This is a genomic window from Caulobacter sp. GW821-FHT09H08, from assembly GCF_059415885.1.
The window spans coordinates 612842-724478 of sequence record NZ_JBWKOC010000001.1 but is presented as its reverse complement, the minus strand read 5'-3'; the positions used below and the strand labels follow the sequence as shown (position 1 = coordinate 724478).

Below are 111637 nucleotides of genomic sequence, written 5' to 3'. Positions count from 1 at the left end.
GCTCAGGCCGAGGCCGCCGCCCAACTCGCCCACCGCGCCCGGCAGAAGACCGAGACCTGGCTGGCCGTCCTGGACCGCCACTGGATCGGCGATCGCGGCTTCGTGGCTGGCGAGCGCATCACCATCGCCGACTATTTCGGCGCGGCCTATGTGAGCCTGCTGGAGATCGTCGGCTTCGACCTGACGCCCTATCCGGCGGTCAGCCGCTGGATGGCGACCCTGCGGCGCCTGCCGCACTGGGCCGAGTGCTACGCCGCCTATGACGGCCTGCTCTCGGCGATCCGCTCCAAGAGCGTGACCGCATGAGGCCACGCACCGCCTGACCCCAGGCCCGGCGGCGCCTAGCGCCGCCCTGACCCTTTCACCTCGACCCCGGACCGACGTCGGCGGCGTGAGCCGTCGCGCCCGTTCGCCTGCGCTCCGTCCCGCCCCTCCGGCGCGACGGGAAGGCGTCGTGCGGCCCGGTTTCCCCAAAAGCAGCAACGAACTCAAAGGACCAACCACCATGACGACCTACACCGGAACCGCCGGCGACGACCAATTCCAGGGCGGGGCGGACATCGACACCGCGCGCGGGATGGGCGGCAACGACCTGCTCAGCGGCGGCGGCGGCAACGACGCCCTCTATGGCGACGATGGCGCCGACGTTCTCTACGGCGACGACGGCGAGGACTATCTCTATGCCGGCGGGACCAACGACAACGACGGTTATGTCGACAAGCTCTATGGCGGCGCCGGCTTCGACCGCCTGTACGGGGGCATCGGCGACCAGCTGGACGGCGGGGCCGACGGGGCCCAGGGCGACTACGCCTATCTGAACCTGACGGGCCTGACCTCGTCGGTGATCCTGGACCTCAACGCCACCGGCGTGCAGTCGATCACCGGCGGCGGCAGCCTGGTGAATGTCGAGCAGCTGGAGGTGTGGTCGGGCGCGGGCTCGGACCGCATCAAGGGCGGCGCGGTCGACGACAAGTTCCACGGCGGCGCGGGCCATGACGCTCTCTATGGCGGGGCCGGCGGCGACTACATCTACGGCCAGGCCGACAACGACACCCTGCGCGGCGAAGGCGGCTCGGACACCCTGCGCGGCGACGCCGGCCACGACCGCCTGATCGGCGGCGACGGCGACGACAGCCTGACCGGCGACCAGGACCTGGAGGCCACGGGCGACGGCAACGACCAGCTGGACGGCGGGGCAGGCAGCGACAACCTCTATGGCAACGCCGGAAACGACATCCTGATCGGCGGCGCGGGCGACGACATCATGACCGGCGGGGCTGGCGCCGACCGCTTCGCCTTCTCGGGCTTCGGGCAAGGCAACGACCTGGTCCGCGACTTCTCCAAGGCCGAGGACCGCTTCGACCTGGACGGCAAGGCCTTCACCGGCGCGGCCAGCGACGGCAATGGCGGCACGCTCCTGACCTATGACGGCGGGACCATCCGCGTGGAGAAGGTCACCGGGACCCTGGCCGAGTTCAACGCCCTGGTGACGACCGGCGCCAACACCCTGGTGCGCCTCACCAACGCCTTCGACAACCTGCTGCGCTACGCCCCAGCCACCGATACGGACCGCGCCTATGTCCAGGGCCTGACCGACAAGGTCGCCTCGGGTCAGATGACCGAGGCCAATGCGCTGAAGGCGATCATCAACATGGCCGACGCCACGGCCGCCGTGGCCACGACCTCGTACCAGTTCTTCACCGGCCACACGCCCGGCGAGGCAGGCATGGACTATCTGGTGTCGCCGATCGGACCCAATCCGAACAACCTCAACTCGGCCTACTACCAGACCTTCAACGCCGAGAACCGCTACATCAATTTCGCGGTCAATCTGGGTCGCGACGGCGCGGGGTCGGCGGCGTTCGCAACCGAATACGGGACCAAGACCCTGTTCGAGGCCACTCGCACCGCCTACGCCAAGATCTTCGGATCAACGCCGACCGACGCCAAGGTCCACGCCCTGATCGACGACCGAGCCGATTATTTCGCCTCGTACGGCAAGACCGACATCGGCACGAAGGCGGCCATGGTCGGCTGGCTGCTGGCCGAGGCGATGAAGGCCGACGTCGGCCAGTATGCCGGGTCCAGCAACGCCTACTTCACCGACCTGGCCGACGGCGCTTCGTTCGCGGTCGACCTGATCGGGACCTACGGCAAGCCCGAATACAATCTCTGACGCGAAGGGGCGCCGGCCTTCCTTCTCTCTGTCGGCGCCCCGCGTTCGAGGGCCGCGCTTCCCCCCGGAGCGCGGCCGTTCTCGCGTCAGCCCAGCGCGTTGGCGCCGCGCCGGTGGATGGCCGTCATGTGAGCGACGAAGAAGTCGATGAAGGCGCGGGTGTGGGGCGTGTGACGAACATCCTCGCGGGTGATGATCCAGACCTCGCTGGGCGCGTCCTCCAGGGCCGGCAGGCAGGGCACGAGGTCGTCGGCGGCCGCCACGACCTGTTCGGGCAACAGGGCGATGCCCGCCCCGCTCCGCGCGAAGCCCAGCAGCGCCCGCATGGTCGGCGCGCGGATCGCGAAGTCCCCGCAGAGCTCCCCGTAGCGCCGCAGCGGCGCGGCGGCCGCCAGCTGCCCCTCGGCCCCGATCATCTTGTGCTGGCCCAGCTCGCTCCAGCTGGCCGGAGCCCCGTTCGCCGCCAGATAGTCGCGGCTGCAGCAGCCCTGCCAGAAGACTTCGCCGACCTTGCGCGCGATCAGGCTGGGATCGGTCGGACGCGGCCCGGCGCGCACGGCGACGTCGGCCTCGCCGGCGCCGATGTCCAGGAAGGCGTCGGTGAAGATCGTCTCGATCTTGACCCCCGGATGCCGCTCCATGAACCGCGCCAGCGGGGCCACCGTGATCGGATCGGCGCCCTCGGGCGGCATGGTGAAGCGGATCACGCCCGACAGCTGGCGCTTGGCCGTCTCGGCCGCCTCGCCGATGGCCAGCATCGCCGTCTCGGCCGTCTTGGCCAGCTCGACCAGGGCCTCGCCCTGGTTGGTCAGGCTATAGCCCTGGGCCCGGCGTTCGAACAGCTTCAGCCCCAACGCCGCCTCCAGCGCGTCGATGCGCCGGGTGACGGTGGACTGGCTGCTGCCCACCACCTCGGCGGCCGCCAGCGACGTGCCGGCGCGCGCGACCGCGAGCAGGAAACGGATATCACCCCATTCGAACATTCGGCCCCTCCGCCCCTATCCATAAACGGATAACGGCGTTGCAGGAACGGTGTTTGATGCCCGGCCGCGCGGCGTCTAATCGGCGGTCGAGACAACCCCTTGGAGGCGGCCCGCATGGCGCTCTGGAAAAAGATCCTGATCGGCGTCACCGCCCTGCCCCTCGTGATGGTCGGCATCCTGGCCGCCATGACCTTCGAGCACCGCGTCCGCCGGTTCGACACGCCGCTGCCGGTCGTGCGCGTCCCCGTCAGCCAGGGCGACGCCGCCGAGGGCAAGCGCATCGGCATGGTCTTCGGGTGCCTGGCCTGCCACAACCCGAACGGGGCCGGCCGGGTGATGATCGAGGACCCGGCGCTGGGCCGCATCGCCGCGCCGAACCTGACCAAGGTCGTCCCGAACTATACCGACGCCGAGTTCGTCCGCCTGCTGCGTAGCGGCGTACGCCACAACGGGGCCTCGACCATCGTCATGCCGACCCGCTCGTTCGGCAGCCTGGCCGACCAGGACATCGCCTCGGTGCTGCGCTACCTGCGCTCGCTGCCGCCGACGCCGGACAACGCCAAGCTCTCCATGCGCTGGGGCCCCGTGGGCATGATCGCCCTCGCCACCGGCGGCGTCCCGCTGAGCGCCACCCAGGCCGTCGACGCCAAGCCGCCGCTGCAACGGCCGATGTCGGGCCCGACCAACGGTGACTACTGGATCAACACCACCTGCACCCACTGCCACGCCCTGGACGAGCCCCACCCGATCGGCGACGGCAAGACCGTCGCCCCGCCCCTGCGCGCCGTGGTCACCGCCTATAGCGAGGACGAGCTGGTCCGCATGTTCCGCACCGGCCGCTCGCTGGGCGGCGCGCCGCTCGGGGTGATGAGCTACGTCGTCAAGGACGCCGGCTTCCTCACCGACCAGGAGATCCGCAACATCCACAAGGCGCTCGCGCCGGAGCGGGGAGCCGCGCCGAAGTCCTAGAGGGCCGATAGAGCTCCTGCCGCCAGTCTGCTGCCACTCCCCGTCAGCAGGCCCTCTAGCCGAGACGCGCGCGGGTCCCTAACTTGAGGCCATGCCTTCTCGCGACAATTCCGGCGTTTCCGACGTCTCCGCGCCCTTCATCATGGACACGGTCCAGGACGTCGCCGACGGCGTCATGCCCATGCTCTGGACCCCGCACCGGCCGTCGCGGCCGGACAAGTCCGAGGGCGGCAAGAAGTTCAAGCTGGTCAGCGACTACCAGCCCGCCGGCGACCAGCCGACGGCCATCGCCGAGCTGGTCGAGGGGATCAACAACCGCGACCAGGACCAGGTGCTGCTGGGCGTCACCGGCTCGGGCAAGACCTTCACCATGGCCCAGGTCATCGAGCGCACCCAGCGCCCGGCGCTGATCCTGGCGCCGAACAAGACCCTGGCCGCCCAGCTCTATAGCGAGATGAAGGGGTTCTTCCCCGAGAATGCGGTCGAGTACTTCGTCAGCTACTACGACTACTACCAGCCCGAAGCCTACGTGCCCCGGACCGACACCTATATCGAGAAGGACTCGTCGATTAACGAGCAGATCGACCGGATGCGCCACTCGGCCACCCGGGCGATCCTGGAGCGCGACGACGTCATCGTCGTGGCCTCGGTGTCTTGCATCTACGGCATCGGCTCGGTCGAGACCTACACCGCCATGACCTTCACCCTGGAGGTCGGGCAGAAGGTCGACGAGAAGCAGTTGATCGCCGACCTGGTGGCCCAGCAGTACAAGCGCAACGAGATGGCCTTCGAGCGCGGCACGTTCCGCCGTCGCGGCGACACCATCGAGATCTTCCCCGCCCACTACGAGGACCGCGCCTGGCGCGTGACCATGTTCGGCGACGAGGTTGAGGCGATCTCCGAGTTCGACACCCTGACCGGCAAGAAGACGTCCGACCTGGAGACCATCAAGGTCTACGCCAACAGCCACCACGTCACCCCGCGCCCGACCCTGCGCCAGGCGATCATCGCCATCCGCGCCGAGCTGAAGGAGCGGCTGGCCTGGATGATCGAGAACGGCAAGCTGCTGGAGGCCCAGCGCCTGGAGCAGCGGACGACCTTCGACCTGGAGATGATCGAGACCACCGGCTCGTGCGCCGGCATCGAGAACTACAGCCGCTACCTGTCGGGCCGCCGGCCGGGCGAGCCGCCGCCGACCTTCTTCGAATATATCCCCGACAACGCCCTGCTGTTCACCGACGAGAGCCACCAGACGGTTCCGCAGATCGGCGCCATGTACAAGGGCGACCGGAACCGCAAATGGACGCTCGCCGAGTACGGCTTCCGCCTGCCCTCGGCCCTGGATAACCGCCCCCTCAAGTTCGAGGAGTGGGACGCCATGCGCCCGCAGTCGGTGCACGTCTCGGCCACGCCCGCCAACTGGGAGATGGAGCGGGCCGGCGGCGTCTTCGCCGAGCAAGTCATCCGCCCCACCGGCCTGATCGACCCGCCGGTCGAGGTGCGTCCGGTCTCCAAGGACAACGCCTCCCAGGTCGACGACGTGGTCGACGAGATCCGCCAGACCATCGCCAAGGGCTACCGCACCCTGGTCACCGTCCTGACCAAGAAGATGGCCGAGGACCTGACCGAGTACCTCAACGAGCAGGGCATCAAGGTCCGCTACATGCACAGCGACGTCGATACGCTGGAGCGCATCGAGATCATCCGCGAGCTGCGGATGGGCAAGATCGACGTGCTGGTCGGCATCAACCTGCTGCGCGAGGGCCTGGACATTCCCGAGTGCGGCTTCGTGGCCATTCTCGACGCCGACAAGGAAGGCTTCCTCCGCTCGGAGACCTCGCTGATCCAGACCATCGGCCGGGCGGCGCGGAACGTCGACGGCAAGGTCGTGCTCTATGCCGACCGGATCACCGGCTCGATGGAACGGGCGATGGCCGAGACCTCCCGCCGCCGCGAGAAGCAGCACGCCTACAATCTCGAGCACGGCATCACGCCCGAGAGCGTCAAGCGCGACATCAAGGACATCCTCAACAGCCCCTACGAGCGCGGCGACCGCGTCCTGGTGCCGATGGGCATGTCCGAGACCGACGACCGCCCGTTCAGCGGCGACAACTTCAAGGCCGCGCTCAAGGACCTGGAGGCCAAGATGCGCGAGGCCGCGGCGAACCTGGAGTTCGAAACCGCCGCCAGACTGCGCGACGAGATCAAGCGCATGAAGCTGATGGATCTCGAGTTCGCCAACGAGGTGCTCTCGGCGACGGGCGACGAGGTCGACAAGTCCGCGCCGAAACGGATCCGGGCGGAGATCCGCCAGGAGAAAGCCGAGGAGTTCAGGAAGAAGCGGCGGTAGGGAGCGAGGCTGCGAGACACAAATCCTCCCCCCAAGGGGGAGGTGGCCGAAGGCCGGAGGGGGAAGTTCCGCTGAGCTTGCCTCTTCCCCCTCCGTCGGCTTCGCCGACACCTCCCCCGCTAGGGGGAGGATTTGACGCGGCGTCAGCCGCCCACGATCTCCACCCCAGAAATCCGCGCCCCGAACCCCTTCCCCAGCGGCGCGGCCGCCATCACTCCGAGCTCCACCGCCGCCCCCATCGGCAGGTAGCCGTATCGGTCATCCACCCACGCGCCATCCCCCGCCGCGTGCGAGCACACCAGCGTCTGGCCCTTGCGCGTCATCCGCACCCGCACCGCGCGGGCCTCGACCACCGCCGCCGTCCCGTCCGACCAGTCCCGCGTGAAGACGCTGGCCACGTGCGGCCTGCCCTTCAGCCACTCGACGCCGTGCTTGGCCCAGGTCGCCTCGTCCACGCGCACCATCAGCCCGGTCTGGTCCGCGTCGGCGGCGTAGTCGCCGTCCAGCAGCGCGGTGATCTGGAAGTCCCCCGCCTGGCGCCGGAACCAGAAGTGGCCGCTATGGACCACCGGCCCGCCCGCCGTCTTGCGCCAGAAGTCCGTGCCCGGCTCGGCCGCACAATCCAGCGCCCCGTCCTTCCACGACCAGGTCTTCGGCGCGTTCAGCCAGCGCCAGTCGCCCGGCTCGGCGGCGCGCGCCAGGCCCGGCGCGACGAGCGCGGCGGCGGCGGTCAACAGGAGGTCGCGGCGGGGAAGGGTCATGAACGGCTCCGGCAAATTCGAGGCCGTCCCAGCTATTGGCATTCCGCCGTTCGGTAAAGCGCAGTGGTATTATCGAACGCGCCCCCAGCCTTCCCCCTTTGGCCTTCCCCCGATGGCCTTTCCCCAAGAGGCGACGCGCGATAGGCAAGGGACAGGCGCCAGCCCGGCCGCCCCAGGAAACGCCCAAGGGAAACCGCCGCATGGCCGAAGGGTCGCCGCACAACGCTTTGGCCACCACCGACAAGCTGCTGGGCGTGCTGGTCACGGTGGGCCTGGTGACCGGCGGGATCGCGGCGCTGTTCTTCGCCCAGTCGCTGCTGGACCGTCGCGACGCCGCCGTGCTGCGCTCGATCCCCGACGTGCTGATCACCTGGCGCGAGGGCGGGGACCTGTTCTGGCCGATGCTGCTGATCCTGTTCGGTCCCTCGGCCCTGCTGTCCGGCGCCTTCGGCATGGACAAGCGGACCGCCACGCCGGCCGCGCGCAAGACCCGCCAGCTCCTGATCGCCACCGCCGTGGCCAGCGTCGCCACCGGCGTGACCTGGGGCGCCCTGGCCGGCCGCGACGAGGTCGTCGTCGCCACCCCGTTCGGGGTCAGCTGGCTCTATGAGGGCAAGCCGCGCGAATACTGGACCTGGGGCGCGGCCAGCGACGTCGGCCTCGGCTGCGCCACCCTCGCCGATCCGAAGACCCGCGAGACGACCTACGCACTGAACTACGACGTCAGCGTGCCCAGCGGCCGCGTCGCCCCGCTGGTCCGCGACCAGGCGGAAATCCCTCGCCTGCTCACGCGCCTGGCCCCCATCGACCAGACCCTGCGCCTGCGCGGCGTGCCGAGGTTCGCGAGCGTCGATGCGACGTGCCTCGCGCACTACGAGAAGGGCCTGACCCCGGCCGAGACGGCGGCCCTGCGCGCCCTGCTGAGCCGCTGACGCCGGTCGCGCCATGACCGATCCCACCCGGCCCTCGGACGCGGACGAACGCCAGGACGACTCGGTCTCCGCGATGGTCGGTTTCGGCGCCGCGACCGTGGCCGTGATGATCCTCGGCGGCCTCGGCGCCGCCTGGGTCGACAAAGTCGCCTGGGCCCGCGTAGCCGCCGCGACGGAAGCGATCCCCGACCTGCTGGCTTCGTGGCCGGCGGGCGCCACGGACGGCGCCGGCCTGACCTTCATCGCGCTGATCGCGCCGCTGCTCCCGTTGATCCTCAGCTTCCGCCGCCGCGGGAGCGGGGACGCCGGCCTGCCGCTGCCCTACCTGTCGCCGCGATACCGCTGGCCCGCCCTTGGCGTCGCCGCCGCCCTGGTCGCCGGCGCGCTCGCCCTCGACACCCTGAACGCCGGCCGCGACCTCGGCGCCGCCACCGTCTCGGGCGTCGTCTGGCTGCACGACGGCCAGTCGCTGGGCGAAGTCCCCTGGCGCCAGGCCCAGCGCGTCGAGATCGCCTGCTCGGACGGGGCGTTGAGCTACGACGTCGTCTTCGACGATGGCGTCGCGCCCCTCGGCGACGGGGCGAGCGAGAGCGTCGGCCGCTGGATCGACCGCGTCACCGTGGCCGACCAGACGCTGCGAGCCTACGGCGTGGCGCGCGTGCGCGACGCGGAGGAGGCCTGCCTGCGGGGGTATGACGAGGGATTGATACCGTCGGAGCGGGAGCGGTTTCGGGCGGTGGTGGCGGGGTGAGGCTACAAGCTGACAATTTGCCCCCGCCTAACGTGACAACGTCCTTGCTGATAAGCTCCGCGCTCGACTTCCAAGCGATGCGCTTCACCCTTTCAGCCAAGCTTTTGGAGCTGAGTAGCATGAACTTCGATGGGAGAAGCGTCTTAGGAGCGTTGGCGGGGGCTACTGCGGCACTGTTGGCAATGGCCGTTGGTTGGTGGTGGGATATCGTCGCCTGGCTAGAATTCCACGACAAGCTGGCTGGCTGGGCCCAAGCCGTGGGCGCGGTAGTGTCGATATGGGCCGCCTTCTACATCGCCAATTGGAGCGCTGATCGCGAGAGGCGTGTGCGTGAACGGGGTGAGATCGAGGCCTGCCAAACCCAACATGACGCGCTGATCACGGCGTCACTGATCGCCTATAATCGCATTTTGACGACACGTGTCGGTTTGGACATTTCAACAACCCCGACAGACGCCACCCTAACACTACTCATTCGGTCTATTGAGGCTGATATACGCGGCCTCGAGCGCCTCGCTTTCGACCGAGTAACTGATGTTATGGTCCTCCACAGCGCTTCGTTGATCGAAAGCAGCCTTCGCTACGCTACCGACTCTTTGCAGGCGGTCATCGATACGAAGTTGCAACGCATCCCAAAGACGAAGTTGGAGACTGCACGCGCTACAAGGCTGGCAGGCGCTGTCGATAGCATTGAGCAACTGAGGGTGCGGTGCTTGGTTATGGTTGGTGAGCTTCACATGCACGTCGATAATTCTATTGGCGGCAACCGCAGTGCGAAGTTTGAGGCGTGGAAGAGAGCCACCCATGCGATTGGCCTGGACGGCGCTTTCCGCCCCAACTTAAAATTTTAGGGCCAACAAATCTCCTACGTGCAGGCTGCAGATTGCCGCACGAGGCCATTTAGCCACTACTGCTGACCAGCCCGCCAAGTCTCCACCGAACTTGCCTCGCCTTACCGCTGCACTGATGGACGAGACAGCGTGTCCTTTTTCACCGACCAGCGCTCCTAGCCCTATCGAATGTCGATTCGCACTATTCCGGCCCGGTCAGGCGCAACATCTCTTTCTTGCCTGTAAGCGAGAGAGTTTTCCCTCCCCTTTCTAGCACGTCATAGACAGCGATTAACTCGTCAATCATTTTGCGCTTGTCATCTTTCGGAAGAAATTCGTCGTTGTGAATTTGAATTACTACCCGGCCAAGAATCGAATTTGCGCTGTCGCGAAATGTGCCAATCGCTCCCGCTTCAAAGCGCTCTGCGCTCCGCTTTAGGAGCTGAAGCTGAGCCTCAAGGACCGACTTAGACACGCTTGAAAGACTTGACTTCGCAACCCGATCAGCAAGGGCATCAATAGCCTTCTCAAGATTCGGTCGGCTTGCAGCAAAGCTGTCTCGGTCTACTGTCAGCTCGTGGAAGAGCTCGAGCGTCTGTCTAGCAAGGTGAAGCTCCTTGGCGCGCGCGCTGCGAAGCCAGTCCAACGGCTTTGTTATCGTGTGGGCGTCGAACGAGCAGACAATTCCATCAACCGTTCGGGTCGCGACACCTCTCAACGGTAACGGTAGCTCTGCAATCAAGTTCTCAAGCGAACTTAATGCCCGCATAAAATCCAAAAGGCGGTTTTCCACCTTCGGCGGCCATAGCGCCTGAATAGCCGAAGCAACGGTCTCTGTGCCCTTCGGATGGGCATCCAGCTTCGTCAGGAATAGTTCGAGAGCTTCAATCTCGGGTGCGACGGTCAGGCTCATAGATTCTGTTAACTCCCGCACGCGAACTGGGTCAACCACCACCGTAAGAGGAGGCTCTCTCGGCATCGGAGGAAGCGCTCAACTTCTCGCGTGCCGTTGGCTATGCGTCGAAAACCACCCAATGTTCGAGGGCATGAGAGAGCCCCTTTAGTGATCCACCACCCCGCCACCGACGCCGAGATCCTCGCGACGTTCGACGTCATGCACCACCTCCGCCCCGCCCTCGCCCGTGAGACCTATGTCGCGCGGATCCGGCAGCTGATGGCGTCCGACAACTTCCGCCTCACCGCCGCCGTCGAGGACGGCGTGGTGCGGGTCGTGGCCGGGTGGCGGGTGCTGGACATGCTGTATTGCGGGCGGTTCCTCAGCGTGGACGACCTGGTCGCCGACCCCAACGCGCGGTCGAAGGGCCACGGCAAGGCGCTGCTGGACTGGCTGAAGGACGAGGCCCGGCGGCAGGACTGCGGGCATCTGGAGCTGATCTCCAACGTCGTCCGCGAACGGGCCCACGCCTTCTATTTCCGCGAGGGGCTGGCGGTGGACGCCTTCCACTTCCGGGTGAAGGTCTAGCGCGCTCCCAAGCCCCCCTAGGGCGCGGCGGCGTGGTCGATGCTGAAGGTGCGGGCCATGCGCCAGCGGCCGTCGGGCTCCAGCTTCCAGAGGATGGAGAACCGCGCCCGGCCGGCCAGCCGCTCGGGGCCGTCGCCCTTGCGCTCGTAGAAGTGGTGGGCGCCTTCCTCGACCGCGCCGAAGCCGGGGATGGCGTAGACCTTCATCGTGCCGGCGACCAGTTCGCGCCGCGAGCGCCAGGCGTCCGGCGCGCGCTTGGCCGCGCAGCCCTTGGCGTAGTCGGCGACGAAGGCGTCGTGGGCCATCAGCCCGCCCTTGTCGTGATAGAACTCCATGTCGCCGGTCACCAGCGCCTCCAGGGCCGCCGGGTCGCACTGCTCGAACATCACGCTGAAGAGGGCCGTGTCGCGCGCGGCGATCGCCTGGTCGAGGGCTGGGGACGGCGGGACCTGGGCGGGGGCCGACGACAGCGCCAGGACGGCGGTCAGCAGGGCGGTGAGGATCATCGACGGCTCCGGCGTGGGATCGTGGGCCGGAGTGTCGGGGGCGGCGGTTGGGGTTGTCGCGTGAATTCGCGGTCATGCGGGGCTTCCGATCTCTCCTCCCCCATCGGGGGAGGGGGACCGGCGAATGCCGGTGGAGGGGCCCTGTGAGGCGGGGCTACATCCTGTGGCCAGCGGCCCCCCGCGCATTCTGATCCCGACAAGTGGGGTCGAACCGTTCGGCTGGCCCCTCCACCGCCGTTCGGCGGTCCCCCTCCCCCGGAGGGGGAGGAGAGATTGAGACCGGCCTTACCCCACCATCCCCGCCAGCCGCTGGCGGATCAGCACCTCGGCCTCGGCCACGATGCGGTCGACGAGCTCCTTCACGGTCGGCACGTCGTGGATCAGGCCCTGGACCATGCCGGCGCTCCAGACGCCGTGGTCGATGTCGCCGCTTTCCAGGCCCTCGCGGCCGCGCGCGCCTTTCACCAGCTGGGCGACGTCCTCGAACTTGGCGCCGCCGGCGCGTTCGATGGCCACGACCTGCTGGCTGATGGCGTTCCTGGCCACGCGGGCGGTGTTGTGCAGGGTGCGGAAGATCAGGTCGGTGGCGCGCTCGTCGTTGGCGACCATCTGTTGCTTGAAGTTGTCGTGGATCGGCGCCTCCTGGGTGGCGCAGAAGCGGGTGCCCATGTTGACGCCGTCGGCGCCCAGGGCCAGGGCCGCGACCAGGCCGCGCGCGTCGCCGAAGCCGCCCGAGGCGATCATCGGGATCTTCACCTTCTCGGCCGCGACCGGGATCAGGATCAGGCCGGGGATGTCGTCCTCGCCCGGGTGGCCGGCGCATTCGAAGCCATCGATCGAGATGGCGTCGACGCCCATCCGCTCGGCGCTCAGCGCGTGGCGGACGGCGGTGCATTTGTGGATCACCTTGACCCCGTGGGCCTTGAGGTCGTCGACATGCTCCTGCGGCTTGTAGCCGGCGGTCTCGACGATCTTGATCCCGCTCTCGATGATCGCCGCGCGGTACTCGGCATAGGGCGGCGGGGTCATGGCCGGCAGGATGGTCAGGTTCACCCCGAACGGCTTGTCGGTCATCTCGCGGGTGCGGGCGATCTCCTTGGCCAGCGCTTCCGGCGTCGGCTGGGTCAGGGCGGTCAGGAAGCCCAGCGCCCCGGCGTTGGCGACGGCGGAGACCAGCTCGGCCTTGCCGACCCACTGCATGCCGCCCTGGGCGATCGGGTGCTCGACGCCGAACATCTCGGTGAAACGGGTCTTGATGGCCATGCCCAATACCGCCCTTCAGGCGCTCCCTCTGATCTCGTTGAGAAGACTATGCGGGGGCGCCCCTTAGGTCAGGCAAGAGGGTCTAGCGCGACCGACGCCGTTCCAGGTCGTCGGCGCGGTCTCGGCTCATGTCGGCCTGGCAGACGGTGGCCAGGATCCCGCCTTGTCGCCCGTACTGGGCCTCGTCGAGATATTCGCGGCACTCGTCGTCGCGCGTCTTGATCCATTTGCGCTGGGCATTGCGCAGGGCCGCCTGCTCCGGCGGCTTCAGACGGGCCATGGCGGCCTTGTAGGCGCGGTTCAGCCGCAGGTCCTCGCGGTCCAGGGCCACCGCGGCGCATTCGGCCAGCACCATGTTGGAGCCGCCGCCGGGGCAACGATCGACCTCCCGCCAGATCGACGGCTTGGGCTTGCCGGCCAGGGCGGCGGGCACGGCGATCAGGCAGAGGGCCGCAGCGGCGAGAAGAACGCGGATCATCGGGCAAGCTCCACCAGGAGAACTCCACCCTAGCGTGCCTTAGGCTACATGACTTAGTGGAAGACCGTCACTCATGCCCACTGGCCCTGCCTTCCTGGGCACAAGGCCCAGGAAGGCAGTGAGTTTGGCTCAGCGATCGGAGCTAGTGCCCAGACACGCCCAGCCGGTTCCACAGGTTGATCTGCGCCACGATCGCCGTCAGGGCGCTGGCCTGCTGGTCGGTCCAGTGCTCGCGGAGTTCGGCGCGCAGGGCGGCGAAGCCGTCGGGGGCCGGCAGCCTGGTCAAGGCCTCGGCCCAGGCGAGCGCCGCCTTCTCGGCGGCGGTGAAGTCGTCGACGTGGCGCCAGACGATCAGCCGGTCGAGACGGGCATTGGTCTCGCCCTCGTCGCGGGCTTCCTTGGAATGCATCTTCACGCAATAGGCGCAGTCGTTCAGCTGCGAGACGCGCAGATAGATCAGGTGCTTGAGGCCCGACGGCACGCCGGCGGCGCGGACGGCCATCTCGGCGGCCAGGAAGGCCTTGTAGACGTCGGGGAGGTTATGGTCGTGGCGGAAGGCGGCGGCATCGCCCATGGTCTTGCTCCGTTTGGGGCCGGGACTGGCCCTTTGGAGACAAGACGAGACGGTAGCGGCGGACGTGACATCCGCCGCCCCGAAAAGATGCGCCTACTGCAGGCCCGCGCGGCCGATGGCGTAGAAGCGATCGGCGCGTTGCTTCTTCAGCTCGGCGGCGCTCATCGCGGCCATGGCCTTCAGCTCGTCCTCGACCGCGTCGCCGACCGCCTGGATGGCGGTGTCGGTGTCGGAGTGGGCGCCGCCGGCCGGCTCCTCGATGATGCGGTCGACGATGCCCAGCTTGATCAGGTCCTGGGCGGTGATGCGCATCTGGGTCGCCGCGTCCTTGGCCCGGGCGCCGTCGCGCCACAGGATCGAGGCCGCGCCTTCCGGCGAGATCACCGAATAGATCGAGTGCTCCAGGATCAGCACGCGGTTGGCGCCGGCCAGGGCGATGGCCCCGCCCGAACCGCCTTCGCCGACGATGGTGGCGACCATCGGGGTGCCCAGCGTCAGGCAGCGTTCCGTCGAGCGGGCAATGGCCTCGGCTTGACCGCGCTCTTCGGCGCCGAGGCCAGGATACGCGCCGGCGGTGTCGACGAAGGTGATGACGGGGAGCGAGAAGCGCTCGGCCATGTCCATCAGGCGGACGGCCTTGCGATAGCCCTCCGGACGGGCCATGCCGAAGTTGTGCTTCAGGCGCGTGGTGGTGTCGTGACCCTTCTCGTGGCCCATGACCACGACGGGCTGGCCGCGGAAGCGACCGAGGCCGCCGACGATGGCCTGGTCGTCGGCGAACTTGCGGTCGCCGCGCAGCTCGACGAACTCGTCGATCAGGCCTGCGACATAATCGCGCAGATGGGGCCGCTGGGGATGTCGGGCGACCATGGTCTTCTGCCAGGCGTCCAGATTGGCGTAGGCCTCCTTGCGCAGCTCCTGCGCACGGTCGCGGAGAGCCTGGATCTCGGTGTCGAACGACCCTGGCCCAGCCGTCTCGGAGAGCCGCGACAGCTCTTCGATTTTGCTTTCCAGGTCAGCGATTGGACGTTCGAAATCGAGATAATGGGCGGCCATGGACTCTTAAACGTCGCCGTTGATGAAAGGGTGCGAACCTAGTGGCGGAATCCCGCGAGGGAAAGAGGCGAGATTCCGGCCGGGAACCGCCTCGAATCCGCCGAGTTTTATCCACAGGCTCGAAGGTGCGGTTCACAGGTGAGTCTCGAATCGAGACTCATTCCTCTGGAGAATCGCGACAAAGAGTCCTACGTTGTTTTGTAGCAGTCGCGGAAGACGACTTGCGCCCCTGCGGCCTCCGCCATCGAATGTGCGCGGCCCCGCCTGATGAGAGCACACAGTTCCCATGCAGGTGTTCACCTTTTTCTGTGTTGAGTCCGATGGCGCGGTTCCGCGCTTCGACGTGTCGCCCTGCGCCGACGACTCGGCCGCGCGCGCCAGAGCTTACGAACTTCTCGACATGCATCACCGCTGCGACTTCGTGGAAGTCTGGCGCGGTTCGCAGCGCGTGTTCGACGTCGCGCCGCTGCGCGCGGTGGCGGCGTAAGCTCGCATAACGCCGCTACGTAAGTAATTTCCGCAGGCGATGAATTATTGCATCGCAACCTGAGCGGTTCTAGCCTCTGCTTCCGGATGGGGTCCAAAACGGATCCCGCTTACCGGAAGGCCGCTGCTCCATGGACACGGTTCTGACCGCTCCCGAGCCCGCTCTTACGCCGCTTATTCCCCCGGCTCCGAAGATCCATCCCCGTCCGCTGGGCGTGACGCCGCTGGGCCAGCTGCGCGTCGCCATCGAGATGGGCCGCAGCCTGATCGGGGCCTATTGCGAGGACGACTACGAGAGCCTCGCCCAGCCCTACATGTTCCTGGGCCAGCCCGGCCTGTTCGTGAACGACCCGGCCAGCGTCCGCCACATCCTGACCTCGCCCAAGTACCAGCGCCCCGTGAAGGCGGCGCGGCCGCTGAAGCCCCTGGTCGGCGAGGGCGTGCTGATGTCCGAAGGCGAGACCTGGAAGCGCCAGCGCAAGAGCCTGGCCCCGGTCTTCACCCCCGCCGCGACCGGCGGCCTGCTGCCCCACTTCATCGCCGCCGGCGCGGGCCTGGTCGAGGCGCTGGAAGGCGAGCGCCGCGCCAACCTGGCCCAGGCCTTCCACCGCGCCACCCTGGACGCCGTCCTGCGCGCCCTGTTCTCGCGCCGGGCCGACGCCGAGGGCGCGGTGCTGGCGGATCTGGCCCGGCGCTACATGGAGGGGCCGGCGCACTTCAACCTGATGGACTTCGTGGCCAAGGGCGCCGACGACCTGCTGTTCCTGGACGGCGAGCGCCGGCGGGTCGGCAAGCGCTGGTTCGCGGCCGTCGACGCCTTGATCGAGCAGCGGCGCCAGCATCCGCATGCGGAAGTCAGCGACATGCTGGACAAGCTGCTGGCCGCCCGCGACGAGACGGGCGCGCCCCTGCCCGACCAGGAGATCCGCGACCAGTGCAGCTCGATGCTGGCGGCGGGGTTCGAGACGACGTCGCGGCTGCTGTTCTGGGCGGCCTATCTGCTGGCCCTCGATCCCGCCGCCCAGGACCGCGTCCGCGTCGAGGCGCTGGCCTTTCCACCTGAACAGATCACCAGCCTGGATGACCTCAAGCACTGGCCGCTGCTGCGCTCGGTGCTGTTCGAGACGCTGCGGCTCTATCCCTCCGCCCCGATGATCGCCCGCCAGGCTGTCGAGGCCGACGAGGTGCTGGGTTGCCCGGTCGTGCCCGGCTGCATGATCACCATCAGCCCGTGGGTCATGCACCGCCACCGCAAGCTGTGGGACGCGCCGACGGCCTTCCGGCCCGAGCGGTTCATCGACCACGCCCATCCGTGGAGCATCGAGGGCTTCATCCCGTTCGGCATGGGCCCGCGCGTCTGCATCGGAGCCGGCTTCGCCCTGGCCGAGGCGCAGATCATCCTGGCCAGCCTGCTGGCGGATTTCCGGGTGAGCATGGCCGGCGATCGGCCGGTGATCCCGCGCGCCTCGATCACCCTGGGGCCGGACCATGAGCCGGAGTTCAAGCTAGTACCAAACGTGCAAGCGCGGCCTTGAAGCCTGGGCTATCAGGGGCGAGTTTCCGCGTACCGCCTGAAAGGACTCCCGCCATGACCGAAGCCGTCCACACCCGCCCGTTCGCGACCGCCACCGACAGCGGCCACGGCGGCCTGCAGACCTTCGTCACGGCCGGCCCCTCGACCATCGTCGCGGACGTCTCGGTGGCGCAGGGCGGCCTGGACCTGGGCCCCGACCCGCACGAACTGGTCGCCGCGGGCCTGGCGGCCTGCACCAGCATGACCCTGCGGCTCTACGCCAACCAGAAGGGCTGGGACATCAGCGGCATGCACGTCGAGGTCTTCTCGCACTTCGACGCCGACCAGACCCCGCACGAACGCTTCGAGCGGATCATCACCATCGAGGGCGAGCTGTCGGACGAGCAACGCGAGCGCCTGTTCCAGATCGCCGAGAAGTGCCCGATCCACAAGCTGCTGACGGCGGGGGCGCGGGTGGTGACGACGGTGGGCGGGAACTGAAAAATCCTCCCCCTGACGGGGGAGGTGTCGGCGCGCAGCGACGACGGAGGGGGAAGGGTCCGGGCCAGGACAAGTTCCCCCTCCGGTCGCTTCGCGACCACCTCCCCCGCTAGGGGGAGGATCTAAAACCCGTACAGCGCCGCGTATTCCGCGTCCTTGCCCGCGATCTGCCGCGCGCAGTCGACCATCACCTTGGCCTGCTTCCAGGTGGCGTCGTCCTGCATCTTGCCGTCGATCATCGCCACGCCCGTGCCGTCCGGCATGGCCTCCAGGATCTTCCGCGCGAACGCTACCTCGTCCGGGGCCGGGCTGAAGACCGACTTGGCGATGGCGATCTGGCTGGGATGCAGGCTCCAGGCGCCGGCGCAGCCCATCAGGAACGCGTTGCGGAACTGCTGCTCGCAGGCGACCGGGTCGTCGATCGCCCCGAACGGGCCGTAGAACGGCTTGATGCCGTGGGCGGCGCAGGCGTCGACCATCTTGGCGAAGGTGTAGTGCCAGAGGTCCTGCTGCACCGAGGCGCGCGCCGAACCGTCCGCGTGCGGATCCTCTATGACGCGGTAGCCGGGGTGACCACCGCCCACGCGGGTCGTCTTCATCGCGCGGCTGGCGGCGAGGTCCGCCGGACCTAGCGAAATCCCCTGCATGCGCGGGCTGGCGGCGGCGATGGCCTCGACGTTCATCACGCCCTCGGCCGTCTCCAGGATGGCGTGCAGCAGGATCGGGCGGGTGACGCCGTGCTTGGCCTCCAGCGAAGCCAGCAGTTGGTCCATGTAGAAGATGTCCCAAGGCCCCTCGACCTTGGGGACCATGATCACGTCGATCTTGTCGCCGGCCTTCTCGACGATGGTGGCGACCTCATCCAGGTGCCAGGGCGAGTTCAGGCAGTTGATCCGCGTCCAGAAGCCGACGCCCAGGGCCTTGAAGTCGACCTCGCGCGACATCGCCACCAGGCCGGCCAGGGCCGCGCCCTTGGCGTCGGCGGGGATGGCGTCTTCGAGGTTGGCGAGGATGACGTCGACGGTCGGGGCGATCTCGGCGACCTTGGCGCGGACCTTCTCCAGGTGCGGCGGCACGAAGTGGATCATCCGCTCCACGCGGGCGGGCAGCTCGCGATAGGGCGTCGGCGCCCCGATGGCCAAGGGTTTGAAAAAGCCGCGTGCGGTTTTCATTCGATCACACTCCCCGTTTTGATCCTCCCTCCCCGCTCATCCCCGCGAAAGCGGGGACCCAAGCGGAGGTTCAGGATCTGGCTGGCGCCATACGCGAAACCGTCGATTCAGCTTGGGTCCCCGCTTTCGCGGGGATGAGCGGGATAGGGGTGCGCTTTTCTCGCGCCCGCGAGAACATTGCTGCGACGCAGCATGCCCGTCAAGCTGATCGCCGTTAAGTCTTCGCCGACGGCGGCGCGGGCTTGGGCATTTCGTCCGGGTCCTCGCGCTCGAGGTCGGCGGCGGCGTCGTTGCTGGAGCCGGGCTTGACCGTCCTGGCCGCCTTGCGACGCCGCGAACCGGGCTCGAGCTTGAGGCTGGTCAGGGCGTCCTCGCCCTCCTCGCCGAACAGGCCACGCAGGCGCACGTCGCGCTGCGGATACGGGATCTCGATGCCGGCCCCGCGCAAAGCATCGTCGATCAGCCAGGTATAGGCCGCGAAGATCGCCGCCGGGCGGCGGACGGCCTCGACGGTCGGCCAGACGATCAGCTCGAACTTCAGGGCGCTGTCGCCATAGCCGACCAGCCAGACCTGGGCGCGGCGGGTGGCGTCGTCGGGCGAGGTGAACGGCGCGGCCTTGGCGGCCTTCAGCACCGCCTCGCGCACCTTGTTCTTGTCGGCCCCGAAGGCGGTGACGAACGGCACCCGGATGCGGCGGTTGGTGCCGCGCAGGGTCCAGTTCACGACCTGGTCGTTGACCAGCACCGAGTTGGGCACGATCACGTCGGTGCTGTCGTTGGTGCGGATGCGCGTGGCGCGCGGGCCGATCTCGTGGACCACGCCCCGGCTGCCGTTCGGCAGCTCGACGAAGTCGCCCACCGCCACCAGCCGCTCGAACACCAGGCTGACCCCGGACGCGAAGTCCTTGATAATGCCCTGCAGGCCCAGGCCCACCCCGACGCCCAGGGCGCCGGCGAAGACGGTCAGCGAGGTCAGGTCGACGCCCATGGTCGACAGGCCGGCCATCACCCCGATGATCACCAGGCCGTAGCTGGCGACCTTCTCGACGATGTAGAGCGACGCGGCGTTGCCGGCCGCCTTCTCCCGCAACTTGCGCAGCCCCGCCGAGGTCAGCCGCGCGGCGAAGATCGCCACCACGACGATCAGCAACCCCGCCAAGAGGCCGCCGACCGTCACCGACGCCTTGCCCAGCTTCAGGAGTTCGATGGAATCGAGCGTGTGGAGCGGGTTGCCTGCCATGAGGCGGAGTGTGGGCGATCAACGCTCTTCTATTCAACCGTCATTCCCGCCCTTGTGGCGGGAATGACGGGAGATTTTGTGGCTACCGCACGTAGTTCACCGCGATCGCCGGCGTCACCGACGCGGTCGTGTTCCGCCCCGCCGGGACGATGCGCGCCCCGACAATCACGCCCACGCGGCTGTTGAAATTGTACTCCACCGCCGGGGCCACGATCAGCGCCTTGCTGACCGGATAGCGGCGCTCGAAGCTGGTCCCGTTCAGCCGGCCCGTGACCTTGGTCGTGTCGTCGCGCTGCCAGCCCAGGTCCAGCGCCGCCACCCAGTTGCGGGTGATGCTGTACTCGAAAGCCAGGTCGACCAGGAAGCTGTCGCCCGCCTGGGCCTTGCCGGCGAAGCCCTTGGGCGTGCCGTAGACGCTGGCCCCGCTGACCTTGGCGTTGTCCGAGCGGGTGTACTGGAAGTTCAGCCGCGTCCGGACGATGCGCCCGTTCGGAGCCCACCAGATGTACTGCGAATTGACGCCCACGGTCGTGGCGAAGGCTCCACTGCCCCAGCCGTCGTTGGGACGGTCGTCCAGCCCGTCGTGGCGGCCGATCGGCAGGTTCTCCTGGATCATCACCGAGACGGTCGGCCGCTTGCCCTCCTCGTACTGCATCAGGCGGTACTGGGCCTGGGCGGTTAGGTCGCCGATGCCGAGGCCCTGGCTCCAACGGCCATTGGCGCGCTTGTAGCCGAGGTGCGGGATGAAGCCGACCGTCAGGGTGTCGGTCGCGCCATACAGCATGTAGGCCGACGAGCCGATCGTGTCAGAGTCCGGCGCGCTGCGGCGCTTGCCGTCGGCGTCGAAGCTTCCGTACGGCTTCACGTCATAGAGATAGGGCTCGAACAGGATGTGGCCCTGCGGCAGCGTCCCGGCGCCCGAGGCCAGCAGCGGCCCGGTCCACCAGGCGTCGTCCAGGCTCTGGCGTTGCGGGGCGTCCGGCGTTGCGAAGGCCGGCGAGGCCAGGGCGAAGGCGGCGGCCCCGGCCAGGGCGGCGCGGCGGATGGTCGAGTACATGGATCCTCCCGGAGACGGCGTCTTTGCGCCTTAAGCCGCCTTCCGGCGCGCCTCCGCCCGAAACTTGCGGATCGACGACCGGATTCTGTCAGCAGCCTGCAGATGGGAGGCAGGAAATGACCCCGACAAGCGCCAATCCGGGAGGTTTCCGGGGCGCCAATCGCTACAGCGCGACCTTCGCCAGCGGCAGCTTCATCGTCACCGTCAGCCCGGCCTCGCCCCAGTCGTGGTCGAGCTCGCCGCCGAACTGGCTGACCACGGTGTTGCGCACCAGGTTGCTGCCAAAGCCCTTTGCGGTCGGCGTGGCGGTCACGGCTGGGCCGTCGCGCTCCAGCCAGGACAGATGCAGGGCGTCGCCCTCGACCGACCACCGCACTTCGACCCGGCCGGCCTCGCTCGAGAGCGCGCCGTACTTGATCGCGTTGGTGGTCAGCTCGTGGAAGACCAGGGCCACGCCGTTGATCGCATGGTCGCCGCACGCCACGTGCGGTCCTTCGATCCAGAAGCGGGCCGGCAGGCCGACGTCGGTGTGTTCGTGCGGGGCCAGCACGGCCTGTATCAGCAGGCCGATGTCGCCCGCGCGCGGCGCGCGGCCCACCTCGTGCAGCTTGCGGCTGACCAGGGTGTGAGCGTTGGCCAGGGCGTGCAGGCGGCCCGACAGGGCGCGGGCCATGTCCTGCTTGTCGACCGCGCTGCGGGCCGTGCCCCGGATCATGCCGTCGGTGATGGCGAACAGGTTCTTGACCCGGTGGCTCATCTCCTTGGTCAGGACCTCCTGCTCCTCCAGCGCCGCCTGCAGCTGACTTTCGCTGTCCAGCATGCGCAGGGCGATGCCCAGGAAGCCCGCCAACTCGGCCATCGAGCGGGCATGGCCGGCGTCGAACCAGCCTTCCTTGTCGGAGACGATCCAGAGGGTGCCGATCGGCAGTTCGCCGCCGAATTTCAGCGGCACCAGCAGCACCTCGGGCACGGTGATCCCGGCGTCGACGATCCAGTCATAGACCAGCTCGGGATGCTTGGAGAGGACCGGCCCGTTGCGGTCCAGGGTAACGCCGCAGGGGCTGAAGTTGCGCGGGGTGGTGGCTTCCTCGAACGGCGAAAGGCTGCCGCGCAGATAGCGCCAGCGGAACACGCCGGGCGCGGGCTCGGGTTCATACAGACTGAGGCCGGCCGAGACGCCACCGGTCAGTTGCATGGCCAGGTCGACGAAACGCGGCAGCACCTGTTCGGGCTGGTCGGCCATGCGCATGGCCAGGTCCTGGATCGCCTGCTTCTCGGCCAGGTGATCGGCCGGCTTGATCGGCCGGGCGGCCAGTTCGTCGGTGATGAAGACGTGCGCGATCGCGGGGTCCAGCCCCGTCACATCGCCCGTGATGCCATGTCCATCCGCCATTCGGTCCGAGCGCCCCTAAGCTCAGCTGCTCGGCCAAAAACGCGCGAACGCGCAAATGGCTCAGCTTGCGAGAAGATTTTTTGGCGCGGCGGAACAAGGAAGCGGCGCGACCAGCCGGACCATACCACGCCACGCGGCGCGACCATTGTCGACTAGGCAACGTTAGGGACCAAAACAATCGCCCGGCGCTGATCATCGCGCCGGGACGCCAAGATCTACCGCCCCACCATCGCCATGCCGGCGGCGGTGTAGCGGTCGCCTTCGATCGCCGTCTCGGGCACCGCCGCGGCGATGCGGGCCAGTTCGTCGGCCGAGAAGGTCACCTCGACCGCGCCGAGGTTTTCCTCCAGGCGACCGATCTTGGTGGTGCCGGGGATCGGGGCGATCTGCTCGCCCTGGTGCAGGATCCAGGCGAGGGCCAGCTGGGCCGGGGTCACGCCCTTTTCGGCGGCGATCTGGGTCAGGGCCTCGACCAGGCCGAGGTTCTTGGCCAGGGCCTCGCCCTGGAAGCGCGGCAAGCCGCTGCGGAAGTCGTTCTTGCCGAAGTCGCCCGGCTTCACCGCCCCGGTCAGGAAGCCCCGGCCCAGCGGGCTGTAGGGCACCAGGCCGATGCCCAGCTCGCGCAGGGTCGGGATGATCTCGGCCTCCAGCTCGCGGAACCACAGGGAATACTCGCTCTGCAAGGCCGCGACCGGCTGGACGGCGTGGGCCTTGCGGATGGTGGCGGCGCCGGCTTCGGAGAGGCCGAAATGCTTGACCTTGCCCTCGGCGATCAGGTCCTTGACCGCCCCGGCCACGTCCTCGATCGGCACGTTCGGATCGACGCGGTGCTGGTAGAAGAGGTCGATCGCCTCGACGCCCAGGCGCTTCAGCGAGGCCTCGGCCACGGCGCGGATGTGCTCGGGACGGCTGTTGACGCCGCGCATCCGGGCATAGCCCTCGCCGGCGCCTTCGGGGGCGATGTCGAAGCCGAACTTGGTGGCGATCACGACCTTGTCGCGGAAGGGCTTGAGGCCTTCGCCGACCAGGACCTCGTTGGTGTAGGGGCCATAGACCTCGGCGGTGTCGAAGAAGGTGACGCCCAGGTCCACCGCCTTGGCCAGCAGCTTGTGGGCGTCGGCGGTCTCCAGGGCCGTGCCGTAGACCTGGCCCATCCCCATGCAGCCGAGACCGATGGCCGAGACCTCAAGGCCGTCGCCGAGTACGCGCGTCTTCATGGGCAGCTCCTGTATCTGGCGGGCGCGGCGGCCCTCACCGCCGGCTGCTCCAAGATGGGGCGTGTCGCGCGACGGATAAGGCCGCTCAGTTCACTGCTCTGCTGAGCACGATTCAACAATTTCGTTTTCACGCTCGCGGCATATTCGCAATTTTACCCTGGTTGCCAAAGCCAGGTTCGCTCACCGTCGCCGAGGATGAGGGTCCCTACAGCCGATTGAGAATTCCATGCCCGAGATCACCCCGTTCCTCTGGTTCGACAAGGAAGCCGAGGAGGCGGCCAAGTTCTACGTCTCGATCTTTCCGAACTCGAAGATCAACCGGATCACCCACTATCCCAGCGACACCCCGCAGGCCTCGTCCGGGGCCGGCAAGGTGATGACCGTGGAGTTCGAACTGGACGGCGCCGCCTTCACCGCCCTCAACGGCGGGCCGGAATACAAGTTCAGCGTGGCGACCTCGTTCGTCATCGACTGCGCCACCCAGGACGAGGTCGACCACTACTGGGACGCCCTGACCGCCGACGGCTACGAGTCCAACTGCGGCTGGCTGTCGGACAAGTACGGCCTGTCCTGGCAGGTCACGCCGCGCAAGCTGATCGAGATGATCACCAGCGGCGATCCCGAAGCCTCCGCGCGGGCGTTCCAGGCGATGATGGGCATGCAGAAGATCGACATCGCGACGATCCAGCGGGCGTTCGAGGGAAAGTAGGGCCTGGTCGGCGGCGCGGAACTTCGCCTGACAACAGACAAATTTGTCGTTTCGCCGCCGCTGGCAAGTCCCCCATCTAGTCTATCTGCGCGAATGCGCGCGCCGCGATACCGTGGACGTCTTGATACCCGCTCAAGGCTGCGCCTTTGTTGTGAAGAGCGCCGCCGGGGCGGCGAGTCGGTAGGGGGCGCCGATGTCGTTGACGCTGAGCCAAGTGCGTTCTTTCGCCTATGTCATTGGCGGTAACGACCTGCCATCTGACGCGGTCGCCGCACAGATCGGCGCCTCTTCGGCCGACCTGGTTATCCTCAGCGGCTACGCCTATGGCCAGCCGCTGAAACGGAGCCTGGCGGACCCGAACGGCAGCAAACTCATCCTTGGCTACCTGGATGTGGGCGAGGCAACCGCCTTCTGGGAGCCCGAACTGTTCCCCGGCGGCGCGCCCGTCTCGTGGCTGGGCAAGCAGATGCCCGGCTTTCCGGGCCTCTATTCAGTGCAATTCTGGAACCCCGCTTGGCGGCCGATCCTGTACGGCTTGATCGACAAGCTGATCGCCGCGGGCTGGGACGGCATCTTCCTGGACGTGCCCACGGGCGCGCAATGGGCGGCCAACAACATCCTTGGCAATCCGGTTTATGCCGACGCCACGCTGGAAATGTCCAAGCTGCTGGCCGACATCGCCAACTATGTGGAGTCCAAGACCCCGGGGCGGACCTTCTACCTGGTGCTTAACGGCGGCGCGGATGTGGTGAAGGCCTATCCGGAGTCCGTCGCCAAGATGGACGCGGCGCTGTGGGAGGTCCTCTATTACGGCCACGATCGGGAGGACTTCACCAGGCCCGGCGTCTACACAGGAACGGCCCAGGCCGAACTCGCCAAGACGATGGCGCCGGCCTATGCGGCAGCGGGCCTGCAGATGCTGGGGCTGGACTACGCACCGCTGAACGATCCTGCCGCGCTGCTGAAGATGTTCACCTTCTACAGCGCGCTGGGCTGGCTGCCGTCGGTGAACAACACGCTGCAGGACACGCGGGTGCTGGCCAGCGGCCCGATGATGTTCATGGCCAACGCCGCCAACCCCAGCGCCCAGGGCTCGAACACGCTCTACAGCTATGTCTCGGGCGGGGTGCAGGCCAACGTCATCCTAACGGCGGGGGCAGCCGGTGCGACAATGCTGGGCGGCCCCGGCCGCAACACCATCACGGGCAGTGAAGCCGCCGACCTGGTCTATGCCCATCCCGAACAGGCCGGCCTGAAGAACGTTCTGGAACTGAAGGTCCAAACCAGCTTCGCCGGCGTCTCTGGCAATCCGGTCCTGACCATCAAGCTAAACGGCCAGGTCGCCCAGACACTGTCCCTTCCCGCCGGGCTCATGGTCGTGCAGACCCTGCGGATCGAGACGAACGGCCCGATCACCGCTCTGCAGTTGGAGGCGACGGGTCTGCAGTTCGTCGACCAGACCCACCTCTCCAACGTCATCTTGCAGAGCGCGACCTGGCAGGGTGACAGCCTTACTCTCAGCAAGGCGACGGTCAGCGGGGGTGGCGTCCAGCTGTCGGACGGGGTGCTGCTGAACAACAACGGCGTGGCGACCTTCGGCGCGGCGACGCTGAATTTGCCCTCGCCTTTCCTGGCCGATACCTCGTCGATGATCGACGGACGCGGCGGCGTCGACACGGTCTACTATAGGCGCGCCTCCACCGACTACACGCTGAAGGCCAATGCCGACGGCTCGATCACCGTGACGGCGTTGAAGTCGGCCGAAGGCCCGGATTCCCTGGTCTCGATCGAAAAGGCGACTTTCACCGACAAGACCATCGCCCTGCCGTCCAGCGGGCTGATCCAGGCCTCGTTCAACATCCTGCGCGAGCAGCCGTACGAGGCGGCCATCGCCACCCGCATGGGCGAACTGGCCTCTGCGGTCGTCGCTGGCGCCATGAACCAGAGCCAAGCGGTCGCGGAACTGATCAAGCTGGCGGGCGCAACCACCTCGGTGGCGACCCTCGCCTACCAGTTCTTCACCGGGAAGATCCCCGGCGGCGGGGGTTATGACTACCTGGTCTCGCCGACCGGACCCAACGGAGCCAACCTCAACAGCGCCTACTACCAGAGCTTCAACCTGGAGAACCGCTACATCAATTTCGCGGTCAATCTCGGCAAGGTCGGCGAAGGCAGCGCCAAGTTCACCGCCGAGTATGGCGGCTTGACCCTGGCCGAGGCGACCAAGAAGGCTTACGCCGTGATCTTCGGCGCTGCGCCGACCGACGCCAAGGTCGCCGCCCTGCTGGCGGGCGGGCGGGATCTCTACTTCGACAGCTACGGCAAGGATGGACTGAACGGGATCGGCACCAAGGCCGCCATGGTCGGCTGGCTGCTGGCCGAGGCGGTGAAGGCCGATCTTGGCATGTACGCCAAGGCCAATGACGCCTTCCTGGCCGACCTGGCGGACGGCGCGGGCTACGCGATCGATCTGGTGGGGACCTACGGCAAGCCGGAGTACGTATTCGGCGGGTCCTAAGCCCTAAGCCGCCAGCTTCATCAGGCTGCCCGGCGGCATGTCGCGGCGGATCTGCTGGTCGAGGTCCTCGGTCATCTTGTCGAGGTCCTTCAGGCTCTCGTCGGCGTCCTTGACCTCGTCGGACTGCTCGAACTTGCCGGGCTGGGTGAGGATGCCCTTGGTCTTGGCGGTGGTCAGTTCGTCCTTCAGGGCGTTACCGATCGAACGGACGGACTTGATGAAGTCCATGTCGCTGGCGGCCTCCATCTTGGCCTCGTCCTCCAGCGTCTTGCGGGCGGCGGCCTGCTGGTCGGGCGTGAGCGAGGCGTCGGGCGCGGCGGCGAAGTCCGCCTTGAACATCTCGCCGCTTTCCTTGGCCGCCTTGCCGTAGTCCTTGACCGCGCCCTGCAGCTCCTTGGCCACCGAGGCCAGCGCCTTGGCCATGGCCTTGGGGTCGCCGGCATAGAGCTTCTTCAGCAGCTTCATCTTCTCCATGATGCGCTGCAGCTTCTCGCGCGCCCGGCCCTTGGCGTCGCCGATGGCGGTCTTGCGATTGGTCCGAAGGTCGCTCTTGAGGCGGTCCAGCGCCTCGGCCCCCGGGGTCTTGGCTTCTGGCGCCTTGGCTTCTAGCGTCTTGGCCGCCGCGGACTCGTCCTTCGACACCGCCGGGACCATGCCCATCGCCTTGCCGTATGCGGCCAGGACCATGGGTCCCGCCTGCCCCGCCGCCGTCACCATGGCTCACGCCCTCATCCGGCGGTTCTCCGCCTGCTCGGGCGCGAGCCTAGAACGGCAAGGTTAAGCTTATGCCTTCTTCACGAACTCGGTGCGCAGGACCAGGCCCTTGACCTTGTCGACATTGGCCTCGATCTCGTCGGGGTCGCCGGTCAGGCGGATCTTCTTGACGATCGTGCCGCGCTTCAGGGTCACGCCGCCCGAGCCCTTGACCTTGAGGTCCTTGATCAGGGTGACGGTGTCGCCGTCGGCCAGGATGTTGCCGTTGGAGTCGCGGGTTTCTTCGGACATGAGGCTTCTCTAGCGTTTGCGTCCAAGCGGGTGCTTGGTCTGGACGACGTGTTGCAAGTGCTCGCCGGCCACGTGGGTGTAGATCTGGGTCGTCGCAATGTCGGCGTGGCCGAGCAAGGTCTGGATGACCCTTAAGTCGGCGCCGCCTTCCAGCAGGTGGGTCGCGAAGGCGTGGCGCAGGACGTGCGGGCTGACCTTCTCGCGGTCGACCCGGGCGGCGATGGCGGCGTCTTCCAGCAGTTGCGACACGCGGCGAGCGGTCAGGCGACCAGTCGAACCGCGCGAGGGGAAAAGCCACGGGCTGTCTTTTGCGCCCTTGGGCAGGAACGCCGGCCGCTCAACGAGGTAGGCCTTCACCGCCGTCCGGGCCGCGTCGTTCAGGGGGGCCAGCCGTTCCTTGCCGCCCTTGCCCTTGACGATCAGATAGGCCGGGTCGCGGGCCAGGGCCGACAGCGGCAGGGCCAGCAGCTCGGAGATCCGCAAGCCTGAGGCGTAGATCAGTTCGATGATGCAGGTCAGGCGCAGGCCCTGGGCGCCGTCCTTCGCCGTGGCGGCGGCCAGCAGGCGCTCGATCTCCTCGCGCTCCAGCACCTTGGGCAGCGGGCGGCCGGCCTTGGGCGCGGCGACGCGGCGGGAGGGGTCGTCGCTCCGCCAGGTCTCGCCCAGCACGAAACGGTAGAACTGGCGCACGGCCGAGCGGCGGCGGGCGGCGGTGGCCGGCGACAGACCGCGCGCGCCGAGGTCCTGGAAATAGGCCTCGATCGTCTCGGCGTCGGCGTCGTCCAGGTCGTGACCCGAACGGCTCAGATAGGCGCGCGCGTCCTCCAGGTCCTTGCCGTAGGCGGTCAGGGTGTTGCGAGCGGCTGCGCGCTCGACGGCCATCATCTCGAGGAAGGCGTCGACCCAGCCCGCGCCCTTCGCACTCATTTCGTATAGGCGAGCGAGAGCAGGCCCTCGACGACGATGGCGCGGGCGTCGGCGGAGAGGCCGGCGCGGTTCAGGGCCTTGGCGATGCGGGCGCGGTCGACCGGCGCGGGACCGGTCGCGCCGAAGTCGGCGGCGATCGACAGGGCCAGCAGGCCAGCCTCGCCCTTGCGCTTGGCGGTCCCGGCGTCCTCCAGCAGTTGCAGGCGCACCGGCGAGGCGACCGGCTTGCCGGCGTCGAAGGTGTAGAACTGGCCCCGCGCGTCGGCGTCGAGGGTCCCGCCCAGACTGGACAGCAGGACGGCCGCGACCTGGACCGGCGAACGGGCGCCCGCCGAGGCGTTGATCGGGGCGCCGCGCGCGATGAGAGCGGCCAGCGCCGCGTTCTCGACCTTGCCGGAGGCCGCCGCGATCAAGGCGTCCAGGATCGCCAAGTCGACCGCCGTGGCGTTGGCGGCGGTCTCGCCCACGATGCGCGCCCGGATCGCCTGGGCGCTGGCGACGTCGCCCGAGGCCACGGCCGCGCGGGCCAGCAGCACCGGGTCCTGCAGCGGTCCGGCGGCATGGGCCAGGACGGCGATCGAAGCCGCCGAAGCGTGCGCAGCCTCGACGAAGGCCGGCAGGGTCTTGGCCTGGCGCAGGAAGGCCAGGTCCGAGGCTTCCTGCGCGGTCAGGTCCGCGCCGGAGGCGACGCCCGAGAGGTCGCCGCTCGGCTTGATCAGGGGCTTCAGGGCCGGCGAGGCCGAAGCGACGGCGGCGGCCGACTGGATGTCGAGATTCAGCCGCCGCGACAGGGCGTAGTTGATCCCGTTCTTCAAGTTGGCGGCGCCGGGCGGCGTCCCGGCCAGGGCCGCGCCCATCAGGCGACCGTAGTCGGTGTCCTTGGTGGCCTGCTGGGCCAGTTGGAAGGTCAGCTGGGCGGGATCGGCCTGGTCGGCCTTCAGCTGGCAGAAGGCCCGCAGCCGCAGCCAGTAGGGCGCGCCGCGATCCACCGTCAGGGCGTCCTGGATGCGGCAGGCCTTGTCGTCGTCGTCCGCGATCAGGGCCGCCTCGGCCGAGGCCAGCGACAGGGCCGAGCTGTCCGACGCGCCGGTCGCGCGGTCGAGGACGGCGTTGGCGGCCTTGGCCTCGCCCAGGGCGATCAGGGCCAGGGCCCGCTGGGCGCCCATCTCCGGATCGTCGCCGACCTTGGCCGGGCCGTTGGCGCCGGTCGACAGCAGGCGCCGCGCCAGGTCCGCGAAGGCCGGCGACAGCGCCTTGGCCCCGGCGATCCGAGGCAGGGCGTCGCGCATGATGTCGGGCGCGGTGTCCTTCCACAGGTCCGCCGGCAAACCGGTGTCGGCGACCGCGCTGGTAAAGTAGTCGGGGGCGGCCAGGCTCTTGACCTTCACATCCTCCTGGGCGGCGGCGCCTTGAGCAAGGAACGGGGCCGTCGCGCCGAGGGCGACAAGCAGGGCAAGGGCGTGCGGGAAACGGGGCGAGCGAAGCATGATCTGGTTATGACGCATGACGCGGGTCTCGCAAACTTGGCGGGCGCCCCTAGCGTCGTGTAAACCCGCGACCGCATCATGACCGAGCCCGACTCCATTCCCGACGCTACGTCCTCGCCCCCCATGGCTTCTCTGAAGGGCGACCTCGCCCCGCTGCGGGCGAAAACCATCGTGCTGGTGGGTCTGATGGGCGTGGGCAAGTCCAGCGTCGGACGGCGGCTGGCGGGCGTGCTGGACCTGCCGTTCCGCGACGCCGACAACGAGGTCGAGGCCGCCGCCGGCCGGTCGATCTCCGAGATCTTCGCCGAGCTGGGCGAGCCGGCCTTCCGCGACGGCGAGCGCCGGGTGATCGGCCGCCTGCTGGACGAGCCACCGCACGTGCTGGCCACCGGCGGCGGGGCCTTCGTCAATCCCGAGACCCGCGCCCTGATCAACGAGAAGGCCGTCTCGGTCTGGCTGAAGGCCGACATCGAGCTCCTGGCCCGCCGCGTCTCGCGCAAGGACAACCGCCCGCTGGTGCGCGGCAAGGACCCCGTGCAGGTGCTGACCCAGCTGGCCGAGGTGCGCTACCCGGCCTATGCCGAGGCGCAGGTGCACGTCCAGACCGGCGACACGCCGCACGGGGTGGCCGTCGAGGCCATCCTGGCGGCGTTGCGCGCCCAATACGCCGAGTAGGAGTCGCCATGATCCGCACCGTTTCCGTGGGCCTGGGCGATCGCGCCTATGACGTGGTCATCGGCCCGGGCCTGATCGACAAGGCCGGCGAACGGGTCGCTCCCGTGCTGGGCAAGCGCAAGCGCGTGGCCATCGTCACCGACGCCAATGTCGGCGAGCACCATGGCGAACGCCTGGCCGTCTCGCTGGAGCGGGCCGGCGTCGCCGTCGACGTCATCACCATCCCGCCCGGCGAGGAGAGCAAGAGCTTCGAGGGCCTGCAGGATCTCTCCGACCGCCTGCTGGCCCTGGGCCTGGAGCGCGGCGACCAGATCGTGGCCTTCGGCGGCGGCGTGGTCGGCGACCTCGCGGGCTTCGCGGCGGCGATCTACAAGCGCGGCATCGACTTCGTGCAGGTCCCGACGACGCTGCTGGCCCAGGTCGACAGCTCGGTCGGCGGCAAGACCGCCATCGACACTCCCCGCGGCAAGAACCTGATCGGCGCCTTCCACCAGCCGCGCCTCGTCCTGGCCGACCTCGACGTGCTGTGCACCCTGCCCGCCCGCGAGCTGGCTTGTGGATACGCCGAGATCATCAAGTACGGCCTGCTGGGCGACTTCGCCTTCTTCGAGTGGCTGGAGAAGAACGTCCACGCCGTGCTGGAGCGCGACGTCGACGCCTTGGTCCGCGCTGTCGGCCGCTCGGTCGAGATGAAGGCCGAGATCGTCGAGGAAGACGAGAAGGAAGCCGGCCGCCGCGCCCTGCTGAACCTCGGCCACACCTTCGGCCACGCCATCGAGGCCGAGATGGGCTTCGGCGATGCGTTGAAGCACGGCGAGGCGGTGGGCGTGGGCATGGCCCAGGCGTTCCGATTCTCGGCCAAGCAGGGCCTCTGCCCCAGCCAGGACGCCGTCCGCGCCGAGGCCGCCATCAAGGCCGCCGGCCTGCCGACCAAGCTTTCCGATGTGCGGCCCGAACCGTTCAACGCCGACGCCCTGGTCGCCCACTGCGGCCAGGACAAGAAGGCCGAAGGCGGCAAGCTGACCTTTGTTCTCGTGCGCGGCATCGGCGACGCGTTCGTGGCCAAGGACGTGGACCGGGAAGCGCTGAAGACGTTCCTGGTGGAAGAAGGCGCGGTCTAGGGGAAGTCTGAGGAACGGGACGCATGACCGACCGCATCGTCCTCTCCAGCGACCATGCCGGAATTGAACTCCGGCAGGCCATCGCCGCCCATGTCTCGGCGCTGGGCTGGACGGCCGTCGATATCGGGCCGACCACCTCGGAAAGCACGCACTACCCTCAGCACGGCGAGGCGGCGGCGCGGCTTGTCGCGTCTGGCGACTGTCGGTTCGGCATCGTCCTGTGCGGCAGCGGCCAGGGCATCATGATGGCGGCGAACAAGGTCAAGGGCGTCCGCTGCGGCGTCTGCGCCGACACCCGCTCGGCTCGCCTGATCCGCCAGCACAACGACGCCAACATGCTGTCGATCGGCGCGCGCATGGTCGACGAGGCCCTGGCGCTTGCCATCGTGGACTCGTTCCTGACCGCTCAGTTCGAAGGCGGCCGCCACGCGACGCGCGTGGACATGATCAAGGCGCTGGAGGCGTAGTCTCAGCAACTCCGGCGGGCGGCAGCTGACCTTGGGGATGGATCGCGTAAGGCGGTTTAGGCCGGCAAGAGGACGTCGATCGCGTCTTCTCTCGCCACGGCCAGCCGCCTGGCGACCGGATCCCAGGCGATCGGCGGCTCTGTCGTCACGTCCCCACTGACGCAGCCCGCCCAAGTCCCGCTGCGGATGTCGCGCCAGCGCTCGACGATCCGCCCGGTCGGGACATGGACCAGCTTGGGGTGGTCGAACAACGCCAGTACGTGATCATCGTCCACCGCCAGAAGCCGTCCCGTGGGCTCCGGGAACGTCGCCAGGCTGTCCCAGGACTGCGTAGCCGGCCTGTACACCCCGATCGTGCCTGGAGGCAGCTTAAGGTCCGGGTCGTCTTCTTCGTAGAACAGCTCGGCGTCAGGCGATGACGCCAGCACGACGCGATCCGCATCAAGGAAGGCCGCAAAGGCGATCTCGGCGCCACCGCTGACCTCACCATCGTCCCTGTCCAGACGCTTGGGCGCGCGCAGCACGTCGGCGACGCGATGAAAGCCAACGACATAAGCCGGATGCCAGCGCCACCCCGCGCTCATCAGCCAGGCGCCGCTCCCATCGATGGCCAGCCCCGAGTGGAAGACATCCGCCGCTTTTCCTTGTTTCCGAGCGGTAAGGCGCTCGCCCGTCTCGAGCAGCTCGATGTCCAACCGATTGTATCCGGTCGGGCAATGCGCCAGCGCCGCCCGGCCGTCGGGCAGGCGAAAGAGCGCGATCGGATAGTCGTAGGCGTGGGCCTGATAGAAGCTGCGGTCGATCTCGCGAAGGATCTCGCCGCCGCGCAGAACCAGACCCTTGGTCCCCCGGCGCTCATACAACACCGTGTAGTCGCCCAGGGTCGTCACGGCGTCGAAACGATAGGCGTAGCGGACACTGCCCGGCGCGACACCACCGTCGAGGTCGTAGATCTCGCCGAGCCGCAACCAATCGACCAACCGGTCGCGATCCCAGGCGAGTGACCGCGTCCCCGTGATCGGCAACTTCCGGTGTCGGAACGACGGCATCTATCCCCCAGCGTTGCGACCTTGATAGCCAAGGTTCAACCGGGAGGACAACTACCCCATCCGCTCCGCGACGACCTCCTCCAGCACCGCGAGGTCGATGTCCTTCGTCGACTTGAACTTGATGCAGTAGCCAGTGACCTTGGCCTTGCCGAGCCGCGCGCCGTAGGTGTCGGGAAGGTAGGTCTTGTCCGCCAGGCCCATGACGTAGACCGAGACGCCGGTCGTGTTGGCGCTGAGGCCGACGCGGTAGAATTCCTTGGTCTCGCCGCTGGCGTATCGGATCTCGTAGGCCCCGTATCCGATGTTCGGATTGGAGACGACCTTGCCGGTCTCGTCGCGGCCGTCGAGGAACCACAGCTTGCAGTCCGGCGCGATCGTCAGGACGCGCCGATGCAGGTCCAGCAGCTCCTCGCGCTTGGCCGGCGTCTGACCGGCGATGTAGCTGTCGATCTCGTCCTGCGTGGTCATATCGAACTCCCTTGCTCGCGATGTCACCACGCGCGCCGCGCGCTGAGAAGCGGTCTAGGATGCGGCCTCATCTCCCGGTCGCTGCATCGCGCGGCCGATGACGACGCCCTCGATGATTCGGCGCGCCAGGCCGATAGCGGGGTCCTGGACGCGGTGCTCCAGCGAGGTCAGCGCGTCGTCAAAAACGCCCTGGACCTCGGGACCATCGAGAAGCCCCTTGCGCTCCAGCGAATTGATCAGCGCCTTGACCAGCGCCAGTCCGGCGAAGGCCAGGGCCCGCTCTTCATCCTCGCGGCGGCTTTCTTCCATTTCGTCCTCCTTGTGCGTCGGCGCGATCGCCGACTCCCTAACGTCCTGTCGGCGGGCTAGAACGGATCATGCTCACCGCCCTGCTCGGCCTCGCGCCCGTCGTCATCGCCCTGCTGACCCTGTCGGCGATCTTCTCGGCCGCCGAGACGTCGATGACGGGGGCCAGCCGTGCGCGGATGCACCAGCTGGAGCGCGAGGGCGACGCGCCGGCGCGGCGGGTCAACAAGCTGCTGGCCGACCAGGAGACGATGATCGGGGCGGTGCTGCTGGGCAACAACCTGATCAACATCCTGGCCTCGGCCCTGACCACCCAGGTGCTGACCACCCTGATCCCCGGCCCGTGGGGCGTCGCTGTGGCCACGGCGGCCATGACCGTGCTGATCCTGGTCTTCGCCGAGGTGCTGCCCAAGACCGTGGCCATCGTCCGGTCCGACGACGTGGCCCGCACCCTGTCGGGGCCGACCCTGTTCATCGTCCGCCTGTTCGGCCCGGTCATCTACGCCATCCAGTGGATCGTCCGGCGCACCCTGCGGCTGTTCGGGGTCAAGCTGGACATGGCCGTCGACGTGCTGGCCGCCCACGAGGAGATCCGCGGCGCGGTCGACTATCACCATTCCGAAGGCCTGGTCGAAGCCGGCGACCGGCGGATGCTGGGCGGGGTGCTGGACCTCTCGGACATGGATGTCTCCGAGATCATGGTCCACCGCAAGTCGATGGTGCTGCTGGACGCCGATCTGCCGGCCCGCGAACTGGTCGACGAGGTGCTGGAGGCCCAGCACACCCGCATCCCGATCTATCGCGACGAGCCCGACAACATCGTCGGGGTGCTGCACGCCCGCGACCTGCTCAAGGCCCTGGCCGAGTGCCCGACCGGCGTCGAGGGCCTGGATATCGCCGCCATCCTGCGCGAGCCGTGGTTCATCCCCGACACCACCAACCTGAAGGACCAGCTCAACGCCTTCCTCAAGCGCAAGAGCCACTTCGCCCTCGTGGTCGACGAGTATGGCGCCTTGCAGGGCCTGGTGACGCTGGAGGACATCCTGGAAGAGATCGTAGGCGAGATCGACGACGAGCACGACACCGCCGTGGACGGCGTGCGGCGGCAGGCGGACGGCTCGGTCAATGTCGACGGCCACGTCACGGTGCGCGACCTGAATCGCGCCATGGACTGGCGACTGCCGGAAGGCGACGCCGTCACCATCGCCGGCCTGGTCATCCACGAAGCCCAGATGATTCCGGAGCCGGGCCAGACCTTCATCTTCCACCGGCACCGCTTCCAGGTCTTCCGCCGACAGCGCAACCAGATCACCGCCCTGCGGATCAGCGCCCGTCTGGACGACGACAACGAACTCTGAACACTTCCAAAGCCAAGCTTTGTGGAACCGGATCCCGAGAGGCGCGTTCAACGCCCTTGCGGACCAGGGGCGGTCCGGTGAGGGGGGCGTATTGGCCAGGTTGGCTGAAACCATCGTTCGGGACGGCGGCGACATCGATCTCGACGCGCGCCTGGCCAAACTGGAGGCCGCTCTCGCCGACGAAATCCGCAAGTCCGAAGCCCTGTCCCGCGTCACCGAGGCGGTCGCCTCCGGCAACGACATCGACGAGGTCGTGCAGGCGGCGATCGAGGGCGCGCGGGAGCTGACCGGCGCGGCGTTCGGAGCCTTTTTCTACAACGTGGTCGACGCGGCGGGGGAGTCCTACACCCTCTACCGTCTGGCCGGCGCGCCGCCGGAGGCGTTCGCGAGCTTCCCGATGCCGCGCAAGACGGCGATCTTCGCCCCCACATTCGACGGCGAGGGGCCGGTGCGCTCGGACGACATCACCCAGGACCCGCGCTACGGCCACAACGCGCCGCGTAAGGGCATGCCCGAGGGCCACCTGCCCGTCCGCAGCTACCTGGCCATTCCCGTCGCCACCCGCGAAGGCGTCGTGCTGGGCGGCCTGTTCTTCGGCCATCCCGAGCCCGCCCGCTTTTCGCCGCGCGACGAGAGCCTGCTGATCGGCTTGGGCGCCCAGGTCGCCGTCACCCTCAACTCGGTCGCCAGCAACGCCGCCGCCCTCGATGAGCTGGGCCAGCGCCGCCGCACCGAGGAGCGCCTGAAGTTCGCCCTCGATTCCGGCCGCATGGGCTCGTGGGACCTGGACGTGGCGACCAAGGCCTATGAGGCCTCGGACCTGTGCAAGGCCAATTACGGCCGCCGCCCCGACGAGACCTTCACCTTCGGCGACCTGATCGCCACCATCCACCCCGAGGACCGCCCGCGCATCCTGGCGGCGATCGAGAGCGCCATCCGCGACGGCGCCGAATACGACGTCGAGTACCGCGTGGTGCACCCCAGCGGCGAGCTGCGCTGGCTGCACGCCCGCGGTCGCGCCGCCCAGACCGCCGACGACGGCGGCGTGCGCCGCCTGGCTGGTGTCTCGCTGGACATCACCGAGCGCAAGCGCGCCGAGGAGCGCCAGAAGCTGCTGGTCAACGAGCTGAACCACCGGGTCAAGAACAGCCTGGCGACGGTGCAGTCGATCGCCGCCCAGACCCTGCGCTCCAGCGCCTCGCCCGAGTTCTTCCGCGAGGCGTTCGAGACGCGGCTGATCGCCCTCTCACACACCCACGACCTCCTCACCCGCGAGAGCTGGGAAGGCGCCAGCCTGCGCGAGGTCTTCGACGTCGAGCTGCACGCCATGGCCGGCGAGGATCGCGTCAGCTTCGGCTACGCCACGGACGTGCGCCTCAATCCCAAGGCGGCGGTCGCCCTGGGCATGGGCATCCACGAACTGGCCACCAACGCCTCCAAGTACGGCGCCCTGTCGACGCCGGATGGCCGGGTGCGGGTCGACTGGACCATCGACCACGATATCCTGCGCCTGATCTGGACCGAACGCGGCGGTCCGCCCGTGACGCCGCCCGCCCGCCGGGGCTTCGGCGCAAGACTGTTGGAACGCGGCCTCGCGGCCGAGCTATCCGGCGGGGTCGAGCTGACCTATGATGCTCCAGGCCTCGTCTGCCAAATGGCGTTGCCCCTGCGCGCGCTGGAGCCCTGACACATGAAGACACTGTCGTCCCTGAAGGTCCTGGTCGTCGAAGACGAGGCGCTGGTCTCGATGCTGGTCGAGGACATGCTGACGGACCTTGGCTGCACGATCGTGGGCCCCGCCGCGGAAATCGAGGAGGCGCTTCGCCTGGCGACCTCCGCCGACATCGACGCCGCCCTGCTGGACGTCAATCTCGGCGGCCGCCCGATCTTCCCGGTCGCCGACACCTTGAAGGCGCGCGGCGTGCCCTTCGCCTTCGCCAGCGGCTATGGCGAGGCGGGACTCACCGAGGACCACAAGGGCGCCGCCGTGCTGCAGAAGCCCTTCCGCGAAGCCGACCTGAAGCGGGTTCTCGAGGGTCTGGTCAGCCAGACCGCCTAGGGGCTGACCAATTCGCGAGCGTCCGCCGCCCGGGTTTTGATCACCCGGCGTAGGCGCTCGGCCCGGCGACGCAAAAAATGGGCTACCGGTTTTGGGGCTTTTTCGGCCTTTTTTCGCTCTTGGGGCGATATCGGACCGCTAACACCGGTTTCCAAAAGGCATGACTTGCCCCTCCAGACCCTTAGTTACCTAGGCGACCAAGGGGCAACGCGACAAGATTTTTCCAATTTTGACGTTTGCGCACCGAAATCGTGACTTTTCGGTAACGGACGGCCATCAACGCGACCCAATTCGGCCATGATCGCTTCTAGCGCCGCCGAAAGGCTTTAACGTTCCCCATTGAGGAATGGCCCTCTTTGCTCCCGCGCGCGGCTGGCGTGTCGGGTGCTCGTACTTTTGAGGACAACTAAAACATGGCGTTGAAAACCAAGGTTCTCCTGGCGACTACGATGCTGGGAAGCCTCGCGGCTTTCGCTCCGACCGTCACGCTGGCGCAGACCGCGCCCGCCGCCGCTCAGGATGCGACGTCCGTTGAGGAAGTGGTGGTCACTGGCTCGCGTATCCGTCGCGACCCGACCAACTCCCCGACCCCGCTGATCCAAGTCAGCCGCGACGACGTCGTGTCGACCGGTCAAGCCAGCGTCATCGACGTTCTGGCCGACATCCCCGCCCTGTCGGGTTCGCTGGTGCCGGAAGACACCACCGGTTCGGGCCTGAACGACGGCGGTCTGTCGCTGCTGAACCTGCGCGACCTGGGCACCTCGCGGACGCTGACGCTGGTCGACGGTCGTCGTCACGTCGGTTCGAACGGCGGCGGCCTGTCGGTCGACGTCGACACCATCCCGCGCCTGCTGATCCAGAACGTCGAAGTCATCACCGGTTCGAACTCGGCCCTCTACGGCGCCGACGCCGTGTCGGGCGTGGTCAACTTCGTGCTGCGCAAGGACTTCGAAGGCGTCGAGATCGACGGCACCGCCGCTCAGATCAACCAAGACGGCCAGCTGAACAAGCGCATCTCGGCCCTGGTCGGCCACAACTTCTTCGACGGTCGTCTGAACGTCTACGCTTCGGCCGAATACGAAAAGAACGACGAAGTCCTCGACAGCCAGGTCGACTGGCGCAAGAAGGCCTGGGTGCTGCTGAACAACGACACCGACGTGTCGAACAGCCAGCCCGACGGCGTGATGGACAACATCCTGATCCACGACGCCCGCACCCTGTCGATCGGTCCGGTCGGCGGCATCACCGTCCTGGCCAACTCGCTGCGTCCGTCGGCCAACCCGGGCGACCCGGATATCCCGTTCCAGAGCTGTACGACGTCGGTCGCTCCGATGAGCCCGAACTGCTTCGCGATCGAACCGGGCAACTCGTTCATCTTCGACCAGGCCGGCAACGCTCGTAACCCGTCGTTCGGCACCTTCCGCGACGAAAACGGCTTCCAGCGCGTCACCAACATCGGCGGCGACGGCCTGAACCCGAACACGGACTTCAGCCAGGCGAGCCGCCTGCCGCGTTCGAAGAACTACCGCTTCCAGGGCGGCCTGAACTTCAACATCACCGAAGACCTGCAGTTCTTCGGCGAAGCGAAGTACGTCAAGGAATCGACCTTCGACGGCAGCCAGCAGACCTTCTTCGACATCGGCATCCTGCCGGTGGCCGCTGGCGTGAACCCGGTTTGGTTCTCGAACAGCTCGTTCAACATCGGTCTGGACAACGCCTACCTGCCGGCGAACGTGCGTAGCGCCATCCTGGCCAACACCCGTACGCCGATCACCGCGTACGACGCCACGACCGGCAACATCACGACGACCGCGACCGTCGCCGACGTCCGCGCCCGTCACAGCCTGTTCGGTCCGGCCCGCACTCAGCTGAACGAAAAGGAACTGAGCCGCTACGTGGCCGGTTTCCGTGGCAGCAAGGACGACGTGGGCTTCATCCACAACCTGTCGTACGAGCTGGGCTATACCTACGGCGAGCTGAAGAACACGAACTTCGAGCGCGGCGTTGACGCCCCCCGCTACAAGTTCGCCGCCGACGCCGTGGTCGACACCGCCGGTATCGTCAACGGCAAGCCGGGCGAAATCGTCTGCCGCGTGAAGATCCTGGACAAGCAAGGCGTCACCATCAAGGACGACGCCCGCTCGATCCGCGACGCCAAGACGGTCAACTACGTCAAGGGCACCAAGGCCTACGAAGAAATCACCAACTGCCAGCCGTTCCGCGTGTTCGGCCCGGGTGGTCTGAACAAGGCCGCCGCCGACTACCTGCTGGCCGAGATCAACCTGCACGAAAAGAACGTCCAACAGGACGCCCTGGGCTTCGTCTCGGGCGAGCTGTGGGACTTCTGGGGCGCGGGTCGCATCGGCCTGGCCGTCGGCGCCGAATGGCGTCGTGAAGAGACCCAGGCCATCGGCCGCTCGGCTTCGACCGGCGACCGCATCCTGTTCATGAACACCGGTCCCGACTTCCAACCGGCCTCGTACGAGACCAAGGAATACTTCGGCGAATTCCGTCTGCCGCTGCTGCGTGACGTTCCGCTCGCCAAGAGCCTGGAAATCGGCGCCGCATTCCGCAGCTCGGACTACTCGACGATCGGCAAGACCGAGACCTATAACTTCAACGCGATCTGGCGTCCGATCCAGGACATCACGTTCCGGGCGACCTCGGGTAAGTCGGTGCGCGCGCCGACCCTGTCGGAAACCTACCGTCCGCCGACGCAGACCTTCGCTCAGATCACCGATCCTTGCGACGCGACGGTTCTGAAGAACCTGACCGACGCCAAGATCAAGGCGAACCGTGAGAAGAACTGCGCCGCCCTGGGCATCCCGGCCGGCACGAACATCATCTACTCGAGCACGCCGTCGGGTAAGAACGCGGGTAACCCGTTCCTGAAGCCTGAAAAGTCGTTCTCGGTCACCGCGTCGATGATCGTCACGCCGCGCTTCTGGCCGAAGGCGACCTTCGTGGTCGACTACTTCGACATCGACATCAAGGACGTGATCGCCTCGGTGACGGCTCAAACGGCCGCCAACCAGTGCGTGAACGGCGAAGCCCTGAACACCTCGATCTGCCAGACGCTGACCCGCGTCGGCGGCGCGCCGGTGAACACGACGCCGGCGTACGGCATCATCGACTTCATCCAAGGCGCGGTGAACTACGCTCGTACGACCAACCGCGGCATCGACTACCAGTTCCTGTACCACACCGATGTCCAAGACATCATCGGCAAGGACTGGGGTCGCCTGAACTACCGTCTGTCGGGCAACTACCTGTTCGAACAGCATGACTTCGTGAACATCGCCATCCCGAGCGAGCACATCGACAACGAAACCGGCCTGGGCCTGCCCCGCGTCCGCTTCTCGTCGAAGCTCACCTGGGAAGTGAACGAAAAGCTCTCGATCGCCTGGGATGCCGACTGGCAGTCCTCGCAGTGGCTGAGCAACGGTACGCGTCCGTACGACGTCGACGATATCAAGGCCGACCCGGACAACCGCGACCCGCGCTACTACCGCACGCGTCCGTTCACGCAGCACGACTTCACCGTGAAGTACGCGCCGCGTGAGGACCTGGTGGTCCGCGCCGGTGTGGTCAACGCCTTCGACCGCGAGCCGGATCGTTGGCTGGGCAACACCACGCAAGACAACTTCGACCTCTTCGGTCGTCGCTTCTTCGTGGGCTTCAACTACAAGATGTAAGCCGCGACCTTCGGGTCAAGGCTGGGAAGGGGCGGTCTTCGGACCGCCCCTTTTTCTTTGGGCGAAGGGCTGGGCGCGAACGGTTGAAACGAAAAACGCCGCCGCTGGGGCCCAGCGGCGGCGTCTTCGTGTCCGGTCGGAGATCGGGCTCAGTCCAGGTCGCGCGGTCCGAACGAGTGCGGCAGCAGGCTCCAGAAGGCGATCCGCTCGGTCGTCGCCCCGCCCTGCACCGAGACGATCTCGCAGGTCTGGCCGGCGAACTCGGCGATGCGCTGACGGCAGGCCCCGCAGGGCTGGACCACGGCGTCGGAGCCGGCGGCGATCAGCACCTTGTCGATGACCCGCGAGCCGCCGGCCGTGATCATCGCCCCGATGGCGGTCTGCTCGGCGCAGGTGCCGACGGGATAGGCCGCGTTCTCGACATTGACGCCGTAGTGGACCCGGCCCTCGTCGTCGATCACCGCGGCCGCCACCGTGAACTTCGAATAGCGGGCGTAGGAACGCGACAGCAGTCCGGGCAGGGCGCGCGCGGCGTCCTGCTCGAGCGAATCGCCTTGGCCAGGTTTCGGGGTGGTCGTGACGTCGGCGCTCATGCGGGTTCCAGCCCTCCGGCAGGATCGCGCCGGGGAGAGAGGCAATCAGCCGCAGCCGTTTCGCGCAAGCGAAAAAGTAAGCGTCGCCTTACTCCTCGCCGGGCGCCTTGGCGACGATCGAAAGCGCGTGAACAGGGCCCGCCAACTCCTCGGCGAGGGCCTGCATCACCAGGCGCTGGCGCATCACCCGGGCCTTGCCCGCAAAGGCCTGCGCCTCGATCCTGAGGTTGAAGTGGCTCTCCCCCGCCCCCGTGTGGCCGGCATGGCCATGGTGGCGGTCGCTGTCGTCGACCAGTTCCAGCCGCGAGGGCGAAAAAGCGTCGTTCAGCTTGCGGCGAATGGTGTCGGCGACGTCGCCCATGTGCGTCTCTTGCTTGTCAATCCTTGAACGGAAATAGCGCGGGCTTACTCTAGACGCCATGAACCGGCCGTTCGAGTACCGACCAAAATTCACGGACATCCGGGTCCGTCCGCCCAAGAAGGGCGAAGACGACCCGGTAAACGACGTCCTGGGCCTCAAGCCCGGCGAGAAGCGCTGTGACCATCCCGAATGTCGCCTGGCTGGCAGCGCCAAGGCGCCGAAGTCGCGCGACCTGCCCAACCAGCACTACTGGTTCTGTCAGCAGCACGCGGCCGAGTACAACAAGAACTGGAACTTCTACGCCGGCATGAACGAATCGCAGATTCGCGCCGAGCAGGAGACTGAGCGGATGACCGGCGGTCGTCCGACCTGGAGCTTCAAGGCCGACGCCAATTCACGCGAGGCCGTGACCCAGGCCGCCCGCGACGCCCGCCACTTCGCCGACCCGTTCGGCGTCTTCCGCGCCCAGCAACGCCGGGCCGAGGCCGAACGCGACGCCGCCGAGCGCCGCCTGGGCAAGCTGGAGCGCCAGGCCCTGGCCGATCTCGACCTGGACGCCATGGCCGACGGTCCGGCGATCAAGGCGCGCTACAAGGAACTGCTGAAACGCTGCCACCCCGACGCCAACGGCGGCGACCGCAGCGCCGAGCACAAGCTGCAGCGGGTCATCAAGGCCTACAAGCAGCTGCAGAAGTCGGGGATGGTCTAGCGGCCAGCCCCTCCGGAGACAGGCCATGACCATCGAGAACGAAGACCAGCTCGAGAAGCTGCGCACCGTCGGCAACCTGGTGGCCCGCACCCTGGCCGCCATGGGCGCCGCGCTGGAGCCCGGCATGACCACCAAGGAGCTGGACGACTTTGGCCGCGCCCTGCTGGAGAAGGAAGGCGCGCGCTCGGCCCCCGAGACGACCTACAACTTCCCGGGCGCGACCTGCATCTCGGTCGGCCCCGACTGCGCCCACGGCATCCCCGGCGACACGATCGTCAAGGCCGGCGACCTGATCAATATCGACGTCTCGGCCGAGCTGGACGGCTATTTCGGCGACACCGGCGCCAGCTTCGCCGTTCCGCCGATCACCAAGCGGGTCGAGCGGCTGTGCCGCGACGGCCGCCGCGCCATGTGGGCCGGCATCCGCTCGGTGAAGCCGGGCGGTCGCCTGAACGAGGTCGGCCGCTCCATCGAGACCTTCGCCCAGAAGAACGGCTACAGCCTGATCCGCAACCTCGCCAGCCACGGCGTCGGCCGCTCGCTGCACGACGACCCGCGCGAGATCCCGACCTGGTACGAACCGCGCGACCGCCGGACCATCCCGGAAGGCCTGGTCTTCACCATCGAGCCGTTCCTGTCGCTCGGCGCGGACTGGGTCGAGGAATTGGACGACGGCTGGACCCTGCGCCCGCCCCAGGGCCAGGCCACGGTGCAGTACGAGCATACGCTGGTGGCGACCCGCAACGGCCCGCTGGTGCTGACCCTGGTCTAGGACGGCGGGGCCGCTAGCCGCCGAAGATGAAGTCCCGCGAGTAGTAGCCCAGGGCCGGGTCCAGGATGTTGATCGCAAACGGCGCCGAGCCGTCGGCCAGATCGGTCAGCCACGCGGCGTTCGTCCGCGCCATCACGCCCACGTCGGCCTTCTCGGCCTCGGCCAACAGCCAGCCGACCATGGCCGCCTTGGTCCCGAGGCCGCTGAGCCCGTCCTTGCCGTAGCTCTCGAAATAGACGTCCCGGCCGCCCGCCAGCAGGGCGGTGACCTTGGCGTCCGACGGGGTCGCTCCGAAAATCTCGGCGTAGGCCTTCCTGGTGGCGTCGAACAGGCTGAGCGTTCCGTACATGGCCTGGAACGCGTCCTTCCCCTCGCCGACCTTGCCCAGATTGACCGCGAAATTGATGTAGCGGTTCTCGACGTTGAAGCTCTGATAGTAGGCGCTGTTGAGGTTGTTGGCGTTGGGGCCCGTCGGCGAGACCAGATAGTCGATGCCCGCCTGGCCCGGGATCTTCCCGGTGAAGAACAGGTAGCTCAGGGTCGCGACCGACGTGGTCTGGTCGGCGGCGGCGATCACCGCCTTCAGCGCCTCGATCGGGTTGATCTGGCCGCCGTCCAGCTTCTCGCCGATCGACTTCAGCACCACCTTGCTGAGCGACTCGGGCGCGCGCAGCAGGACGCCACCGAGATAGGACATCGCGCCGCTGGTGAGCGGCAGTACAGCGGTGGGACTACCGGCGAGGAGCAGGGTCGTGCCGCCGATCAGCATCAGCTCCACGTTCTTGACCTGATCGACCCCGCCATACTTGGCGCCCGAGAGGCCGCCGTCGTCGGAGATCGCCCAACCTTCAGCGGTCTTGGTCAGCTTGAAGGTGCTGCTGAAGTTCGAATACTGGACGATGTCGAAGCCGTCGCGGCCATCTATGACATCGTTGCCGCCGCCGCCGTAGAAGACGTTGTCGTTCGCATCGCCCAGCAGGGTGTCGGCCCCGTTCGAGCCCACGACCCCTTCGATCGACACGAAATTGATGGCGACGCCGCTGGTGACGACCTGGGCCCCCTTGAGCGCCAGATCGACCGTGACCGCGCCGGCCCAGCTCAGCGTGACCCGGTCGAAGCCGGCGCCGCCGTCCATGAGGTCCAGGCCCCAGCCGCTCTCGAAGACGTCGTCGCCGTCGCCTCCGTACATCAGGTCGTCGCCGGGCCCGCCGTCCAGATGGTCGTTGCCGGCGCCGCCATAGAGCTCGTTGTCGCCCACGGACCGGAACGAGAGCGGATCGCGCGCGCCGCTGCTGTCGATCAGCTCGTCGTCGCCGTCCCCGCCCCGCAGAACGTCGGAGCCCTTGTCGCCAATCAGGTAGTCGTTCCCGCCGCGCCCTTCGAGGAGGTCATCGCCCTCGTCGCCGCGAAGCAAGTTGGCCCCGTCGTCGCCGCGAAGCTCGTCATCGTACCGCGAACCGTAGAGGTTCTCGATCGCGGTGAGCAGGACCAGGCCCGGACCGATGTCCTGGTAACCCCGCAGCGCCAGGTCAACGCGCAAGCCGGCGCCGTACAGGGAGAAGACGACGCCGTCGTTCCCCTCGCCGCCGTCGATGTCGTCGTTGCCGCCGTTCGGGTAGATCATGTCGTTGCCCGCGTAGCCGCGGATGGTGTCGGAGCCCTCCGTGCCGCGCAGCAGGTCGGAACCGTTCGTGCCCTGGATGAGGTCGCCCGCCGAGGCTCTGGCGGGATTAGAAATGTCTACAGGCACACGTCCTCGCAAAGAGATCGGAGGGTTGGAGGGAGCGCTCAGCCCCCGAAGACGAAGTCGGCTTTCCAGTACCCGTTGGCCGGATCCAGGATGTTGATGGCGAAAGGCGCCGAACCGTCGGCAAGGTCCGCCAGCCAGGCGGCGTTCGTCCGGGCCATGACGCCGAGGTCGGCCTTCTCGGCCTCGGCCAGAAGCCAGCCGACCATGGCCGCCTTCGTCCCGAGGCCGTTCGGGCCGTCCCCGCCGTAGCCGGCGAAATAGTTCGTCCGGCTGTCGATCAGGGCGTGGATCTTGGCGTCGCTCGGCGCGGCGCCGAAGATGGCCTTGTAGGCCTGCCGCGTCGCGTCGAAGAGGCTGAGCGCGCCATAGGCCTCCTGGAACTGGACCTTGCCGTCGCCGAACTTGCCGAGGTTGACCGCGAAGTTGATGTAGCGGTTCTCGAGATTGAAGCTGCGGTAGTAGGCGCTGTTGAGATTGTTGGCGTTCGGCCCGGTCGGCGAGACCAGGAAATCGTAGCCCGGCTGGGTCGGGATCTTGCCCGTGAAGAACAGGTAGCTCAGCGTAGCGACGGACGTGCTGCTGTCGGCGACCTTGACGATCTCCGCCAGGACCGCCGCCGTCGACGCCCCGGCCATGCTCGCATTGTAGACGCTGGCGGCCGCCGGGCTCATGGCCGCATCCTGGCTGGGCGCGCGCAGGATAGCTCTGAACGCCTTGTCGATCGCGATCGAGAAATCGAAGCTCAGATAGATCGAACCCGACCAGAAGCGGGCGATCTCCACGTTCTTGAACGTCTGGACGGCGCCGTCGAGAAGGCTGGTGGCCGTGAAGGTCCCGTCGGCCGCGGCCCTGATGGTGAAGTCGGTGGCCCAGCCATCGATCTCCGCCGTGTCGGTGCCCCCGCGACCGTCATAGGTGTTCGAGCCGGCTGCGCCGTACATCCTGTTGGACGCGTCGTTGCCGATCAGGATGTCGTCGTACCGGGTCCCGCGGAGGTTCTCGATCGACACCAGCGTGTCCTTGCCGGCGCCGAGGGTGTCCTGCGCTCCCTGGATACTAAGGTCGACCCGCACGGACGCCATCGCGCCCGAATAGTCGGCGAGGTCCATGCCCTCTCCGCCGTTCAGGAGGTCGTCCCCCGCCTCTCCGTACAGGAAATCATCGCCCTCGCCGCCATAGAGCAGGTCGTCGCCAGCGCCGCCCAAGATGTTGTCGTTGCCGAAAAAGCCTTCGAGTCGGTTGTTCCCGTCGTCGCCGGCGAGCGCGTCGTTGCCGGACGAGCCGATGACGATCTCGATGCTGTCGAGCGTATCGGTGAAGCCGTAGCCGGAGACGGTCTGGTACTTCAGTTCGGCGACGATGGTGACCGGCGAGTACATGTAGCTGGCGGTGTCGACGCCCGCCCCGCCGAGGAGCTGGTTCCGGCCCGTGCCGCCTTCCAGCACATCGTCCCCGGCGCCGCCCTCCAGCGTATCGTCGCCTTCGTAGCCGTGAAGCCTGTCATCGCCCTCGGCGCCGACCAGGCGGTCGTTGCCCGTGGTGCCGAACAGGTCCAAGCCCGCTGCGGCCGCCGCCTTGTCGCCCACAAATCCCCCAAAGCCCTGCCCGAGTCCCATGGTCAAGCTACACAAGGCGTCGGGAAACTCCAGAAGTTGAGCCGGAAGCGCAGGATAAACTTTCGATAGGCCCGCCGGGCGGCGTCCCGCGAACGTTCGCGGTGAAGACCTGCACTTGCGAAGCAAAGGCCGCATGAGCCATGCTCCCGCCGCCTGTGGGCGAGGGACAAGATTCCATGACCGACCGCGATCCCGCCTCTCCGAACGGAGAGTGGCGCGCGCCGACCGAACCGCCGACGCCGGTGACCCCGGTGCCGTTCGGCAAGCCGTGGAGCATCTGGTTCTGGGGCGGCCTGATCTCGACCGCCGGCCTGGCCCTGGCGGTCGCGCCGCGTCCCGTGCTGGACCTGCTGGACGCCCACACCGACGCCACCGCCCTGCCCTGGGTCCGGTTCGCGGGGCTGCTGCTGCTGGCCTACGGCATGGGCTACCACGTTGCCGGCTGGACCGGGCAGCGCACCTATATGCGGGCCTCGGTGGTGCTGCGGGTGTTCTCGCTGGTGGTGTTCGGAGCCTTCGTGCTGCTGGACTGGCTGCCCAAGGCCTGGCTGGCCGTGGGCCTCGCGGACTTCGTCGGCGCCGTGTGGACCACCCTGGAGCTCCGTTGGCGGCCCAAGCCTAAGGGGTAGCGCCTAAGAACCGGGTGGGGAGGAGGACCGCCGGATCCCCTTGCGGATCAGGAAGGCCACCAGCCAGCAGGCCATGGCCCAGGCCGCGCCCGCGCACCAGCCGGCCAGCACGTCGCTGGCCCAGTGGACGCCCAGATAGATCCGGCTGACCCCGACCAGCAGGCTGACCAGCACCGCGGCGCTGACCGCCAGCACCTTGACCCGCCGCTTGTCGGCGAAGCGCGCGGCCAGCACGCCCAGGGTCAGGAACACCACCGCCGACATCATCGCGTGGCCCGACGGGAAGCTGGGATTGACCGCCTCGACGGCGCGATAGGCCAGGTGCGGACGCTCGCGGTCGAAGACATGCTTCAGGGTCTGGCTGATCGCCAGCCCGCCGCCCGCCCCGACCAGCAGCATCAGCCCCTCGCCCCAGCGGCGCAGCGACAGCAGCAGGGCGACGGCCAGCAGGATCATGAGGCCCAGCACCGCCAGCGAGCCCAGGGCGGTGATGTCGATGGCCGCGAAGTGCAGCCACTTGGGTCCGACCATCAGGTGTGGCTGGCCATCGACCCGCAGAGCCTCCAGCACCGCCAGGTCGAGCGCCCGTGTCTCGCCTTCGGCTACCTCGTCGGCGATCGACAGGAAACCCCAGGCGCCGAGGGCCAGCACCAGCAGCGCGGAGGTCGCGCCCAGCTCGCGCCGCGCGGCGTCGAACACCCCTCGAAAGTCGATGCGGATCAAGCAGATAACTCCATACGGACGACCCAGGAAACAACATTTCCCTTTTGAAACATGAACTTAAGCTGAGCACGGCCGTTCATGCCGGGACCACGTCGCCCCTCGTAGGGTGGCATCCTCATCGAAGGAGACCCGATATGAAACGCTTTCTGACCGCTTCGCTCGCCGTTCTGATGCTGGCCGGCGGCACCGGGGCCGCCTCGGCCCAGGACTACCGCCACTCCAAGCACTATGACAGCCACGACCGGGCCTACGACCAGGGCCGCCGCGACCAGGCCCGCGCCGAGGATCGCCAGGATCGTCGCGAGTACCGCCGCTGGGCCAAGGGCCAGCGCCTGGACTCCCGCTATCGCGGCAACGGCTATTATGTCAGCGACTATCGCCGCCACGGCCTGCGCACCCCGCCGCGCGGCTATCGCTGGCAGAAGGTGGACAACCAGTACGTCCTGGCCGCCGTCGCCACCGGCCTGATCGCCTCGGTGATCCTGGCCAATCGCTAAAAAACGGACTGGAGGGGGCGCCGTGCTGCGGCGCTCTCTTCCCTCCCCCCGAGGAGCGCGATCCTCGCGCTCCGGGTTCCAAAACACTTTCGGTTCAATTGGAATCCAATTGAACCGAAGGGGGTGAAGGCTATATCGGGTAGGTCATGCCCGAGTTCGCCGAAAACAGCTCCGCCAAAGATCCTCTGATCACCCTGGTCCCCGACAAGTGGGTGACGCTCCGCGACGCGTTCGGCGTGGACAGCGACATGAAGGTCCCGGCCTTCTCGCACCGCGACCCGCACGTCCCCGAGATCGACACGGCCTACAAGTTCGATCCGCAGACGACGAAAGCCATCTGCGCGGGCTTCGCCAAGGACCGTCGCGTAATGGTCCAGGGCTATCACGGCACCGGCAAGTCGACCCACATCGAGCAGATCGCCGCGCGCCTGAACTGGCCGCTGGTTCGCGTGAACCTGGACAGCCACGTCAGCCGCATCGACCTCGTCGGCAAGGACGCCATCGTCCTGAAGGAAGGCAAGCAGGTCACCGAATTCCGTGAAGGGATCCTGCCCTGGGCCCTGCAGCGCCCGATCGCCCTGGTGTTCGACGAATACGACGCCGGCCGTCCGGACGTGATGTTCGTCATCCAGCGCGTGCTGGAAGCCGGCGGCAAGTTGACCCTGCTGGACCAGAACCGCGTCATCCGCGCCAATCCGTATTTCCGGCTGTTCTCGACGACCAACACCATCGGTCTGGGCGACACCACCGGCCTCTATCACGGCACCCAGCAGATCAACCAAGGCCAGATGGACCGCTGGTCGATCGTCACGACGCTGAACTACCTCGACCATGACGTCGAGGCGGGCATCGTGCTGGCCAAGAACCCGTCGTACGACACGGCCGAGGGTAAGCGCACCCTGGCCGCCATGGTCCGCGTCGCCGACATGACCCGCAACGCCTTCATGAACGGCGACATCTCGACCGTCATGAGCCCGCGCACGGTGATCACCTGGGCCCAGAACGCCGAGATCTTCGATCACGACGTCGCCCTGGCCTTCCGCCTGACGTTCCTGAACAAGTGCGACGAACTCGAACGCCCCACGGTGGCCGAGTTCTTCCAGCGCGCGTTCGGCACGGACCTGCCGGAAAGCGCGGCGCGGGTGAAGGTAGCTTAGGCCGTGCGCGAACAGGCTTTCCGCAGCTACATGATTGCTGAAGGCCTAAGCGCAAATACGGTCTCGACCCGTTGCAGCGCGCTCAAGCGTATTGAGCGCGCTGAAGATGTCGATCTTGACGCGGCTTTCGACGCAGATGGGCTTGAGAGCCTCAAGGCGAAATTCAACTACACAACGGGCGATCAACGAGCAGGTCGGGAGAACCCATCATCAATCGATATAGAGCCAGAGAATATCTATAAATTTCTGGCTTTCTTCCGCAGCTGCCTGAGTTCCTATCAGCGCTTCCGAGGTGGCGGTTCGCCGGAAGACGAGCCGGGCTCCCTGCAGCCTGAAGCAACTAGTGCGGAAGTCGCCGCTGAGACAGCAGGGAAGACTTTCGCGCTGGAGCGCGATCTGCAGATCGCCTTGCGTAGCGATATCGGTCAGTTGGAAGCTGGCCTCGAAATCGTGGATGATGGGCGAGAAGTACGCGTCGAAGCCGGGCTCATCGATATCTTGGCCAAAGACCGCTTTGGAAAGCTTACGGTCATCGAGCTGAAGGCGGACGTTGGACGACCTGCTGTGATCGCCCAGACCCTGGCATATATGGCGTCTCTACAGGCAGACAGGGGCGGCGAGGTTAGAGGCATTATCGTAGCCTCCGATTTCGATCACCGTGTCGAATTGGCGAGTAGGGCCGTGCCGAACCTGATGTTGAAGCGATATCGTTTCCGCTTCGACTTCAATTGAAGCGCAGCTTAAGCCGCTCTCGGCGTGATCTTCTCGAGCTCCGCGCCCATCTTGCGGCGCTGCTCCATCAGATCGTAGCTGTTCTGTAAGCGCAGGAAAAAGCCTTCCGACAGCCCCCAGTAGCGCGTCAGGCGCAGATCGGTGTCCGCGGTTACGGCGCGCTTTCCCAGCACGATCTCGTTGATCCGGCGCGGCGGCACGCCTATGGCGCGCGCCAAGGCGCTCTGACTCATGCCGATCGGCTTGAGAAACTCCTCCAACAAGATTTCGCCTGCCGTCGGATTATGCAGCCAATCCTCTGCTGCTATCTCAATGGTAGTCGCAGATTTCGACATCGTAGGCGTGTCCACCGCTCCAGCGGAAGCAAAGCCTCCACCGCTGATTGATCCTTATCGAGTGCTGGCCCTCTCGGCCCCCCAACAACGCTTCCAGCCTGTTGCCGGGCGGAAGCCGCAGATCGTCCAAATGTTCCGCAGCGTCCAGCAAACGTAACTTGCGCGAAGCATTCGCCTGGATGTCCGATGGTAGTCGGCGTGAGCGGCCATCCAGCCAGATCCTTTCCGTCTCGCGGTCCGCAAAACTCCGGATCATATGGAAAGATCATAACGCATAACGTTATGCGGATCAAACATCGTCACCCCGCCCGATTGTATTTCCACCCCTGAACATACCATAGATTGAGAACAAATTAGCAACAAACTTCCGCGGTCTCATGCGCGGTTTCCGACAAGACCCTGTCATCGGAACCGCCTTAGCTGGCGGTCCGTTCGAACCGGTGCGCCATTCGGAGACAGCTCATGACCGACATCACCTACGAGATCGTCCAGCACGACGGCGGCTGGGCCTACAAGGTGGGCGAGACGTTCTCCGAGACCTTCCCGTCGCACGAGGCCGCGCTGACGGCCGCCCGGCGCGCCGCCGACGAGCAGGAGCAGCCCGGCGAGACCGAGGGCATCGTCTACGAGGACAAGAACGCCGTCTGGCACGGCGAGGTCGCCAGTGGCGACGACCGCCCGACGACCCATGTCCGGGACGCCGAATAGGGTTCGTTCCGAAATCGGCCTCGTTCTTGCTGCACAGGACGTAACGAAGCCCATTTTGAGACAAGGCCTGCTGCTATGTTCACCCGGAAGAAAGACACCCCGACCCCGGTGGCCCTGACTCCGTTGGAACAGCCGCGCCCCGCCGCGCCCGCGCCGCAGGCGCAGGCCGAGGTTCAACCGCAGGCGCAGGCGCAACCGCAGGCTCCGCAGCCGCCGCCGCGTCCCAAGCCGGCCGCCGTGCTGACCCAGGGCCTGACGATCCGCGGCGACGTGATCGGCGATGTCGAGTTGCACCTCGACTGCGTGGTCATGGGCGACGTGAAGGTCGGCAAGCTGGCCGTCGGCCCGAATGCGCGCGTCGAGGGCTCGATCGTCGCCCAGGTCGCCGAGGTCCACGGCCTGGTGGTCGGCTCGATCACCGCCCAGGCCGTTCGCCTATACGCCAGCGCCCGCGTCGAGGGCGACATCACCCACGAGCAGCTGGGCATGGAGACCGGCGCGACCTTCGAAGGCCGCAGCCAGAAGTTCCGCCGTCCGGCCGTCCAGCCGGCGCCGCAACCCCAACCCGCGCCGCAAGTCCAGGCTCCGGCTCCGGCTCCGGCTCCGCAGGTCCAGGTCGCTCCGGTCGCGCCGCAACCCGTTCTCCAGGCCGCTCCGGTTCAGCCGCAGCCCGTCGCGCCGGCGCCGCAACCTTTCGCCCAGGCCGCGCCGCTGGCTCCCATGCCGGCGCCGGTTCAAGCCCAGCCGGTCGTCGAAGCCGCGCCCCTCGCGCCCTTCCCGGCTTCGCAGGCGCCGTTCCCGCACGCCGCCCAGTAACGCCTTCTGTAACGCCTTCCGTGACGCCGCGCCCGACCCTGTGGCGCGGCGGCCACGTTGCTTCCCTTTCCGGAAAAACCACGGAACGCTGGCGCTAAGCCGGGCTTTGATACGGTGTGGGTTGGCGCAGGCCGGCCCTTATCGAGGAGCCCTTATCCATGGCCGGCAAGCCGTTGAAGATCGTGCCTCCCATCTCGGGCGTGGCGGAAATCTATGACCTCGGGCGCGGTCCCGAGAGCACCAGTCAACGCGTGAAGCGCCTGCAGGACGAAGCGCGCCTGCTGGCCCGCGAAGAGGTCGAGCGGCTGGACCGCGACCTTCGCCGCCTGGCCGACCAGGCCCGACTGATCGCCGACGGCGGCGACGCCTATCCGGCCGGCATGCGCGAACTGGCGGGTCGGATTTCGGTCGACACGGCACAACGCGCGGACATGATGCGCGCCCTGCTGCAGCGGAAGCTTTAGCTCCAAAAATCCCCGTCATTCCCGCCCTTGTGGCGGGAACCCCTCTATTCACTGCAAGTGCAGGAGGGGCGGACTGCTGAGCAGTCCGCTTGCATCTCACGTGTCAGCTGAACCAGGGGTTCCCGCCACAAGGGCGGGAATGACGGCGGGATACTAAGCTCCCGCGTTGGCCATCTTCCGCAGCCGCCGCGCCAGGTCCTCCGGACGGTCGGCGATCTGGTCGAACAGGGCTTGGACCTCGGCCTCGCCGAAGCCCGCCGCGCGCAGGGTGCGCCAGGCGCCGGCCAGCACGGCCTCGGCGATGTCCAGCCGATCGTCGGTCAGGCGCAGGCCCGCGCCGAAGGGGCTCTGTTGAACAGAAGGTTGCGTGGCGAGCGACATGTCGGAGCCTCCGGCGGTTCGCAGTAATGTTCCTTTTTTGTTCTCATTATAGCCGCGAGTCGAGTCCCTTCTTTGAAGGTCGGCCCCTCGCAAACGAAAAAAGCCCCGAGGCTAGGGAAGCCTCGGGGCGGGTTGGCGTCGACGGGGCGGTCGACGCCAGCATCGGGCGGCCGGCTCACAACGTCCGCCCAATCTCTGGAAGGCCTTAGCGGCAGACGGTCCGCTCGTAGTACGTGCCGTTCCAGCGGTCGTACTCGCGGGTCGTCCAGCATTCGCGGTCGCCGTAGTACGGACGCGGGGCGTAGCCGTAGCTATGGCCGTAACGCGGCGGGGGCGGCGGCGGGGCGTAACGACGGTCGTAACGGTCGTCGTAGCGGCGGTCGCGATGATCGCCGTCCGAGATGGCGGCGCCGATCGCCAGGCCGATCACGCCGGCGGCGATGGCGGCCGCGGCGACGTCGCCGCCGTTGCCGCGATGGTTGCGATAGTGGCGGCCATCGGCCGAGGCGGTGGTCGCGGCGGCGGCCAGCGACAGCGCGGCGACGCCAGCGGCGACCCGGCCTGCCGTGATCATCAGTTTGTTGGCCATCTCGGCCTCCTTGGGTCTTCGCTTCCCCGCCGCGCATCGCGTCGTCTCAAGCGTTGAAGCCAAGATCGGATTTCCTGCCTGAACGGCGCCTGAACGGATTTTGCCTAAAACCGTCCACACCCCGTGGAACCGGTTTGTTCATCTTTTTGCGTGAAAGTGATCAGGAACGAGGCCCCGGATGGCCTTGCGCCTACGGAGACCGCCATGTCGAGCACCGTGTCCTACGCCCAAGGCCAGGCCCTGCAGGTCCTGTCGTTCGAGGTCGGCGCCCAGACCTATTGCGTCCCCGTCAGCGCCGTCCGCGAAATCCGCGGCGTCACCCCGCCGACCCCGCTGCCCGACGCGCCGGCCTATGTGCGCGGCGTCATCAACCTGCGTGGCCAGGTCATGCCGGTCATCGACCTGTCGTGGCGCCTGGGCAAGGGCGCGGCGCAGGACGGTCCGCGCCAGGTGATCATCGTGGTCGAGAACCAGACCGACGTCGCCGGCCTGCTGGTCGATGCGGTGTGCGACAGCTTCACGGTGGAAGCCGAACAGATCAATCCGCCCCCGGCCCTCGGCGACGGCGAGGACTCGCCGCTGGTCGCGGCCGTGATCACGGCCGGCGAAGGCTCGATGACGGTCCTGCTGGCGGTCAGCCGCATCCTGCCGGAACGCCAGATCGCTCTGGCGGCGTAAGGGTTCATCCCCTTCGAAAGAACAAGGGCCGCGTCCGGGGGATCGGACGCGGCCTTTCTTTTTGGCGCCTAGGCCTTCTTGCACTTGCAGTTGTCAGCGCACTTGCAGTCCGTGCAGCGGCAGGCCGGCGAGCACTTCTTTTCAGTTTCCTGGGTCGATCTTGGGGTCGGGGTCATCGGGGGATCTCCTGTTCGAGTGACCAGGACGATCTACCGCCGGGCGCGCCCGCTCGCTTGAACGCAGAGGCTAAAGCCGCGCCAGGGTCGTGGCCGGCAGGCCGAAGGTGCGCTTGAAGACCCGGCTGAAGTGGGCCGAGTCCGCGAAACCCGCCGCATGGGCCGCATCGGTCAGGGAGCGGCCTTCCGAATAGACCTGCAGGGCCCGCACCAGCCGCAGCCACAGGACATAGGTCTTGAAGGCCAGCCCCGTCTGCTCGACGAACAGGTGCCGCAGGCGGCTGGGCGACAGGAAGACCCCGTGCGCCGCGTCGTTCAAGCTCAGCGGTTCGTCGAGATGGGCGACGGCGTGGTCGATGATCTTGCGGACGCGGATATCGGTAAGCGGCGCGGGCGCGACGGGCGCGAGGGCGTCGACGACCGCCAGGCCCGCCGCCTGCAGGGCTTCGGGGCTCAGACCCGCCTCGAAGGTTCGCGAGAGCGGCGCGGCCGCCCGCAGAACCGCCGGATCCAGAGCGGCCAGGTCCCGGCCCTGGAACAGCACCTGGGTCAGCGCCCGGCCCGCCCGGCTTTCCGGCTCCACGAAGATGAAGGCCAGCAGGCCCTCGGCCTCGAACCGGTGGCGCGCGTCCGCCGCGACGGCGATCACCGGCCCCCGAAGCGCTTCGGCCTCGGTGAACAGCGCCAGCGAACCGTCCAGGCAGAGGCTGATCTGGATGGCGTGATGCGAATGGAAGTGCGCGTCGCCGAAGCCGCCCGGGGCTTCCAGCACCCAGACGCTGACGCCCTGCGCCATCGCCAGCTTCGCCCGTCCCAACGCCATGGCCGGAAGCTTAGCAGACGCGTCGATTCGCGACGGTCGGGTCGGCGACGAAACAGCCCCTGCGTTCAAGTCCGCCGCCGACGGAGGCCTTAAACGCACCGCCAACGTCGAACGGAGGACCCGACATGACCGCCGAGCATCTGGCCGCACTGGCCAGCGCCCTTCTGCTACTGACCGGCCTTGCCCTTTGCGCGGTCGGACACCGCTGGACCGAACGAGGATCGCGCGCCGCCCTGGGCTACGCGCCCTTCGCGTTCGTCCTGGCGGGTTTCGCGCGCGAAAGCCCGTGGCCGGCCTCGGTGACCCTGGCCGCGGTGACGGCCCTGGTGATCTTCTTCGCCGCCGCCGTGGCCGCTCAGGTGGCGCGAGACCTGTTCGGGCGCGCCCGGTTGGTCGATGGCTGCATGGTCCTGTTCAAGGGCGCGGTGACCGCCGGTTCGCTGGTCCTGGTCCTCGGCTATCTGGCCACCGTGGTCCGCCCGGCGCGCGACATGATCGGGATGCTGACCTAGCGCGAGCGCCAAACATTTGTTCGAATAACCCCTTCCGTTGGCCCCGAGCGGAACGCTAGTCTCCCCTCAGATCAAGGGAGACGAGCATGAAGGCCGCTGTTCTGCGCGAGGTGGGCAAGCCCCTCGAGATCGAGACCGTGGCCATCGGCAAGCCCGGCCCGCGCGAGGTGCTGATCCGCACCAAGGCCGCCGGGGTCTGCCACTCCGACCTGCACTTCATCGAGGGCTCCTACAGCCACCCCATGCCCGCCGTGCTGGGTCACGAGAGCGCCGGCATCGTCGAGGCGGTCGGCGACGAGGTGCGGACCGTGAAGGTCGGCGACCACGTCATCACCTGCCTCAACCCCTATTGCGGCCACTGCGAGGTCTGCCTGACCGGGCACATGAACCTGTGCATCAGCCCGGAGACCAAGCGTCCGAAGGGCGGCGAGCCGCGCCTGTTCAAGGAAGACCTTGGGGGCGCGCGCGGCCCGATGGCTCAGTTCCTGAACCTGTCGTCCTTCGCCGAGATGATGCTGGTCCACGAGCACGCCTGCGTGGCCATCCGCAAGGACATGCCGTTCGACCGCGCGGCCCTGATCGGCTGCTCGGTGATGACCGGAGTGGGCGCGGTGATGCACACCTCCAACGTCCGCCCCGGCGAGACCGTGGCCGTGATCGGCTGCGGCGGCGTGGGCCTGGCCACCATCAACGGCGCGGCCATCGCGGGCGCTGGCCGGATCATCGCCATCGACCGCGTCGCCTCCAAGCTGGAGCTGGCCAAGACCTTCGGCGCGACCGACGTGATCGACGGCTCGGCGGTCGACGACATCGCCAAGGCCGTGGTCGAGCTGACCGGCGGCGGGGTGCACCACAGCTTCGAGGCCATCGGCCTGAAGGCTACCGCCGAGGCCTCGTTCAAGATGCTGCGCCGGGGCGGCACGGCCAATGTGATCGGCATGATCCCGGTCGGCACCAAGATCGAGCTGCACGGCGTCGATTTCCTGGGCGAACGCCGCATCCAGGGCAGCTACATGGGCTCCAACCGCTTCCCGGTCGACATGCCGCGCCTGGTGGACTTCTACATGCAGGGCCGGCTGAAGCTGGACGAACTGATCTCGCGCCGGATCAGGCTGGAGGACGTGAACAGCGCGTTCGATGAGCTGAAGCGCGGGGAGTTGGCGCGGTCGGTGATTGTGTTTGATTGAGCGCTCTCACCCTCTCCCCTTGCGGGAGAGGGTGGCCGCCGAAGGCGGTCGGGTGAGGGATTGAAGATGGGCGCCGCCGCGACAGCCTCAACGCCGTCGCGGCGGTGCTCGTTTGTACAACCCCTCATCCGGCCCTTCGGGCCACCTTCTCCCGCAAGGGGAGAAGGAGAAACCCTGTCACACCCCCGCCAAACACCCCATGCTACCTCCGGCCCAGCTTCCCCGGAGTCCGCGATGACCCACCTCGACCGCCGCGCCCTCCTCGCCGCTATCGGCGCGATGGCCCTGCCGCCGGCCCTGGCCCGCGCCGCCGCGATCGACGCCGACGTCCGCTCCGGCACGATCAACGACGTCGAGCACGTGGTGATCCTGATGCAGGAGAACCGGGGCTTTGATCACTACTTCGGGACGCTGCCCGGCGTGCGGGGCTTCGGCGACCGGTTCCCGATCCCGGTGCGCGATGCGCCGGGCCGCAAGGACGCCTCGGTCTTCGTCCAGGCGTACGACAAGGACCGCCTGCTGGCCCCGTTCCCGCTGAACAGCGCCCAGACCTTCGCCCACATGCGGGTCGAGGGCACGCCGCACAACTGGATCGACGCCCAGGACGCCTGGGACCAGGGCCGCATGGACCGCTGGCCCGACGCCAAGAAACCCTGGTCGATGGGCTATTTCCAGCGCGCCGACATCCCGTTCCAGTTCGCCCTGGCCGACGCCTTCACCCTCTGCGACGCCTATCACTGCTCGACCCAGACCGGGACCAACACCAACCGCCTGTTCCTGTGGACCGGGACCAATGACGGCCGGGGCCAGGCCGGCGGGCCGTCGATCTCGAACTCGCACGACCGCTTCCCCGAACAGGGCGCGCCGCCGGAGTCCTACGGCTGGACGACCTACCCCGAGCGGCTGCTGAAGGCCGGCGTCTCCTGGCGCGTCTACCAGGACATGGCCGACAACTTCACCGACAACCCGCTTGCCGGCTTCAAGACCTACCGCGACAGCTTCAAGGGACTGCCGGGTTCGGACCCGCGCCTGAAGCAGCTGGGCCTCTCCACCTGGCATCTGGACAAGCTGCGCGAGGACGTCGCGGCCGGCCGTCTGCCGCAGGTGTCGTGGATCATCGCCCCAGCCGCCGACTCTGAGCACCCCGGCCCCTCCAGCCCGGCCCAGGGCGCGGACTACACGGCTCGGGTCATCGACGCCCTGACCGCCGATCCCAAGGTCTGGGCGCGGACGGTGCTGCTGGTGATGTTCGACGAGAACGACGGCTTCTACGACCACATGCCGCCACCCGCTCCGCCCTCGCGCGACGCGGGCGGCAAGCTGGCCGGCGGCTCGACCGTGGACCTCGCCGACGAGCATCACCTGGTCCGCAATCCGACCGAGGCCAAGGCCGAGCGCGACGACCTGATGGGCCGCCCCTATGGCCTGGGACCGCGCGTGCCGCTGTACGCGATCTCGCCCTGGAGCCGGGGCGGCTGGGTCTCCAGCGAAGTGTTCGACCACACCTCGGTGATCCGCTTCCTGGAGGCGCGCTTCGGGGTGAAGGAGCCCAACATCTCGCCCTGGCGGCGGGCGGTGTGCGGGGACCTGACGCGATGCTTCGACTTCAAGACGCCCAACCGACAGCCCTTCCCGCCCCTGCCGGCCACGAAGGAAGCCGCCGAGCGGGCGCACGCCCTGCCGGGCCGCACCAAGCCACCGACACCGGAGACGGTGGTCGCGCCGGAACAGGCCAAGGGGACCCGACCGTCACGGGCGCTGCCCTATGCCCCGGCGGTCGACGCTCGCTCCGTGAAGGGGGCGGTGACCCTCACCCTCAGCAACATCGGGACGACGGCGACGGTGCTGCAGGTCTATGACCGCCTGCGACTGGACGCGGTTCCGCGCCGCTACACCGTTGGCCCTCGCGCACACCTGGAGGACGCCTGGCCGGTCGGCGCCTATGACCTGTGGGTGCTGGGTCCCAACGGCTTCCACCGCCGGTTCGCCGGCGAGCACACCGGCGTCGAGCTCAGCGCCCGCGCCCGGGGCGACGGCCTGCTGGTGACGGTGACCAACATCCGCCCGCAGCCCCGGACCGTGCTGATCGCTGCCGAGGGCCAGGCGCCCTGGCGCGCCGTGTTCAAGGGCGTCGACACCGTGGCCCACCTCTTCCAGACGCAACAGGGCTGGTACGACCTGACCGCCCGCCTCGACGGGGAGCCGACCTGGCTGCGGCGGCTGGCGGGACGGGTCGAGACGGGGGCGGACTCGATCAGCGATCCTTGGATGGGTGGGGCGGCGAGGCTCGGCGCCTGACCATCAACTTCCGACTTCCCCGGCGAATGCCGGGGAAATCGGATAGGAGTTAGGTCTGGGATTCGTTCAGGACGCTGCCATGACCCTCCGCCACACCGCCTCCCTGCTCGCCCTTGGCGCCGTCCTGGTCGCTGCTCCCGCGTCCTCAGCTCCCAAGCCCGCCCCCGCCAAGGCCGTCGCCAAGATGGTCGCCTCGCCCGCCTTCCAGAAGGCCGCCGCCAAGCTGGACGCGGACTACGAGCGCACGGTCGGCGACATCGTCACCCTGACCGAGATCCCGGCTCCGCCGTTCAAGGAAGAAGCCCGCGCCAAGGCCTATCTCGAGATGCTGAAGGCCCACGGCCTGACCAATGTCGAGATGGACGCCGAGGGCAATGTCATGGGCGTGCGGCCCGGGACCGCCACCAAGGGCAAGGGCCCGTTCGTGGTCATCGCCGCCCACCTCGACACCGTCTTCCCCGAAGGCACGAACGTGAAGGTCAAGCGCGAGGGCACGCGCCTGATGGCCCCCGGCATCGGCGACGACACCCGCTCGCTGGCCACCCTGCTGGCCTATCTGCGGGCCCTGGACGCGGCCGGGATCAAGACCAAGGCCGACATCCTGTTCGTCGGCAATGTCGGCGAGGAGGGCCCCGGCGACCTGCGTGGTACGCGGTTCCTGTTCAACAAGGGTCCGTACAAGGGCCGGATCAGCGCCTTCTTCTCGATGGACGGCTCGGACCCGTCGCGGATCGTCGACAAGGGCGTCGGCTCCAAGCGCTATCGAGTGACCTTCAACGGCCCGGGCGGCCACAGCTACGGCGCGTTCGGCATCGTCAATCCGATGGCGGCCATGGGCCGGGCCGTGACCGATCTCTATGCGGTCGAGACGCCCAAGCACCCCAAGACCACCTATTCGGCCAGCGTCACGGGCGGCGGGACCTCGGTCAATTCGATCCCGAATTCGGTGTTCATGGAGTTCGACATGCGCTCGGAAAGCGCCGCCGAACTGGCCAAGCTGGACCAGATCCTGGTCGGCATCCTGGACAAGGCCGTGGCCGGCGAGAACGCCGCCCGCTCCACCAAGGACGGCAAGGTCAGCTACGACGCCAAGGTCATCGGCGAGCGGCCGGCGGGGAATACCCCCGAAACGGCCGACATCGTGGTGCTGACGGCGGCGGCGATCACCGCTCTGGGATTCAAGCCGGAACACGAGGACAGCTCGACCGACAGCAACGTGCCGATGAGCCTGGGCATCCCCGCCGTCACCATCGGCGCCGGCGGCAAGGGCGGCCGGGCGCATGCGCTGGACGAGTGGATCGATATCGAAAAGGCCCCGACCGTGAAGGGCATGCAGGTCGGGCTGGCGGCGCTGCTGGCGGTGGCGGGGGTGGAGTAGCCTCTCTCCTCCCCCTTTGGGGGAGGTGGCCCAGAGGGCCGGAGGGGGCAGCGCGGCAGAGGCCGCACTAGCCCCCTCAGTCACTCCGTGACAGCTCCCCCAGGAGGGGAGCAGGCTTTACGCGGCCTTCGCCCGCCCCCGCCGCGTCACCAGGAAAATCCCCGCGCACACCAGCACCAGCGCCACGGCGTTCTTCCAGGCCAGCACTGGCTCGTGCAGGAAGATCGCCGACAGCAGCACCCCAAACACCGGGATCAGGAAGTTGAACACGGCCAGCATGCCGACGGGGTTATGCTTGATCAGCAGGCTCCACAGCGCGAACGCCGCCGCCGACAGTCCGGCCATGTAGGCCAAGAGCAGCAGCGAGCGGGCGTCGAAGCCGCCCAGGTGGCCGCCCGCGACCGCGCCGATGGCCAAGAGCGCCGTCCCGCCGATCGTCAGCTGCCAGCCGGTCATCACCATCGGGTCGATCTTCTGCGAGATGCCCTTGCCCCAGATCGAGGCGGCGGCCAGCACGAAGGCGGCGGCGACCACGAAGCCCTCGCCTAGCAGGCTGAATTCGAAGTCGAGCCCCTTGCCCCCCAGGTTCACGGCCACGACGCCCGCGAAGCCCAGCAGGCAGCCCAGCACCTTGCGGGTGGTAAGCTTGTCGTTGGCATAGAGGAAGTGGGCCAGGATCACGCCGAAGAACGCACCCGTGGCGTTCATGATCGACGACTTCACGCCGGTGGCGTGGGCCAGGCCGACATAGAAGAACACGTACTGCACCGTGGTCTGGAACAGGCCCAGGCCGACAATCCGGCCGATCTGCTCGCGCGCGATGGCGATCGGCTTGCGGTTCAGGACGGCCAGCACCAGCAGGATCGCCCCCGCCGCCAGGAACCGCCAGCCGGCGAACAGCATCTGGGTCGCCGTGTCGGTCTTGGCCACGTGCAGCATGGCGTAGCCGGCCTTCACCGCCGGAAACGCGCTGCCCCACAGCAGACAGCACAGCACGGCCATGCCGACGACGAAGCGGCGGTCGCGGTAGAGACCATCCTGGGGAAGGTCGACGCGGGAACTGGACAAACGCGCACTCGCTTCGAGGTGGACTGGGCGATGGAAGCGCTGCTTCTAGGCCCTGGGCCCGTCCGCTTCAATCTTGGTCGGTTTCCGAGCTGTCAGGGCCTACGGAAATATTGGTCAGGCCCATTAGAATAACGACGTTACACAGAATGGCACCTCGGGAGAAACTTCGACACACGCCGCAAGTCTTTTCCAATGATCACGCCAAGGTTGTTCCACAGACGCAAGCGCAACTGATATCGATGTTTTGTCCTGATGCTTCGGCGCCAGGTCTCCTCGGCGTCAGTAAGGATTTCGGTCGTCATGGCCCAGGCCACCACCCGCCAAGACCTATCCGAGGACATCGGCGCCTTTTTCGACGTCTCGCTGGACCTGCTGGTGATCCGCGACATCGAAGGACGCGTGCTGAAGGCCAGCCGGTCCTGGTACGCCAAGCTGGGTCACCATCCCGAGGACATGGAGGGCAAGCCGCTGCTGCGGCTGGTCCATCCCGACGACATGCCCGGCACCCTGGACAGCGCGGTCGAGGTCGAGAACCGCCAGGACGGCGACGAGGTGGTGGGCTTCACCAACCGCTATCGCCACAGCGACGGCCACTACCGCACCCTCGAATGGCGCGCCCAGCGGCACGGCGAGCGCATCTATGGCGTCGCCCGCGACGTGACCGAACGCGTGGCGGCTGAGCGGGCCCTGGTCGAGGCCAAGGCCGCCGCCGAGGCGGCCAACCGCGCCAAGACCGATTTCCTGGCCAATATCAGCCACGAGATCCGCACGCCGCTGAACGGCGTCATCGGCATCGTCGACGCCCTGGCCCGCACGAAGCTCGGCCCCGAGCAGGAGGAGATGGTCGGGCTGATCCGCGACTCCGGCGCGACGCTGGAGCGGCTGGTGTCGGACTTCCTGGACGTGGCCAAGATCGAGGCGGGCCAGCTGCAACTGGAGCACCGGCCCTTCGCGCTGGACCAGGCCCTGCGCTCCAGCATCGAGATCATGCGCCACCGGGCCGAGGAGAAGGGCCTGAGCTTCCGCGTCGTCGGCGAGACCGGCGGCCGCTATCTGGGCGACGGCACGCGACTGGGCCAGGTGGTCGGCAACCTGCTCTCGAACGCGATCAAGTTCACGGAGACCGGCGGCGTCACCCTGCGCCTCGCGACCGAGCCGGCCGAAGATGGAAGCGGGGGCGAGCACGCCCGCCTGGCGCTCGAGGTCGAGGACACCGGCATCGGCTTCGACGCCGATCACGCCAAGAGCCTGTTCGCCCGCTTCCACCAGGCCGACGCCTCGATCAGCCGCCGGTTCGGCGGTACGGGCCTGGGCCTGTCGATCTGCCACTCGCTGGTCGAGATGATGGGCGGCGAGATCTCGGCGGTCTCGACGCCCGGCGCCGGCAGCCGCTTCGTGGTGTCGCTGGTCCTGCCCCGCGCCGAACCGGCCGAGCCCGAGGCGCCGCGCGACACCCCGACGGCCTCGCTGGGCCGGGCGGATGCGCCGCTGCGCGTGCTGCTGGTCGAGGATCATCCGACCAACCAGCGCGTCGCCCAGCTGATCTTGCCAGTCAGGGCGCGGACGTCGTCACCGTCGGCGACGGCCTGGACGCGGTCGAGGCCTACAAGGCCGGGACCTTCGACGTCGTGCTGATGGACATGCAGATGCCGCGCATGGACGGCCTGGCCGCCACCCGCGCCATTCGCGCGCTCGAGGCTGAAGCCGGCGCGGCGCGCACGCCCATCATCATGCTCAGCGCCAACGCCCTGACCGCCCACCGCGAACAGACCCTGGCCGCCGGCGCGGACCTTCACGTGTCGAAACCGATCACCGCCGCGAACCTGCTGGCGGGGATCCAGGCGGCGATGGGGTAGGCGGAAGACGTCCAAACCGACCAGTCCAAAAACCTTCCGTCATTCCCGCCCTTGTGGCGGGAACCCCTGGTTCAGCTGACACGTGAGACGCCAGCGGACTGCTCAGCAGTCCGCCCCTACCGCACCTGCGGCCGATAGAGGGGTTCCCGCCACAAGGGCGGGAATGACGGATGAGTATTGGGGTGTCGCTGCGCCTAGTAGCTACCGCAGCGTGACCTTTTCCAGGTCGGCCGCCGCCAGCTTCGGGGTGTCCTCGTTGCTCACCGGCGAGCCGCCCTCGGCCAGCATGCGGTCGATGCGGGCCTTCTGCGATTTGAACGAGGCCAGTTCGGCGCCGCCCAGGATCGTGCCCTGCGGGACCTTGGCGCCGATCGGATTGATCCGGCCACCCTTCAGCCAGACCTCGTAGTGCAGGTGCGGACCGGACGCGAGGCCGGTCGAGCCGACATAGGCCACCACCTGGCCCTGGCGGACGTGGACGCCCGGGCGGATGCCCTTGGCGTAGCGCGAGATGTGGCCGTAGCCGGTGTCCCACTGGCTCTGGTGGCGGATGCGCAGCCAGTTGCCATAGCCGCCCCAGCGCTTGGCCTCCAGCACGACGCCGTCGCCGGCGGCCAGGATCGGCGTGCCGGTGCCGGCCCCGAAATCGACGCCCTGGTGGGCGCGGGTATAGCCCAGCACCGGGTGGCGGCGCATGCCGAACACCGACGTGATCCGTGCGCCATCCACCGGGGTGCGCAGCAGGAAGCCTTTGATGTTCTTGCCCAATTCGTCGAAGAACTGCGCCTTGTCCTCGCCCTTGCGGTCGAAGGCGTAGAACTTCTGGCCCTTGACCTCGGCATATTCCAGGTCGCCGGCCTCGATGGTGCGGCCGCTTTCGGTGACCTTGCGGTCGAACACCAGGCAGAAGCGGTCGCCTTCCTTGATGTCCCGTGAGAAGTCGATCTTGTGCGAGAACAGCTTGGCCGCCTGGCTGATCACCGCAGGGGTGCCGCCGACGCTGGCCACGCTCTCGTAGAACGAGCCGTTCATCTCGCCGCACGCGACCTTCTGCTCGTCGCGGACCTTTTCTTCCATCTCGCGCAGGCGCAGGGCGCCGTCGAAGGTGCGCGAGACGGTCAGGGTCGAGGACGGGCTGGTGCGCATCGACAGGCCGATCAGGCGGGCCGGGCCTCGCTGGCTACGGCGCTGGGCGATGGCGGCTTCGAAGGCCATGCCGGCCTTGATGTTGACGGTGTCGATGGCGCCTTGCAGCACCGAGACAACCTGCTGGGCGTCTTCCGGGGCGACGCCGGCGCGCTGTACGGCGCCTTGCAGGGTCTCGCCCGGGCGGACTTTCACCGCGACGTTCTCGGGACGCTCGAAGCCGGGCTGGGCCTCGGCGCTGGCGAAGGCGACATGCTGCAGGGCCGTCAGGGCGGCGGGATCCAGCGGAGCCTTGACGATAGGGGCCGTGACGTCGTCAGCCGTCAGCTTCCAGCCCAGGCCCAGGGCGGCGAGCCCGGCCACGGCGGTGAAAACCCTCGGCGCCCAGCGCGTGGCGCTGCGTCGCGGATCAAATTCCTGCATCGGTCCCCCGTCGGTGTCGATGCCGCTCAAGTCAAAATGACACGGCTGGGCTGCCCCCCAGCAATCCTTGCGCCGGAACATGGTCACCCCCGCTCTCAGCGGCAAGGACTATTCGGCGCTTTGGTCGTTTTGTCACGGCATGGTTAACGGCCGCAATGCGCGGAAGCGTAACCATATGATCCATAATAGAAAACGCCCACCGTTTCCGGCGGGCGTCTTGCGGTACGCTGTACTGTTACGCTTACTGAACTCGATGAATCAGGCCGCGTTGACCTGCTCGTTAGGGTCCCGGAGCACATAGCCGCGGCCCCAGACAGTCTCGATGTGGTGCTTGCCGTGCGCCGAAGCGGCCAGCTTCTTGCGCAGCTTGCAGATGAAGACGTCGATGATCTTCAGTTCCGGCTCGTCCATGCCGCCGTACAGGTGGTTCAGGAACATCTCCTTGGTCAGGGTCGTGCCCTTACGCAGGGAGAGCAGCTCCAGCATCTGGTATTCCTTGCCGGTCAGGTGAACGCGGTTGCCGTTCACTTCGACCGTCTTGGCGTCCAGGTTGACCACGATGTCGCCGGTCTTGATGACCGACTGGGCGTGACCCTTCGAACGACGGACCACCGCATGGATGCGGGCGATCATCTCGTCCTTGTGGAAGGGCTTGGTCATATAGTCGTCAGCGCCGCCAGCGAAGGTCTTCACCTTCGTGTCGATCTCAGCCGTACCCGACAGGATCATGATCGGCGTGTTGATCTTCGCGACCCGCAGGGTGCGCAGAACATCGATGCCGCTCATGTCAGGAAGATTGAGGTCGAGCAGGATGAGATCGTAGTCGTAGATCTTACCCAGATCGACGCCTTCTTCACCCAAGTCCGTCGTATAGACGTTGAAGCCTTCAGACTTCAGCATCAGTTCGATGGTCTGCGCTGTCGCGCTGTCATCCTCGATCAACAGTACGCGCATGAGCCCCTCCACGCCAAATCTGGCGTATTCGAACGTCTTAGGCGGAGGACCGCCGTTTAACCCTTCGGCCACTGTGCCGGAGAGTTAATTTAAGACTGGTTAATGGTGAATGTTTCCGTTGGTCGAATGGTTAATCTGATTTGCGAATCGGGTGCAAGCGGTCGGGACGCCCCTGGATACATTGGTCGCAGGCGTCGCAGCCCCCCTTTCCAGGTCCCTAATTCGGGTCTGGAAATCCCTAAAATCCGTGCCCTGAAAGCGTTACGAACACCGTTCGGTCGTTAAGGCGAAGCTCTGCCGGCGTTCGCTCGTGAGGCGAGATTGCGGCGTTCTGTCGCGAGAATTTGAACAGCCGGTTCGCGCATGACGTGCGCCGTCCGGACGGCCTGCCTACGGTATAGTTTCGCGGGCCGCGACGCCCCGCCGCAGCGGTCAGTCGATGTTTTCTGCGGCCAGCCATCCGGCGGCCCGAAGCTTGGCCACGGAGGCGCGGCTGACGGGGGCGGTTTCGCCGTCCACAAGCCGCAGGCGCAGGTTCCGGCCGTCGCGCTCGACGCCCAGGATCGCCCGCCGCGCCACCCACCAGGAGCGATGGGTCTGCAGGCCCTCGACGCCCGACAGGCCGCCGGTCACCCGGGCCAGCGGCCCCATCTCCAGCCGCGAGCCATGCTCGGTGCGGATCCGGACATAGTGGTCCTCCATCTTCAGATAGAGCACCGCCCCCGGGTCGGCGGCCGGCGCGGGGACCTCCACCGGGACCAGGGCCTCGCGCGCGGGCCTGTACGCGTGCGGGCGGGCGCGGGGGCGTATGCGCAGGATGTAGTAGACGATGACGATCGGGGTCGTGGTCGCCACGCACTGGCCGTACCATTCGGGCCAGGAGACGGCCCGCTCCAGGTGCGGCCAGATCGCGACGGCCACGACGCGCGACAACCAGCCCTGGATCAGGGCGCCGACCAGGATCACCACCGGGATCGCCGCCCAGTCCGGCGCGCGCAGCCGCTGGACCAGCAGCACGGTCGACCGCGTCAGCAGGCCGAACAGCACCATCCCGGTGACGATGCTGCCGGTCCAGTAGGCGACCCGCAGCGGCGGCTTGTCGTTGAAGAAGCTGCCATACGGCCCCATCAGGCCCAGCAGCAGCCCGATCGCCAGGCCGACGGACAGGTCGACCGCCCACTCGCGGGCAGTCCCCAGGATCGACGCTCTCGAAACGCGGGCGGTCATGCCCTTCCTATAGAGCGCCGTTATGCGGAGTCGCCAGCCCTACCCGTTCGCCGCCTCGCGAACCCGTTCGCCCATTCGCGCAGGAGCGCTGGCGACCTCCCGGAAGCGGCCTCACAGCAGCGTCATCGTCACTCGCTGAAGGGCCGTCATGTCGCTCCGTCATTTCTTCGCCGCCGCCGGTCTCGCGGCTGCGGCCATCGCTTCCCCCGCATTCGCCGCCAACGCCGGCTTCATGGTGCTGCAGCAGCCGCGCGCCGAGGGACCGCCGGTCGAGGTCGGGATCTGGTATCCGACCGACGCCAAGCCCGCGCCCATGGCCCTGGGCTCCTGGGGCCACACCGTCGCGGCCGGCGCGCCGGTCGTCGGCGAGCATCTGCCGCTGATCGTCATGTCGCACGGCAACGGCGGCTTCTTCGGCGGGCATGCCGACACCGCCCAGGCCCTGGCCGAGGCCGGCTTCGTGGTCGCCGCTCTCACCCACCCCGGCGACAACTATCGCGACCAGAGCCGCGCCACCGCCATGGCCGACCGTCCGGCGGCCCTCTCGGCCCTGATCGGCTGGATGCTGGACGCCTCGCCGCTGAAAGCGAAGCTGGATGCGGACAAGGTCGGCGCCTTCGGCTTCTCGTCGGGCGGCTTCACCGTACTGGCGGCGGCCGGCGGCGAGGCCGACATCGGCAAGGTGCCCAGCCACTGCAAGGCTCATCCGCAGAACTACGACTGCAAGCTGACCGCCGAGCGGCCGATCCCGGCCGACGTCCTGACCGCCAGGTGGACGCATGACGCCCGCATCAAGGCCGTGGTCTCGGCGGCCCCGGCCCTGGGCTTCGCCTTCGGCAAGGACGGACTGAAGGGGGTCAAGGTCCCGCTGCAACTGTGGAAGGCCAGCGACGACGAGGTGCTGCCCGGCGACGAGTACGCCGAGTTCGTGCACCAGAACCTTCACCGGCCGCACGACTATCACGTGGTCCAGGGCGCGCGGCATTTCGACTTCCTGACGCCGTGCAACGCCGCGCCAGTCGGCGGAACCCAGATCCTTTGCCAGAGCGCGCCGGGCTTCGATCGCGTGGCCTTCCACCGCGACTTCAACCTGGCGGTCACCCGGTTCTTCACCGACCAATTGGTCGCACCGGCAAAGCCGCTTCCGAAGGGCTGACTTCATACCTGGTTAACCACGATCACCGAGTCTGCGCAGGTCATTAGGAGCCGTCTTGCGCAGTCTCATCGCCGCCGTCGAACGTATCGATCCGCTGACCATCTATGGTCGCGTGGCCGCCGTGAACGGCCTCCTGATCGAGGTGCGCGGCGGCCTGACCCGCCTGTCGGTGGGCGCGCGGGTCGAGATCGAACGCTTCGGCCAGAAGCCCCTGCCCGCCGAGGTCGTGGGCTTCCGCGAGTCCCGCGCCCTGCTCATGCCCTTCGGCCCCGTCGAGGGCGTCGGCCCGGGCGCGGAGATCCGCGTCATGCCGGAAGGCGCCGTGGTCCGCCCGACCAAGGCGTGGCTGGGCCGCATCATCAACGCCTTCGGCGAGCCGATCGATGGCCTCGGCCCGCTGCCCCAGGGCGAAGTTCCCTATCCCCTGAAGACCTCCCCGCCGCCGGCCCACGCCCGTGGCCGGGTGGGCGAGCGCCTGGACCTGGGCGTCCGCTCGATGAACGTCTTCACCACCACCTGCCGCGGCCAGCGCCTGGGCATCTTCGCCGGCTCGGGTGTCGGCAAGTCGGTGCTGCTGTCGATGCTCGCGAAAGAGGCCACCTGCGACGCCGTCGTCGTCGGCCTGATCGGCGAGCGGGGCCGCGAGGTCCGCGAATTCGTCGAAGAGACCCTGGGCGAAGAAGGCCTGCGCCGCGCCGTCGTCGTGGTCGCCACCTCGGACGAGCCCGCCCTGACCCGCCGCCAGGCCGCCTACATGACCCTGGCGATCAGCGAGTACTTGCGCGACCAGGACCAGGAAGTCCTCTGCCTGATGGACTCGGTCACCCGCTTCGCCATGGCCCAGCGCGAGATCGGCCTGGCCGCCGGCGAGCCGCCGACCACCAAGGGCTACACGCCCACCGTCTTCACCGAGCTGCCCAAGCTGCTGGAGCGCGCCGGTCCCGGCCCGATCCGCGCCGACGGCACCACGGCCGCCCCGATCACCGCCCTGTTCACCGTCCTCGTCGACGGCGACGACCACAACGAGCCGATCGCCGACGCCACGCGCGGTATCCTGGACGGCCACATCGTCATGGAACGCTCGATCGCCGAGCGCGGCCGCTTCCCGGCGATCAACGTCCTGAAGTCGATCAGCCGAACCATGCCGGGCTGCCAGCACCCGCACGAGCGCGACGTCGTGAAGGGCGCGCGCCAGGTCATGGCCGCCTACGCCAACATGGAAGAACTGATCCGCATCGGCGCCTATCGCGCCGGGGCCGACCCCGTCGTCGACCGCGCGATCCGCCTGAACCCAGCGATCGAGGCTTTCCTTAGCCAGGATAAGGAAGAAGCAACCTCTCTGGACGACTCTTTCGGATACCTGGGGCAGATCCTGGCGAGTGAGTACTGATGACCAAGTGGGCCGCCTCGCTAATCCGTATCTCGAACCACGAGGTCGAGACGCTGCAGAAACGCCTCGCCGAGATCTCCGAGCGCCGCATCGCCGCCGAGCTGCGCATCGCGATGCTGGACGCCGAATCCGAGACCGAGACCAAGAACGCCGAGGGTGACGCCAGCGCCGGCTGGTACATGATCGGCTATCGCGAGGGCTACAAGCGCCGCCGCGCCGACATGGTCGTCCAGATCGAGCAGTGCCAGCTGGAAGAGGTCGGCGCCCGCGACGCTCTCTCCGAGGCCTTCGAGAACCTCAAGAAGTACGAACACGTGGCCGAGCAGGCCAAGATCGTCGCCGCCAAGAAGCTGGACGCCTACGAATCCGCCCAGATGGACGAAGTCAGCATCCGCCGCGCCGCGATGGGCGGCCGCTAGCATGGCCCTCACCCGCCGCGCCGCCATCGCTTCGGCCTTGGCGCTGTCGGCCTGTGGTCAGGGCGCCAAGAGCCAGCCTCCGCTTCCGCCGTTGCCGCCCTTGCGCGGCATGACCCGCTTCCCGGTCGGCTGCTGCGTGCAGAACCGCTGGCTAGAACTCCCAGAATACGCCGACCTGCTCGGCGAGCAGTTCTCCCAACTCACCGCCGAGTGGGAGATGAAGATGGAATATATCCTGCGCGACGACGGGAGCTTCCTGTTCGACCGCCCGGACAACATCGCCTCGTTCGCCAAGGCGCGCGACATGCGCCTGCACGGTCACGCCCTGATCTGGTTCGCCAATGAGATGGGGCCGTTCAAGCGCCTGGACGGCCAGAAGCCCGCCTTCGCCAACGCCTATCGCAACTACATCGAGGCCGTCGTCGGACGCTATCGCGGCGTCGCCAACGGCTGGGACGTGGTCAACGAGCCGATCGCCGACGACGGCGAGCGCCTGCGCGAGAACCTGTGGACCCGGAACCTGGGTGTCGACGAGCACATCGCGCTGGCCCTGGAGCACGCCCACGCGGCCGATCCGAACGCGGTGCTGTTCATCAACGACTATCACCTCGAGCTGAAGCCCAACAAACGCGCGACCTTCATGCGGCTGGTCGAACGGCTCCTGAAGCGCGGCGCGCCGCTGAGCGGCATCGGCACCCAGACCCACATCGACTACGACCTGCCCGCCGGCGCGGTGACGACGGCGATCAAGGAGCTGGCCAGTTTCGGCCTGCCGATCCACCTGTCGGAGCTGGACGTCTCGCTGGGCGACCGTTTCAACCCGGCCTTCGCCGGCGACCGCTACGAGCGCCAGGCCGACCGGTACCGCGAGGCGGCCGAGGCCTTCATGGCCCTGCCCGCCCGCCAGCAGCACGCCTTCACGATCTGGGGCCTGCGCGACAGCGACACCTGGCTGCGCGGCGACTCCGGCCAGCGCCCCAAGGACCAGCCGCTGCTGTTCGACGAGGCCGGCCACGCCAAGCAGACGGCCCGGGTCCTGGCCGAGGTCTTCCAGCGCCACGCCTGACCGGGAACGGGTCCGACCGCGTCGGGCTTAACCAAACGCCGACCTTTTGCCGATCATAGTCCCCTCGATCGTCAGGCATGGAGGGATGTACGGCGTGACGACCGGCGTTGAGGAGCGTGCTGAGACGAAGGGCTGGGGCAAGCTCGTCGCCCTCATATGCGCCTATACGGCGGGGATGGCCTACAGCCTGTTCCTGGCCGGCGCCACGCACAACATCCCCACCATCTGGACCGCCAACGCCGTGGCCATCGCCGGGCTGCTGGTGCTGAACCGCCGCGAAGGCCTGATCTTCCTGGCGGCGATCTCGTTCCTGCACATCACGCTGGAGAGCCTGGTCGGCGACGGCGTGAAGTTCGTGGTCATCATCACCGCCCTGGACGGCCTGCAGATCGCCGCGACCGCCTTCCTGCTGCGCCGGATGCGCCTGCCGGTGCGGATCCGCGATCCGCGCAGCCTGTTGCTGATGATCGCCGTGGCCTCGGCCCTGACGGCCGGCGGCTCGCTAGTGGTCAACGGCCTGCTGGCGTTCAGCGCCGGCCAGCCGCCGATGCTGGGCTGGAGCGAGTGGACCACCTCGAACGTGCTGGGCGTGGCCATCATCCTGCCCGTCGTGCTGATCCTGATGGACAAGCGCCACCTGCAGGGCTTCCACGTCCGCTCGCTGGAGGCCGCCGCCACCCTTCTGCTGGTCATGGCGACCTCGGCCGTGGTCTTCGTCACCGACGCCGACTACCAGGTCATGCTGTTCGCCCCCGCCCTGCTGGCCGCCTTCCGGGGCGGACCGCGCGCCGTGGCCGTGGTGGTCACGGCTTCGATGGCCATGGCCATTCCCGCCGTGCTGCAGCGGACGGGCCTCGACATCAAGGTCGCCCTGCCGCCGCTGCGCCACGCGCTGGTCTTCCACATCGTGCTCTACGCCGTCAGCATGGTCGCCGCCCTGGCCCTGGGCCGTCAGGCGCGCCTGCAGGCCCTGCTGATCCGCCGTCAGGCCGTCGCCCGCGCCGCCCAGGCCAAGGCCCTGGCCGCCAGCCAGGCCAAGTCCGACTTCCTGGCCACGATCAGCCACGAGATCCGCACGCCGCTGAACAGCATCCTCGGCTTCGCCGGCCTGGTGGCGGACGATCCGCACCTGTCGGTCGTCAATCGCCGCCGCCTGGACCTTGTCGCCCGCGCCGGCCGCTCGCTGGCCGAGATCGTCGGCGACCTGCTGGACTTCGCCAAGGTCGAGGCCGGCCGCCTGGACCTGACCCTGACCCCGACCGCGCCGTCGGCCCTGCTGCGCGACGCCGTGGCCATCATCGCGCCCGACGCCGCCGCCAAGGGCCTGGCCGTCCGCACCATCATGGAAGCCTCCGGCGAGGCCGATGTCGACGCGACCCTGGCCCTGGACGAGACCCGTCTGCGCCAGGTGCTGCTGAACCTCCTGGCCAACGCCCTGAAATTCACCGCGCAGGGCGAGGTCACCGCGCGCCTGACCGCCGGCCCCGCCGCCGGCCAGCTGCGCTTCGAGGTCACCGACACCGGCATCGGCATCGCCCCCGAGGTGCAGGAGCGCCTGTTCCAGCGCTTCAGCCAGGGCGACAGCTCGATCAGCCGCAGCTACGGCGGCACCGGCCTGGGGCTGGCGATCAGCAAGGCCCTGATCAGCCGCATGGGCGGCGACATCGGCGTCGAGAGCCAGCTTGGCCACGGCGCGCGCTTCTGGATCAACCTCTCCGCCGAGCCGGCCGCCGAGATCGTCACCGCCCCTCGCCCGGCCCCGCAGACCGCCGCCGACCGCGCCGCCCGGGTGCTGCTGGTCGACGACCACCCGATGAACCGCGAACTGGGCAAGGCCCTGCTGACCCTGGCCGGCTGCGAAGTGGTCACCGCTGACGACGGCGGCCAGGCGGTCGAGGCCGTCCAGGCCGGCGACTTCGACCTGGTGCTGATGGACGTCCACATGCCGCGCATGGACGGCCTGGCCGCCACCCGCGCCATCCGCGCCCTGCCCGGTCCGCTAGGCGCCATCCCGATCATCGCGCTCAGCGCCGACGTCCTGCCCGACCAGATCGCCAAGTGCCGCGCCGCCGGCATGGACGACCACGTCGGCAAGCCGATCCAGCGCGAAGACCTGATCGCCGCCGTCGCCCGGGCGCTGGAGGCGAGGCCGGACGCGGTGGCGGCGAGCGGCGGCTAGTCGGCGCGGGAGACCCCTCTCTCATAGAGAGAGGGGTTTCAAATTGCCCGCATCGCTCCCAAATCCGCTCCGTCGTCACGCCACGCCCGGAGCTCCCCGCCATGCCCCTCGTCCGTATTTCCACGATCAAGGGCAAGTTGCCCGCCCAGCTGCGCGCCATCGCCGACGGGGTCCACGCGGCGCTGGCCGAGACCTTCGCGGTCCCGCCCGACGACCGCTTTCAGCTAATCGACCAGTACGAGCCCGGCAGCCTGATCTACGACCCCGACTATCTGGGCGTGCACCGAACAGACGACCTCGTCATCGTCCACATCACCGCCAGCGCCACCCGCGACACGGCGACCAAGCAGGCGCTCTACAAGGCCATCGCCGAACGGCTGACGAAGGATCCCGGCCTGCGCCCCGAGGACGTCATGGTGGTCATCGCGCCCAACCTCCGCGAGGACTGGTCGTTCGGCCACGGCCTGGCGTCGTACGTGACGGGTTAGTCACGCAACGCCCATCGGCGGTTAAATCTCGGTCATGACAGTCTTGTAAGTTGAGCCTTACTTAGCGCGCTCGTACACCCCGCGGCCTCGGCGAAGTAACGCCGTTCTTTTTCACCAGAAGCGTACCCGACCGCGCGCGACGGCTGTTGCGCGCCGCGCGGCCGGCTGCGCCCAAAACCGCAGAGCAGAGCATCATGATCCACCACCTGTCCGTCAGCGCCGCCGATCCCAAGGGCTGCGCCGAGTTCTTCGCCCACGTCATGGACGGCGTCGTCGTCGACTTCCCCCCGAACCCCGGCAGCTACATGGTCTTCAAGGCCGACGGCATGGGCACCGGCCTGGAAATCTATCCGGCCGGCAGCGTCATGGTCCCGAACGGCGAGCCGGGCGCGATCTTCGTCAAGCAGCCCGAGACCGAAGGCCGTCGCTCGCCGACCCACTTCGCGCTGAGCGTCTCGATGCCGGTGACCGAGGTCCTGGCCCACGCCGCCGCCAAGGGCTGGGAGGCCCATGTCTGCAGCCGTGGCGGCCACTTCCACGTCATCGAAGTGTGGGTCGAGAACGCCTGGCTGGTCGAGATCCTGCCGCTCAGCTTCGCCGCCGAGTACCTGACCTTCGCCAACGAGGTCTCGCAGATGGCCGACCCGCACAACGCCCTGGACGCGCACCAGCCGCAGGCCAAGACGCTGGAACACGCCTGATCCACATTCAAACTTTGGCGCGTGGCGGCCGCCGAAACCGCTCACACTTTCGGCTGCCACGCTCCGAGGGCGATCCGGTGTGGATCGCCCTCGGTTTGGCGTTGGCTTCGGGAGGGGGTTGGGCCAATAAAGGCCCGAAACGCGAGGGCATCCTCGCGTCCCCAGCCCGAAGAGTTTCAGCGCCAGTGCCGCAAGTGGAAGAACAGGTTCGCGGAGCGTCCAAGCCGCGCCTGAAGTGGATTGTCGGCGGCCTGGTCGGCCTGGCCCTGGTTGTCATCGGCGGCGGCGTCGCCCTCTTCCATCCGAAGGTCGTCGCCTCGCTGGCCCCCTCCGCCGCGTCGCGTCCCGGTCCGCCGGAAAGCCTGCCGACCCAGCCCGACGACTGGCACGGCAAGATCGACTACCGGGCGCTGGACCAGCGCTTCAACGCCATGATGACCGACCGCTCGATGGAAGGCCTGGCCGTGGCCGTCGTCGAGGAGGGCCGCCTGTCGTTCGTGAAGGGCTACGGCCTGACCTCGTCCGAGCATGGCCGACCGGTCGACGCCCAGACGGTGTTCCGCTGGGCCTCGCTGTCGAAGACGGTTTCGGGGACCCTGAGCGCGCGCCTGGCCGCCGACGGCGTCCTGTCGCTGAACGACACGGTCGGGAGCTTCAACACGACCTTGCGCCTGGCCGGCGGCGCCCAGGACACCCTGACCGTCGAGCAGCTGCTGTCCCAGCGCACCGGCCTGCCCAAGCACGCCTATGACGACCGGCTGGAGGACGACAAGGACCCCGCCGAAATCCGCCAGGCCCTGGGCGGCGTGCCGCCGGCCTGTCCGGCGGGGACCTGCCACAGCTACCAGAACGTCGCCTACGACACGATCACCGAGATCCTCCACGCCCGCACCGGCGAGGCCTATGCCGACACGGTGCAGAAGCGCCTGTTCGCCCCCTTGGGCATGACCAGCGCCAGCATCGGCCTGGCCGCGATCGAGCGCTCGGACAACTGGGCCCGGCCGCACGGCGACCGCCGGGTGCTGCCGATGTCGGAGGCCTATTACCGCGTGCCCGCGGCCGCCGGGGTGAACTCGACCATTGTCGACCTGGCCACCTGGATGCAGGCGCAGATGGGCCTGCGCCCCAGCGTCCTGCCGCCGGCGGTGCTGGACGAGATCCAGCGCCCACGCGTCGCCACCGCCCGCCCCTATGGCCGCTCGTCGATCGGCCGCGCGCTCAGCAACGCCGGCTACGGCCTGGGCATGCGCAGCTTCACCTTCAAGGGCCACCGGCTGGTCGGCCACAGCGGCGGCATCGCGGGCTACCGCTCGACCATGATCTTCGATCCGGCCACGAAGACCGGCATCGTCATGCTGTGGAACAGCAACGCCAACCTGCCCTTCCGCTTCCAGGGCGAGTTCCTCGACCGCGCCTATGGCGAGCCGTTCCAGGACTGGCTGGAGCTGAAGAGCGAAACCTCGGACGGCGCGCCGTCGATTGATTGAGGTGAAGGGGGAGCGACGGGGCTCCCCGCCCTTTAACTTATAGCTCCGTCATTCCCGCCCTTGTGGCGGGAATGACGGAGTGAAATTGGTTGGTTGGATTGGCAGCGCTAGCGCCCCGCCAATCTCATCACCGGAACCCGCGTCACCTGCACGTCCTCCTTGTTGGCCGCGTAGCCGACATAGAGCCAGCCGTTCCAGACCACGCTCTTGGGATAGTGGTAGCCAGGACGCTTGTACTTGCCCTCGAACCGCAGCGGCTGCAGGTCGCCCTGGCCGCGCAGTCGCCAGCTGCGGTCGAAGGTCCGGCCATCGGCGCTCAGGGTCACCGCCAGCGGTATCCGCACGCGGTCGGCATTGGGGGCGTTGACCAGGAAGGCCGTCCCGTCCGGCAGGTTGCCGGCGCTCTGCTTGGCGCGGGCGTCGGGCATGTCGGTCAGGGCCGGCGTGGTCCACGAGACGCCCCGGTCGCAGCTCTCGGCGGCCAGTTGGTGGAAGCTCAGTTGCTCGTCGCGGAACACCATGACCAGGCAGCCGTCGGCGCGGCGGAACAGGCTGGGCTCGATCTCGCGGCTGAGGCGGCGCTCGTGCGCGGCGGCCGCCGTGGTCGTATCGCGCGGCAGGCTGGTCATCCGGCCCTCGATCCAGCCCGAGACGCCCAGCGGGTCGTCGGTGAAAAACGGCTTGGCCACCACGCCCGGCCGCAGGTGGAAGGCGGTGTAGGTCCGCCCGTCGTAGCGATGCGGGTCCTGCTCGATCACCCCCTCGACCGGCTTGCCGTCGGCGCCCATCACGCGCTGGGGCGCGCTCCAGGTCCGGCCGTCGCGGCTGGTCCGGTACTCGGCATAGCCGCCGGCGCCCGACTGGAAGCCTTCGGGCCAGACATTGGCGTAGGCGACCAGCACCTTGCCGTCGGTCATCCACCCGCCGCTGGAGTGCATCAGGCCGTTGGCCCCGGCGGGGGCCAGCGTCTGGGGCGCGCTCCAGGTCTTGCCGTCGGCGCTGACGCTGTAGGCGACGGAGGTGTCGGCGGAATCCTCGTCGCGCGCCGAGCGCTGCCATTGGGCGTAGAGCCTCCCCTTGAAGGGGATCAGCACGACGCCGTTGCTGAACTTGTCGGTGGCCTCCGTCGGCGCGAAGACAGTGAAGGTCTCGGCGCCGGGCGCGGGTTTCAGCCCCAGGTCCGGCGCGCCCTGCTGGAACAGGCCCGCCGCCACCGCGAACGGCGCCCTGGGGGCGTCGCCCGCCATCAGCGCCAGGACCACGGCGCCCAGCGCCAGTCTTCCGATCATCGTCCGCATGCGAGCGCGATAGACCCGTGTTTCCGCAGAGCGCGCAAACGAAAAACGCCCCGGCCTTGCGACCGGGGCGTCTTCATTCGGCGTGGGCCGCGATTACGAGTCCAGGAAGCTCCGCAGCTTCCGCGACCGGCTCGGGTGCTTCAGCTTGCGCAGGGCCTTGGCCTCGATCTGGCGGATGCGTTCGCGGGTGACCGAGAACTGCTGGCCGACTTCTTCCAGCGTGTGGTCGGTGTTCATGCCGATGCCGAAGCGCATGCGCAGCACGCGCTCTTCACGCGGGGTCAGCGAGGCCAGCACGCGGGTGGTGGTTTCCCGCAGGTTGCTCTGGATGGCCGCATCGATCGGCAGGACGGCGTTCTTGTCCTCGATGAAGTCGCCCAGGTGGCTGTCTTCCTCGTCGCCGATCGGCGTTTCGAGCGAGATCGGCTCCTTGGCGATCTTCAGGACCTTGCGGACCTTTTCCAGCGGCATGGCCAGCTTTTCGGCCAGCTCTTCCGGGGTCGGCTCGCGGCCGATCTCGTGCAGCATCTGGCGGCTGGTGCGGACGATCTTGTTGATCGTCTCGATCATGTGCACCGGGATACGGATGGTCCGCGCCTGGTCGGCGATCGAGCGGGTGATCGCCTGACGGATCCACCAGGTGGCGTAGGTCGAGAACTTGTAGCCGCGACGATATTCGAACTTATCGACGGCCTTCATCAGGCCGATATTGCCTTCCTGGATCAGGTCCAGGAACTGCAGGCCGCGGTTGGTGTACTTCTTGGCGATCGAGATCACGAGACGGAGGTTGGCTTCCACCATCTCCTTCTTGGCCTGACGGGCCTCGCGCTCGCCCTTCTGGACCGTCTGGACGATGCGGCGGTAGTCGTCGATCGGCACGCCGGTTTCGGTGGCCAGGGCGGCGATCTCGCCACGGATGTCGGTCACCGACTGGGCGTCGTTCTCGACGAACTTGGTCCAGCGCACGCCCATGCCCTTGACCTGGTCGCCCCAGTTCGGATTCAGCTCCGAACCGAAATAGGCCTTCAGGAACTCGCCGCGGCTGATGCCGTAGCTGTCGGCCAGGCGCAGCAGGCGGCCTTCCAGACCGATCAGGCGCTTGTTGATCGCATAGAGCTGCTCGACCAGCGCCTCGATGCGGTTGTTGTTCAGCTTCAGCGTCTTCAGGTGCTGGATGATCGTCTGCGACAGGCCTTCGTAAGCCTTGCGATCGGCGTCGGTCAGGTCCTCGCCCTTCAGGCGGCTGCCGACCAGCTTGTCCTGCAGCTTGCGGAAGCTTTCGAACTCGCTGGCGATGGCGTCCAGGATGGCCATGACGCCTTCGCGCAGTTCGCCTTCCATGGCGCTGACGGTCGGACCGGCGCCGTCGTCGAAGTCGTCCTCGTCCTCGCCCTCGGCGCCTTCGGGCTTGGCCTCGCCGGCTTCGTCGTCGACCGGCTCGGCCGGTTCGGCGTCGTCCTCGGCGGCCGGCTGGGCGGCGACGCCGTTGATGGCGGCGTAGGTGCCTTCCAGGTCGATGACTTCACGCAGCAGGATGCGGCCCGTGCCCAGTTCCTCGCGCCACACCATGATGGCTTCGAAGGTCAGGGCGGACTCGCAGAGGCCGCGAATCATGGTGTCGCGGCCGGCCTCGATACGCTTGGCGATGGCGATTTCGCCTTCGCGCGACAGCAGTTCGACCGAGCCCATTTCGCGCAGGTACATGCGCACGGGATCGTCGGTGCGGTCGTAGGCGGCCGGCTTGTCGCTGGTGATGACCGTGGTGTTCTCGTCGCGGGTGGCGACTTCGCCGCCTTCAGCGCCTTCAGCGTCTTCTTCCGCCTCGACCACGTTGACGCCCATCTCGCTCAGCATGGCGAGGGTGTCTTCGATGGCGTCGGGGCTGACTTCCTCGGACGGCAGCACCTTGTTCAGCTCGTCCATCGTGACGTAGCCGCGGGCTTTCGCCTGCTTGATGAACTTCTTTACGCCGGCGTCGGTCAGGTCGAGCAGAGGACCGTCACCACCCGTGGCTTCTGGCGCTTCCGTCTCGGCCGAGGAATTGTTGCTCATCAAGCTCTCCGAAATCGACACCGCCCGTTCTTGTGCAGAGGCTGCAAGAGCGGCGCCGAGAAAATCCGTTTCGAAAAGGCTCTGCCGGCTCGGTCCGCGCGCGATTCTAGAGTCAGCGCTTTCCCAGGGATCACGTTCCCGTCAGATGCTGCCAGATCGCGCCTGTATCGCCATGTAGGAGCGCTCCGCGAGAGACCCTGCGGAGACCATATGGCTTAGGCGCGGCCTGACGCTTTCCCTGATCGGGTCGGCGACCGCTGGGGACCTGGGGCCGCAACGAGGGTGACATCCTGTTTCGATGAGGGCGCGCGCAACGGCGGCCCGAGCGATGTCAATCAGCTGCTTGGCAGTTCCTTGAGTCGGCATGTGGCTGTGGGTGACGCTGGTGTCAAGATGGGACGCGCGGTTGCGGTCACATATATTGGCAGCCGTGGCGCCGCTTCTGTCGGGCTTAGCGCTCGTCCCAGGCGCCTTCCCGCGCCGCGGCGAACCACATGAGCGGCGCCTGGCCGTGCAGGTCGCCGACCGCGCGGGGGCGGTTGAGATAGTAGTCGGCGTCCTTGGACTGACCCGTGCCGACGCAGATCTCCGACACCCGGCCGTCCGCGCCGACATAGGGCGCCAGACCCTCCCAAGCCCATTCGGCGGCCTTGTGATAGGCCCCGCCCAGCAGGCCGCGCCGCACGCCGAGGGTCATGGCGAAGCCGAACATCGCCGTCGCCGAGGTCTCCTTCCAGGCGCCCTCACGATCGACCAGCTGGCGCCACATGCCGTCCCCGGCCTGGAAGTCCAGCAGGGCCGCCATCATCCGGCGATAACCCGCCAGGATCGGCGCGTGACGGGGATGATGCTTGGGCAGCGCCGACAGCACCTCGGCCAGGCCCGCCGCCACCCAGCCATTGCCGCGCCCCCAGAAGAACGGCGCGTCGGGGCCGTGGTGGATCAGGCCATTGGGCTGCTGCAGGCGCTCTATATAGGCCTGGGCCGTGTGGGCGGCGCGGTCGAGATACTGGGCCTTGCCTGTCGTGCGCCACGCCTGCAGCTGCAGCGCGCCGATCATCCAGATGTCGTCGATCCAGAAGCGGGTCTGGGCGCTCAGGCCATCCGGACGCGGGTTCGCCCACTGGCCATCGGCATAGGAAAGGCCCCGCGCCAGGGCGTCCTGATCGCTGGTCCAGCGGAAGAGCTCCAGCGGCCAGACGCCGTAGACATTGGCGTCGACATGGTTGGCGCTGTTGCCGACGCCAGAGGCCAGCAGCTTGGCGTGCCGCTGGGCCACGCGCTCGAACAGGGCCTTATCGCCCGTCGCCGCCGCCAGCCGCGAGGCGCCATAGGCGCTGGCCACCTCGGCATAGTGGACGGCCTTCACCTCGCCGACGTCGTACAGCATGAAGTCGGGACGGTTGAGGAAGGCGTCGGCGGCGCGCCATCCCGCGGTCTTGGGACCCGCGCCCTTTCCCGGCGCGGCGACGGCGACGGCGACGAACGGAGCGGCCAGCCCCAGCATCAATCCGCCAAGCGCTGTCCTCCGGTCCATGGCTAGTGCAGGACCTGCGAGACCTGGGCCGGGTCGGTCCAGCCGCCACTGTCGATCAGCCGCTTGACCGCGTCGCGCTCGGTCTTGAGGCGCAGCAGGGTCTGGAAATCGCTGTCGTCGACCAGGTCGGTCTTGGCGTCATCGACGGCGCGTTCGAGAGCCGTCAGGCGCAGCAGCAGGTCGAAGGCCTGGGACCACAGGGTCCGGATCGCCTCGTCGGGGCTCTGGGCGGCGCTGTGGGTCGCGTCCAGGGCCTTCACGTGGGCGGCCGAGCGCTCCAGGACCGCCAGGCTGGCGTCGTCATAGCCGGCCGAGGCCAGGCGGCCGCGCAACAGGCCGGACTCCACGTGGTCGGTATCCATGCGCAGGTTGACGAGCTCGTGGGCGATGGCGTCCAGGCGCTGGTCGCCGAAGCCCTGGTTCATCAGCACTTCGATGCGGTCGTCGACCACCTTCGGGTCGCGGATCGCGGCGATCAGCAGGGCCGCCGAGAACGGACGGGGCGCCTGCTGCAAGGCCTGGGCGGCGGCGCGCCCCTCGGCCGTGGAGCCCTCGATCCGGTTCTTGCCGAAGCCGCCCTTGCGGGGCGTGTTGTCCCAACGCTGGCGCGAGAGCTGCCGGCCCGCGTCGCTGGCGTCCGGCTTGGCGCGACGGGCGTTGCGGTACTCGTCCAGGCGGTCGAGCAGCTCTTCCTTGTAGGCGTGAGCCAGGTCCTTGTCGGCGATGGTCGCCGCCAGGGTGCGCAAGCGGACCTTCAGGTTCGTGCGCTGCTCGGGGGTGTCGAAGGGCTCGACCTCCTTCTCGCGCTCGAACAGGGCCTCGACGAAGGGCTTGGTGTCGGAAAGTTGGGCCTTCAGCGCGCCCGGTCCCTGCTCGCGCAGCACGTCGTCGGGGTCCTTGCCGCCGACCGGCATCGAGAACAGGAACGAGCGGCCGGGCTTGAGCAGCGGCAGGGCGCGGTCGATGGCGCGGTGGGCGGCGCGCTGGCCGGCCTTGTCGCCGTCGAAGCAGAGGGTGGGCGTCGGATGCAGGCGCCAAAGCCCCTCCATCTGCTCCTCGGTCAGGGCCGTGCCCATGGCCGCCACGGCCGGCACGCCGGCGCGCTGGCAGGCGATGACGTCCATATAGCCCTCGACCACCACCATCGGCGGCTTGTCGCCCCCGCTCTGGCCGGCGTGCAGGATCTTGCGGGCCTCGAACAAGCCGTAGAGCACCCGGCCCTTGTGGAAGAGCCCGGTCTCAGGACCGTTCAGATACTTGGCGCGGGCGTTGGGATCCATGGCCCGGCCGCCGAACGACACCACCTTCCCCCGGCTGTCGGTGATCGGGAAGATGATCCGGTCGCGGAAGCGGTCATAGGGCTGGCCGCCGTCCTCGGGCGAGATCAGCACCCCGGCGTCGATCAGGTCGCCCGGCTTGGCGCCCTTGGCGACGAGGTAGTCCTTCAGGCCCGTGCGGTTGTTGGGCGCGAAGCCGATGCGGAAGCGGCTCCACTCCGTCTCCGGCAGGCCGCGCTTTTCGAGGTAGGCGCGGGCGGTCTGGCCCACCGGGCGGCGCAGCTCGGCCTCGAACCAGGCGGTGGCCAGCTCCATCCAGTCGCCGAGGGACGAGCGCTTCTGCTCCTCGCGGGCCATGTGCGGATCGACGGCGGGCAGGCTCATGCCGGCCTCGGCCGCCAGCCGCTCGACCGCCTCTGCGAAGGTCAGCCGCTCAGTCTCCTGCAGGAAGCTGATGATGTCGCCGTGCTTGCCGCTGGAGAAGCAGTGATAGAAGCCCTTCTCGTCGTTGACGAAGAACGACGGGCTCTTCTCCTTGGTGAAGGGCGACAGCCCCGCATATTCGCGACCCTGCCGCCGCAGCTTCACCGACTTGCCGACGACGTCGGAAGGGCGAAGGCGGGACTTCAGTTCTTCGAGGAAGCGGTCGTCGAAACGCATTTAGGGCGGGTGGCCGATCAGTGAACGGGCATCATAGTGAAGCGCGGCGGCGCAGATATCGGACGTAGACGCTTCACCCACAAGTTTGGCGAGTCTGTGGATATCTCAAGCTCGGCATTAGGAACACCGACTCCCGCCCGCCCGTTTTGAAGGTCGGGGCGCCTCGACGCGCCCGATGCCCGAGAAACGCGGAGAAGACCCATGCCCGAGAGCAAATGGAATGATCGCGAAGGCCGCTTCGAGGTCGATCGCGAAAGCGACCTTGGCCGCGATTTCGACCGCGAGCGCGGCTATGGCTACGACGCCTCGCGCCGCCGCGATCCGCCCTATGACAACAGCTATGGCGAGACCGGCTATCGCGCCGATCCGCCGCCGCGTCCCCGTCGCCACGGCGGCGAGTTCCTGCGCGCGGCGCAGGCCGGCGGAGACATCGGCTATGGCCGGGTGCGTTCCGGCGCGGACTACGGCGCGGGCGCGAGCGGCTACCGCTCGCCTGGCGACTATGGCCGCGTCGGCGGTCACAGCTTCGGCGGCGCGACCGGCGACTACGGGTCCAGCGGCTATTCCAGCCCGACCGCAGACTATGGCGACGAGCGCTACTTCCATCCGGACGACCACCGCCGCCGGGGCTATGAGGCCTATGGCGATCCCGGCGCCGACCGCGGCTACCGCGCCTTCGAGCACCGCCGGCGCGCGGCGCGCCCCTCTCACCACGAGGAGCGCACTTGGTTCGACCGAGCCCGCGACGAGGTCTCCTCGTGGATGGGCGACCAGGACGCCCTGCACCGCCGCCAGGACGACGGCGTCCATCGTGGTCGCGGCCCCAAGGGCTATCGCCGCTCGGACGAGCGCATCCGCGAGGACGTCAGCGACCGCCTGACCGAGGACTCCTGGCTAGACGCCCACGGCGTGGAGGTCAGCGTCAGCAACGCCGACGTCACCCTGTCGGGCACGGTCCGCTCGCGCGAGGACAAGAAGCGCGCCGAGGCCCTGGCCGAGAGCGTCTCGGGCGTCGACAACGTCCAGAACAATCTGCGGGTGGAACGCGACGACGGCGCGACGACGAGCGTGCCGCTGTCGGATCCGTTGGGCTGAGGCGAGCTAGGCCTCTCCTCCCCTTCCGGGGGAGGTGGCCCGGAGGGCCGGAGGGGGTAGCGCGGCGAAGGCCGCACTAGCCCCCTCAGTCGCTCCGCGACAGCTCCCCCAAAAAGGGGAGCAGATTTCTTGTCTTCAGCGTCGCTAAGTTTCAGTCTCGTAACGACAACCCACCAAATACCAACGTTCTGCTTTCCGAGGCCAACTTACCCTCGACAAGCGGGTGTTAACGCCACAAACATCCCGGCTTCTCGTCGCGGGAGGGAACCCGCGCGCCGCATTGGGGTGTTTCGTGAAAGCGCTTTTCTTCTCGGTCTCCGTCCTTTCCCTGGCCGCGACGGCCGCTCTGGCCCAGGGCCAGTCGCTGCCGGAGCCGGCCGCCGCGACCCCGCCGATCGCCGCCCCGCGCGACGTGCCCTATGGCGGCACGCTGAAGGTCGCCGTCGACGCCACGGACCTGGACCGCAAGATCTGGAACGTCACCACGACCATCCCGGTCAGCAAGGCCGGCGACTTCGTGTTCCTGTATCCGCAGTGGGTCCCGGGCGGTCACTCGCCGCGCAATGACTTGGACAAGCTGGCCGGCCTGGTGGTCACCGCCGACGGCAAGCGCATCCCCTGGGTCCGCGACGTCGTCCAGGTCTACGCCTTCCACGTCAACGTGCCGGCCGGGACCAAGGAGCTGAAGGTCAGCTACCAGTTCCTGACCGCCGTCGAGGCCAAGGTCGGCCGCACGGAAGTCACGCCCGAGATGCTGAACCTGCAGTGGCTGCAGGTGACCATGTATCCGGCCGGCTACTACACCCGCCAGATCCCGATCGAGGCCAGCGTCAAGCTGCCCGAAGGCTGGAAGCTGGCCTCGGCCCTGGAGACTGCCAAGACCGACGGCCAGGTCACGACCTTCAAGACCACCACGGTCGAGACCCTGGTCGATAGCCCGATCTTCGCCGGCAAGTACTTCAAGTCGATCGACCTGGACCCGACCGGCCCCGCGCCGGTGCGCCTGAACATGGTCGCCGACAGCCCCGAGCTGCTGGACGCCAAGCCTGAGCAGATCCAGATCCACAAGGATCTCGTGCAGCAGGCCTACAAGCTGTACGGCTCGCACCACTACGACCACTACGACTTCCTGGTCGCCCTGTCGGACAAGATCGGCGGCATCGGCCTGGAGCACCATCGCTCCAGCGAAAACCGCGTCGCTCCGAAGTACTTCACCGAGTGGGACAAGAACTTCGTCGGCCGCGACCTGCTCAGCCACGAATACACCCACTCGTGGAACGGCAAGTTCCGTCGGGGGGCGGACCTCTTCACGCCGAACCTGAACGTGCCGATGCGCGACAGCCTGATGTGGGTCTATGAGGGCCAGACCCAGTACTGGGGCAACGTCCTGGCCGCCCGCTCGGGCCTGCTGACCAAGCAGCAAGCCATGGACTCGATCGCCGCCACCGCCGCCACCTACGACAACCGTCGCGGCCGCGACTGGCGTCCGGTGCAGGACACGACCAACGACCCGATCATCGCCAGCCGCAAGCCGCTGTCGTGGCTCTCCTACCAGCGTAGCGAGGACTACTATTCGGAAGGCCTGCTGGTCTGGCTCGACGCCGACACGCTGATCCGCGAGAAGACCGGCGGCAAGAAGTCGCTGGACGACTTCGCCAACGCCTTCTTCGGCGTCGACAACGGCTCGTACGTGGTCCGCACCTACACCTTCGACGACGTGGTCGCCGGGCTGAACGGCGTGGTCGCCCATGACTGGGCCACGTTCCTGAAGACCCGCATCCAGGAAGTGCAGGAAAAGGCCCCGCTGGATGGCCTGGAGCGTGGCGGCTACAAGCTGGTCTACACCGCCACCCCGACCGAATTCGCCAAGTCGGCCGAGGGCAAGGCCAAGAACACTCCGCTGCCCTACTCGCTGGGCCTGACGGTGGGTTCGGACGGCGTGCTGACCGACGTGCAGTGGGGCGGCCCGGCGTTCAAGGCCGGCCTGACCCAGGGCCTCACGGTCGTGGCCGTCAACGGCGACGCCTTCGACGGCGACAAGCTGAAGAGCGCCGTCACCGCCGCCATGAAGCCGGAGAACCCGCTGGTCGAACTGCTGATCAAGGACGGCGGCCGCTACAAGATGGTCAAGATCGACTATCGCGGCGGCCTGCGCTACCCGCGCCTGGAGCGCGTGGCCGGCGCCCCGGACCGTCTCGGCGACATCCTGACGCCGCGCAAGTAGCAGCTCAGCCTCGTCCACAGGTTGCGATCCGTTCGCAGCCTGCGACGATTTGGGGAAGGGCGGGAAGGCGACACATGTGTCAGCTTTCCCCTCGTTCAATCCCTCTGAACGCGTACCGAAAAGGGCCCGCACCCCTCCCAGGCGGGCCCTTTTTTACGCCTGGAGGTTGGCGTTCGGCGCGGGCTCGCCGATTGCGCGCCGAGCGACGGTCGTGATGTAGTCGCGGCATGACCTCCTGGATGATCATCCTCGCCGCCGGCTTGATCGGGCAGACACCGCCGCCGCCCGGAATTCCACCGCCACCGCCGCCGCCGCCCATCGCCGACGACCCGGTCGTGCGCGCCGCCGTGGCCGACGCCAACGCCTGCTTCGGCGACACGTGGGAAAAGAGCCGCACGCTGCGCTTCGCCGCCGAAGCCAAGGTCGAGGCGGCGCGAACGGCCAAGAGCTGGGAAGCCTGGCGCACCGCCGAGGCCGTCACCCGGGACTACATCGCGAGCCGGCGCAGCATCCAGCAGTGCATCGACCGCATCGTCCCCCTGCCCCTGGGCAAGACCGGCAAGGACCTGGAGGCGATCCAATACGCCGTGCAGTTCATGCGGTTCAACTACGACGGTCAGACGTCCTATGAGAACCGCATCCTGAGGCAGTTGGTCGAGGCCACGCCCGCGCCCTGACCTATCCCTGCGACAGCGTCAGCACGTTCCCGTCCGGGTCGCTGAAGAAGGCCACCTTCGAGGCGCCGTCCGGCGAGGTCCAGACGCCGAGCGCGTCCTGACCGAAGCCTTCGTAGATCAGGAACTCGACGCCCTTCGCCCTCAGCTCGACGACCGAGGCGGAGATGTCCTCGACATGCCAGCCCAGCACCGGGTGCGGACTGGCCTGGTGGTTTGGCCCCGCCGTCATCCGCAGCAGGCCGCCGCCCATGTCCAGGAAGTCGCCGAAGCCGTCCGAGCTGCGCAACGCCAGCCCCAGCACGTCGCGATAGAAGGCCAGCGCCCGCTCGCGGTCGGAAACCATCACGAACGCCACCGGCGTTCCGAGACCTTGGGCCATCGCTCGCTCTCCCCTTCAAGGCGCGAAATCTAGCAGGACTGTACGCCCCGACCAGTTGGAAGACCGGCGGCTTGACCCCTGCCCCTTCCCCGGCGAACCATGCGCCGCCGGACAAGGGGGCGCCGGCGTTTCAAGCCTAGGAACCGCCATGCTCGACCGTCGCCAGATCATGATGGGGACGGCCGCGACCGCCCTCGCCACCGCGCTTCCGGCCGCCGCCGCGACCGCCAAGGACCAGCTCTATGCGCTGTTCGACACCTTCTTCGACCAGGACCTGAGCAACAGCCCCGAGCAGGCCACGAACCTGGGCCTCGACACCGGCAAGCACGCCGACGCCCGCTCCAAGCTGGGCGACCGCTCGACCGCCGGCTGGAAGCGCGACCGCGCCGAGCCGGGCCAGCGCGTCGCCAGCCTGAAAAAGATCGATCGCAAGGCGCTCTCCGGCGACGACGCGATCAACTACGACACCGCCCTCTTCAACTACGAGGCCCGCGAGGGAACCTCGCGCTTCGACTATGGCAGCGGCTCGCGGCCGTTCGTGCTGACCCAGTACTACGGCGCCTACATCTCGACCCCCAGCTTCCTGGACGGCAAGCACAAGATCGAGAACACGGCCGACGCGGACGCCTACATCGCCCGCATGAAGGCCTTCGCCACGGTCCTCGACCAGGAGACCGAACGGGCCAGCAGCGACGCCGCCAAGGGCGTGATCCCGTCGGACTTCATGGTCGACAAGGCCATCGCCCAGCTCACCCAGTTCCGTGGCATCCCGGCCGACAAGAACGTGCTGGTCGCCTCGGCCGCCCGCCGCGCGAAACAGTACGGCGACTACGACGCCCAGGCCGCCAAGGTGCTGACCGGCGAGATCCACCCCGCCCTCGACCGTCAGATCGCCGCCCTGCAGGCCATGCGGCCCAAGGCCGTGCACGACGCCGGCATCGGCCGCCTGAAGGACGGCGACGCCTTCTATGCCGCCCTGCTGAAGATCTACACGACCACGAACAAGACCCCGGACGAGGTCCACCGCCTGGGCCTGGACGAAGGCGCCGAGATCCAGGCCCGGATGGACGAGATCCTCAAGAAGCGCGGCCTGACCCAAGGCAGCGTCGGCCAGCGGATGGCCAGCCTGGGCGCCCAGCCGGACCAGCTCTTCGCCAATACCGACGAGGGCCGCGCCCAGGTCCTGGCCTACTGCAACGAGCGCCTGGCCAAGCTAGCGCCCTTGCTGCCGCAGTGGTTCGGTCTCATGCCCAAGATCCCGGTCGAGGTGCGCCGCGTGCCGACCTATACCGAGGCCGGCTCGTCGGGCGCCTATTACGAGCGGCCGGCCCTGGACGGCTCACGACCGGGGGCCGTCTACATCAACCTCAAGGACACGGCCGAGTGGCCGCGCCTGTCGCTGGCGACGCTGATCCATCACGAGGGCGCGCCGGGCCACCATTTCCAGCTGGCCCTGGTCGCCCAGAGCAACCTGCCCAGGGTGCGCCAGAACATGGGCTTCTCGGCCAATACCGAGGGCTGGGCGCTCTATGCCGAGCAGGTGGCCATGGAGATGGGCGTCTACGAGGGCGACGATCTCAGCCTGCTGGGCATGTATCAGGCGCGCCTGTTCCGCGCCTCGCGCTGCGTGGTCGACACCGGCCTGCACGCCAAGGGCTGGAGCCGCGAGAAGGCCATCGCCTACATGGTCGACACCGGCGGCGACTCCGTGGGCAAGATCTCCCGCGAGGTCGAGCGCTACTGCGCCAATCCCGGCCAGGCCTGCTCGTACAAGGTCGGCCACACGGTCTGGGCAGCGGCGCGCGAACGGACCAAGGCGCGTCTGGGGGCCAAGTTCGACATCAAGCGCTTCCACGACACGGCGCTGATGGTGGGTCCGGCGCCGCTGACGGTGCTGGAGGGGGTGATCGACCGCTGGCAGGGCTAAGGCGGATCGACATTCACCTCACGCTGGCGCCTATCCGTTGCCTTCCTGGGCCTTGTGCCCAGGACCCATGCCTGAGGCAGGCGTCGGCATTTTGAGTTTCACGCAGCCGAAAGGCCGTGAACTCTGGCCAACCTTCACTGCGCCTGCACCATGGGTCCTGGGCACAAGGCCCAGGAAGGCAGGGTTTGTTGGCTGGATTGAATGTCGATCAGGCCTAAGCCGCCTTCGTCATCGCCGATCTCCTCAGACCTTGCGCAGCAGCATGTGCGCGGCGCGCGACGAGGGAACGTACTCGACCATCTCGTAGCCCAGGGCGAGCAGGTCCAGGCCCGCCAGCAGCGACTCGCCCGAGCCCAGCAGGATCGGCGCGACGGCCAGGTGCAGCTCGTCGATCAGGCGCTTTTCCAGATACTGGCGGATGGTCAAGGCCCCGCCGCCGATCCCGACGTCCTGGTCGCCTGCCGCGGCCTTGGCCTTTTCCAGCGCCGCCTCGGCGCCGTCGGTGACGAAGTGGAAGCTGTTGCCACCCTCCATCTCGACCGACGGCCTGGCGTGGTGGGTCAGGACGAAGACGGGCGCGTGGTACGGCGGGTTCGGACCCCACCAGCCGTTCCAGTCGAAGTCCGGCCAGTCGCCGCGAACGGGGCCGAACATGTTGCGGCCCATCACCCAGGCGCCGACCCCGTCCATGATCGCGTCGGCGAAGCGCTTGTCGACCGGGTCCATGTCCTTGGCGAACGCCCACTTGTGCAGGCCCTCGCCGCCGACGCCCAGCGGGTCCTGCAGGGTCTGGCTGGGACCGGCCGCGAAGCCGTCCAGGGAGATGCTGAAATTGCGAACGCGGACCTTGCCCATCGCGGCCTCCAAAACCGATTGCATTTAGCAACTGGTTGCATCCTGCATATCCGATTGTAGTCTGCAACCGGTTTCTGCGAGGACGTGGTTTTGAGCGAAGCGCAAAGGTCGGGCTGCCCGATCAACCTGACCCTGGAGGCGCTGGGCGATCGGTGGAGCCTGATCGTCATCCGCGACATCATGTTCGGCAACAAACGCCACTTCCGCGAACTGCTGGCGGGCTCTCAGGAGGGCATCGCCTCCAACATCCTGGCCAGCCGCCTGAAGAGCCTGGTCGAGAGCGGCCTGCTGTCGAAGGCCGACGAGCCCGGCCACAAGCAGAAGGTCCGCTACAGCCTCACGGAGAAGGCCATCCAGCTGGTGCCGATGCTGGCGGTGATGGGCGCCTGGGGCCGACGGTACATGCCGGTCACCCGTGAGCTGGCCGTCCGGGCCGAGCTCCTGGAAGACGGCGGCCCCGAGCTCTGGGCGCGATTGATGGACGAACTGCGGGTCCTGCATCTGGACGCGTCGCCCCCGCCCGAAGGTCTGAGCGTGTTCCGCCAGCTGCGCGAGACCTATGAGGCCGCCTGCGTCGCCGACAAGAAATGAGACCGGTACCATTTATGACTTGAGTGGTCTGACAACCACCCCCATAGTGCCTGACAAAGGCGGCCCCAGAGCCGCTGACAAACGCAACGCGCCGCCTCGGGAAACACCAGGATGACCAACACCCTCACCCGCCGCCTGTTCGGCGCGAGCCTCGCCGCCCTCTCGGCCGCCGCCATGCCCGGCGTCTCGCTGGCCGCCGACAAGGCCAAGCCCAAGACCGCCGACAAGCCGCTCTACAAGGACGCCACCCAGCCGATCGACGCCCGTGTCCAGGACCTGCTGGGTCGCATGACGATCGAGGAGAAGGCCGCCCAGCTGATCGGCATCTGGCTGACCAAGGCCAAGATCCAGACCCCCGAAGGCGAGTTCTCGCCCGAGGAAGCCAGCAAGAACTTCCCCGACGGCCTGGGCCAGATTTCGCGCCCGACCGACCGCAAGGGCCTCAAGCCCGCCACGGTGGTCGACGCCGCCGCCGGCGCCGATGACGGCGCGATCGGCCGCAACGCCGCTCAGACCGCCAAGTACACCAACTCCGCCCAGAAGTGGGCCGTAGAGAAGACGCGCCTGGGCATCCCGCTGCTGATGCACGACGAGGCCCTGCACGGCTATGTCGCCCGCGACGCCACCAGCTTCCCGCAGGCCATTGGCCTGGCCTCGACCTTCGATCCCGAGCTGGCCGAGAAGATCTTCGCCGTCGCCGCCCGCGAGATGCGCGCCCGGGGCTCGAACATGGCCCTTGCCCCCGTGGTCGACGTGGCCCGCGACCCGCGCTGGGGCCGCATCGAGGAGACCTATGGCGAGGACCCGCACGTCTGCGCCGAGATGGGCCTGGCGGCGATCCGGGGCTTCCAGGGGACGACCCTGCCGCTGGGCAAGGACAAGGTCTTCGCCACCCTCAAGCACATGACCGGCCACGGCCAGCCCGAGAACGGCACCAATGTCGGCCCGGCCCAGATCGCCGAGCGCACCCTGCGCGAGAACTTCTTCCCGCCGTTCGAACGCGCGGTGAAGGAGCTGCCGGTCCGCTCGGTCATGCCGTCGTACAACGAAATCGACGGCGTCCCCTCGCACGCCAACCGCTGGCTGCTGACCAAGATCCTGCGCGAGGAGTGGGGCTACAAGGGCTCGGTCCAGTCCGACTATTTCGCGATCAAGGAGCTGATCGCCCGCCACAAGCTGACCGCCGATCTCGCCGACACGGCGGTGATGGCCCTGCACGCCGGCGTCGATGTCGAGCTGCCGGACGGCGAGGCCTACGCCCTGATCCCGCAACTGGTGAAGTCGGGCCGCATTCCGCAGTTCGAAGTCGACGCCGCCGTCAGCCGCGTCCTGACCATGAAGTTCGAGGGCGGTTTCTTCGAGAACCCCTACTGCGACGAGAAGACGGCCGACGCCAAGACGGCCACGCCGGACGCCGTCGCCCTGGCCCGCGAGGCCGCCCGCAAGGCCGTCGTGCTGCTGAAGAACGACAAGGGCGTGCTGCCCCTGGACGGCAAGACGTTCAAGCGCCTGGCGCTGCTGGGCACCCACGCCAAGGACACGCCGATCGGCGGCTATTCGGACATCCCGCGCCACGTGGTCTCGATCCACGAGGGCCTGACCGCCGAGGCCAAGGCCCAGGGCTTCACGCTCGACTACGCCGAGGCCGTGCGCATCACCGAAAAGCGCATCTGGGCCGCCGACGAGGTCAAGCTGGTCGACCCGGCGATCAACGCCAAGCTGATCGCCGAAGCCGTCGAGGTCGCCAAGAAGGCCGACGTCGTGGTCATGGTGCTGGGCGACAACGAGCAGACCAGCCGCGAGGCCTGGGCCGACCATCACCTGGGCGACCGCGACAGCCTGGACCTGATCGGCCAGCAGAACGATCTCGCGAAAGCGATCTTCGACCTGGGCAAGCCGACGGTGGTGTTCCTGCTGAACGGTCGTCCGCTATCGATCAACCTGCTGGCCCAGCGCGCCGACGCCATCATCGAGGGCTGGTACCTCGGCGAGCAGACCGGCAACGCCGCCGCCGACATCCTGTTCGGCCGCGCCAATCCGGGCGGCAAGCTACCGGTCAGCATCGCCCGCGACGTCGGCCAGCTGCCGATCTACTACAACCGCAAGCCCACCGCCCGCCGCGGCTATCTGTTCGGCGAAACGGCCCCGCTGTACCCGTTCGGCTTCGGCCTCTCGTACACCACCTTCGACCTCTCGGCCCCGCGCCTGGCCAAGGCCAGGATCGGCCAGGGCGAGAGCACCACGGTCGAGGTCGACGTGACCAACACCGGCAAGGTCGCCGGCGACGAGGTGGTGCAGCTCTACGTCCACGACGAGGCGGCCTCGGTCACCCGTCCGCTGCTGGAACTGAAGCACTTCAAGCGCGTCACGGTCGCCCCTGGCGCCAAGACGACGGTGACCTTCGAGATCAAGCCGTCGGACCTGTGGTTCTGGAACCTGGACATGAAGCGGGTGGTCGAGCCCGGCGCGTTCACGATCATGACCGGTCCGAACTCGGTGGACCTGAAGACGGCGAAGCTGGTGGTGGCGTAAGTCTGCTCCCCCTCTGGGGGAGCTGTCGCGGAGCGACTGAGGGGGCCGGCGCGGCATAGGCCGAGCTAGCCCCCTCCGGCCCTCTGGGCCACCTCCCCCAGAGGAGGAGGAGAGAGAAGGAGTTCCCCCATGCGCCGTCTCGCGCCGATCCTGCTGGCCTTGCTCGCCGCCTCGCCGGCCGCCGCCCAATCTTCCTCGGGAAATTTGGCCCTCCTGAACGGCCTCTTCGCCGACCACGCCGTGGTCCAGCGCGATCGCCCCCTGCCGGTCTTCGGAACCGCCAAGCCCGGCGAGACGGTCACGGCTTCCTTCGCGGGCCAGACCCTGACCGCCAAGGCCGGCCCCGACGGCGCCTGGCGGGTCGAGTTCCCCGCGACGCCGGCCGGCGGCCCCTACACCATCACCGCGACCACCGCCTCGGCCAGCAAGTCGGCCGGCGACGTCCTGGTCGGCGACGTCTGGCTGTGCTCGGGCCAGTCGAACATGGAGATGCAGGTCAGCGCCGCCGGCGACGCCTGGAACCAGATCAACAACGGCGCGGCCAACGACACCATCCGCATGGCGACCATCGAGAAGGCCGACGCTCGCTCGCCCGCCGCCGAGTTCAAGAAGCCGCCGGTCTGGAAGCCTGCCAACAAGGACACGGTCGGGAGCTTCTCGGCCGCCTGCTTCTACTTCGCCCGCGAGCTGCAAAAGACGCGGAAGGTCCCGCTGGGCCTGGTCCACGCGTCCTGGGGCGGCTCGGGCATCGAGGCGTGGATGACGCCCAAGGCGCTGCGCAAGGTCGGCGGCTATGACGACGCCATCGCGACCCTGAACCTGTCGATCACCGACCCCGTCGCCGCCAGCCGCCGCTGGGGCGAGACCATCAAGGGCTGGTGGACCGCCCGCCATCCGACCGAGGCCGCTATCGCGCCCTGGACCGGGGCCGGGTCTTGGACGGCCGCGCCCAACGGCCTGGGAATCTGGGAGCGCTGGGGCGTGCCGGCCCTGGCCGACTTCAACGGCGTTGTCTGGTTCAAGGCCGAGGTCGAGCTGACCCCGACCCAGGCCGCGCAGAGCGCGACGCTCGCCGTCGGCCAGGTCGACGAGATGGACACCACCTATCTCAACGGCGTGGGCGTCGGGGCGACCTCGGGCGCGTGGCTGGACCGGTCCTATCCGCTGGCCGCCGGCGCCTTGAAGGCGGGCAAGAACGTCATCGTCGTATCGGCCTACGACACCTATGCCAATGGCGGCATGTACGGCGATCCGGCCAAGCGGGCCCTGGCCCTGGCCGACGGCACGCGCCTGCCGCTGACCGCCTGGACCTACCGCATCGAGCCGCGCACCGGCGGCGATCCGCCCCGCGCGCCGTGGGACACCCTGGCCGGCGTCTCGACCCTCTACAACGGCATGCTGGCCCCGATGGGGCCCTACGCCCTCGCCGGCATGGCCTGGTACCAGGGCGAGACCAATGTCGGCCGCGACAAGACCTATGCGCCGCTGCTCCAGGCCCTGATGGCCGAGCGCCGCGAAGGCCAGGCCGCGGACATGCCGGTGGTCGTGGCGCAACTGGCCGACTACGGCGCCTTCGCCCAGACGCCCGGCCCCGGCCCGACCGCCGCCCTGCGCGACGCCCAGCGCCGCGCGGTGGCCGCCGACGGTCATGCCGGGCTCGCGGTCACCCACGACATCGGCGATCCCTTCGACATCCACCCCGGCAACAAGCAGGAAGTCGGCCGCCGCCTGGCCCTGGCCGCCCGCCGCGTCTACGGCGAGGCCGTGACCACGGGGCCGGAGGTCGTCTCGGCCAAGCGGGTCGGTGACACGGTGGTGGTGAGCTTTGCCCAGGTCGGCGGAAAGCTCGTCGCGCGCGGCTCGGACCGGGTGATCGGCTTCGAGCTGTGCGACACGGCCTGCCGGTGGGCGGATGCGAGGATCGAGGGTTCGACCGTGGTGTTGACCGGGACTGGGACGAAGGTCCGCTTCGCCTGGGCCGACAGCCCGACGTTCAACCTGTTCGACAGCGCCGGGCTTCCGGCCGGGCCGTTCGAGATCGGGGTTCAGTGATGCGTGAAACGCCCCCTCCGTCACGTCGCCTATCGGCGCCGCGCCACCTCCCCCGCTTCACGGGTGAGGAGAATGCGGCAGTCCTCCTGCCCCGCTTGCGGGGGAGGCGGCGCGGCGCCGATAGGCGACGTGACGGAGGGGGCGTCTGGGCCGCCGTTTCGGCTCTGGCCCTGGCCGCCGGTCTCGCCACGGCCGTCGCCCTCGCCGCGCCAGTCCAGGCCCACGCCGCAGAAGCAGCCGCCGAGCCCGCCGCGATCACCCTATCCCCCAGCGCCGACGCCTTCCCGCTGATCGCCGGCGGCAAGCCCGCGCGGATCGAGTTCGATCAGACCGACTTCCCCGGCGCCATCCGCGCCATCCAGGGCCTGCGCAACGATCTCGCGACGCTGTCCGGAACCCAGACCCCGGCCAAGGACGCGCCCCCAAGTGGGGCCCAGATCGTCATCATCGGCACTCTCGGCAAGAGCGCCGCCATCGACGCCCTCGTCGCCTCGGGCAAGCTGGACGTCTCCGGGGTCAAGGGCCAGTGGGAGGCCTTCGTCCAGCAGGTGGTCGACAACCCCCGCCCGGGCGTGGCCCGCGCCCTGGTCATCGCCGGGGCCGACAAGCGCGGCACGATCTTCGGGGCCTATGACCTCTCGGAACGGGCCGGCGTCTCGCCCTGGACCTGGTGGGCCGACGTCCCCGTGCCCAAGCGCGCCGACGTCTTCGTGACCGCTGGCGCCAATGTCCAAAAGCCGGCCGTGAAGTATCGCGGCATCTTCCTCAACGACGAGGAGCCGGCGCTGGGCCCGTGGGCGCGGAGCAAGTTCGGCGGCATCAACCACGCCTTCTACGAGCGGGTGTTCGAGCTGATCCTGCGCATGAAGGGCGACTATCTGTGGCCGGCCATGTGGGGCAAGTCGCTGTATGACGACGACCCACTGACCGCCACTCTAGCCGACGAGATGGGCGTGGTGCTGGGCACCTCGCACCACGAGCCGATGAGCCGCGCCCACGTCGAGTGGGAGCGCTACGGAACGGGCCGCTGGGACTACGCCAAGAACCCCGAAGCGCTGCGCAAGTTCTGGCGCGAGGGCGCCGCCCGGATGGGCGACAACGAGAGCCTGGTCACGGTCGGCATGCGCGGCGACGGCGACGAGCCGATGAGCGAGGGCACGGCCACCAAGCTGCTGGAGACCATCGTCGCCGACCAGCGCAAGATCCTCGGCGAGGTCACTGGCAAGGATCCTTCGAAGACCCCCCAGGTCTGGGCGCTCTACAAGGAGGTCCAGGACTATTACGACGCGGGAATGCGCGTCCCCGACGACGTCACCCTGCTGTTCGCCGACGACAACTGGGGCAACATCCGGCGCCTGCCGGAACTGGGTAAAAAGCGCCCCGGCGGCTACGGGGTCTACTACCACTTCGACTATGTGGGCGGCCCCCGGAACTACAAGTGGCTGAACACCAACCAGATCGAGCGCACCTGGGAGCAGATGAAGCTGGCGGCCGACTACGGCGCCGACCAGCTGTGGATCGTCAATGTCGGCGACCTGAAGCCCATGGAGCTGCCGACCGAGTTCTTCCTCGACTACGCCTGGAACCCGGCGGCCCTGCCGGTCGAGAAGCTGCCCACCTACACGCGAAACTGGGCGGCCCAGCAGTTCGGGCCGGAACGCGCGGGCGAGATCGCGGCGCTGCTGGACGGCTACACCAAGCTGAATGCGCGGCGTAAGCCGGAGCTGATCGACGCGGCGACCTTCAGCCTGGTCAACTTCCGCGAGGCCGAGCGGATCGAGGCCGAGTGGGCCGACCTGGAGAAGCGCGCCGACGCCGTCCGCGCCGCGATCCCGAAGAGCCAGGACAGCGCCTTCTTCCAGTTGGTCTGGTTCCCGGTGAAGGCGGCGGCCAACTACAACCGCCTGCAGATCGCGGCGGGGCGCAACAAGCTCTATGCCGACCAGGGCCGCATCGCCGCCAACAGCCAGGCGACGCTGGTGCGGAACCTGTTCGACCGCGACGCCGAACTGACCCGCCAGCACGACCAGCTGAACGGCGGCAAGTGGCTCCACATGATGGACCAGACCCACATCGGCTACACGATCTGGCAGCAGCCGGACACCAACATCGTCCCCAAGACCCAGACCGTCACCGCGACCGCCGGCTGGGGCGTCGGGCCGGAAGGCGGCGGCGAGGCCCTGCCCGCCCTCGCCCGCTGGGGCGCCGAGAGCCGCTGGATCGACGTCTTCAGCAAGGGCGCGCCGATCAATGTCACGGTCTCGGAGGGGGCGTCGTGGCTGAACGCCGCGCGAGGCCCGACCAACGCCTCGGGCGACCTGCGCGTCGAGGTCTCGGTCGACTGGAACCGCGCACCGAAGGGCGACCAGACGGCGGACGTGAAGATCACGGTCGGCGGCGAGACCAAGACCATTGCGGTCATGATCTCCAATCCCGACCGCAAGCCGGCCAAGGGCGCCTTCGTCGAGGCCGGCGGCCTGACGGCGATCGAGGCCGAGCACTACAGCGCGGCCAATGGCGCACAGGGCGTGACCTGGAAGACCATCCCAAACCTGGGCCGCACCCTGTCGGCCGTCGCGGCTTATCCGTCGACGGCTGCGGCCTCCGCGCCGGGGAAGGGTGCTCCGTCGCTGGACTATCTGGTCGACTTCGAAAAGGCCGGGCCGGTGGACCTGACCGTGCTGGTCTCGCCGACGCTCGACTTCCGAGGCGGCAAGGGCCTGACCTATGCGGTCTCGATCGACGACGCCGCGCCGGTGGTGGTCAACAGCCAGCCGGACCAGTCGGAGGCCGCCTGGAACAAGGCCGTGGCGGACAATGTGCGCAGTCAAACGACGCGGTTGAACGTCCCCTCGGCGGGCCCGCATCGGGTGCGGCTGTGGCGGGTGGATCCGGGGGTGGTGTTCCAGCGGCTGGTGCTGTCGCGAGGGGCCGTGTCGGGGAGCTATCTGGGTCCGCCGGAGAGCGTACGGGGGCAGTAAGAAATCCCTCTCTCTTTGAGAGAGGGTGTCACCGCGCCGGCCCCCTTAAGTAAGAATCCGAAGCCAAGTTTGATCGCTCCGGGGTTCAGTCGGACGCGCGAAAGACCCATGTTCCGCGCATGCCCGTCCCGCCTCCCCAGTTTACCGACGAAGAGATCGACCAGCTCGTCGAGACCTTCTACGCGCGCATCCGTCGGCACCACCGCCTGGGGCCGATCTTCGAGAACGCGATCGGCGAGGACGGCTGGCCCGCGCACCTGGCGACGCTGAAGGACTTCTGGTCGTCGGTGCTGAACACCACCGGCCGTTACAAGGGCCAGCCGATGATCGTCCACCAGAGCGTGGAGGGCATCACCGAAGGCCTGTTCACGCCCTGGTTGAACCTGTTCCACCAGACCGCCGTCGAGCTGTTCGACGCCCCGCGCGCCGCCATCGTCGGCCGGAAGGCCGAGCGCATCGCCGCCAGCCTGAAGCTGGGCCTGTTCTTCAAGCCCGGAGTGGTCGCTTGAGCGCGGCCAAGTCGGCCCTCGCCGATCAGGGCTTCATCCGCTTCGAAGCTCCCGAGACCCGCGCCCTGCTCGGCCCTGCCGCCGGCGGCTGGAACGCCTTCGCCGACAGCTGGAACGACCTGGGCCTGGACACCTTCATGGCCGACGGCGGGCGCTATCGTCGCCGCCGGTTCGCGGCCTTCTCGGCGCTACCTGGCCAGGTCGATCGCAAGCCGCACCAGCCGCACTGGCAGAGCCGCGACTACAACAGCCTGAACGGCGGCGTGCAGCGCTGGTTCGAGCCGGTGACCGAGGCGATCGCCGACCACCCGGTGACCCAGGCCGTGATCACGGCGGGGCTCGACCTCTTCCATCCGCTGTCCGGATCGCCCGCCACGCCCTGGCACGTCGAGCTGCACCAGTTCCGCATCGAAGCCCGCGCCGGCGAGGCCGGTCTGCCCACGCCCGAGGGCGCGCACCGCGACGGCGTCGACTGGGTGATCGTCATGCTGGTCGACCGCCGGAACGTCGACAGCGGCGTCACCGACATCTTCGCGCCCGACGGCTCCAGCCTGGGCTCGTTCACCCTGGTCGCGCCCGGCGACGCGGTGTTCCTGGACGACCACCGCGTCCTGCACGGGGTGACGCCGATCCGCCCCCTGGACCCCGCCGCGGCGGCCGTTCGCGATGTGCTGGTCGTCACATACAGACAAGACAGCCAGGCCTAGCGTGGCCAGGCTCGCGCGCTGGTTGGTGCGACCGTTTGCCTCACGCGTTAACCGTTTGGACTGTGATCACGCCGTGCCACGGTGAGGTTCCGCCGCCTTCAGGATTGAGCGTCCGTCACGCATGTCTCGAGACGACCAAGCCCTGCCGCCGCAATACCCGCCGCTGGAAAGACGCGCCGTCTTCTCCAGCGCCATGGCCGACGCCGTTCCCATCCTGATCAGCTATGTCGACCGCGAGGAGCGCTATCGCTTCGTCAACCGCGCCTATGAGCGCTGGTTCGGGATCGACCGTTCCGAGATCGAGGGCAGGACCCTGATCGAGGTGCTGGGCGAGGAGGCCTATGACCGCCTGCGTCCCAACATCGTCCGCGCCCTGGCCGGCGAGAGCCTGACCTTCGAGGGCGAGATCCAGTATCGCGGCGACGCCGGCGTCCGCTACATCGAGGCCCAGTACGTCCCCGACATCGCCCGGGGCGGCGAGATCCCCGGCTACTACGTGCTGGTCACCGACATCTCGGACCGCAAGAAGGCCGCCGCTGAACTCGAACGGATGCTGGCCGGCGAGCGCCGCCGGGCCGCCCTGCTCGACCTCGGCCAAAAGCTGCGCGACGAGGCCGATCCCGCGGCCATTGCCCGCACCGCCGCGCGGATGCTGACCGAGCAGCTGGGCGTCGGTCGCGCCGGCTATGCCGAGATGGACGAGGCCAACGCCGTGGCCGACATCGTCGCCGACGACGGTGGTACAGCCACGGGCGTGATCCCGCTGTGCGGACTGCAGTTCCGCATCGACGACTTCGGCCCCTCGATGGGCGCGGACATGCGCGCCGGCCGCACCGTCCGCGTCGGCGACGTGGCCCTGGATGCGCGCACCAACACGCCCGAGGCGTTGGACGCCTATGGCGAGATCGGCATCCGGGCCTTCGTCACCGTCTCGCTGATCAAGGCCGGCCAGCTGTCGGCCTATCTGTTCGTGGCCCACGACGGCCCGCGCGCCTTCAATGACGACGAGGCCGGCTTCATCGCCAATGTCGCCGAGCTGATCTGGACCGCCAGCGAGCGGGCCCGCTCGGACCTGGCCTTGCAGCGCGCCGAGGAGACCGAGCGTCTCTTGATCCGCGAGGTCGACCATCGCGCCAAGAACGTGCTGGCCGTGGTCCAGTCCCTGGCCCAGCTGACGCCCTTCGACAACAAGGACCAGTACGTCCAGGCCCTGTCGGGCCGCATCGGCTCGCTGGCCCGCGCCCACAGCCTGCTGTCGACCGCCCGCTGGAGCGGCGTTGATTTGCACGACCTGCTGCGGCTGGAGCTGGATCCCTACAGCGACGACGGCAGCGACCAGATCGCCGTGCAGGGCCCGCCGGTGCTGATCGACGCCCAGGCGGCCCAGTCCCTGGCCCTGGTCATCCACGAGCTGGCCACCAACGCCAGCAAGTACGGCGCCCTGGCGCGGCCGGAGGGACGCCTGTCGGTGTCCTGGAGCTGGAACGCCGACGGCGCGCTGAACCTGGTCTGGCACGAGACCGCCGGGGTGCGGATCGGCCCGCCCGCCCGGCGCGGCTTCGGCTCGACCCTGATCGACAGCGCGGTCAAGCAGGCCGCCGCCCGCGTGAAGCTGGACTGGCGTCCGGAAGGGCTGGAGGTCCGCCTCGACATCCCCAAGGGCGCCCAGGCCCGCGCGGCCGAGAGCACCCCGGCCTATCGCCCCGGTCTTGCCGGCGAGGAGAACCTCTCGTTGCGCGGCCAGCGCGTGCTGGTGGTCGAGGACGAGGCCGTGGTGGCCATGGAGCTGACCCGCGTCCTGGTCGCGGCCGGGGCGGAGGTCGTCGGACCGGCGGGCGGCATCGCCGAGGCCCTGGAGCTGCTGAAGCGCCAGCCGGTCGACCGCGCGGTGCTGGACGTCAATCTGGGCGGCGAGCTGATCACGCCGGTGGCCAAGGCCCTCACCGGCCGCCGGATTCCGTTCGTCTACCTGACCGGATACCAGGAGCCCGACGTCGACGACGGCCCCATTCTGAGGAAGCCCGTCGCCACCAGCGCCCTGCTCGGCGCCCTGGCGCGCGGCGCGCCCCAGCTGGCCCAATAGGCTGCCCCATAGGCCATTGGGCGCAATAGAAGCGCAACATCCGGGACACGCTCCGGACACGCCCTTACGTGATTGAAAAAGCGTCGCCCGCGTTCAAGGCCCGTCTTGTGGCTTGAAATTGCAATTCGTTCTCAAGTAAGGACGAGCTCTCGCCGCCCAAGGTTCCGTAAGCGCCCCCGTGAAGTCCGCCACTGATCAGCATCGCCGCTCTTTCTGGCTGAAGCAGCTGCACCAGTGGCACTGGATCAGTGCGGCCCTGTCGCTGATCGGCATGCTGCTGTTCGCGATCACCGGCATCACCCTGAACCACGCCGGCCAGATCGAGGCCGAGCCCAAGGTGGTCAGCCGCAAGGCGACCTTGCCGCCCGAGCTGCTGGCCGTGCTGGCCAAGGGCCCGGCCGAGGGCAAGCGCCCGCTACCCGTCCAGCTGGAGCCGTTCCTCGACAAGGCCGTCGGCGCCGACGTCGCTGGCCGCGAGGGCGAGTGGTCCGACACCGAGGTCTATGTCGCCCTGGCCCGTCCGGGCGGCGACGCCTGGGTCTCGATCGACCGCGAGACCGGCGCCGTCGAGCACGAGAAGACCACGCGCGGCGCGGTCTCGCTGCTCAACGACCTGCACAAGGGCCGCAATTCGGGCAAGGCCTGGGCCTGGTTCATCGACATCTTCGCGGCGGCCTGCGTGATCTTCACCGTCACCGGCCTGATCCTGCTGCAGTTCCACGCCCGCGCCCGGCCGCTGACCTGGCCGCTGGTGGGCTTCGGCCTGGCCGCCCCCGTCATTCTCGTCATCCTGTTCGTCCACCTTTGAGGCAGACACCGTGAAGCGTTCGATCTCCCTGCTGACTTTCGCTGGCGCCGCTATTGGCGCCGCGCCGGCCCTGGCCGCCGACCTCAACGTCACGGTCACCGTGCCGAAGCTGTCGGTCGCCGAGTACCACAAGCCCTACGTCGCCATCTGGATCGAGAATCCGGCCGACGCCAGCGCCGCCGGCACCCTGGCCGTCTGGTACGACGCCGACTCCAAGGAAGACCACGGCACCAAGTGGCTGAAGGACATGCGCCAGTGGTGGCGCAAGGCCGGCCGCGAGATGAACTTCCCGGCCGACGGGATCAGCGGCGCCACGCGCGCGCCCGGTCCGCAGACCATCGTCTTCTCGGGCGCCAAGGGCGACCTGAAGGGCCTGAAGCCCGGCCAGTACAACCTGGTCGTCGAGGCCGCCCGTGAAGTCGGCGGCCACGAAGCCGTCCGCGTGCCGTTCACCTGGGGCAAGCCCGGCAAGCCCGCCACCGTCAAGGGCGCGTCCGAACTGGGCGCCGTCACCGTCTCCGTGAAGTGAGGAAAGCCATGACCTTCAAGAAGAGCCTTCTGGCCGTCGCTGCCCTCAGCGCCGCCCTCGCCCTGCCGATGTCGGCCTCGGCGCACCGCGGCTGGATGATCCCGGCCTTCACCACCCTGTCGGGCGACGGCTCGTGGGTGACGGTCGACGCGGCCGTCTCCAACGAACTGTTCTATCCGGACCATCGCCCGATGCGCACCGACGCGATCCAGGTGATCGGCCCGGACGGCGCCGCCGACAAGATCCAGAACGCCGCGACCGGCCAGTTCCGCTCGACCTTCGACGTCCAGCTGACCAAGCCCGGCACCTACAAGATCTTCACCGCCACCAACTCGGTGATGGCCAGCTACACCGAGAACGGCGAAGTGAAGCGCTTCCGCGGTTCGCCGGAAGACTTCGCCAAGCAGGTCCCGGCCGGCGCCGCCGACCTGAAGACGATCAAGAGCAGCAGCCGCAACGAGACCTTCGTCACGCGCGACAAGCCGACCACCGACGCCCTGAAACCGACCGGCAAAGGCCTGGAGCTGGTGCCGGTGACCCACCCGACCGACGTGGTGGCCACCGAAGCGGCGACCTTCAAGTTCCTGCTGGACGGCAAGCCCGCCGCCGACCTGGAAGTCACCTTCATCCCCGGCGGCGCCCGCTGGCGCGCCTCGCCCGGCGAGATCAAGGTCAAGGCCGGCGCCGACGGCGCGGTGAAGTTCACCCTGCCGGAAGCCGGCATGTACTGGGTCAACGCCACGGTCCGCTCGGGTGAAACCGGTCGCGGTCCCGGTGGTCCCGGCGGCGGCATGGGCGGTCCGGGCGGCGGCGCTCCGGGCGGGGCTCCGGCTCCGGGCGCAGCTCCCGCTCCAGCCACCCCGCTCGCCGGCAACGGCCAGAGCGCCAGCTACACCGCCACGATCGAAGCCCAGCGGCCGTAAGGTCTGCTGATTTCTCCCTTCCCCCTTGGATGGGGGAAGGGTCGGGGATGGGGGTGGCGCCGCGCCAAGATCGAGCGACGCCGCATCAACCCCACCGCCGTATCACCCCCAACCCTGCCCTTCCCCCATCCAGGGGGAAGGGTTCGATTTGATTGCCATGCCCCGCGTCCTCGTCCCCGCCATCGCCACCCCGCCTGCCCGCCCGATCGGCGGGACCGTGCGCGCGTTCGGCGGCGCGACCATGGGGACGACCTGGTCGGTGAAGGCGGTGCTGCCGGCCACCATCGACCTCACCGCCCTTGAGGCCATGGTCCAGCGCGCCCTCGACGCGGTTGTCGCCGAGATGAGCCCGTGGGAGCCGCTGTCGGACCTCTCGCGCTATAATCGCAGCCCCACCGGAAGCTGGACGACGCTGCCGCCCGCGACCGCTGCGGTCCTGCGCCACGCGATCCAGATCGCCGAGCAGAGCGCCAGCGCGTTCGACCCGACCCTCGGCGCGCTCACCGACCTCTGGGGCTTCGGCCCGCGTCCCTTTTCCGGCGAGCCGCCGCTGGCGGCCGACATCGCCCCGCTGCGGGAAGCCGTCGGCTGGAAGCGCCTCACCCTGGACGGCGACGCCCTGTTCCAGCCGGGCGGCCTGAAGCTGGACCTCAACGGCATCGCCAAGGGCTTCGGCGTCGACCAGGCCGCCGCTGCGCTCGATCGCGCCCAGGTGAAGAGCTACCTCGTCGAGGTCGGCGGCGAACTGCGCGGTATCGGCGCCAAGCCCGACGGCCAGCCCTGGTGGGTCGAGCTGGAGCGCCCGCCGACCGCCAACGATTCCGAGAAAACCGTCGTCGCCCTGCACGACCTTTCCGTCGCGACCTCGGGCGACTACCGCCGGTACTTCGATCACGACGGCCGCCGCTACGCCCACACCCTGGACCCGGCCACCGGCGCGCCGACCGCCAATCCGACCGTCAGCGTCACCGTGCTGGCCCAGGACTGCATGAGCGCCGACGCCTGGGCCACGGCCCTCACCGTCATGCCCCCCCACGCGGCCCTGGCCTTCGCGGCCGAACACGACCTGGCCGCGCTGATCGTCAGCCGTGGCGCGACTGGCCTCGAAGAGCGCCTGTCGCCCGCCCTGCAGGCGATGCTGGACTGATGGTCGATCTCTCCGCCTTCCCGCCCGAGGCCCGCCGCCTCGTCGCCGCCGGCGCCGTGGCCGGCGTCTACGCCCTGTTCTGCGCGGGCGTCGCCGTGCGCGAAGCCCTGCGCCGCCGCGCTACCCGCAAGGCCGCGCAGGCCCTGTCGCAAGGCGCGGGCGAGCCCGTGCTGGTCGCCTTCGCCAGCCAGACCGGCTTCGCCGAGGAACTGGCCAACGCCACCGCCAAGGCGCTGTCCGAGGCCGGCGCGCCGGTCACCCTGAAGGACCTCTCGGCCGTCACCGCCGCCGACCTGACGGGCCGCGCCCTGTTCGTGGTCAGCACCACCGGCGAGGGCGACGCGCCCGACCCGGCCCGCGCCTTCATCCGCGACGTGATGAAGGACGGCGCGGACCTTTCGGCCCTGCGTTACGGCGTGCTGGCCCTGGGGGACTCGACCTATGCCGAGTTCTGCGCCTTCGGCCGAAGCCTGGACGCCTGGCTGGCCCGCAACGGCGGCCAGCCTCTGTTCGACCGGGTCGAGGTCGACGATGGTGATCCGGCTTCGCTGCGCCACTGGCAGGGGCAGCTCTCCCTGCTCACCGGCGTCACCGACGCCCCCGACTGGAGCCGCCCGGCCTATGGCCGCTGGACCCTGGCCGAGCGCACCCTGCTGAACCCCGGCAGCCCCGGCGGCGAGGCCTGGCATATCCGCCTCGAACCCACCGATGGCGCCACCTGGCAGGCCGGCGACATCCTGGAGATCGGCCCGCGCAACAACCCGGCCGAGGTGGCCGCGCTGGGCCTGGACCAAGCCTTCGCCGCAACACTCTCGGGCCTGCGCCTGCCGCACGCACCCGCCGCCATCGAGGCCCTGCGCGGCCTGTCGCGCGACGCCATCGCCGAGCGCCTCACCGCCCTGCCGCATCGCGAATATTCGATCGCCTCCCTGCCCAGCGACGGTGGCGTCGAGCTGATCGTCCGCCTGATGCCCCGCACCGACGGCGCGCCGGGCCTGGGCTCGGGCTGGCTTTGCCGTTTCGCCGAGGTCGGCCAGACGGTCGAGGCCCGCGTGCGGACCAACCGGAGCTTCCATGGTCCCGACGACACCCGTCCGCTGATCCTGATCGGCTCGGGCACGGGCCTGGCCGGCCTGCGCGCCCACCTGAAGGCCCGCGCCGCCGCCGGCGTCCGCTGGAACTGGCTGGTCTTCGGCGAGCGCACGGCGGCCCACGACTACTTCCACCGCGACGAGATCGAAGGCTGGAAGGCCTCAGGCCTGCTGGACCGCGTCGACCTGGCCTTCTCCCGCGACCAGGCCGAACGGATCTATGTCCAGCACCGCCTGCGGGAGGCGGGCGACGTGCTGCGCCGCTGGGTGGCCAATGGCGCGGCGATCTATGTCTGCGGGTCGCTGGAAGGGATGTCGCGCGATGTCCACGCGACGCTGGTCGAGGTGCTGGGCGGCGAAGTGCTGGAGCGCCTGACAGATGAAGGGCGGTATCGGCGGGACGTGTACTGACGGCGGCATAGCGCCCCCTCCGTCACGATGCGTATCCGCATCGCGCCACCTCCTCCGCAAGCGGGGCAGGAGAAGAGCCGTTTCCTCCTCACCCGTAGGACGGGGGAGGTGGATCGCTGCGGATACGCAGCGAGACGGAGGGGGCGCTCAGCGGCGCAACAACCCCGCCCGCTCCTCCGGCGTATTCGCCCCCCGCAGCCGCGCCATCGCGCCATCGGGCACAGGCAGCGCCACCAGCCCCGCCCGCTCCACGAACCGCCGCAGCGGCCAGCCGGCCTCGACGCCCTCCGGCAAGGCGGAAGCGTCCAGCACCATCGGCACCGGCAAACCGTCGTAGTAGCCGCCACCCGCCAGCAGCGGCGCCAGGTCCTCCACCATCACCGTCGGCGCATCGACCGCCAGCACCAGCAGCCGCGCCGTTCCCAGCGCCTTGGCCCCGGCCAGCACCCCGCCGACCGGGCCCGCGCCGGCCTCGTCGTCCGGAACCCACGGCAGGCCAAGGTCTGCGCCGGCCGTCACCAGCGCCCCGGCCCCGACCGCCCGCGCCAGGGCCGCCACCCGGTCAACCGCCCGCTGGCCGTCCCAGTCGAGCAGGGCCTTGTCGCGCCCCATCCGCCGGGAGCCGCCGCCGCACAGGATGATCGCGCCGAGAGAGGTCATGCCCCGGTCTTAGCAGCATTTCCCGCCGCTCTTCCAAGCTCTACCCGAAGCGGTCTAGTGTCCCGCCCGCAAAGGGACGGAAAAAGAATGAACCAGCCTGTCGAGCGCCAGCGTCGTCGTACGACCCAGAGCGCCACGATCCGTGACGTGGCCGCGCGCGCGGGCGTCTCGCCGATGACCGTGTCGCGGGTCATCAACCGCGAGAGCACCGTCAAGGAAGAGACCCGGGCCCTGGTCGAGAAGGCCATCGCCGACCTCAACTACGCTCCCAATCCCGCCGCCCGCAGCCTGGCCGGCTCCGCACCGTTCCGTATCGGCCTGCTCTACGACAACCCCTCGACCGGCTACCTCTCGGAATTCCTGGTCGGCGCCCTCGACGAGAGCAGCCGCACCGGCGCCCAGATCGTCATCGAGAAGTGCGCCGAGCCCGAGCTGGCCGGCGCCACCCTGGCCCGCCTGCTGAAGACCGGTGTCGATGGCCTGATCCTGCCGCCGCCGCTGTGCGAATCGCCCCAGGTCCTGGCCGAGGTCCGCGCCGCCGGCGCCGCCGCCGTGGCCGTGGCCCCGGGCGCGGCCAGCACCGACATGGCCACCATCCGCATCGACAACGAGGCGGCCGCCTTCGAGCTGACCCAGCACCTGATCAGCCTGGGCCACAAGCGCTTCGGCTTCATCAAGGGCCACCCGAACCAGACCGTCAGCCAGCAGCGCCTGGACGGCTTCATGGCCGCCCTGAAGGCCGCCGGGATCCCGATGGAGGACATCCGGGTCGAGCAGGGCTATTTCACCTATCGCTCGGGCCTGGAAGCCGCCGAACGCCTGCTGGCCGCCGAGCCGCGCCCGACCGCGATCTTCGCCGCCAATGACGACATGGCCGCCGCCGCCGAAGGCCTGGCCCATCGCCTGGGCCTGGACGTGCCGGGCGACGTCTCGATCGTCGGCTTCGACGACACCTCGATCGCCGACAACATCTGGCCGGCCCTGACGACCGTGCATCAGCCCATCGCCGCCATGGCCCGCGCGGCCGTCGACCTGGTGCTGGAAGAAATCCGCCGCCACCGCGACGGCGGCGGCGATCCCCGGCAGCTGATGCACCCGCACACGCTGATCGTGCGAGATTCCAGCGGGCAAGCGCCGGAATAGTCACCCTCTCCGGAGGGAGAGGGCGGGGCCCGCGCAGAAGGCGTGGGAGGGTGAGGGACCACACCGTCAGAAATTGCAGTTACTTTTCTTGTAACTTCAGGTTGATTTCGATTTCATTGCGGCATGAGCCGCACAGCCGTCGCCCGTCATCTCCGCCGCGAGCAAACGCCTGCCGAGGCGCGCCTGTGGACCCTCGTCCGAGGGCGTCGCCTCGCGGGCTTCAAGTTCCGTCGGCAGGTCCCGATCGACCGCTACTTCGCCGACTTCGTCTGCGTAGAAGCCCGATTGATCGTCGAACTCGATGGCAGGATGCACGACGACGAAGAAACCCAGCTCAAGGACATCGAGCGGACGGCCGTGCCGGAAGCATGTGGCTTTCTCCTCATCCGGTTGCCGAATGATCTGGTGCTCAACGATCCGGGCGGCGTTGGTGACATGATCATCGCCACGCTTCGGGCGGCCGGACGCTAGTCCCTCACCCTCCCATCGCTGCGCGATGGGCCCCGCCCTCTCCCCTTGGGAGAGGGTGAAAGGAAATTGGTCAGACAACGTGCTTGCCGTCGTTGCATGTTAGCGCTACCAAGGGCCTGACGAACGAGCGCCGCCGTTTAGTGTCGGCAGCCTTGAGACGCTCGAGCATTGGGGAGACGACGCCGTGGGCGTGAGTGAATTCCTTCCGGAAGACTGGAAAGACGCGACCCTGCTGGGCCGTATCGACTTCGGCGATGGCCCGACGCCCGTGCTGGTGCGCGGCGGCCGCGTCGAGGATGTCTCGAAGATCGCCCCCACCGTCGCCGACCTGATGAACGCCTTCGGCCCCAGCGCGGCCATCCCGCGCGGCGAGGACAAGGGTCCCCTCGAAGCCCTCGACATTCGTCCGACCTGGGACGATCCCGACAACGCCGCGGCCGTGAAGCTGCTGGCCCCCGTCGACCTGCAGGTGCTGAAGGCCGCCGGCGTGACCTTCGCCGTCTCGACCCTGGAGCGGGTGATCGAGGAGCGCGCGCGCGGCGACGCCGCCGCCGCCCTGAAGATCCGCGAGCAGCTGTCGGCCAGCATGGGCGGCGACCTCAAGAGCGTGAACCCGGGTTCGGAGGGCGCCGAGCGCCTGAAGCAGACCCTGATCAAGGACGGCCTCTGGTCCCAGTACCTGGAAGTCGCCATCGGCCCCGACGCCGAGATCTTCACCAAGGGCCCGACCCTGTCGTCGATGGGCTGGGGCGACCAGGTCGGCGTCCGCTACGACAGCCACTGGAACAATCCGGAGCCGGAAGTCGTGCTGCTGTGCGACGGCTCGGGTCAGATCCGGGGCGCCTCGCTGGGCAACGACGTCAACCTGCGCGACTTCGAAGGCCGCTCGGCCCTGCTGCTCAGCAAGGCCAAGGACAACAACGCGTCGTGCTCGATCGGCCCCTTCTTCCGCCTGTTCGATGACGCCTTCAGCCTGGACGACGTCCGCTCGGCCGAGGTCACGCTGAAGATCACCGGCCGCGACAACTTCGTGCTGGATGGCCACAGCAATATGAGCCTGATCAGCCGCGATCCCGCCGTGCTGGCTGGCCAGGCGTTCGGCAAGCAGCATCAGTACCCGGACGGCTTCGCCCTGTTCCTGGGCACCATGTTCGCCCCGATCCAGGACCGCGACACCCCCGGCCAGGGCTTCACCCACAAGGTCGGCGACCGCGTCCGCGTCTCGACGCCGAAGCTGGGCACGCTCGAGAACGAAGTCACCACCTGCGACAAGGCCAAGCCGTGGACGTTCGGCATCTCGGCCCTCGTTCGCAACCTGGCCGGCCGCGGCCTCCTCTAATTCCCAAGGACTCCGGCAAATGACCGATACCCTGCGCCATTACATCGGCGGCGAACGCGTCGCCGCCGACGCCCCGGCCGAGAGCACCAACCCCTCGAACACCAACGACGTCGTCGCCAAGGTGCCGATGGGCGGCCAGGCCGAGGTCGACGCCGCCGTCGACGCGGCCAAGAAAGCCTTCCCGTCGTGGTCGGAAAGCTCGCCGGAAGTCCGTTCGGACCTGCTGGACAAGGTCGGCTCGACCATCATCGCCCGCAGCGCCGACATCGGCAGGCTGCTGGCCCGCGAAGAAGGCAAGACCGTCGCCGAGGGTATCGGTGAAACCGTCCGCGCCGGCCGCATCTTCAAGTACTTCGCCGGCGAGGCTCTGCGCCGCCACGGCCAGAACCTGGAATCGACCCGTCCGGGCGTCGAGGTCCAGACCTATCGCCAGGCCGTCGGCGTGTTCGGCCTGATCACGCCTTGGAACTTCCCGATCGCCATCCCGGCCTGGAAGGCGGCTCCGGCCCTGGCCTTCGGCAACACCGTGGTGATCAAGCCGGCCGGCCCGACGCCGGCCACGGCCAACGTGCTGGCCGACATCATGGTCGAGTGCGGCGCGCCTGCCGGCGTATTCAACATGCTGTTCGGCCGCGGCTCGATGGGCGACGCCCTGATCAAGCACAAGGACGTCGACGGCGTCTCGTTCACGGGCTCGCAG

Annotated in this window: 106 protein-coding genes and 3 pseudogenes (2 of these 109 cut by a window edge); 67 read left to right on the top strand and 42 right to left on the bottom strand. The window is 68.3% G+C overall.

The annotated features are described in order from the left end of the window. Positions 1-306: the 3' portion of a glutathione S-transferase family protein gene (locus AC07NN_RS03485; protein ID WP_494637737.1), read on the top strand. 363 nt of this gene lie to the left of the window's left edge; 306 of the gene's 669 nt are visible here — the last part of the coding sequence; its start codon lies beyond the left edge, outside the window; its stop codon occupies positions 304-306. Positions 307-505: 199 nt separating this feature from the next. Next, a complete protein-coding gene (locus AC07NN_RS03480; protein WP_494637736.1) occupies positions 506-2176 on the top strand; it encodes a hypothetical protein in 1671 nt (556 codons plus the stop codon). Positions 2177-2262: 86 nt separating this feature from the next. On the opposite strand, the gene AC07NN_RS03475 is transcribed toward AC07NN_RS03480, so the two are convergent. Beyond that, on the bottom strand, positions 2263-3159 hold the full coding sequence (locus tag AC07NN_RS03475; protein ID WP_494637735.1) for a LysR family transcriptional regulator: 897 nt from the start codon (positions 3157-3159) through the stop codon (positions 2263-2265). A 114-nt stretch (positions 3160-3273) separates the two neighbouring features. On the opposite strand from AC07NN_RS03475, the gene AC07NN_RS03470 reads away from it, so the two are divergent. The 3 genes and pseudogenes from AC07NN_RS03470 to AC07NN_RS03460 all read left to right on the top strand — a co-directional run. After that, positions 3274-4128, top strand: coding sequence for a c-type cytochrome (locus AC07NN_RS03470; RefSeq protein WP_494637734.1), 855 nt, complete (start codon positions 3274-3276; stop codon positions 4126-4128). A 91-nt stretch (positions 4129-4219) separates the two neighbouring features. Further along, on the top strand, positions 4220-6478 hold the full coding sequence (gene uvrB, locus AC07NN_RS03465) for an excinuclease ABC subunit UvrB (RefSeq protein WP_494637733.1): 2259 nt from the start codon (positions 4220-4222) through the stop codon (positions 6476-6478). A 28-nt stretch (positions 6479-6506) separates the two neighbouring features. Then, positions 6507-6611 (top strand): annotated as a pseudogene (locus AC07NN_RS03460) (hypothetical protein); the annotation flags it as partial. Between the two features lie 10 nt (positions 6612-6621). On the opposite strand, the gene AC07NN_RS03455 reads toward AC07NN_RS03460, so the two are convergent. Continuing rightward, positions 6622-7239 carry a DUF1349 domain-containing protein gene (locus tag AC07NN_RS03455; protein WP_494637732.1) on the bottom strand — a complete coding sequence of 206 codons (618 nt, stop codon included), beginning with the start codon at positions 7237-7239 and terminating at the stop codon, positions 6622-6624. Positions 7240-7439: 200 nt separating this feature from the next. Here AC07NN_RS03455 and AC07NN_RS03450 point away from each other — a divergent pair, with 200 nt between their 5' ends. The 3 genes from AC07NN_RS03450 (at position 7440) to AC07NN_RS03440 (ending at position 9773) form a co-directional block, all read left to right on the top strand. Then, a complete protein-coding gene (locus AC07NN_RS03450; protein ID WP_494637731.1) occupies positions 7440-8171 on the top strand; it encodes a hypothetical protein in 732 nt (243 codons plus the stop codon). A gap of 13 nt (positions 8172-8184) precedes the next feature. Next, a complete protein-coding gene (locus AC07NN_RS03445; protein WP_494637730.1) occupies positions 8185-8922 on the top strand; it encodes a hypothetical protein in 738 nt (245 codons plus the stop codon). 119 nt (positions 8923-9041) lie between these two features. Next, positions 9042-9773 carry a hypothetical protein gene (locus AC07NN_RS03440; protein ID WP_494637729.1) on the top strand — a complete coding sequence of 244 codons (732 nt, stop codon included), beginning with the start codon at positions 9042-9044 and terminating at the stop codon, positions 9771-9773. A 181-nt stretch (positions 9774-9954) separates the two neighbouring features. Here AC07NN_RS03440 and AC07NN_RS03435 read toward each other — a convergent pair whose 3' ends face one another. Beyond that, on the bottom strand, positions 9955-10665 hold the full coding sequence (locus AC07NN_RS03435; protein ID WP_494637728.1) for a hypothetical protein: 711 nt from the start codon (positions 10663-10665) through the stop codon (positions 9955-9957). A 150-nt stretch (positions 10666-10815) separates the two neighbouring features. Between AC07NN_RS03435 and AC07NN_RS03430 the strand changes: the two genes are divergently transcribed. Continuing rightward, positions 10816-11235 (top strand): GNAT family N-acetyltransferase, encoded by a 420-nt coding sequence (locus AC07NN_RS03430; protein WP_494637727.1) that lies wholly within the window; start codon positions 10816-10818, stop codon positions 11233-11235. A 17-nt stretch (positions 11236-11252) separates the two neighbouring features. On the opposite strand, the gene AC07NN_RS03425 is transcribed toward AC07NN_RS03430, so the two are convergent. After that, positions 11253-11741, bottom strand: a complete 489-nt coding sequence (locus AC07NN_RS03425; protein ID WP_494637726.1) for a nuclear transport factor 2 family protein — start codon at positions 11739-11741, stop codon at positions 11253-11255. 190 nt (positions 11742-11931) lie between these two features. On the opposite strand from AC07NN_RS03425, the gene AC07NN_RS03420 reads away from it, so the two are divergent. Next, positions 11932-12018, top strand: coding sequence for a hypothetical protein (locus tag AC07NN_RS03420; RefSeq protein ID WP_494638189.1), 87 nt, complete (start codon positions 11932-11934; stop codon positions 12016-12018). 8 nt (positions 12019-12026) lie between these two features. On the opposite strand, the gene AC07NN_RS03415 is transcribed toward AC07NN_RS03420, so the two are convergent. The 4 genes from AC07NN_RS03415 to AC07NN_RS03400 form a co-directional block, all read right to left on the bottom strand. After that, on the bottom strand, positions 12027-13004 hold the full coding sequence (locus AC07NN_RS03415; RefSeq protein ID WP_494637725.1) for an NAD(P)H-dependent flavin oxidoreductase: 978 nt from the start codon (positions 13002-13004) through the stop codon (positions 12027-12029). 82 nt (positions 13005-13086) lie between these two features. Beyond that, positions 13087-13482 (bottom strand): lysozyme inhibitor LprI family protein, encoded by a 396-nt coding sequence (locus tag AC07NN_RS03410; protein WP_494637724.1) that lies wholly within the window; start codon positions 13480-13482, stop codon positions 13087-13089. Between the two features lie 142 nt (positions 13483-13624). Beyond that, positions 13625-14056 carry a carboxymuconolactone decarboxylase family protein gene (locus AC07NN_RS03405; RefSeq protein WP_494637723.1) on the bottom strand — a complete coding sequence of 144 codons (432 nt, stop codon included), beginning with the start codon at positions 14054-14056 and terminating at the stop codon, positions 13625-13627. Between the two features lie 93 nt (positions 14057-14149). Then, a complete protein-coding gene (locus AC07NN_RS03400) occupies positions 14150-15112 on the bottom strand; it encodes an acetyl-CoA carboxylase carboxyltransferase subunit alpha (RefSeq protein ID WP_494637722.1) in 963 nt (320 codons plus the stop codon). A gap of 286 nt (positions 15113-15398) precedes the next feature. Here AC07NN_RS03400 and AC07NN_RS03395 point away from each other — a divergent pair, with 286 nt between their 5' ends. The 3 genes from AC07NN_RS03395 to AC07NN_RS03385 all read left to right on the top strand — a co-directional run bounded on the left by AC07NN_RS03395 (position 15399) and on the right by AC07NN_RS03385 (position 17612). Beyond that, positions 15399-15599, top strand: a complete 201-nt coding sequence (locus AC07NN_RS03395; protein WP_494637721.1) for a hypothetical protein — start codon at positions 15399-15401, stop codon at positions 15597-15599. 130 nt (positions 15600-15729) lie between these two features. Beyond that, positions 15730-17133 carry a cytochrome P450 gene (locus tag AC07NN_RS03390; protein ID WP_494637720.1) on the top strand — a complete coding sequence of 468 codons (1404 nt, stop codon included), beginning with the start codon at positions 15730-15732 and terminating at the stop codon, positions 17131-17133. A gap of 53 nt (positions 17134-17186) precedes the next feature. Further along, positions 17187-17612: an OsmC family protein gene (locus tag AC07NN_RS03385; RefSeq protein WP_494637719.1), complete on the top strand. Its 426-nt coding sequence runs from the start codon at positions 17187-17189 to the stop codon at positions 17610-17612. A gap of 122 nt (positions 17613-17734) precedes the next feature. Here the strand turns inward: AC07NN_RS03385 and AC07NN_RS03380 are convergent, their stop codons facing one another. The 5 genes from AC07NN_RS03380 to AC07NN_RS03360 all read right to left on the bottom strand — a co-directional run bounded on the left by AC07NN_RS03380 (position 17735) and on the right by AC07NN_RS03360 (position 23691). Next, on the bottom strand, positions 17735-18784 hold the full coding sequence (locus AC07NN_RS03380) for an HpcH/HpaI aldolase/citrate lyase family protein (protein ID WP_494637718.1): 1050 nt from the start codon (positions 18782-18784) through the stop codon (positions 17735-17737). A gap of 214 nt (positions 18785-18998) precedes the next feature. Next, on the bottom strand, positions 18999-20024 hold the full coding sequence (locus AC07NN_RS03375; RefSeq protein ID WP_494637717.1) for a mechanosensitive ion channel family protein: 1026 nt from the start codon (positions 20022-20024) through the stop codon (positions 18999-19001). A gap of 82 nt (positions 20025-20106) precedes the next feature. Then, entirely contained in the window at positions 20107-21081 is a 975-nt protein-coding gene (locus tag AC07NN_RS03370; RefSeq protein WP_494637716.1) for a transporter, read from the bottom strand. A 163-nt stretch (positions 21082-21244) separates the two neighbouring features. Then, complete coding sequence (locus AC07NN_RS03365) at positions 21245-22474, bottom strand: sensor histidine kinase (RefSeq protein ID WP_494637715.1); 1230 nt, start codon at positions 22472-22474, stop codon at positions 21245-21247. A gap of 215 nt (positions 22475-22689) precedes the next feature. Then, complete coding sequence (locus tag AC07NN_RS03360; RefSeq protein ID WP_494637714.1) at positions 22690-23691, bottom strand: aldo/keto reductase; 1002 nt, start codon at positions 23689-23691, stop codon at positions 22690-22692. 226 nt (positions 23692-23917) lie between these two features. Here AC07NN_RS03360 and AC07NN_RS03355 point away from each other — a divergent pair, with 226 nt between their 5' ends. Both AC07NN_RS03355 and AC07NN_RS03350 read left to right on the top strand, forming a co-directional pair. After that, complete coding sequence (locus tag AC07NN_RS03355) at positions 23918-24400, top strand: VOC family protein (RefSeq protein WP_494637713.1); 483 nt, start codon at positions 23918-23920, stop codon at positions 24398-24400. A 193-nt stretch (positions 24401-24593) separates the two neighbouring features. Then, positions 24594-26918, top strand: a complete 2325-nt coding sequence (locus tag AC07NN_RS03350) for an endo alpha-1,4 polygalactosaminidase (protein WP_494637712.1) — start codon at positions 24594-24596, stop codon at positions 26916-26918. A 3-nt stretch (positions 26919-26921) separates the two neighbouring features. Here the strand turns inward: AC07NN_RS03350 and AC07NN_RS03345 are convergent, their stop codons facing one another. The 4 genes from AC07NN_RS03345 to AC07NN_RS03330 all read right to left on the bottom strand — a co-directional run bounded on the left by AC07NN_RS03345 (position 26922) and on the right by AC07NN_RS03330 (position 30355). Then, positions 26922-27605 (bottom strand): hypothetical protein, encoded by a 684-nt coding sequence (locus tag AC07NN_RS03345; protein WP_494637711.1) that lies wholly within the window; start codon positions 27603-27605, stop codon positions 26922-26924. A 96-nt stretch (positions 27606-27701) separates the two neighbouring features. After that, entirely contained in the window at positions 27702-27923 is a 222-nt protein-coding gene (locus AC07NN_RS03340) for an alkylphosphonate utilization protein (protein WP_494637710.1), read from the bottom strand. A gap of 9 nt (positions 27924-27932) precedes the next feature. Then, positions 27933-28850, bottom strand: a complete 918-nt coding sequence (locus AC07NN_RS03335; RefSeq protein WP_494637709.1) for a site-specific tyrosine recombinase XerD — start codon at positions 28848-28850, stop codon at positions 27933-27935. Then, positions 28847-30355, bottom strand: coding sequence for a hypothetical protein (locus AC07NN_RS03330; protein ID WP_494637708.1), 1509 nt, complete (start codon positions 30353-30355; stop codon positions 28847-28849). Before AC07NN_RS03330 ends, AC07NN_RS03335 begins: the two co-directional genes overlap by 4 nt. A gap of 60 nt (positions 30356-30415) precedes the next feature. Here AC07NN_RS03330 and AC07NN_RS03325 point away from each other — a divergent pair, with 60 nt between their 5' ends. From AC07NN_RS03325 to rpiB, 3 genes are read left to right on the top strand one after another with little or no spacing between them, the layout of a single operon-like run. Then, entirely contained in the window at positions 30416-31012 is a 597-nt protein-coding gene (locus AC07NN_RS03325) for a shikimate kinase (RefSeq protein ID WP_494637707.1), read from the top strand. A gap of 8 nt (positions 31013-31020) precedes the next feature. Then, positions 31021-32133 (top strand): 3-dehydroquinate synthase, encoded by a 1113-nt coding sequence (aroB, locus tag AC07NN_RS03320; protein WP_494637706.1) that lies wholly within the window; start codon positions 31021-31023, stop codon positions 32131-32133. A 23-nt stretch (positions 32134-32156) separates the two neighbouring features. Next, positions 32157-32600: a ribose 5-phosphate isomerase B gene (gene rpiB, locus AC07NN_RS03315; RefSeq protein WP_494637705.1), complete on the top strand. Its 444-nt coding sequence runs from the start codon at positions 32157-32159 to the stop codon at positions 32598-32600. A 56-nt stretch (positions 32601-32656) separates the two neighbouring features. On the opposite strand, the gene AC07NN_RS03310 is transcribed toward rpiB, so the two are convergent. The 3 genes from AC07NN_RS03310 to AC07NN_RS03300 are packed head-to-tail and all read right to left on the bottom strand — an operon-like array spanning position 32657 to position 34426. Next, a complete protein-coding gene (locus AC07NN_RS03310; RefSeq protein ID WP_494637704.1) occupies positions 32657-33649 on the bottom strand; it encodes a hypothetical protein in 993 nt (330 codons plus the stop codon). A gap of 51 nt (positions 33650-33700) precedes the next feature. Beyond that, a complete protein-coding gene (locus tag AC07NN_RS03305) occupies positions 33701-34117 on the bottom strand; it encodes a DUF1801 domain-containing protein (RefSeq protein ID WP_494637703.1) in 417 nt (138 codons plus the stop codon). 54 nt (positions 34118-34171) lie between these two features. Then, positions 34172-34426 carry a hypothetical protein gene (locus tag AC07NN_RS03300; RefSeq protein WP_494637702.1) on the bottom strand — a complete coding sequence of 85 codons (255 nt, stop codon included), beginning with the start codon at positions 34424-34426 and terminating at the stop codon, positions 34172-34174. A gap of 68 nt (positions 34427-34494) precedes the next feature. Here AC07NN_RS03300 and AC07NN_RS03295 point away from each other — a divergent pair, with 68 nt between their 5' ends. The 4 genes from AC07NN_RS03295 (at position 34495) to AC07NN_RS03280 (ending at position 41535) form a co-directional block, all read left to right on the top strand. Next, the gene (locus AC07NN_RS03295) at positions 34495-35781 is read left to right on the top strand and encodes an HlyC/CorC family transporter (RefSeq protein WP_494637701.1); all 1287 of its coding nucleotides are present in this window, start codon (positions 34495-34497) and stop codon (positions 35779-35781) included. 91 nt (positions 35782-35872) lie between these two features. Further along, positions 35873-37468 carry a sensor histidine kinase gene (locus AC07NN_RS03290; RefSeq protein WP_494637700.1) on the top strand — a complete coding sequence of 532 codons (1596 nt, stop codon included), beginning with the start codon at positions 35873-35875 and terminating at the stop codon, positions 37466-37468. A gap of 3 nt (positions 37469-37471) precedes the next feature. Next, positions 37472-37840: a response regulator gene (locus AC07NN_RS03285; RefSeq protein ID WP_494637699.1), complete on the top strand. Its 369-nt coding sequence runs from the start codon at positions 37472-37474 to the stop codon at positions 37838-37840. Between the two features lie 413 nt (positions 37841-38253). After that, the gene (locus AC07NN_RS03280; RefSeq protein ID WP_494637698.1) at positions 38254-41535 is read left to right on the top strand and encodes a TonB-dependent receptor domain-containing protein; all 3282 of its coding nucleotides are present in this window, start codon (positions 38254-38256) and stop codon (positions 41533-41535) included. A gap of 149 nt (positions 41536-41684) precedes the next feature. On the opposite strand, the gene cdd is transcribed toward AC07NN_RS03280, so the two are convergent. Continuing rightward, entirely contained in the window at positions 41685-42128 is a 444-nt protein-coding gene (cdd, locus tag AC07NN_RS03275; protein WP_494637697.1) for a cytidine deaminase, read from the bottom strand. An 88-nt stretch (positions 42129-42216) separates the two neighbouring features. After that, a complete protein-coding gene (locus tag AC07NN_RS03270) occupies positions 42217-42489 on the bottom strand; it encodes a BolA family protein (RefSeq protein ID WP_494637696.1) in 273 nt (90 codons plus the stop codon). A 58-nt stretch (positions 42490-42547) separates the two neighbouring features. Between AC07NN_RS03270 and AC07NN_RS03265 the strand changes: the two genes are divergently transcribed. Further along, positions 42548-43198, top strand: coding sequence for a J domain-containing protein (locus AC07NN_RS03265; protein WP_494637695.1), 651 nt, complete (start codon positions 42548-42550; stop codon positions 43196-43198). A 25-nt stretch (positions 43199-43223) separates the two neighbouring features. Further along, entirely contained in the window at positions 43224-43970 is a 747-nt protein-coding gene (gene map / locus AC07NN_RS03260; protein WP_494637694.1) for a type I methionyl aminopeptidase, read from the top strand. Between the two features lie 13 nt (positions 43971-43983). On the opposite strand, the gene AC07NN_RS03255 is transcribed toward map, so the two are convergent. Continuing rightward, positions 43984-45720 (bottom strand): hypothetical protein, encoded by a 1737-nt coding sequence (locus AC07NN_RS03255; protein ID WP_494637693.1) that lies wholly within the window; start codon positions 45718-45720, stop codon positions 43984-43986. Between the two features lie 38 nt (positions 45721-45758). Continuing rightward, positions 45759-47336, bottom strand: a complete 1578-nt coding sequence (locus AC07NN_RS03250; RefSeq protein ID WP_494637692.1) for a hypothetical protein — start codon at positions 47334-47336, stop codon at positions 45759-45761. A 176-nt stretch (positions 47337-47512) separates the two neighbouring features. Here AC07NN_RS03250 and AC07NN_RS03245 point away from each other — a divergent pair, with 176 nt between their 5' ends. Beyond that, positions 47513-47965, top strand: coding sequence for a hypothetical protein (locus AC07NN_RS03245; RefSeq protein ID WP_494637691.1), 453 nt, complete (start codon positions 47513-47515; stop codon positions 47963-47965). A 3-nt stretch (positions 47966-47968) separates the two neighbouring features. Here the strand turns inward: AC07NN_RS03245 and AC07NN_RS03240 are convergent, their stop codons facing one another. Further along, positions 47969-48688 (bottom strand): phosphatase PAP2 family protein, encoded by a 720-nt coding sequence (locus AC07NN_RS03240; RefSeq protein ID WP_494637690.1) that lies wholly within the window; start codon positions 48686-48688, stop codon positions 47969-47971. Between the two features lie 134 nt (positions 48689-48822). On the opposite strand from AC07NN_RS03240, the gene AC07NN_RS03235 reads away from it, so the two are divergent. The 3 genes from AC07NN_RS03235 (at position 48823) to AC07NN_RS03225 (ending at position 51074) form a co-directional block, all read left to right on the top strand. Further along, positions 48823-49185 (top strand): RcnB family protein, encoded by a 363-nt coding sequence (locus AC07NN_RS03235; protein WP_494637689.1) that lies wholly within the window; start codon positions 48823-48825, stop codon positions 49183-49185. Positions 49186-49331: 146 nt separating this feature from the next. Continuing rightward, on the top strand, positions 49332-50342 hold the full coding sequence (cobS, locus tag AC07NN_RS03230) for a cobaltochelatase subunit CobS (protein WP_494637688.1): 1011 nt from the start codon (positions 49332-49334) through the stop codon (positions 50340-50342). A 3-nt stretch (positions 50343-50345) separates the two neighbouring features. Further along, positions 50346-51074: an endonuclease NucS domain-containing protein gene (locus AC07NN_RS03225; RefSeq protein ID WP_494637687.1), complete on the top strand. Its 729-nt coding sequence runs from the start codon at positions 50346-50348 to the stop codon at positions 51072-51074. Positions 51075-51082: 8 nt separating this feature from the next. Here the strand turns inward: AC07NN_RS03225 and AC07NN_RS03220 are convergent, their stop codons facing one another. Together AC07NN_RS03220 and AC07NN_RS03215 are read right to left on the bottom strand one after the other, a co-directional pair. Then, complete coding sequence (locus AC07NN_RS03220) at positions 51083-51409, bottom strand: HigA family addiction module antitoxin (RefSeq protein ID WP_494637686.1); 327 nt, start codon at positions 51407-51409, stop codon at positions 51083-51085. After that, positions 51384-51665: a type II toxin-antitoxin system RelE/ParE family toxin gene (locus AC07NN_RS03215; RefSeq protein WP_494637685.1), complete on the bottom strand. Its 282-nt coding sequence runs from the start codon at positions 51663-51665 to the stop codon at positions 51384-51386. The genes AC07NN_RS03220 and AC07NN_RS03215 overlap by 26 nt, the downstream gene beginning before the upstream one ends. Positions 51666-51871: 206 nt before the next feature. Between AC07NN_RS03215 and AC07NN_RS03210 the strand changes: the two genes are divergently transcribed. The 4 genes and pseudogenes from AC07NN_RS03210 to AC07NN_RS03195 all read left to right on the top strand — a co-directional run. Beyond that, positions 51872-52117 carry a DUF2188 domain-containing protein gene (locus AC07NN_RS03210; protein ID WP_494637684.1) on the top strand — a complete coding sequence of 82 codons (246 nt, stop codon included), beginning with the start codon at positions 51872-51874 and terminating at the stop codon, positions 52115-52117. 75 nt (positions 52118-52192) lie between these two features. After that, positions 52193-52933 carry a bactofilin family protein gene (locus tag AC07NN_RS03205; RefSeq protein ID WP_494637683.1) on the top strand — a complete coding sequence of 247 codons (741 nt, stop codon included), beginning with the start codon at positions 52193-52195 and terminating at the stop codon, positions 52931-52933. A gap of 158 nt (positions 52934-53091) precedes the next feature. Further along, positions 53092-53397, top strand: coding sequence for a hypothetical protein (locus tag AC07NN_RS03200; RefSeq protein WP_494637682.1), 306 nt, complete (start codon positions 53092-53094; stop codon positions 53395-53397). 3 nt (positions 53398-53400) lie between these two features. Continuing rightward, positions 53401-53548: pseudogene (locus AC07NN_RS03195) on the top strand (hypothetical protein); the annotation flags it as partial. Between the two features lie 2 nt (positions 53549-53550). On the opposite strand, the gene AC07NN_RS03190 reads toward AC07NN_RS03195, so the two are convergent. After that, positions 53551-53778: a hypothetical protein gene (locus tag AC07NN_RS03190; protein WP_494637681.1), complete on the bottom strand. Its 228-nt coding sequence runs from the start codon at positions 53776-53778 to the stop codon at positions 53551-53553. A 205-nt stretch (positions 53779-53983) separates the two neighbouring features. Next, positions 53984-54367, bottom strand: a complete 384-nt coding sequence (locus AC07NN_RS03185; protein WP_494637680.1) for a hypothetical protein — start codon at positions 54365-54367, stop codon at positions 53984-53986. 204 nt (positions 54368-54571) lie between these two features. Between AC07NN_RS03185 and AC07NN_RS03180 the strand changes: the two genes are divergently transcribed. Then, a complete protein-coding gene (locus AC07NN_RS03180; protein ID WP_494637679.1) occupies positions 54572-55045 on the top strand; it encodes a chemotaxis protein CheW in 474 nt (157 codons plus the stop codon). Positions 55046-55291: 246 nt separating this feature from the next. Here AC07NN_RS03180 and AC07NN_RS03175 read toward each other — a convergent pair whose 3' ends face one another. Continuing rightward, entirely contained in the window at positions 55292-56044 is a 753-nt protein-coding gene (locus AC07NN_RS03175; RefSeq protein WP_494637678.1) for a helix-turn-helix transcriptional regulator, read from the bottom strand. 125 nt (positions 56045-56169) lie between these two features. Between AC07NN_RS03175 and AC07NN_RS03170 the strand changes: the two genes are divergently transcribed. The 4 genes from AC07NN_RS03170 to AC07NN_RS03155 all read left to right on the top strand — a co-directional run bounded on the left by AC07NN_RS03170 (position 56170) and on the right by AC07NN_RS03155 (position 61419). Beyond that, positions 56170-56556 carry a hypothetical protein gene (locus AC07NN_RS03170; protein WP_494637677.1) on the top strand — a complete coding sequence of 129 codons (387 nt, stop codon included), beginning with the start codon at positions 56170-56172 and terminating at the stop codon, positions 56554-56556. A gap of 86 nt (positions 56557-56642) precedes the next feature. After that, positions 56643-57743 (top strand): Zn-dependent alcohol dehydrogenase, encoded by a 1101-nt coding sequence (locus AC07NN_RS03165; RefSeq protein ID WP_494637676.1) that lies wholly within the window; start codon positions 56643-56645, stop codon positions 57741-57743. Positions 57744-57977: 234 nt separating this feature from the next. Continuing rightward, complete coding sequence (locus AC07NN_RS03160; RefSeq protein WP_494637675.1) at positions 57978-60041, top strand: phosphocholine-specific phospholipase C; 2064 nt, start codon at positions 57978-57980, stop codon at positions 60039-60041. Positions 60042-60120: 79 nt separating this feature from the next. Beyond that, positions 60121-61419: a M20/M25/M40 family metallo-hydrolase gene (locus tag AC07NN_RS03155; protein ID WP_494637674.1), complete on the top strand. Its 1299-nt coding sequence runs from the start codon at positions 60121-60123 to the stop codon at positions 61417-61419. 117 nt (positions 61420-61536) lie between these two features. Here AC07NN_RS03155 and AC07NN_RS03150 read toward each other — a convergent pair whose 3' ends face one another. Next, entirely contained in the window at positions 61537-62421 is an 885-nt protein-coding gene (locus AC07NN_RS03150) for a DMT family transporter (RefSeq protein ID WP_494638187.1), read from the bottom strand. A 366-nt stretch (positions 62422-62787) separates the two neighbouring features. Here AC07NN_RS03150 and AC07NN_RS03145 point away from each other — a divergent pair, with 366 nt between their 5' ends. Beyond that, complete coding sequence (locus AC07NN_RS03145) at positions 62788-64122, top strand: ATP-binding protein (RefSeq protein ID WP_494637673.1); 1335 nt, start codon at positions 62788-62790, stop codon at positions 64120-64122. Then, entirely contained in the window at positions 64074-64343 is a 270-nt protein-coding gene (locus AC07NN_RS03140; protein ID WP_494638185.1) for a response regulator, read from the top strand. Before AC07NN_RS03145 ends, AC07NN_RS03140 begins: the two co-directional genes overlap by 49 nt. Before the next feature lie 39 nt (positions 64344-64382). On the opposite strand, the pseudogene AC07NN_RS03135 reads toward AC07NN_RS03140, so the two are convergent. The 4 genes and pseudogenes from AC07NN_RS03135 to AC07NN_RS03120 form a co-directional block, all read right to left on the bottom strand. Then, positions 64383-64512, bottom strand: a pseudogene (locus tag AC07NN_RS03135) (hypothetical protein); the annotation flags it as partial. Positions 64513-64544: 32 nt separating this feature from the next. Beyond that, positions 64545-65912, bottom strand: coding sequence for a M23 family metallopeptidase (locus AC07NN_RS03130; RefSeq protein WP_494637672.1), 1368 nt, complete (start codon positions 65910-65912; stop codon positions 64545-64547). A gap of 258 nt (positions 65913-66170) precedes the next feature. Beyond that, positions 66171-66866: a response regulator transcription factor CtrA gene (ctrA, locus tag AC07NN_RS03125; protein ID WP_494637671.1), complete on the bottom strand. Its 696-nt coding sequence runs from the start codon at positions 66864-66866 to the stop codon at positions 66171-66173. Between the two features lie 432 nt (positions 66867-67298). Further along, positions 67299-68093: a LytTR family DNA-binding domain-containing protein gene (locus AC07NN_RS03120; RefSeq protein WP_494637670.1), complete on the bottom strand. Its 795-nt coding sequence runs from the start codon at positions 68091-68093 to the stop codon at positions 67299-67301. Between the two features lie 148 nt (positions 68094-68241). Here AC07NN_RS03120 and AC07NN_RS03115 point away from each other — a divergent pair, with 148 nt between their 5' ends. From AC07NN_RS03115 to AC07NN_RS03080, 8 genes are all read left to right on the top strand, one after another. After that, positions 68242-69249 carry an alpha/beta hydrolase family protein gene (locus AC07NN_RS03115; RefSeq protein WP_494637669.1) on the top strand — a complete coding sequence of 336 codons (1008 nt, stop codon included), beginning with the start codon at positions 68242-68244 and terminating at the stop codon, positions 69247-69249. Between the two features lie 55 nt (positions 69250-69304). Beyond that, positions 69305-70639 (top strand): flagellar protein export ATPase FliI, encoded by a 1335-nt coding sequence (fliI, locus tag AC07NN_RS03110; protein WP_494637668.1) that lies wholly within the window; start codon positions 69305-69307, stop codon positions 70637-70639. After that, complete coding sequence (locus AC07NN_RS03105) at positions 70639-71058, top strand: flagellar export protein FliJ (protein ID WP_494637667.1); 420 nt, start codon at positions 70639-70641, stop codon at positions 71056-71058. The genes fliI and AC07NN_RS03105 overlap by 1 nt, the downstream gene beginning before the upstream one ends. A 1-nt stretch (position 71059) precedes the next feature. Continuing rightward, a complete protein-coding gene (locus AC07NN_RS03100) occupies positions 71060-72124 on the top strand; it encodes an endo-1,4-beta-xylanase (protein ID WP_494637666.1) in 1065 nt (354 codons plus the stop codon). Between the two features lie 94 nt (positions 72125-72218). After that, positions 72219-74303 carry a hybrid sensor histidine kinase/response regulator gene (locus AC07NN_RS03095; protein WP_494637665.1) on the top strand — a complete coding sequence of 695 codons (2085 nt, stop codon included), beginning with the start codon at positions 72219-72221 and terminating at the stop codon, positions 74301-74303. A gap of 101 nt (positions 74304-74404) precedes the next feature. Next, positions 74405-74791 (top strand): tautomerase family protein, encoded by a 387-nt coding sequence (locus AC07NN_RS03090; protein ID WP_494637664.1) that lies wholly within the window; start codon positions 74405-74407, stop codon positions 74789-74791. A gap of 194 nt (positions 74792-74985) precedes the next feature. Beyond that, the gene (locus tag AC07NN_RS03085) at positions 74986-75492 is read left to right on the top strand and encodes a VOC family protein (RefSeq protein WP_494637663.1); all 507 of its coding nucleotides are present in this window, start codon (positions 74986-74988) and stop codon (positions 75490-75492) included. Positions 75493-75677: 185 nt separating this feature from the next. Continuing rightward, the gene (locus AC07NN_RS03080; RefSeq protein WP_494637662.1) at positions 75678-76979 is read left to right on the top strand and encodes a serine hydrolase domain-containing protein; all 1302 of its coding nucleotides are present in this window, start codon (positions 75678-75680) and stop codon (positions 76977-76979) included. A 107-nt stretch (positions 76980-77086) separates the two neighbouring features. On the opposite strand, the gene AC07NN_RS03075 is transcribed toward AC07NN_RS03080, so the two are convergent. From AC07NN_RS03075 to dnaG, 4 genes are all read right to left on the bottom strand, one after another. Beyond that, positions 77087-78277 (bottom strand): sialidase family protein, encoded by a 1191-nt coding sequence (locus tag AC07NN_RS03075; protein WP_494637661.1) that lies wholly within the window; start codon positions 78275-78277, stop codon positions 77087-77089. Between the two features lie 93 nt (positions 78278-78370). Continuing rightward, positions 78371-80329: an RNA polymerase sigma factor RpoD gene (gene rpoD, locus AC07NN_RS03070; protein WP_494637660.1), complete on the bottom strand. Its 1959-nt coding sequence runs from the start codon at positions 80327-80329 to the stop codon at positions 78371-78373. A gap of 451 nt (positions 80330-80780) precedes the next feature. Continuing rightward, on the bottom strand, positions 80781-81836 hold the full coding sequence (locus AC07NN_RS03065) for a glycoside hydrolase family 88/105 protein (RefSeq protein ID WP_494637659.1): 1056 nt from the start codon (positions 81834-81836) through the stop codon (positions 80781-80783). A gap of 32 nt (positions 81837-81868) precedes the next feature. Beyond that, the gene (dnaG, locus tag AC07NN_RS03060) at positions 81869-83803 is read right to left on the bottom strand and encodes a DNA primase (protein ID WP_494637658.1); all 1935 of its coding nucleotides are present in this window, start codon (positions 83801-83803) and stop codon (positions 81869-81871) included. Positions 83804-84004: 201 nt separating this feature from the next. On the opposite strand from dnaG, the gene AC07NN_RS03055 reads away from it, so the two are divergent. The 3 genes from AC07NN_RS03055 to AC07NN_RS03045 all read left to right on the top strand — a co-directional run bounded on the left by AC07NN_RS03055 (position 84005) and on the right by AC07NN_RS03045 (position 87799). Then, complete coding sequence (locus AC07NN_RS03055; RefSeq protein WP_494637657.1) at positions 84005-84898, top strand: BON domain-containing protein; 894 nt, start codon at positions 84005-84007, stop codon at positions 84896-84898. A 280-nt stretch (positions 84899-85178) separates the two neighbouring features. After that, positions 85179-87122, top strand: coding sequence for a M61 family metallopeptidase (locus AC07NN_RS03050; protein WP_494637656.1), 1944 nt, complete (start codon positions 85179-85181; stop codon positions 87120-87122). A 227-nt stretch (positions 87123-87349) separates the two neighbouring features. After that, complete coding sequence (locus AC07NN_RS03045; RefSeq protein ID WP_494637655.1) at positions 87350-87799, top strand: hypothetical protein; 450 nt, start codon at positions 87350-87352, stop codon at positions 87797-87799. 1 nt (position 87800) lies between these two features. On the opposite strand, the gene AC07NN_RS03040 is transcribed toward AC07NN_RS03045, so the two are convergent. Continuing rightward, entirely contained in the window at positions 87801-88178 is a 378-nt protein-coding gene (locus AC07NN_RS03040) for a VOC family protein (protein WP_494637654.1), read from the bottom strand. A gap of 148 nt (positions 88179-88326) precedes the next feature. On the opposite strand from AC07NN_RS03040, the gene AC07NN_RS03035 reads away from it, so the two are divergent. Then, positions 88327-90105 carry a DUF885 domain-containing protein gene (locus tag AC07NN_RS03035; protein WP_494637653.1) on the top strand — a complete coding sequence of 593 codons (1779 nt, stop codon included), beginning with the start codon at positions 88327-88329 and terminating at the stop codon, positions 90103-90105. Positions 90106-90348: 243 nt separating this feature from the next. On the opposite strand, the gene AC07NN_RS03030 is transcribed toward AC07NN_RS03035, so the two are convergent. Further along, positions 90349-90960 (bottom strand): dihydrofolate reductase family protein, encoded by a 612-nt coding sequence (locus AC07NN_RS03030; RefSeq protein WP_494637652.1) that lies wholly within the window; start codon positions 90958-90960, stop codon positions 90349-90351. A gap of 90 nt (positions 90961-91050) precedes the next feature. Between AC07NN_RS03030 and AC07NN_RS03025 the strand changes: the two genes are divergently transcribed. The 12 genes from AC07NN_RS03025 (at position 91051) to AC07NN_RS02970 (ending at position 107324) form a co-directional block, all read left to right on the top strand. Then, positions 91051-91551 (top strand): winged helix-turn-helix transcriptional regulator, encoded by a 501-nt coding sequence (locus AC07NN_RS03025; RefSeq protein WP_494637651.1) that lies wholly within the window; start codon positions 91051-91053, stop codon positions 91549-91551. 111 nt (positions 91552-91662) lie between these two features. Then, on the top strand, positions 91663-94083 hold the full coding sequence (locus AC07NN_RS03020; protein ID WP_494637650.1) for a glycoside hydrolase family 3 N-terminal domain-containing protein: 2421 nt from the start codon (positions 91663-91665) through the stop codon (positions 94081-94083). A gap of 129 nt (positions 94084-94212) precedes the next feature. Then, positions 94213-96135: a sialate O-acetylesterase gene (locus AC07NN_RS03015; RefSeq protein ID WP_494637649.1), complete on the top strand. Its 1923-nt coding sequence runs from the start codon at positions 94213-94215 to the stop codon at positions 96133-96135. 95 nt (positions 96136-96230) lie between these two features. Next, the gene (locus AC07NN_RS03010) at positions 96231-99116 is read left to right on the top strand and encodes a glycosyl hydrolase 115 family protein (protein WP_494637648.1); all 2886 of its coding nucleotides are present in this window, start codon (positions 96231-96233) and stop codon (positions 99114-99116) included. A 119-nt stretch (positions 99117-99235) separates the two neighbouring features. Next, positions 99236-99625, top strand: coding sequence for a group III truncated hemoglobin (locus AC07NN_RS03005; protein WP_494637647.1), 390 nt, complete (start codon positions 99236-99238; stop codon positions 99623-99625). Beyond that, positions 99622-100332 (top strand): 2OG-Fe dioxygenase family protein, encoded by a 711-nt coding sequence (locus AC07NN_RS03000; protein ID WP_494637646.1) that lies wholly within the window; start codon positions 99622-99624, stop codon positions 100330-100332. Before AC07NN_RS03005 ends, AC07NN_RS03000 begins: the two co-directional genes overlap by 4 nt. A 121-nt stretch (positions 100333-100453) precedes the next feature. After that, positions 100454-102415, top strand: coding sequence for an HWE histidine kinase domain-containing protein (locus AC07NN_RS02995; protein ID WP_494637645.1), 1962 nt, complete (start codon positions 100454-100456; stop codon positions 102413-102415). A gap of 178 nt (positions 102416-102593) precedes the next feature. Further along, positions 102594-103223 carry a PepSY-associated TM helix domain-containing protein gene (locus AC07NN_RS02990; RefSeq protein ID WP_494637644.1) on the top strand — a complete coding sequence of 210 codons (630 nt, stop codon included), beginning with the start codon at positions 102594-102596 and terminating at the stop codon, positions 103221-103223. 10 nt (positions 103224-103233) lie between these two features. Further along, positions 103234-103752 (top strand): DUF2271 domain-containing protein, encoded by a 519-nt coding sequence (locus AC07NN_RS02985; RefSeq protein WP_494637643.1) that lies wholly within the window; start codon positions 103234-103236, stop codon positions 103750-103752. After that, entirely contained in the window at positions 103749-104675 is a 927-nt protein-coding gene (locus AC07NN_RS02980; RefSeq protein ID WP_494637642.1) for a DUF4198 domain-containing protein, read from the top strand. The genes AC07NN_RS02985 and AC07NN_RS02980 overlap by 4 nt, the downstream gene beginning before the upstream one ends. Positions 104676-104880: 205 nt before the next feature. Beyond that, complete coding sequence (locus AC07NN_RS02975; RefSeq protein WP_494638183.1) at positions 104881-105822, top strand: FAD:protein FMN transferase; 942 nt, start codon at positions 104881-104883, stop codon at positions 105820-105822. Continuing rightward, positions 105822-107324, top strand: a complete 1503-nt coding sequence (locus tag AC07NN_RS02970; RefSeq protein ID WP_494637641.1) for a sulfite reductase subunit alpha — start codon at positions 105822-105824, stop codon at positions 107322-107324. Before AC07NN_RS02975 ends, AC07NN_RS02970 begins: the two co-directional genes overlap by 1 nt. Positions 107325-107471: 147 nt before the next feature. Here the strand turns inward: AC07NN_RS02970 and mobA are convergent, their stop codons facing one another. Then, positions 107472-107984 carry a molybdenum cofactor guanylyltransferase gene (gene mobA / locus AC07NN_RS02965; protein ID WP_494637640.1) on the bottom strand — a complete coding sequence of 171 codons (513 nt, stop codon included), beginning with the start codon at positions 107982-107984 and terminating at the stop codon, positions 107472-107474. An 87-nt stretch (positions 107985-108071) separates the two neighbouring features. On the opposite strand from mobA, the gene xylR reads away from it, so the two are divergent. The 4 genes from xylR to AC07NN_RS02945 all read left to right on the top strand — a co-directional run. After that, positions 108072-109127 (top strand): transcriptional regulatory XylR, encoded by a 1056-nt coding sequence (gene xylR / locus AC07NN_RS02960; protein ID WP_494637639.1) that lies wholly within the window; start codon positions 108072-108074, stop codon positions 109125-109127. Between the two features lie 123 nt (positions 109128-109250). After that, positions 109251-109598 (top strand): endonuclease domain-containing protein, encoded by a 348-nt coding sequence (locus AC07NN_RS02955; RefSeq protein ID WP_494637638.1) that lies wholly within the window; start codon positions 109251-109253, stop codon positions 109596-109598. Between the two features lie 184 nt (positions 109599-109782). Next, a complete protein-coding gene (locus AC07NN_RS02950; protein WP_494637637.1) occupies positions 109783-110937 on the top strand; it encodes a fumarylacetoacetate hydrolase family protein in 1155 nt (384 codons plus the stop codon). Between the two features lie 19 nt (positions 110938-110956). Continuing rightward, a protein-coding gene (locus AC07NN_RS02945) for an aldehyde dehydrogenase family protein (RefSeq protein WP_494637636.1) crosses the window boundary here: on the top strand, positions 110957-111637 show its start. It continues 756 nt past the right edge of the window; the window shows 681 of its 1437 coding nt (coding positions 1-681); it begins with the start codon at positions 110957-110959; its stop codon lies beyond the right edge, outside the window.

Bases quoted from the DNA above. Each gene is read 5' to 3' on its own strand.
- AC07NN_RS03150 (WP_494638187.1), bottom strand. From the start codon at position 62,421: ATGGCCGTGCTGTGCTGTCTGCTGTGGGGCAGCGCGTTTCCGGCGGTG.
- AC07NN_RS03415 (WP_494637725.1), bottom strand. From the start codon at position 13,004: ATGGCCATCAAGACCCGTTTCACCGAGATGTTCGGCGTCGAGCACCCG.
- AC07NN_RS03045 (WP_494637655.1), top strand. From the start codon at position 87,350: ATGACCTCCTGGATGATCATCCTCGCCGCCGGCTTGATCGGGCAGACA.
- AC07NN_RS03360 (WP_494637714.1), bottom strand. From the start codon at position 23,691: ATGAAGACGCGCGTACTCGGCGACGGCCTTGAGGTCTCGGCCATCGGT.
- AC07NN_RS03450 (WP_494637731.1), top strand. From the start codon at position 7,440: ATGGCCGAAGGGTCGCCGCACAACGCTTTGGCCACCACCGACAAGCTG.
- AC07NN_RS03170 (WP_494637677.1), top strand. From the start codon at position 56,170: ATGACCGCCGAGCATCTGGCCGCACTGGCCAGCGCCCTTCTGCTACTG.
- dnaG (WP_494637658.1), bottom strand. From the start codon at position 83,803: ATGCGTTTCGACGACCGCTTCCTCGAAGAACTGAAGTCCCGCCTTCGC.
- AC07NN_RS03035 (WP_494637653.1), top strand. From the start codon at position 88,327: ATGCTCGACCGTCGCCAGATCATGATGGGGACGGCCGCGACCGCCCTC.
- AC07NN_RS03145 (WP_494637673.1), top strand. From the start codon at position 62,788: ATGGCCCAGGCCACCACCCGCCAAGACCTATCCGAGGACATCGGCGCC.
- mobA (WP_494637640.1), bottom strand. From the start codon at position 107,984: ATGACCTCTCTCGGCGCGATCATCCTGTGCGGCGGCGGCTCCCGGCGG.
- AC07NN_RS03160 (WP_494637675.1), top strand. From the start codon at position 57,978: ATGACCCACCTCGACCGCCGCGCCCTCCTCGCCGCTATCGGCGCGATG.
- AC07NN_RS03120 (WP_494637670.1), bottom strand. From the start codon at position 68,093: ATGACCGCCCGCGTTTCGAGAGCGTCGATCCTGGGGACTGCCCGCGAG.
- AC07NN_RS03325 (WP_494637707.1), top strand. From the start codon at position 30,416: ATGACCGAGCCCGACTCCATTCCCGACGCTACGTCCTCGCCCCCCATG.
- AC07NN_RS03335 (WP_494637709.1), bottom strand. From the start codon at position 28,850: ATGAGTGCGAAGGGCGCGGGCTGGGTCGACGCCTTCCTCGAGATGATG.
- AC07NN_RS03280 (WP_494637698.1), top strand. From the start codon at position 38,254: ATGGCGTTGAAAACCAAGGTTCTCCTGGCGACTACGATGCTGGGAAGC.
- AC07NN_RS03445 (WP_494637730.1), top strand. From the start codon at position 8,185: ATGACCGATCCCACCCGGCCCTCGGACGCGGACGAACGCCAGGACGAC.
- AC07NN_RS03410 (WP_494637724.1), bottom strand. From the start codon at position 13,482: ATGATCCGCGTTCTTCTCGCCGCTGCGGCCCTCTGCCTGATCGCCGTG.
- AC07NN_RS03425 (WP_494637726.1), bottom strand. From the start codon at position 11,741: ATGATCCTCACCGCCCTGCTGACCGCCGTCCTGGCGCTGTCGTCGGCC.
- AC07NN_RS03175 (WP_494637678.1), bottom strand. From the start codon at position 56,044: ATGGCGTTGGGACGGGCGAAGCTGGCGATGGCGCAGGGCGTCAGCGTC.
- AC07NN_RS03155 (WP_494637674.1), top strand. From the start codon at position 60,121: ATGACCCTCCGCCACACCGCCTCCCTGCTCGCCCTTGGCGCCGTCCTG.
- AC07NN_RS03300 (WP_494637702.1), bottom strand. From the start codon at position 34,426: ATGGAAGAAAGCCGCCGCGAGGATGAAGAGCGGGCCCTGGCCTTCGCC.
- AC07NN_RS03370 (WP_494637716.1), bottom strand. From the start codon at position 21,081: ATGTACTCGACCATCCGCCGCGCCGCCCTGGCCGGGGCCGCCGCCTTC.
- rpoD (WP_494637660.1), bottom strand. From the start codon at position 80,329: ATGAGCAACAATTCCTCGGCCGAGACGGAAGCGCCAGAAGCCACGGGT.
- AC07NN_RS02955 (WP_494637638.1), top strand. From the start codon at position 109,251: ATGAGCCGCACAGCCGTCGCCCGTCATCTCCGCCGCGAGCAAACGCCT.
- rpiB (WP_494637705.1), top strand. From the start codon at position 32,157: ATGACCGACCGCATCGTCCTCTCCAGCGACCATGCCGGAATTGAACTC.
- AC07NN_RS03100 (WP_494637666.1), top strand. From the start codon at position 71,060: ATGGCCCTCACCCGCCGCGCCGCCATCGCTTCGGCCTTGGCGCTGTCG.
- AC07NN_RS03455 (WP_494637732.1), bottom strand. From the start codon at position 7,239: ATGACCCTTCCCCGCCGCGACCTCCTGTTGACCGCCGCCGCCGCGCTC.
- AC07NN_RS03265 (WP_494637695.1), top strand. From the start codon at position 42,548: ATGAACCGGCCGTTCGAGTACCGACCAAAATTCACGGACATCCGGGTC.
- AC07NN_RS03220 (WP_494637686.1), bottom strand. From the start codon at position 51,409: ATGTCGAAATCTGCGACTACCATTGAGATAGCAGCAGAGGATTGGCTG.
- AC07NN_RS03270 (WP_494637696.1), bottom strand. From the start codon at position 42,489: ATGGGCGACGTCGCCGACACCATTCGCCGCAAGCTGAACGACGCTTTT.
- AC07NN_RS03305 (WP_494637703.1), bottom strand. From the start codon at position 34,117: ATGACCACGCAGGACGAGATCGACAGCTACATCGCCGGTCAGACGCCG.
- AC07NN_RS03330 (WP_494637708.1), bottom strand. From the start codon at position 30,355: ATGCGTCATAACCAGATCATGCTTCGCTCGCCCCGTTTCCCGCACGCC.
- AC07NN_RS03395 (WP_494637721.1), top strand. From the start codon at position 15,399: ATGCAGGTGTTCACCTTTTTCTGTGTTGAGTCCGATGGCGCGGTTCCG.
- AC07NN_RS03385 (WP_494637719.1), top strand. From the start codon at position 17,187: ATGACCGAAGCCGTCCACACCCGCCCGTTCGCGACCGCCACCGACAGC.
- AC07NN_RS03355 (WP_494637713.1), top strand. From the start codon at position 23,918: ATGCCCGAGATCACCCCGTTCCTCTGGTTCGACAAGGAAGCCGAGGAG.
- AC07NN_RS03250 (WP_494637692.1), bottom strand. From the start codon at position 47,336: ATGGGACTCGGGCAGGGCTTTGGGGGATTTGTGGGCGACAAGGCGGCG.
- uvrB (WP_494637733.1), top strand. From the start codon at position 4,220: ATGCCTTCTCGCGACAATTCCGGCGTTTCCGACGTCTCCGCGCCCTTC.
- AC07NN_RS03295 (WP_494637701.1), top strand. From the start codon at position 34,495: ATGCTCACCGCCCTGCTCGGCCTCGCGCCCGTCGTCATCGCCCTGCTG.
- AC07NN_RS03350 (WP_494637712.1), top strand. From the start codon at position 24,594: ATGTCGTTGACGCTGAGCCAAGTGCGTTCTTTCGCCTATGTCATTGGC.
- ctrA (WP_494637671.1), bottom strand. From the start codon at position 66,866: ATGCGCGTACTGTTGATCGAGGATGACAGCGCGACAGCGCAGACCATC.
- AC07NN_RS03340 (WP_494637710.1), bottom strand. From the start codon at position 27,923: ATGTCCGAAGAAACCCGCGACTCCAACGGCAACATCCTGGCCGACGGC.
- AC07NN_RS03475 (WP_494637735.1), bottom strand. From the start codon at position 3,159: ATGTTCGAATGGGGTGATATCCGTTTCCTGCTCGCGGTCGCGCGCGCC.
- map (WP_494637694.1), top strand. From the start codon at position 43,224: ATGACCATCGAGAACGAAGACCAGCTCGAGAAGCTGCGCACCGTCGGC.
- AC07NN_RS03375 (WP_494637717.1), bottom strand. From the start codon at position 20,024: ATGGCAGGCAACCCGCTCCACACGCTCGATTCCATCGAACTCCTGAAG.
- AC07NN_RS03345 (WP_494637711.1), bottom strand. From the start codon at position 27,605: ATGGTCCTGGCCGCATACGGCAAGGCGATGGGCATGGTCCCGGCGGTG.
- AC07NN_RS03015 (WP_494637649.1), top strand. From the start codon at position 94,213: ATGCGCCGTCTCGCGCCGATCCTGCTGGCCTTGCTCGCCGCCTCGCCG.
- AC07NN_RS03085 (WP_494637663.1), top strand. From the start codon at position 74,986: ATGATCCACCACCTGTCCGTCAGCGCCGCCGATCCCAAGGGCTGCGCC.
- AC07NN_RS03105 (WP_494637667.1), top strand. From the start codon at position 70,639: ATGACCAAGTGGGCCGCCTCGCTAATCCGTATCTCGAACCACGAGGTC.
- AC07NN_RS03055 (WP_494637657.1), top strand. From the start codon at position 84,005: ATGCCCGAGAGCAAATGGAATGATCGCGAAGGCCGCTTCGAGGTCGAT.
- AC07NN_RS03285 (WP_494637699.1), top strand. From the start codon at position 37,472: ATGAAGACACTGTCGTCCCTGAAGGTCCTGGTCGTCGAAGACGAGGCG.
- aroB (WP_494637706.1), top strand. From the start codon at position 31,021: ATGATCCGCACCGTTTCCGTGGGCCTGGGCGATCGCGCCTATGACGTG.
- AC07NN_RS03030 (WP_494637652.1), bottom strand. From the start codon at position 90,960: ATGGGCAAGGTCCGCGTTCGCAATTTCAGCATCTCCCTGGACGGCTTC.
- AC07NN_RS03090 (WP_494637664.1), top strand. From the start codon at position 74,405: ATGCCCCTCGTCCGTATTTCCACGATCAAGGGCAAGTTGCCCGCCCAG.
- AC07NN_RS02970 (WP_494637641.1), top strand. From the start codon at position 105,822: ATGGTCGATCTCTCCGCCTTCCCGCCCGAGGCCCGCCGCCTCGTCGCC.
- AC07NN_RS03235 (WP_494637689.1), top strand. From the start codon at position 48,823: ATGAAACGCTTTCTGACCGCTTCGCTCGCCGTTCTGATGCTGGCCGGC.
- AC07NN_RS03245 (WP_494637691.1), top strand. From the start codon at position 47,513: ATGACCGACCGCGATCCCGCCTCTCCGAACGGAGAGTGGCGCGCGCCG.
- AC07NN_RS03405 (WP_494637723.1), bottom strand. From the start codon at position 14,056: ATGGGCGATGCCGCCGCCTTCCGCCACGACCATAACCTCCCCGACGTC.
- AC07NN_RS03040 (WP_494637654.1), bottom strand. From the start codon at position 88,178: ATGGCCCAAGGTCTCGGAACGCCGGTGGCGTTCGTGATGGTTTCCGAC.
- AC07NN_RS03180 (WP_494637679.1), top strand. From the start codon at position 54,572: ATGTCGAGCACCGTGTCCTACGCCCAAGGCCAGGCCCTGCAGGTCCTG.
- AC07NN_RS03390 (WP_494637720.1), top strand. From the start codon at position 15,730: ATGGACACGGTTCTGACCGCTCCCGAGCCCGCTCTTACGCCGCTTATT.
- AC07NN_RS03200 (WP_494637682.1), top strand. From the start codon at position 53,092: ATGGCCGGCAAGCCGTTGAAGATCGTGCCTCCCATCTCGGGCGTGGCG.
- AC07NN_RS02995 (WP_494637645.1), top strand. From the start codon at position 100,454: ATGTCTCGAGACGACCAAGCCCTGCCGCCGCAATACCCGCCGCTGGAA.
- AC07NN_RS03185 (WP_494637680.1), bottom strand. From the start codon at position 54,367: ATGGCCAACAAACTGATGATCACGGCAGGCCGGGTCGCCGCTGGCGTC.
- AC07NN_RS03470 (WP_494637734.1), top strand. From the start codon at position 3,274: ATGGCGCTCTGGAAAAAGATCCTGATCGGCGTCACCGCCCTGCCCCTC.
- AC07NN_RS03440 (WP_494637729.1), top strand. From the start codon at position 9,042: ATGAACTTCGATGGGAGAAGCGTCTTAGGAGCGTTGGCGGGGGCTACT.
- AC07NN_RS03435 (WP_494637728.1), bottom strand. From the start codon at position 10,665: ATGAGCCTGACCGTCGCACCCGAGATTGAAGCTCTCGAACTATTCCTG.
- AC07NN_RS03130 (WP_494637672.1), bottom strand. From the start codon at position 65,912: ATGCAGGAATTTGATCCGCGACGCAGCGCCACGCGCTGGGCGCCGAGG.
- AC07NN_RS03365 (WP_494637715.1), bottom strand. From the start codon at position 22,474: ATGGCGGATGGACATGGCATCACGGGCGATGTGACGGGGCTGGACCCC.
- AC07NN_RS03165 (WP_494637676.1), top strand. From the start codon at position 56,643: ATGAAGGCCGCTGTTCTGCGCGAGGTGGGCAAGCCCCTCGAGATCGAG.
- cdd (WP_494637697.1), bottom strand. From the start codon at position 42,128: ATGAGCGCCGACGTCACGACCACCCCGAAACCTGGCCAAGGCGATTCG.
- AC07NN_RS03190 (WP_494637681.1), bottom strand. From the start codon at position 53,778: ATGTCGCTCGCCACGCAACCTTCTGTTCAACAGAGCCCCTTCGGCGCG.
- AC07NN_RS03215 (WP_494637685.1), bottom strand. From the start codon at position 51,665: ATGATCCGGAGTTTTGCGGACCGCGAGACGGAAAGGATCTGGCTGGAT.
- AC07NN_RS03400 (WP_494637722.1), bottom strand. From the start codon at position 15,112: ATGGCCGCCCATTATCTCGATTTCGAACGTCCAATCGCTGACCTGGAA.
- AC07NN_RS03205 (WP_494637683.1), top strand. From the start codon at position 52,193: ATGTTCACCCGGAAGAAAGACACCCCGACCCCGGTGGCCCTGACTCCG.
- AC07NN_RS03020 (WP_494637650.1), top strand. From the start codon at position 91,663: ATGACCAACACCCTCACCCGCCGCCTGTTCGGCGCGAGCCTCGCCGCC.
- AC07NN_RS03210 (WP_494637684.1), top strand. From the start codon at position 51,872: ATGACCGACATCACCTACGAGATCGTCCAGCACGACGGCGGCTGGGCC.
- AC07NN_RS03380 (WP_494637718.1), bottom strand. From the start codon at position 18,784: ATGAAAACCGCACGCGGCTTTTTCAAACCCTTGGCCATCGGGGCGCCG.
- AC07NN_RS03310 (WP_494637704.1), bottom strand. From the start codon at position 33,649: ATGCCGTCGTTCCGACACCGGAAGTTGCCGATCACGGGGACGCGGTCA.
- AC07NN_RS03115 (WP_494637669.1), top strand. From the start codon at position 68,242: ATGTCGCTCCGTCATTTCTTCGCCGCCGCCGGTCTCGCGGCTGCGGCC.
- AC07NN_RS03065 (WP_494637659.1), bottom strand. From the start codon at position 81,836: ATGCTGGGGCTGGCCGCTCCGTTCGTCGCCGTCGCCGTCGCCGCGCCG.
- xylR (WP_494637639.1), top strand. From the start codon at position 108,072: ATGAACCAGCCTGTCGAGCGCCAGCGTCGTCGTACGACCCAGAGCGCC.
- AC07NN_RS03075 (WP_494637661.1), bottom strand. From the start codon at position 78,277: ATGCGGACGATGATCGGAAGACTGGCGCTGGGCGCCGTGGTCCTGGCG.
- AC07NN_RS03480 (WP_494637736.1), top strand. From the start codon at position 506: ATGACGACCTACACCGGAACCGCCGGCGACGACCAATTCCAGGGCGGG.
- cobS (WP_494637688.1), top strand. From the start codon at position 49,332: ATGCCCGAGTTCGCCGAAAACAGCTCCGCCAAAGATCCTCTGATCACC.
- AC07NN_RS03005 (WP_494637647.1), top strand. From the start codon at position 99,236: ATGCCCGTCCCGCCTCCCCAGTTTACCGACGAAGAGATCGACCAGCTC.